The sequence below is a fragment of the Burkholderia vietnamiensis LMG 10929 genome (assembly GCF_000959445.1).
GTDB lineage: Bacteria > Pseudomonadota > Gammaproteobacteria > Burkholderiales > Burkholderiaceae > Burkholderia > Burkholderia vietnamiensis.
Map to the genome: position 1 here is coordinate 228,388 of NZ_CP009630.1, position 115,343 is coordinate 343,730.

Genomic DNA, 115,343 nt, shown 5'->3' on the forward strand with positions numbered 1-115,343 from the left:
ACCGCCTGCAGGCGCTCGGTCTGCTGCGCGAGCGCGCGCGTGGCCATCTGCTGCAGTTGCGCGTCGAGCGTCGTGCGCACGACGAGACCGTCCGAATAGAGGTCGTAGTTGTTGCGATCGGCCCACGTGATCAGCCATTTGCGCAGTTGCACGGCGAAGTGCGGCGCGGGGCCGGGTTGCGCGGTCTGCGGCTCGAAATCGACGCGCAGCGGCCGGCGCTGCAATTGCGCGAGCTGTTGCGGCGACAGCATGCGCAGCGCCGCCATCCGCGCGAGCACGAGGTTGCGCCGCTGCACCGCGCGCTCCGGATTCAGCACCGGGTTGTAATAGCTGTTGCCCTTGAGCATGCCGACCAGCGTCGCGCTTTCGACGATGTCGAGCTGATCCGCCGATTTGCCAAAATAGGTGCGCGCGGCCATTTCGACGCCGTACGCGTTGTACAGGAACGGCACGGTGTTGAGATAGGTTTCGAGGATCTCGTCCTTGCTGTATACCGTCTCGATCTTGAACGCGGTAATCAGCTCCTTCACCTTGCGCGTGAGGGTCGGCGCACGGCCGATCTCGTCCGGATACAGATTGCGCGCGAGCTGCTGCGTGATCGTCGAGCCGCCCTGGCGGCTGCCCGAGAACGTATGCAGCCCGGCCGCGATCGTGCGGCGCAAGTCGATGCCGTGGTGCGCGTAGAAGCGGTGGTCTTCGGTCGCGATCAGCGCGTCGACCATGTGCGGCGAGATCTGCCGCAGCGGCACCCATTCGCGGTTCACGGGCCGGAACTCGGCGATCAGCTGACCGTCGGCCGACAGCACGCGCGCAGGGCGGTCGATGCGGGCGCGGCGGATGTCGCCGATGCTCGGCGTGAATGGCACGAACGCGAGCAGGACCAGCAGCCCGAGCAGCGGAAGCGCCGCGAGCGCGAGCACGACGCCGCGGCGCGTCGGATGGCGCAGCCGCTGCCATGCGCCGGCGCACAAGGCGCGCGCGCGGTCGCGGCAGCGGAGCCACAGATTGCGAAGAGACGGCACGAAGCGATTCACGGCGACGGTAGCGCGGAGCGCGGTCCGAAAAGGCGCGATGCTAGCAAACCGCGCGCGGCTGCCGCGGGCCGAAACGGCCGTTTTCTTGCAAGATTTACAGACGATTACGTTTGTTGCCCGCGGACAACCTTTCGCGGCGCCCGCGGCCGCGGCGCGCCGCTCGGGTCGAGGGCGGCCGCCTCCATCTGCGCGATCGAAGCCGCCACGCCGCGCGCTTCCACGAAGCCTTTGCCGCTCGGTCGAGCATCCGCTTCGACGACGGTGGAGCGCGCCGCCTGCAGCGATGCCGCGAGCCGCCACGTGGACGGCGGAACGTCGCCGAGCCGCACGTCGCCGAGCGACGGGATTGCCACGATGCGGGCCGTTCGGGCCGCGATCCTGTTCTGCTGAAACTGCTCGCAACCGGTTCTACAGAAGAAACCAGTTTGCGGGCACAATCTGCGCATGACGAAGCCCATGCAGGGCCGTCAGCCGAACCCCGTCCCACTGTGGAGCCGCCATGTATGTCCCTGCCGATTTCGCCGAATCGAACCCCGACGCGCTGCGCGAGCTGATCGTCCAGCATCCGTTCGGCAGCCTCGTCACGCACGGCGCGAGCGGCCTCGACGCGAATCATCTGCCGTTCGAGCTGTTGCCGCGCGACGGCGGCCTCGGCGAGCTGCATGCGCACGTCGCGCGAGCGAATCCGCTGTGGCAGGAAGTCGCGAACGGCGACGACGTGCTCGTGATCTTCCGCGCCGGCGATGCGTACATCTCGCCGAACTGGTATCCGAGCAAGCATGTCGCGCACCGTCAGGTGCCGACGTGGAACTACGTGGTCGTGCATGCGTATGGCCGCATCACCGTGCGCGACGACGAGAAGTTCGTGCGCGGCGTGGTCGCGCGGCTCACGCGCACGCACGAGGCGTCGCAGCCGGTGCCGTGGAAGATGGCCGATGCGCCGAAGGACTATCTCGATGCGCTGCTGCAGTCGATCGTCGGGCTGCAGATCGAGATCACGCGGCTCGTCGGCAAACGCAAGCTGTCGCAGACCAAGGCGGCCGACGCGCTGATCGCGAACGGGCAGGTAGCCATCGGCGACGCGATGCTCGAGCAGGCGGACGCGAAGCGGCAGTGAGCCGCGCCGCACCTGCGCGCGCCGCCGTGCGAGCTACTGCGTGCGCGTCGCGCGTTGCGTCGCGTCGGTGGCCGCATGTGCTTGCGCGAGCGCGGCGCGGATCGCGGCTTCCGTCGTGTCGTACCCGCCTTCGCCGTACCGCGTGTAGACCACCTTGCCGCTCGCGTCGATCAGGTACAGCGCGGGCCAGTACTGGTTGCCGTACGCGCGCCAGGTGTCGTAGTGGTTGTCCTGCGCAACCGGATAGCGGATGCCGAAGCGCTCGAGCGCTTCGGCGACGTTGTCGGCATCGCGTTCGAACGGATACTCGGGCGTATGCACGCCGACCACGACGAGCCCCTGGTCGCGATATTTGCGATACCAGTCGTTCACGTACGGAATCGTGTGAATGCAGTTGATGCACGAGTAGGTCCAGAAGTCGACCAGCACGACCTTGCCGCGCAACTGGTCGAGCGTGAGCGGCGCGCTGTTGTGCCAGCGCTCGATGCCGGTGAAGTTCGGCGCCTGCATGCCGGCTGCCGATGCGGGCAGCCTGGCATCGTCGCGCGTGCCGGCGAATGCGGCGAATGCGGCGAATGCGGCGAGCGCGGCGAGCGCGGCGAGCGCGGCCGTGGCGGCGACCGCGACCACGGCGACGGCGGTTCTGAAACGGGGCAGCATGGCGGTTCTCCGGTTCGGTGGCCGGCTGGGCGGGTGCGTTGGCCGACGGGTTTCGACGATCCCCATTGGGCCGCACCGACGTATCGGCGATGTGTCCGCCAAGCGGCGCGTGTGCAATGTTGTGTGTCGTCGCGGCGGCGCGATACATTGAGATACAAACGCGCGGCCGCGCTGCGGTATAAAAGCGGACATCGCGAGCCGCCACATCACGACGAAGACACCCATGGACAAGCCCGACCACGTATTGATCGTCGACGACGATCGCGCGATCCGCGAACTGATCGCGGACTATCTCGAGAAGAACGGCATGCGTGTGTCGGTCGCCGCGAACGGCCGCGAGATGCGCAACCTGCTCGACGACGGCGCCCCCGATCTGATCGTGCTCGACCTGATGCTGCCCGGCGAGGACGGCCTCACGCTGTGCCGCGACCTGCGCGCCGGCCGGTTCCGTACCGTGCCGGTGCTGATGCTGACCGCGCGCGGCGAGGAAACCGACCGCATCATCGGCCTGGAAATGGGCGCCGACGACTATCTCGCGAAGCCGTTCGCGGTGCGCGAGCTGCTCGCGCGCATCCGCTCGGTGCTGCGCCGCGCACGCATGCTGCCGCCCGGCATGCAGGTGACGGAGACGGCCGCGATGCTCGCGTTCGGCGAATGGCGGCTCGACACGACCGGGCGCCACCTGCTCGACACCGAAGGCACGATGGTCGCGCTCAGCGGCGCCGAATACCGGCTGCTGCGCGTGTTTGTCGACAATCCGCAGCGCGTGCTGACGCGCGACCAGCTGCTCAATCTCACGCAGGGGCGGCAGTCCGATCCGTTCGACCGGTCGATCGACCTGCTCGTGAGCCGGCTGCGCCAGCGGCTGCGCGACGGCGCGCGCGAGCCGCGCTACATCAAGACGCTGCGCAACGAGGGCTACGTGTTCTCGTCGGCGGTGACCGCGGTCGAAGGTGGCGCATGAGCTCGCGCGCGTTGTCGGCGTTGTCGTTGTGGCACTGGCCGCGTTCGCTGTTCGCGCGGCTCGCGCTGATTCTGTGCGTCGGCCTCGCGCTCGCGCAGACGCTGTCGTTCTGGCTGACCGTGACCGAGCGCGACCAGGCGACCACCAACCTGATGATGGGCTACATCGAGCGCGAAGTCGCCAGTTCGGTCGCGCTGCTCGACAACCTGCCGCCCGCGCAGCGCGCCGCGTGGGTGCCGCGTCTCGCGCGGCGCAGCTACACGTTCATTCTTGGGCCGGGGCAGACCGGCACGCCGCCGGAGGCGCGCCTGTCAGCGCGCGTCGAGCGCTCGATCTCGGACGGCATCGGCGGCGACTATCCGCTGACCGCGAACGCGATTCCCGGCGATCGCGAGCATCTGCAGGTGCATTTGCGCCTGACCGACGGTTCGCCGCTGACGATCGACATCCATCCGATGTCGACGGTGCCGCTGTCGGGCTGGCTGCCGTACGTGCTGGCGCTGCAGCTCGCGGTGCTGGCTGCGTGCTGCTGGTTCGCGGTGCGGCTCGCGACGCGGCCGCTGAACCAGCTCGCGCAGGCGGCCGACGCGCTCGGCCCCGACCTGAAGGGCGAGCGTCTCGACGAGAACGGGCCGTCCGAGGTCGCGCGCGCGGCCCGCGCGTTCAACGCGATGCAGGAGCGCATCGCGCAGTACATGGCCGAGCGCATGCAGATCCTCGCATCGATCTCGCATGATTTGCAGACGCCCATCACGCGTATGCGGCTGCGTGTCGATACGATGGACGACGACGTGCAAGGCGCGAAGCTGCGCCACGATCTGCTCGAGATGGAGCATCTGGTGAAGGAGGGCGTTGCGTATGCGCGCACGCTGCACGGCACCGACGAGGCCGCGCGCCGCATCGATCTTGACGCGCTGCTCGACAGCATCGTGTGCGACTACACGGATGCGGGGCAGGATGTCGCGTTGCACGGCGGCGGGCCGCTCGCGCTCGTCACGCGGCCGAAGGCGCTGCGCCGGATAGTCGGCAATCTGGTCGACAACGCGCTGAAGTTCGCGGGCGCAGCGGAGATCGACGTGCAGGCGGCGCCCGACGGCGGCGCGGTGATCGCGGTGCGCGACCGCGGGCCGGGCATCCCGGACGATCAGCTCGATGCGGTGTTCGAGCCGTTCAGGCGCGTGGAGACGTCGCGCAACCGCGATACGGGCGGCACGGGCCTCGGCCTCGCGATCGCGCGGCAGCTCGCGCTCGCGATGGGCGGCACGCTGACGCTGCGCAACCGGGAGGATGGCGGCGGGCTGGAGGCGCGGTTGACGTTGGTGAATGTGGGGTGATGGGGGGAGGGGGGAAGTACGGGCGCCGATCACGCGAGACGAATCGTGCGAGATGAGTCAAGCGTGACGAGCGAAGTGCGACGAAGCAAATGTATATGGCTGGACTAGACCAAACAGACAGCGCCAGGTGTCTGACTAAGTTCGGCCACAATCGGACGTTCGACGCCGCTGCAGGAATCGTCGACAATCCTACCCACTAGGACGGACGACAATTTCAAGTGCAGAAAATCGATACGCAATTTGGCATACTTAGCGTTGTGAACGAGCCCACGTACTCATTCGAGTCACAAGACAATGTGAGATCGTACGAGTTCGAGGTACTGCTCACGCGAGACACGCCTACATCTGTCCATGGGATAGCGTTGAACGGTAGCGGAATAATGGTCGTTGGCGCAGGTGGAGGCTGCTCATCGGTGCATGATCACTCTGCGCTAGTGCTCGGCGACAAGCTTTACCTTGCGGTCGGCGATCACGTCGCCTGCCTCTCGTTTTCATCGCCCCGTCGGTTGGTATGGTCAACACAGGTCGATATGGCCACGTGCTTTGGTATCCACTGGGAAAATGATCGAGGTGCTCTCATTTCGCATGGGGAACTCGAGATCTCTCGCCTGTCATTAGAGGGAAACCTTATGTGGCAGGCATCTGGCGCCGACGTGTTCTCGGAAGGCTTTCGCTTGCTGCCAGCCCACATCGAAGCCGTGGATTTCAATCGAACGGTGTATCGGCTTGACTACGCGACCGGCGAAGCACGCCATAGCTAACGGAATTCTAACGCTGGTTTCAAACGATCCTATGCGTCGTGCGGCGGCCATGAACGGACGGTCGACGTCAGGACCTGAATCGCCGACAATCGGCGGAGGCTGACGCAAGACCTGTCTTGGATTGGCACCGGATCCACACCTGACTACGAACCGCACAAAAACCCGGCTAGCTGGCGAGCTTAGTCGCTTCGTCCAGCAGTACGCCCGCAAGGCTCAGGCCTCGGAGCCAAACGACCGGCAATACGATCGCAAGCTCGAAAAGAAGATGAAGCGCCTCTCCGCGTCTGAACTATCCGACCTTCTTTCTCAAGACGAGCAAGAGCCAGTTGAGTCGGGCCATGAGAAAGGGTGAGAACGGCCCACAAGCGACCGTTCGACAGCGCGGTCTGGATCGTCGACAATTGTAAGCGCCAAACGACGGCCACGCCCTGTCAACTCAGACCGATGGCGACGGTTTTCCTCTCTCGACATGGTGTTGTGAAGATGAGCATCAGCAAGTGGATCACGCACATCCGGCAAGATACTCAAAAGGCCGAAGCGTTCGACATGGTGACCTTAGAAGCTGCGCATCGCATTATCTCTCCTGTTGTCGATGCGGCATTGGACGGGCGAGGATTCGAGACAGTAGCGCCGCTAAAGTGGGTACGATGCGACGGGTCGCCCATTCGGCAAATATTTGCATTCCCGGCATGGAAGGGCGGTGTAATAGCGCCTAGCTGGGGTCTGTCCTTTGACTTTGTTCCGCACGTATCGGGTAGTTCTGTTCGATGGCACCGAACCAATAAGTCTGCAATGTTTGATCTCACTGTCGATGCGCGCGACAGGGCCTTAGATCTAAGCCTGATTCGCGGAGAGCAGATGGTCGCTCAAAAATCGGCACCGATTGTGAAAACCGCGATCGTGCGAGCAGACGAATTTTGGCGACGGGTAAATTCGGTAGAGGACGTCGTCCCGGCGTTCGAATGGCTGCGAGACTATCTGTCGAATGGAGGCTTGGGTTTCTACAACTATGTTCAGCATCCGATCGCGCTCGCATTTGTGCTCGCGAGGACAGGCGACGCAGTTGGCGCACGTCGAGAACTGGACCGCTTTCTAGTACGGCGTTCGCCGGAAGACTCGGTTTCAAGACGGCTCGGCGAGTTGCTCATTAAAGCCACCTCCGTAGCATGATCGCGGGCGGATAGAAATGTTTCCCGCGCAACGGGGAACGACAGTGCCGATGAACACGCGTTGAACGTCCGCTTGCGGGTGGCGCGACTGTCCCCTTCGGGTCGATCACGGCCCTTGATGAAGTGACGGCAAAAGCAATCTCAGACCTGATCTGACGCTGACTGAGACATCAGGTCTTGACTTACGCAAATTCAAACGCGCCGAACCAAGCGCACCCGACTAAGCGCACCGCCCCACGGCCCCACCGCTGTCACAACACCGTCCACCTCGCGCCACGCGTGCCGAAACACACAGCGTCAAACCCGCTGCAGATGCGCATCGACGAGCGGCGCGAGCGTATCGGCATGCACGGCCGCGAGATCGTGCCGGCCGCCCGGCACCAGATGCAGCCGCGCATCGGGCAGCCGTTCGAGCAGGCGCTGGCCGGCCGCGACCGGGCTGATCGGATCGTCGTCTCCCCACAGCAGCAGCGTCGGTTGTGCGATGCGTCCGATCGCGTCGGACAGGTCGACGTGCAACGTCAGGAACCAGTCGGGCAAGTGCGGATTTGCGCGCGCGAAATCGGTGCGCCAGTCCTGCGCGCCGAGGCCGCGCATGTCGAGGCCGCCGGACGTGACCGTCAGCACCAGATGCGTGACGAGTGCCGGACGTTCGAGCGCCGCGTGCATCGCAATGACCCCGCCCATCGATTGCGCGATCACGGCGGTCGGCCGGTCGATCGTGTGCAGCACGCGGCGCACGAGGCCGTCGAAATCGGTGACGTCGGGATCGGCCGGCGTGTCGCCGAAGCCCGGATAGCCGACGATGCGCCGTTCGGCCGGATGCACGAGGCGGCTCGCGAGCGGCTGCCAGAACGCGGTGCTGCCCGACGCGCCGGGGAGGAAAAGCAGTTGCGAAGGAACGGGCATCGGGCGGTGATTTTCCAGTAAAAGAAGGATGGCGAACGTGACCTGACGGCGCGTCAGCAGCGGCCGGTGCGCAGCGCGACGGCCCACTCGTCGCGGCCGCGCGCGGCTGCCGTGTCGGCAGCCATCTGCCAGTCGTATTCGACGGTATGAAGTTCGGCGTGCCAGCCCGCCGGCGTGCGCGACACGATCGCATAGCGCGCGTGCGGCGAGCCGGTTTCGATCCGGTGCGGATACGGCAAATCGTCCGCATAGGCCGGCAGCCCGACGCTTCCAGGGTTGACGATCGTGCGGCCGTCGGCGAGCCGCGCGACGCGCGGCACATGCGTGTGGCCGCACAGGATCAGCGACGCCGGCTCGTCTCCGGCGCGCTGCGCGATTTCGTCGGGCGTCGCCGCGCGGCAGCCGTCGCGCGTCACCGTTTCGAGAAAATAGTCGAGGTCGCTCGCGGGCGTGCCGTGCACCAGCAGCACGTCGTCGCCGAGCGTCGCGCGTTCAGGCAATGCGGCGAGCCACGCGCGGTGGCGCTCGTGCAGCGTGTCGTGCGCCCAACGGTCGGACAGCCCCATCGCGTCGCGCGTGCGCTCCAGCAGTTGCCGTTCGTGATTGCCGCGGATCGTCGGCAGATCGAGTGCGATCAGGCGATCGGCCGTTTCCGCCGGATGGAGCGCGCCCGAGACGATATCGCCGAGATTGACGATCACGTCGGCGCCGCGGCGGCGCACGTCGTCGAGCACCGCGTCGAGCGCGGCGAGGTTGCCGTGGATGTCGGACAGCGCAGCGATTTTCATGGCGGGGCGAGTCGAGCCGGGGAAGCCGATTGTCGCGAATTCGGCGCGGGCCGTCCAATCGCTTCGACGGCGGGCGCAGTGCCATTCACGAGGCCGGTGCCGGTCGCCCGACGCGTCAGTCCGTCGCGAGGCGCGCGTATATCGCGAAATCGCCGGGCACGCCGCGCCCCCAGTACGACGGCGCGAGATCGTACGCGATTTCGGCCGAGCGATTCGCGGTGGACACCGTATGCAGCCCGATCGTGCCGGCGAGCGCGCCGGACGCATCGTCGACGATCGCGAGACGGCGGATCGAATCCGGCTGCGCCGATTCGATCGCGTCGAACAGCGGCAGCAGGTCATCGCGCGAGCGCAGGTTCCAACTCGTGTGACGGACGACGTCGGGCACCGACAGGTACGCGTACCACGCATCGAGATCGGTACGCTCGAGCTGGCGCAGCGACAGGCCGGGAAAGCCGCAGCGCGGCGGCGCGTCGATTCTCATCGTTCACGCCGAGCGGCGGCGAACGGCAACGGCGACATGCGGTCCATGGCGGCGGGCTCCTCGAAAGGCGGTGCTCGATTATCCGGCGCTGGTTCCTCGGTTGTACAGCGGTGCTATCCAAAGATGGCGGCCGGCTTCAGCGCATGGCCGCATGCGCGCCGCAGCGCCGGTTGCATCGTCAGCGGCATCGGCAAGTCGCCGTGCACTGCGTCATTTCCCATCCTTCACGACCTTCGCGACGCGGCGGCATGCACCATGCCCGCCGCGACGCACGATGCTGCACGCGACAATATTTTTTTCTTTCATCTAAATTTCTATTTGTAATCATTCAATCGATTCCGCGTGCGATAAAACCGCTGCGCGAAAATCAGAAAAAATGACATGCACGCATCGAATTATTCGGAATAAAGTGCCGAAAAATTCGGCCTGCACAATGCGGGCGCGACACATCGTAGCGTAGCGGCACGCCCAGCGTTGACGAGCAAAGCGCGCGACATCCGCATAACGTAAAGCCGCAAAATAATTCTCGGCACAATTTGATGGAATTTTTCAGAAATCACCAATGTTTCATCTGCGCCGAATTACAGTATCAACAAACAATCGTCCGGGAGCCTCAGTCATGTCAGTGAAACGAATCGGCGCGGTATTGCTTGCGGCATGCATGATGCTCACGGCACCGCTCGCCCACGCGCAGACGCAATACTCGACGGACTGGCTCGCCAACACGTTCGGCACGCTCGCCGCGCACGTCGGCAACGGCGCGCGCTCGCTGTGGGTCGCGCCCGAAGGGGTGATCTATACGTCGTCGCGCTGGGACGAGAACGCCGGCGGCGTCGCGATCTACCAGAACGGGCAGACGCTCGGCACGATCGGCATCCATGACGAGTTCCAGGGCGGCGCGATCACCGGCAACGCGAATTCGCTGTTCGTCGCGCTCGGCTACAACCGCACGTTCGGCAGCGGCTCGGTGGGGCGCTACAACCGCAGCACGAACCAGCGCGACCTGCGCATCCCGGTCAGCACGTGGACGGGCATCCAGTACGCCGACGTGATCACCGGCCTCGCGACGGCCGGCAACCTGCTGTACGCGAGCGACTTCTACGGCAACCGCGTGCGCGTGTACACGACGGACGGCGTGTGGCAGCGCGACATCGCGGTGTCGGGGCCGGGCGCGCTCGCGCTCGACGCGGCCGGCAACCTGTGGGTTGCGCGCAAGAGCGCGGGCGTGGTCGCGCAGTTCAGCCCGAGCGGCGCCGCGCTGGGCACGATCCAGATGGCGGCCCGCGCGCGGCCGGCTTCGCTTTATTTCGATGCGCCGAGCGGGCAGTTGCTGGTGGGCGATGAAGGCCCGGACATGAACATCAAGATCTACGCGCTCGCGGGCCAGCCCGCGCAGGTCGGCACGTTCGGCGTGCAGGGCGGCTATCTCGACACGACGACGGGCATCAAGGGGCAGGTCGGCGACAAGCGCTTCACGCGCATCGCGGGCATCGGCAAGGACGCGGCCGGCAACCTGTACGTGCTGAACAACACGTGGGGCGGCGGCTGGGATCTCGGCCGCAACGGCAGCACCGACCTCCATTCGTACAGCCCGACCGGCCTCTTGCAATGGAAGTTGCAGGCGCTGAACTTCGAGGCAGCCGCGGCGCCCGATCCGCTCACCGACGGCGCGTTCTTCTACAGCGGCAACACCGTGTATACCGGCACCGCGGGCGGCACGTTCGTCGCGAACACGATCGATCCGTTCACCTATCCGAAGGATCCGCGCCTCGACATGAACGACTATCAGCGCGGCCAGCATTTCGGTCAGCTCGCGCGGGTGAACGGCACGCGGATGCTCGTCGCGACCGGGCAGAACCCCGGCAACTACAACATCTATCACTTCAACGCGGCGAACGGCTACATCGCGATTCCAGACGGTTCGATCCCCGGCAAGCCATTCAATACGAGCCTGCAGGCGACCGCCGGTTTCATGCTCGACGACAACGGCGACGTCTGGGCCGGCCTCGATCGCACCAATACGATCTCGCACTATCCGATGACGGGCCTCGACGCGACCGGCAAGCCGTCATGGGGCAAGCCGGTGCAGATTCCGATTCCGCGCACGGTGCTGCCGCTCACGCGGATCATCTATCAGGCCGACAGCGACACGATGATCCTCGCGCAGGGCATCGCGGGCACCTGGGACTGGACGGCGATGAACGGGCACATCGAGGTCTATCGCGGCTGGAAAGCCGGCAATACGACCACGCCGAACGTCGCGATCGACCTGACCAGCGCGAACCCGAAGTCGATCGCGGCAGCAGGCCATTACCTGTTCGTCGGCTACGTGCACACGGTGCCGAACGTCGACGTGTTCGATCTGAACACCGGCAGCCTCGTCACCACGCTGACGAACTCGAACACCGCGGCGATGGATGTCGGCAACGACGTCGACTCGATGTACGGAATTCGCGCGTATCTGCGCTCGACGGGCGAGTACGTGATCACGAAGGACAATTACAACGGTTCGAGTCTCGTCGTGTATCGCTGGCGGCCGTGACGCGCGTGTGGCGCGCGGCCGCCGCGCATCAGAACGACACCGTGGTCGTCAGCGTGACGAGCCGCGGCTCGCCGACCGCCACGATCAGGTTGCTGTTGCTCGACGGGTAGTAGGTCTTGTCGAGCAGGTTCTTCACGTTCAGCTGGATGCGCGTTGGGAACTTGCCGACCATCGTTTCATACGCGGCGAACGCATCGACCGTCACGTAGCCGGGCAGCGTGAAGCTGTTCGCGGTGTCGCCGGGCCGCGCGCCGACCAGCCGCGCGCCGCCGCCGAAGCGCCAGCGTCCGGGCAGATTCGCGATCGCCGTGTCGTACACCGCGAACAGGCTGCCGGTGTGGCGCGCGACGTTGACGAGCGGCGTGTCGCTGTCGCGATCGTTCGCGTTCGTGTAGGCGTAGCTGCCGATCAGGCTCAGGTGCCGCGTGAGCTGCCCGGCGACGTCGAGCTCGATCCCGCGCGAGCGCGCGGTGCCGATCGTCGACGTGAGGTCGCCCACGGTGACCGCGACGTTGCGCTTGTCGATCTGGTAGGCGGCGAGCGTGCCGCTGATCGCGGGCGTCATGCTGAACTTCAGCCCGGCCTCCAGCACGCGGCCGAATTCCGGCGCGAGCGGCGCGGCCACGTTCGACGCGACGTTCGGCTTGAACGAGCGGCTCACGTTCGCGTACGCGGTCAGCGACGGCGTGAGCGCATACGCGAGCCCGAACTGCGGTAGCCACACGTTGCCGTGCGAGCGGTCGGCGAACACGAACGGCCGGCCCATTCCCGATTCCTGCTGCCAGTCCTCCCAGCGCAGCCCCGCCGACGCGGTGAGCCGCTCGGTGAGCTTCACCGTGTCCTGCACGATCATCGAATACGCGTGGACTTTCGACAGCGAATCGCTTTGCTTGGCGCTGACCGTGCCGCCCGGCGCGAGCAGGCCGTACACGGGATCGTAGAGATCGAAGCCCTTGGTCGCCGTGCCGCGGATCGTGTCGCCGCGGAAGCTGCGTTGCCGTTCGTATTCGCCGCCGATGTACAGCGCATGGTGCATCCCGGCGAGCGTCAGGTTGCCGAGCAGGCCGAGCGTCGCGATCTGATCGGCGTCGTTGCGGCCGAGGTTCGCGTCGGACGAGCGCGTCAGCGCGCCGGTCTTGCTGTTGAACGCAGTCGCGCGCGTGAGGTACTGATCGTAGCGATCGCGGCCCCAGCCGTAGGTCGCGCGGACACGCCAGGCGTCGGAGAAGCGATGCTCGATGCGCGCGCGCAGCGTTTCCTGGATGCCGGCGCTCTGCGACCACGCCTCCTCGTAGCGGCGGTAGCGCAGCGCATCGTCGGGGCGGCCGTTGACGAGCACGGTGCCGCGGTCGAACGGCGTCGTGTAGTCGACGTATTGATAGGCGACGTCGATCGACGTGTTCGCGTCGTGCCACGACAGCGCGGGCGCGATCAGCGCATCGCGCTCGCGGCCGAAGCTGCGCCAGTAGCGGCTCGTGTCGTATTCGCCGGTGAGGCGGAACGCGAGCGTGCCGCCGGCGACCTGCCCCGGCTTGCCGAGCGGACCGGTGAGGTCGAACTGCGCGCTGCTGCCGCCGTGGCTCGTGCGCGATGCCGAGATCGAGCCGCCGAATTCGGCCTCCGGCTTGCGCGTGACGAGATTGATCACGCCGCCCGGGTCCTGCATCCCGTACAGCAGCGAAGCCGGGCCCTTCAGCACTTCGACGCGATCGATCGTCGCGAGATAGCTGTGCAGCACCGGCGTACGGACGCCGTCGACGAGCACCGAGCCGTCGTTGTTCGAACCGAAGCCGCGCTTGATGAACGCATCGCGCGTGCCGCCGAGCGTGTTGGTCTGCGTGATGCCGCTGACGTTGCCGAGCACGTCGTCGAGCGAGTTCGCGTGCTGGTCCTCCATCACGGCGCTGCTGACGACGGCGATCGATTGCGGAATGTCCTTGAGCGCGCGATCGTCGCCGCCCGCGATGCTGCTGGTGCGCGGCTGGTAGCCGACGGTCGGATCGGCGACCGCCGACGCGCTGACGCTGATCGCCGGCAGTTCGCGCTCGGCCGCGGGCGGCGCGGCGGGCGACGCCGCGTCGGCCGCCGAGGCCGCCGAGGCAGGCGCGGCACGCTGGGCCTGCGCGTGTGCGCCGCCGGCGACGCAAAGGGTGATCAGGGCAGGCAGGCCCGCGCGCCACGGACGCAAAGCCCGCGCGCGGCGGAGCGGTCGACGAAATGACATGAATCGTTCAATGACGGAGTGCTGAGGAAAGAGCCGCAGCGTCCGAATGCGTCACCGCGGCAGGATGCGCATGATATATGTAATGAGAATCGTTTTCAATTGTAAATGTGGGACGGCGCACGTCGAAGCCGTCGCGGCCGCGGCTCGCGAAGTGACCGCCGTGTGGGTGACACGTCGATCGTCTGCTGCATCGGGAACGGCGGCCTATGGCCGCCCGCGTGCCGCGTCTACAGGTCGAGCACGAGCAGGTCGCTGCGGGCACGCGAACAGCAGGGCATGAACTGGTCGCCGGCGGCCTGTTCCGCTTCCGTCAGATACGAATCGCGATGGTCGGGCTCGCCTTCGAGCACGCGCGTCACGCAGGTGCCGCATACGCCCTGCTCGCACGAGGTCAGCACGTCGATGCCGTGGGCCGCGAGCGCGGCGACGACCGTGCAATCCGCCGGCACGTCGACCACCTTGCCGCTGCTCGCGAGCCGGACCTGGAACGCGCGCTCCGCACCCGACGCGACGACCGCGCCGCCGAAGAACTCGTAGTGCAGCCGCGCGTCGGGCCAGCCGCGTGCGCGTGCGGCGTCCAGCACCGCGTCCATGAAGCCGCGCGGGCCGCAGACGTACAGGTGCGTGCCGGCAGGCGCCGCGTCGAGCGCGGCGGGGAGATCGAAGCGCTGCGCGGCGTCGCCGTCGTCGACGTGCAGGCGCGTGCGGTCGCGGAACGCGGCGGTATTGATCTGCTCGACGAACGCCATGCGTTCGAGCGAGCGCGCGCAGTAATGCAGGTCGAACGACTCGCCGGCCGCGGACAACTGTTCGGCCATGCTGAGCATCGGCGTGACGCCGATGCCGCCGGCGAGCAGCAGATGGTGTGAGGCGTCGCGCGCGAGAGGGAACTGATTGCGCGGCATGCCGATGCGCAGCGTGTCGCCCTGCCTGACCTCATCGTGAATCGCACGTGAGCCGCCGCGGCCGTCGGCGTCGCGCAGCACCGCGATCCGATAGCGATCGCCGTGGCGCGGGTCGTTGCACAGCGAATACTGGCGCACGAGGCCGCCCGGCAGATGGACGTCGATATGGGCGCCAGCGTCGAAGCGCGGCAGCGGCGAACCGTCGTCGGCGACGAATTCGAAGCCGCAGATGTCGCGCGCTTCCTGCCACTTGCGGGCGACCCGGACGGTCAGCGTCGGCGCGCTCACGACGCCGCCTCGATCCGCACGACCGCACCCGCGGCCGACGGCGCGCCGGCCGCCTCCTCGGCGGCGAGCAACCGGTCGATCACCTTGCGCGACAGCACGCCGCCCGCGTCGATATTGAGCTTCAGCAGCTTGCGCTCGGGCCATTGCTCGAGATTGCGCTGCTGGCGCTCGAGCATCTCGAGATCCTCGGCGAAGATCTTGCCCTGGCCTTCGCGGATCGTCGCGGTCAGCGCATCGTCGTCGGGCCGGAAGTTGCGCGCCATTCCCCAGAAATACCAGATCGAACCGTCGGTTTCCGGCGTGATGAAATCGACGACGATCGACGACGCCTTGTGCTCCGCCGGCGCGTCGTAGCCGCCGTGGCCCGCATGCGCGACGCCCACTTCGATCATCACGTGGCTCGGTGGCGTGAAGCGGCAGATCTGCCAGCGGTCGACCGGCACGTCGTCGGCGAGCCCGTTGCCGCGCAGCGCCATCTGCCAGAACGGCGGCGGCATCACGTTGTGCATGAAGCGGCTCGTGACGACTTCGTCGCCGTGGCTGGTGGTCTTCGGCGGTGCTTCGTCGATTTCCTTCTGGCCGATGCTCGTCGCGTGCACGTAGGTCTCGTGCGTGAGGTCCATCAGGTTGTCGATCATCAGCCGGTAGTCGCAACGGATGTGATACAGGCCGCCGCCGTGCGCCCACGCCGGATCGTCGGCCCACGTCAGCGCGGGCAGGGCGGCCGGATCGGCGCGGGACGCATCGCCCGGCCACACCCACACGAAGCCGTAACGCTCGACCACCGGAAAGCTGCGGATCGCCGGAAAGCCGCCGACGCGCTGGCCGGGCATCGCCGCCGTCTTGCCGTTGCAGCCCATCTCCAGCCCGTGATAGCCGCAGACGAGCACGCCGTCGCGCACGAAGCCGAGCGACAGCGGCGCGCCGCGGTGCGGGCAGAAATCCTCGAGCGCGGCGACGCGGCCGTCCGCCGCGCGATAGAACACCATCGATTCGTTGCAGATTTTGCGGCCGAGCGGCTTGCCGTCGATTTCATCGGGCGTGCATGCCACGTACCAAGCGTTCTTGAGAAACACGTTCGTCGTCTCCTTCGGGGCGGTGCCGGTGGTCGGCACTTCTTCATTCCGTGTACTGAATGAGATTCAGTGTACTTATCGAAATGGGCGACGACAAGGCGGGCGGTATACTGGTTTTCCCGGCCAATGGCGCGACGCTGCGCGATGCCGCTGGCGCGCGCAACCGCGCGCGCCGCCTTATGTGACCGACTCATCCATGGAAAAAACGAACCCCGCCGACGTGCCGGCTTTCCCGTTCGATCTGTACGACGAACCGGGGCACCTGATCCGGCGCGCGCACCAGATCGCGGTGGCGATGTTCTACGAGAAGCTGGGGCGCGACGTCACGCCGGTGCAGTACGCGGTGCTGAGGATGCTCCAGGAAAGCCCCGGGCTCGACCAGGTGACGCTGGCGCAGCGCGTCGCGCTCGACACGTCGACGACCGCCGATCTGGCGGCGCGCCTCGAAGCGAAAGGGTTGATCGTGCGCGAAGTGCTGCCGCGGCGGCAGCGGCGCCTGCTGTTGACGCCGGCGGGCGTCGAACTGCTCACGCATCTGATTCCGTCGGTGCAGGCGTTGCGCGCGGGCCTGTTCGACGGGATGGGCGAAGACGACTCACGCGAACTGGTGCGGCTGTTGCGCAAGTTCGTCCATTTGAACAACGAGCAAAGCCGCGCGCCGTTGCGGGCCGCGGACGCGTCGTAGCGGCAGCGAGGCGCCATCGCGCCACGCGCGTCGAGCTACGGATCACGGCGGCACAACACTGCCGCCCGCATCATGCCTCCGGCGCGTGTCCTTCCAGCCGGCGCATCGCTTCGGCCACCTCGTTCCTGAAGCGCACCAGCGCCGCCTGCTCCGGCGCGGGCGGCTGCACGGCCGCCCACAGCATGTCGATCAGCTGCGTGGCCGTCGTTTCCGTGTCGAGCTTTCGGTGCCCGAGGATCGCGTCCCACAGCACGTGCTCGATCGGCCCGAACACCATCGAGCGCAGCAAGCTCAGCGGCATGTCGCCGCGCACCTGGCCGGCCGCCTGGCCGCGCGCCAGCACATCCATCAGCGGCGCCGTGTAGCGGCGCTGCAGCGCGGTCAGCTCGTCGCTCAGCGCATGCTGCTTCGCGCGGCCTTCCGACAGCACCAGCGCACACAGCCCCGTGCCGTTCACCAGCATCAGCCGCAGGTGCGTGCGCACGATGAACGCGAACTGCTGCTGCACCGACGCTTCCTGCGGCATGCCGAGTTCGAACGCGGCGATGATCTCGTCGTACCAGTCGGCGATCACGCGCGCACACAGCTCGCGCTTGCCGCGGAAATAGCTGAACACCGTCGCCTCCGACACGCCGACGCGCTGCGCGATCTCGGCAGCCGTCGCATGCTCGTAGCCCTTTTCGGCGAACACCTCGCGCCCGGCGCGCAGGATGTCCTGCACGCGCTGCTGGGACTTGCGCCCGGCGGGGGCGCGCGACGGCTCGGCGCGCTCGGCTTTGGCGGTGGCGGTCATGGTGTCGGGGCGGGCGTCTGTCATGCCCGCAATGATATCTGAGTGTCACTCAAAAAACTATTGACGCCAAACCGGACGACGCGCGAAACTGTGCGAAATATACGCTGCATTGGCTTAATGAATCGACGCATTGATCCGATTTGAGCGAAACTCAGAAATCGGCGCATGCGCAACTTTCTGGAGACGGAGGAGACATGATCAACCTGCCTGGCGTGCAATTCATGCTCGGTGAAGACATCGAGATGCTGCGCGACGCCGTCGCGACGTTCGCGGCGAAGGAAATCACGCCGCGCGCGGCGGAGGTCGACCGCACCGACCAGTTTCCGATGGATCTGTGGAAGAAGTTCGGCGATCTCGGCGTGCTCGGCATGACCGTCTCCGAGGAATACGGCGGCGCGAACCTGGGCTACACGGCGCACATGGTCGCGATGGAGGAGATCTCGCGCGCCTCGGCGTCGATCGGCCTGTCGTACGGCGCGCACTCGAACCTGTGCGTGAACCAGATCCACCGCAACGGCAGCGACGCGCAAAAGCGCAAGTACCTGCCGAAGCTCGTGTCGGGCGAACACATCGGCGCGCTCGCGATGAGCGAGCCGAACGCCGGCTCCGACGTCGTCAGCATGAAGCTGCGCGCGGACAAGCACGGCGACCGCTACGTGCTCAACGGCACGAAGATGTGGATCACCAACGGCCCCGACTGCGACACGCTGGTGGTCTACGCGAAGACGGACGTCGACGCCGGCTCGCGCGGCATCACCGCGTTCATCGTCGAGAAGGGGATGAACGGCTTCTCGGTCGCGCAGAAGCTCGACAAGCTCGGCATGCGCGGCTCGCACACGGGCGAGCTGGTGTTCCAGGACGTCGAGGTGCCGGAGGAGAACATCCTCGGCCAGCTCAACGGCGGCGTGAAGGTGCTGATGAGCGGCCTCGACTACGAGCGCGCGGTGCTGTCGGGCGGCCCGACGGGCATCATGGCCGCGTGTCTCGACGCGGTGGTCCCGTATATCCACGACCGCAAGCAGTTCGGCCAGTCGATCGGCGAATTCCAGCTGATCCAGGGCAAGGTCGCCGACATGTACACGACGTTCCAGGCGTGCCGCGCGTATCTGTACGCGGTCGGCCGCCATCTCGACTCGGCCGGCAGCGACCACCTGCGCCAGGTGCGCAAGGACTGTGCGGGCGTGATCCTGTACACGGCCGAGAAGGCCACCTGGATGGCCGGCGAGGCGATCCAGATCCTCGGCGGCAACGGCTACATCAACGAATATCCGGTCGGCCGGCTGTGGCGCGATGCGAAGCTGTACGAGATCGGCGCCGGCACCAGCGAGATCCGCCGCATGCTGATCGGCCGCGAGCTGTTCGCGGAAACGATGTAACGCCCCACGTCACGCGAACGGAGCCTCGCCGATGCCGATCATCGAATCGAAACTGAACCCGCGCTCGGAAGACTTCCGCGCGAACGCCGCGGCGCTGGAGGCCGTCGTCGCCGATCTGCGCGCGAAGATCGAACAGCTCGCGCAAGGCGGCGGCCAGGCCGCGCGCGACAAGCACCTCGCGCGCGGCAAACTGCTGCCGCGCGACCGGATCGCCCAGCTGCTCGACCCCGGTGCGCCGTTCCTCGAGCTGTCGCAGCTCGCCGCGAACGGGATGTACAACGACGACGCGCCGGGCGCGGGCCTGATCACCGGGATCGGCCGCATCGCCGGCCGCGAATGCGTGATCGTGTGCAACGACGCGACGGTCAAGGGCGGCACCTACTACCCGATGACCGTGAAGAAGCATCTGCGCGCGCAGGAAATCGCCGCGGAAAACCGCCTGCCGTGTGTGTACCTCGTCGATTCGGGCGGCGCGAACCTGCCGAATCAGGACGACGTGTTTCCCGATCGCGACCACTTCGGCCGGATCTTCTACAACCAGGCGACGATGTCGGCCGCGGGCATCGCGCAGATCGCGGTCGTGATGGGCTCGTGCACGGCCGGCGGCGCGTACGTGCCGGCGATGAGCGACGAGTCGATCATCGTGAAGAACCAGGGGACGATTTTCCTCGGCGGACCGCCGCTCGTGAAGGCCGCGACCGGCGAGGAAGTGAGCGCCGAGGATCTCGGCGGCGGCGACGTGCACACGCGGCTGTCGGGCGTGGTCGACCACCTCGCGCAGAACGACGCGCACGCGCTGTCGATCGCCCGCAACATCGTCAGCCATCTCGCGCCGAAGATCGCCGCGCCGGTCGCGCTGCGCGAGCCGAAGCCGCCGCGCTACGACGCGCGCAGCCTGTACGGCGCGATTCCGGTCGATACGCGCAAGCCGTTCGACGTGCGCGAGGTGATCGCGCGGATCGTCGACGATTCGGAATTCGATGAATTCAAGGCGCGCTTCGGCACGACGCTCGTCACGGGCTTCGCGCACATCTGGGGCCATCCGGTCGGGATCGTCGCGAACAACGGCATCCTGTTCTCCGAATCGGCCGTGAAGGGCGCGCATTTCATCGAGCTGTGCTGCCAGCGCAAGATCCCGCTCGTGTTCCTGCAGAACATCACCGGCTTCATGGTCGGCCGCAAGTACGAGAACGAAGGCATCGCGCGCCACGGCGCGAAGATGGTGACGGCCGTGTCGAACGCGAAGGTGCCGAAGTTCACGGTGATCATCGGCGGCTCGTTCGGCGCGGGCAACTACGGAATGTGCGGCCGCGCGTTCGGCGCGCGCTTCCTGTGGATGTGGCCGAACGCGCGTATCTCGGTGATGGGCGGCGAGCAGGCGGCCTCGGTGCTCGCCACCGTGCGTCGCGACGGGATCGAGGCGAAGGGCGGCACGTGGTCGGCCGACGAAGAGGAAGCGTTCAAGCAGCCGATCCGCGATCAATACGAGCGCCAGGGCCATCCGTACTACGCGAGCGCGCGGCTGTGGGACGACGGCGTGATCGATCCGGCGCAGACGCGCGACGTGCTCGGGCTCGGCCTCGCCGCGTCGATGAATGCGCCGATCGACGAGACGCGCTTCGGCGTGTTCCGCATGTGACGGCGCGGAGGACTCACCGATGCGATACGAAACGATCAAGGTAACCGAGGCCGGCCGCGTGGCGACCGTCACGCTCGCGCGGCCGGACGTGCGCAACGCGTTCAACGAGACGACGATCGCCGAGCTGACCACCGCGTTCGAATGGCTCGACGCGCATGCGGGCGTGCGGGCGGTCGTGCTCGCCGCCGAAGGCGCGGCGTTCTGCGCGGGCGCGGACCTGAACTGGATGAAGAAGATGGCCGGTTACTCGGACGCCGAGAACCGCGCCGACGCGCGCAAGCTCGCGCGCATGCTCGAGGCGATCCACGGCTGCAGCAAGCCGGTGATCGCGCGCGTGCACGGCGACGCGTACGCGGGCGGCGTGGGCCTCGTCGCGGCGGCCGACATCGCGATCGCGGCCGACGGCGTGAAGTTCTGCCTGTCGGAAGCGCGGCTCGGGCTGATCCCCGCGACGATCGCGCCGTACGTGGTGCGCGCGATGGGCGAGCGGGCGGCGCGCCGCTACTTCACGACGGCCGAAGTGTTCGACGGCGCGCGCGCCGCGTCGCTCGGCTTCGTTCACGACACGGTGCCGGCCGCGGCGCTCGACGACACGGTCGCGAAGCTGGCCGCGACGCTCGTCGCGAACGGCCCCGACGCGGTGCGGGCCTGCAAGCGGCTCGTTGCCGACGTGGCCGGCCGGCCGCTCGACGCGACGCTCATCGAGCAGACCGCCGACTGGATCGCGCGCACCCGCGCCGGCGCGGAAGCGCGCGAAGGGATCGCGTCCTTCCTCGAAAAACGCACGCCTTCGTGGCGTGACTGACGGCGTGCCCATCACTTTCCGGACGACATCGAAGCCATGTTCGACAAGATTCTGATCGCCAATCGCGGCGAAATCGCCTGCCGCGTCGCCGCGACGTGCAAACGTCTCGGGATTGCGAGCGTCGCCGTCTATTCCGACGCGGACGCGAACGCGAAGCACGTCGCCGCCTGCGACGAAGCCGTGCACATCGGCGGCTCGGCGGCCGCGGACAGCTACCTGCGCATCGAGCGCATCATCGACGCCGCGCGCGCCACCGGCGCGCAGGCCATCCACCCCGGCTACGGCTTCCTGTCCGAGAACGAGGATTTCGCGCAGGCGTGTCACGCGGCCGGCATCGCGTTCATCGGGCCGCCGGTCGACGCGATCGCCGCGATGGGCTCGAAGGCGGCCGCGAAGGCGCTGATGCACGCGGCGGCGGTGCCGCTCGTGCCCGGCTATCACGGCGACGACCAGATGCCGGCCCATCTGCATCGCGAAGCCGACCGGATCGGCTACCCGGTGCTGCTGAAGGCGAGTGCGGGCGGCGGCGGCAAGGGGATGCGCGTGGTCGAGCGCTCGGAGGACTTCCCGGCGGCGCTCGCGTCGTGCCAGCGCGAGGCCGCGAGCAGCTTCGGCAACGATCGCGTGCTGATCGAGAAGTACCTGACGCGGCCGCGTCACGTCGAAGTGCAGGTGTTCGGCGACACGCACGGCAACACCGTCTACCTGTTCGATCGCGACTGCTCGGTGCAGCGTCGTCACCAGAAGGTGCTCGAGGAAGCGCCGGCGCCCGGCCTGCACGACGACGTGCGGCAGGCGATGGGCGAAGCGGCCGTCGCGGCGGCGCGCGCGGTCGGCTACGTCGGCGCGGGCACCGTCGAATTCATCATGACGGGCGACGCGTTCTATTTCATGGAAATGAACACGCGGCTGCAGGTCGAGCATCCGGTGACCGAGATGGTCACGGGGCTCGATCTCGTCGAATGGCAGCTGCGCGTCGCCGCGGGCGAGCCGCTGCCGTTGCAGCAGCACGAGCTGCGCGTGCAGGGCCATGCGATCGAGGCGCGCCTCTATGCGGAGAATCCGGCGCGCGGCTTCCTGCCGTCCACCGGCACGCTCAGGCATTTGCGGCTGCCGGACGGCGTCGAGTTCGCGATCGGCGCGCCGGTGCGCGTCGACAGCGGCGTGCGCGAAGGCGATGCGATCACGCCGTTCTACGATCCGATGATCGCGAAGCTGATCGTGCACGGCGCGGATCGCGCGGAAGCGCTCGGCCGGATGCTGCGCGCGCTGCGCGCGTGCGAAGTGGTCGGGCTGCACACCAACGCAGCGTTTCTGCAGCGGATCGTCGCGTGCGAGCCGTTCACGATGCCCGATCTCGACACGGGCCTGATCGAGCGCAATCACGACGCACTGTTCGCGCCGCGCAAGCCGCCGCGCGCGGCGCTCGCGCTGGCGTGCGCCGCGCTCTTCGCGCGCGAGCGCGACGCGGCCGCGCATGCGGGCCGCTCGCCGTGGTGCGCGCTGCCGGATTGGCGTCTGAACGCCGGCTATCGCCGCACGCTCGAATGGCATGAGCCGGAGCGCGAAGTGGACCTGACGGTCGCGTACGACGACGACGGCGGCCGTGCGTGCCTCGCGATCGGCGACGCCGCCGCGCAGCCGTTCGAGTGGACGCGCGGCGCGACGCCGCTCGACTTCGACGTGACGCTCGGCGGCGTGCGCAGCAGCGGGCGCGTCTATGCCGACGGCGATACGTTCCACGTGTTCACGCAGGGCGCGGCCGAGACGTTCGAATGGCGCAACCTGCTCGCGCATGCGGGCGATGCCGAGCACGGCGGCGGCCGCCTGACCGCGCCGATGCCCGGCAAGGTGATCGCGGTGCTGGTCGAGCCGGGCCAGAAGGTCGAGGCCGGCACGCCGCTGATCGTGATGGAAGCGATGAAGATGGAGCACACGATCGGCGCGCCGGGGCCGGGTGTCGTCGCCGAAGTGCTGTACGGCGTCGGCGATCAGGTCGCCGATGGCGCGCAACTGCTGATGATGGCGGAAGGCTGACGCAGGCAGCGGCCGAGCGTCGGCCGGCGGGCCGGGCGAGACGCCGGCTGCCGTCGCAGCGGCAGCGGCAGCGGCAAGCAGCAGGTTGATCGGCGTTGGCAACGCGTGAAAAGCCCGCGCTCGGGCGCACGTTCGAGTGGCCGGGCGCCCGCGCGGCGCATGACGATCCATGACAGTCGGGCGGCGCACGCTACGTTAGACTGGCGGATAGTTCGCGCGGCTGCCGGCCGCGCTACACTGCGTCCAGTCCATCTCTCCTCCCGCCCACGATGAAGTCTCCTGTCCTGAACGGCCTGCGTATCGGTATCACGATCGGCCTGCGCACCGCCGACGAAAGCATGTGGATCAACGGCATCAAGCAGAACGCACTGTTTCTCGCGAAGCTGCTGATGGCGTCGCCGCACGGCTACCGCGTGACGCTGGTCAACACGACCGACGTGCCGTTGACCGACGCGCTGCCGTGGGATCGCACCGTGTACGACACGCGCGCGTTCGCCGACATGAAGGATGCGCTCGACGTGGTGATCGAGCTGGGCGGCCAGATCGACGGCGCGCAGACGGCCTACCTGAAGGCGCGCGGCGCGAAGCTCGTCAGCTACTGCTGCGGCGTCGAGTACATCAACGCGATGGAGTCGATGCTGTTCGGCCGCCGGATGTGGGATTCGCTGTTCATCAACCGCGGCTACGACGAGGTGTGGGCGATTCCGCAGATCGCGCCGTCGTCGCTGCCGTTCCTGCAGTCGCTGCGCCGCTGTCCGGGGCGCGTGGTGCCGTTCGTGTGGGACCCGATGTTCGTCACCGAGCGTGCGGCCGTGCTGCCCGGGCACGGCGAATACCGGCCGCGCACCGAGCCCGGCAAGCGGCTCACGGTGATGGAGCCGAACCACGACGTCGTGAAGTTCTGCGTGTATCCGATGCTGATCATCGACGAAGCGTATCGGCGCGACCCCGACGCGATCTGCTTCACGCACGTGACGAACGCCGACCGGCTTGCGCACGACAGCCCCGAGTTCGTGATGCTGATGAACTACCTGGACATCGTGCGCGCGGGCAAGGCTAGCTTCGTCGGGCGCTTCGAGACGCCGCTGTTCCTCGCCGACATGACCGACGTCGTCGTGTCGCATCAATGGTCGAACCCGCTCAACTACTTCTATTTCGACGTGTGCTGGCAGGGCTATCCGCTCGTGCACAACGCCAGCCTCGCGCCCGATCTCGGCTACTACTATCCGGACAACGACGTGCAGAAGGGCGCGGATGCGCTGCTGCACGCGCTGCATACGCACGACGACGACTGGGAAGGCTACACGCGGCGTCAGCGCGAGATCCTGCGCCGCTACACGTCGGCGAACCCGGCGCTGGTCGCCGAATACGACGCGCTGTTCGCGAATCTGATCGGCGCGACGCTCGCGTGACGGGCAACGCGATTCCCGGATTCAGGTCCGAGACAATCGCTGGCGACGCGATAAAAAAAGAAACCGTCGAAACGGGGAGATTCGACGGTTTGAAGGCACGAAAATCGACGGCTCCGAGGGGGAAGTCCGTCAGAAATAATTTTATAGGTTAACTGGTCTGAAAGATTGTTAAACATCTTTCGGCAGATAATCGTAAGATTATTTGAAGATCAATTGTCTATTTGATTTTTCAAAATTGCGTTTCGTGAGTTATCAATCCCGCTTGCGGCAGCGGCATTCGATCCGGCCGCGACCGGACACTTAATATTCGCTATTGATTGTTCTGCCGCGTGGCGCGACGGCGTTGCGTTTCGGCAGATTCGGCGGATTCGGCCGCCAATATCGAAAATACATAATCGTCACATCAAATTAATAACGTTCAGGCGTTTTCGAACAAATCGAACCATGCTGAGTGTCGGCGGATGAGAGGCGCCGGCGGCCGAACCCGATTGTTTCCGAATCGGCGGGTTATGTGACCTGTCGCACCGTCAATGAATCGGGTACGTGGTGTATTAATGGTATTTGAATATCCTTGACAATGCCGTGTTTGACGGCGCGCCGGCATGAAACGTACGCTGTCGGAAAAGATGAAAACCTGAGGATGGGCCGGGTAAGCGGTGGCACGTGTCGTGGTCGGCATCTGCCATATGTTTCGTGAGCGCGGGCCGTCCATCGGCGGCTCGCCATTTGCCGGAGCGCCGGATGAATGCGGTCGAACCTCGCCTGGAGGCTAACAGGGAACGGAATCGGGACGATATCGAGTGCGTGTTCGGCGCGTCGGACGATCACCCGGATTCCGCGTCGGTACGCAGTTTCGTCGAAAGCCGGCTCGGGTTCGCGCGCGAGCCCGTATGCCGGGCCGATCTGTCCGGCGGCGTTCTGTATCACGAATGCCTCGCGCGGTTGCGCTGGGGCGCGGGCGAGAGTTTGGCGCCAGGCGCATTTCTGCCGCGCCTCGAGGCGCTCGGCCTGATGCGCTGGTTCGACCGGCTCGTGGTCGGCCGGACGATCGATGCGCTGCGTGCCGATCCGAATGCCGTATACGGCTGCAACATCGCGGCGGCGAGTGCGGTGCTCGACAGCGCGTGGCTAGCGATCTTCCGGCGCCTCGAACGTGAGCCGTCGGTTGCAGCGCGGCTGGTCGTCGAGATCACGGAGACGGAGCCGCTGAACCCCGTTGCCGGGCGCGCGTTCGTGCATCGGTTCCGCCAGGCCGGCTGCCGCGTCGCGATCGACGATTTCGGCGTCGGCTACAGCGCGCTGAACAATCTGGTGGTCGGCAATCCGGACATCGTGAAGCTCGACCGGTCGGTGCTGTCGCTGATCAAGCGCAATGCGATCGGGCGCTACCAGTTTCGCCGGCTCATTGCGTTTGCGCACGAGAATGCGCGACACGTCGTCGTCGAAGGCGTCGAGAACGAACTCGACCGGGAGATTCTGGTGGATTCCGGCGTCGCGTGGGCGCAGGGCATCCGCTTCTCGTGGCGGTCGCCGGCCGCCGCGTGACAGCGTGGCAGCACGCGTCGGTACGGTATCGGACAATGGCGGATCGCAAAGGAGCGAGAGCATGGCGGTGACGAAGCTGAAGACCGGACACGGGGTGCACGAGCGGCGCGATGGCGCAGGCGGGCTGGTCGCGCTCGCCGAGCTGGCCGACATGCTGCGGGAGTTCAATGCCGAAGCCCGCGAGGCAGCCGATGCGGCCGTCGACATCGCCCCGTTTCTCGAAGGCCTGAAAGCCGTCGAACGGCATATTCGCGCGCTGAAGCCGCTCGATGCCGACGGCCGCGAGTGCGCGGCGCGGCATTATTTTGCCGGCGTGTTCGCCGGCGCCTGCGGCGACGATTCGGTGATCGCGCGCGGTGTGTCGGGCAGCCTCGCGCAGCAGGCGCGCGGCTTCAGCGGGATGGCGGCGCGCTGTTTCGCGCGCGTGGCGCGCATCGGGCAACGGCATGGCCGCGTATTCGCCACGTGGCGCGCACAGCGCGAGCCGGCCTAGCGGCCGATCGCGGGTGTCGGCCGCTTGTCGTCGGCCGCTTCGTCAGTCACTTCCGGAACTCTCCAAGCACGTACGTGAGCGCGCGATCGATCGCGTCATCCCATCGGCCGGGATGGGCGGCGCGCGCTATCCGGACACTGCGGTACAGCGCCGTCTGCGAACCGGTTTCCCAGCGCGCATCGGCCTTCGGGCTCAGCAGCAGAACTGCCGGCACGCCCAACGCGCCGGCCAGATGGATATGCGCGGTGCAGGTCGTGACGACCGCGTCCATCGCGAGCATCAGCGCGGCCAGGTCGCTGAAATCCTCGATCGCATGATACGCGAAGGTGATCGGCAGATCCGTCTGCTCGGACTGCGCGGACATTTCGCGGTTCATGCAGTACGCCGCGTGTCCGTGCAGGCGTGCGAGCGGCGCCAGATCGCGCACGCTGGCCGCTCGCAGAAAGCGTGCGTCGCTCTCTTCGCGACCGCGCCAGTTCAGCCCGATGCGGCGCGTGCCGGGCGCGCTGCCGTCGCGCGCGATGCGCTCGCGCCACGCGGCCGCGCGCTCCGGCGGGCATGACAGATAGGCAGTCGGTGCGTGCTCCGGCGCCGGCGCAAAGCCGAAGATTGCGGCCAGCACGAGGAACGAGCACCAGTAATCGTGTGCAAGTTCCGACGCGTCGATCCACGGGCCCTGCGCGGCGACGAATTCGATCTGCGGGAACGTGTGGCGCATCAGCGTGGCCAGCGCGGCCGGGACGATGACCGTCACCGCCGCGCAGCCGAGCGCGTCGAGCGCATGCAGGTAGCGCGCGTATTGAAGCTGATCGCCAATGCCGCCGTAGCTGACCACGAGCAGCCGCTTGCCGTGCAGCGGCTGGCCGTCGTAGAGCCGCTCGATCGGCAACCCGAACTGCGCGGCGCTCAGCACTTTCTCGCTGGCGATGGTCGCGCGTGCGGCTTCGTCGCGCCGGCCGGCGCGCAGCAGCAGCGCCGAGCGCGCCAGCTCGACGCGGCCGCGCAGCGGATCGGGCAGTACGGCCCGGTCGCCGAAGCGTTCGAGCGCCGCGAGGCCGGCGTCGGGCACGCCGGCGAAGCCGTAGCATGACGCGAGCTGGAACGCGATCGCATCGTCGTCGAGGCCGCGGCCGCGCGCGCGTAGCCAGCGGTCGATCGCGTGCCCCCATTCGCAGCGCGCCTCGTGCTCGAGCGCGCGGTTCCAGTTCGTTTCGGGCGCGTCGGCGTCCGCTATCGCAGCGGCGGCAGCGCCGCGTTGCGTAGCCGGCGCGGTGACGAGCGGCTCGCCCGAGATGAACAACCGCTGCCGGTCCCAGCGCGCATTCGGCACGCACAGCATGTTGAGCCCGTCGATCTGGAAGAACGTGTAGTCGAGCCCGGCGAACGTGTCGGCGATCGCCTCCATGCCGACCTTCCAGTACTCGATCCAGCACCACGGCAGATGCGTTTCGATCAGCTGCCGCGCGCCGCGCAGCGCGTCGATCTCCATCCCTTCGATGTCGAGCTTCAGAAAATCGAGCCGCGGCAGGCCGAGCGAATCGAGTCTGACGATCGGCGTCGGCGTGCCGCCCGCCGCGTGTTCGCCGACGAGCGAGACCTGGCCGAAGTCGCTCGCGCGTCCGTAGTCGACGTCCGGCACCTTCATCGTGCCGTTGCTGCTGCCGAGCCCCATGTTGAGCAGATGGAGGTTGTCGAGCTCATTGAGCGCGATGGTGCCGCCCAGCGCATGATAGAGCGTGCGCTGCGGCTCGAAGGCGTACACCTGGCCGCCGCGCTCGCGCAGCCGGTGCGCAATCGGCACGCACACCAGCCCGGCGTTCGCGCCGCCGTCCACCGCGATCGCGCCGTCGGGCAGTTGGTCGATCACGTGCATGATCGTGTCGAGCTCGCGCTGGATATGCGGGCGGCCGGTCTTGATCAGCGCGTCGGCCTGCAGGTCGCAGTGCCGATTGATCAGGAACGGGCCGTGGATCGATTCGATCACGACGAAATTGCGGATGGTCTGATTCATCGGCGCGCGGATGGATGGGATGTGGGGAAGGCCGTCAGCCCGGCGTACGGCCGCCGAACAGGCGCTGGATCTGCTCCGAATACGTACGCACGTTGTGCTCGGCGAGCGTATCGACCTGTTGCAGGCAGCGGCGTGCCGCCGCCGCGTAGTCGTCGAGCCGCGCGTCGTGCGTCTGCGCGGCGGTTGCGATCGCTTGCGCGGCGTCGAAGATTTCGAAGTCCGGATAGTAATAGCCGACGTCGCGCAGGAACGCCGAGTTGTGCACGAGCGGGTAGTTGCCGTACAGCGCGTCGTACAGCAGGTAGTTCAGGCCGTTTTCCCAGTGGTGCGACACGACGATGTCGGTATGATGCGCGGCCCACGCGACGAACGGCGCGCGCACGTCCGCCGTCGCCTTGCCGTCGCGCACCATCTCGAGCCCGAGCGCGAGGTGCTTGAAGGCGACGTTTTCCTTCTTGTCGAACGTGTTGGTCATGTACACGTGTTCGATCAGGTCGGGATGCTCGACGTAGCACGCGTTCGCGGCGAGCATCGGCACGATCGAGCTTTTCACGACGTTCAGGTTCGGCTCGAAGAACGCGATGCGCTTGGCCGGCCCGTGATTGCGATAACCAAACCGCGCCTTGAGCTCGGGGTCGGCGTCGAGGCTGCGTTCGATGAAGTACGGCGACCAGATGTGCGGCAGCTCGATCACCGGCGCACGATAGACCGCGCGGAAATATGCCGCGCACGTATGCATGTGCTGCGGATTGGTCCAGATCTCGTCGAACTGCACGCGGTTCGGGTTCGGCCGCCAGTCGTTCTTGCCGAAGTTGATCGTCTCGACCGCGATCACGTAGTCGTTGCCGAAGCGGTACGACACGCACTTGCCGCCGCGTCGGCGCACGGCGTCCGTGTGCGACGAGTCGATGAACGCGTTCATCTCGATCAGCAGGTCGGTGTCGTGGACGATCGCCGACAGCGGCCGCAGTGCGTCGCCGAACGCGTCCATCATCAGCGCCGGCGGATAGTCGGTGATGCCGTCGTCGTGCGCGAGCCACACGTTGCCGATCAGCGGCGAGCGTTTCAGCAGCATGTAGAGGAACACGCAATGCTGGTTCGCGCCGTTGTACCAGATCGACTGCGCGGAGTCGCGCTGCACGTTCATCGTAATCGCGACATTGATCTTCATCGCTGGCTCCGGGCGCGCGGCTTAGGGCGCGTAGTTTTGCGATTGACGCGGCACGTAGCCGGTCAGATGCCAGAGGCCGTCGTCCTCGAGGCGGAAGCTGAGCTTTTCGTACACGGTCGTGCCGGTGGTGAGCGTCGTTGCATAGTCGACGTTCGCGTACAGCCCGTCCGGCGTCGTGCCCGCGTTCGTATAGCGGATCCGCGTGATCTGCGCCCAGCCGCGATGACGCACCGTGCCGACCGACTGGCGCGCGCGCTGCATGTCGGCCGCGAACTGGTCCTGCTTGATGCGCGCCTTCACGAACGCGGCCGAATCGGCCCATACCGCGCCGTACTGGCCCGCGTCGAGCTGCTTGAAGACGGTGTCGGCGTCGCGCAGCAGCGCGTCCGCCGATTCGCCGCCGGCCTGCGCGTGCGCGCCGATCGCGAGGGACGCGGCGGCGCAGCCGATCAGCCATTTCGCGCGGGAGAGGGACGAGTGTGCGTTCATGTCGGAGTCCGGAAAGGGCGGCGCGTCATGCGTCGCGATAGAGCGCCGCGATCGCGTCCGAATAGGCGGCGACGTTCTCGGGGTTGTAGATGCTGACCGAGTCGAGCACGTGCTTCGATTGCTCGCGGTAGGCGTCGAGGTTCGCGTCGTGTTGCGCGAACGCCTGCAGCAGCGCCCGGCCGCCGGCCTGACAGTCGAAGTCCGGATAGAAATACCCGGCCTTGCCGAGGAACGGCGAGTTGTGGATCAGCGGATAGTCGCCGTACAGCAGTTCGTAATAGAGGTAGTTCTGCGCGTTTTCCCACGTGTGCGACACGACCGCGTCGCCGTAGGCGGCCATGAACTCGTAGACCGCATAGCGGCTTTCGAACGTCGTGATGCCGTGGTTCACGATGTCGAGGCTCTTCGCGAAGTGGACGAAGGTTGGATGCTCTTTCAGGTGCAGCGTGTTGCACACGCGCACGAATTCGAGGAAATCCGGCTTCGCGCGATAGGCCTCCTCGGCCACCAGCATCGGAATGATGCTCGTTTTCACCATGCAGATGTTCGGCTCGAACATCGTCACGCGCCAGCGCGGCTTGCCCGGCCGATAGCCGTACGACAAGCCGGCGCCGAGCGTCGCGCGCGCCTTGTCGAACAGCATCGGATGCCAGATGTGCGGGACGATCGTCACCGGCGCGCGCAGGCCCGTCTGGTAGTAGTGCAGGCACGAGCGCTCGAATTCCGGAATCGTCCACACCGCGTCGTACGGCGCGCCCGAGAACAGGAAGCCCGACGGCTTGTCGAACATCGCGCGCTCGATGTCGATCACGTAGTCGTTGCCGACCCGCATCGTGACGATCTTGCCGCCGCGCTCGTGGAAGGCGCGCAGGTAGTCCGCGCCGAACTGCGCGCTCATTTCGATCAGTACGTCGCAGCGCTCGAGCGCTTCGTCCATCGACAGCAGCGGCACGTCCCATTCGCCGAGCATCATCTGCGGATCGGCGACCTGTTCGCCGCCGTTCACCATCACGGCTTCGGCGACGAGCGGCGACTGGCGCAGCAGCAGGATCAGCAGCAGGCAGTTCTGGAAGATGCCGTTTTCCCACAGCGACTGGCCGGCGCCGCGTACGAACAGCGACACGCCGACGACGAGACGCTTGCCCTCGCCGGGCGCTTGACGGGCATTGGAGTCCGACATGCGTATGCTCCGGTTCAGGCGACCAGGCGCGCGACGAACGCGTCCAGGTTCGCGGGGTTGTCGATCGAGACGGCCTGCAGCAGCCGGCCGGCCTTCGCGCGATAGTCGTCGAGCCGCTCGTCGTGATGCAGCCACGCGTCGTACAGCGCGCGGCCGCCTGCGGCCGAATCGAAGTCCGGATAGTAGTAGCCGGCGTCGCCGAGCAGCGTCGAGTTGTGGATCAGCGGATAGCCGCCGTACAGCACGTCGTAGTAAAGGTAGTTCTGCGGATTTTCCCAGTGATGCGAGACGACCGCATCGGCGTGGCGGGCCATGAAGCCGGGCAGGTCCATGCGCGGCTCGAACGTCGCCTTCTGCTGGCGCACGAGGTCGAGGTTGTTGGCGAAATGGACGAAGGTCGGATGCGCCTTCATGTGAATCGAATTGACGACGAACAGATGTTGCACGGCCTCCGGATGCGCGCGATAGAACTCGTCGCACGCGAGCATCGGGTAATGGCACGACTTGACGACCGAGATGTTCGGTTCGAGCGTCGCGAGGTGCCACGGGCGGCGGCCGGGCCGATAGCCGAAGGTCACGCCTCCGCTCGCGAGCGCGGCGATGCGGCGGTCGAGGAAATACGGCGACCACAGATGCGGCATCGTATGGACCGGCGCGCGCGTGAGCGTGCGCAACAGCGGCACGTCGATTTTCTGCGACTTCTCGAGCACCCACACTTCGTCGAACTGCGTGCCGTTGAACACGTGGCCCGACGGCTTGCCGAAGATCGGCGTTTCGGCGAGACCGCTGTAGGTATGGCCGACGTAGCACGCGACGAGCTTCGTGCCGAGCGCCTTCACGTGCCTGAGCCATTCGACCGGCAGTTGTGCGCCCATCTCGATCACGACGTCGATGTCGTGCGTGACGTCCGTGGGTTTCACGAGCGGTACGTCGAGGCCGTCGAGTTCGAGGCCGGCGGGCAGCGCGTTCGCGTCGCCGCCGTTCAGGAAGTAGACCGGACCGATGCGGTCCGAGCGCTTGAGCATCATCGCGAGATACGCGATGTTCTGATGAATGCCGTTTTCCCAGATTGCCTGGCCGTCACGCGCAAACAGCGAGATGCCGACCGCCGGTCGTTCTCTGCGAGTGCCGCCTGACGCGGCTTGATCGATGTACGTCACCGGTTGGTTTCCTCTGCGGCGTCGCGCGTCAGGCGCTGGTGTCGAGCGACTGGCCTGCGGACGGCGCGCCGTGGATTGTCGTGGTTGCGTTCGCGTCGGCGCGCGCTGACGACGGATCGGGCGGCGCGGATCGCGAGGCGGCCGCCGGATTCCGGTGTGTCGTCGCGCGAAGCTGGCACGGCGCGCGACGCGGGCGGAAAGTTCCGGCGACAGTCTGCGGCGATTGTGGCACGGAAGACGCCGGTTTGTGGAGGGCCATGACGATGTTTGACATAGCGGAGGGGCGGCGCGGGGCCGCTGTTCGGCGCGTCAGCGCTTCAGCGAGATCTCGACGCGACGGTTGGCCGCACGGCCCTCGGCCGTCGCGTTCGACCCGACCGGATCGGCGCTGCCGCGGCCGGCGACCGCCATCGTATGAGCTTTCAGCCCGTGCGCGTGCAGGTAGCGCGCGACGACGTCCGCCCGGCGTTTCGACAGCGCGAGATTGGCCGCGTCGCTGCCGGCCGAGTCGGTATAGCCGGTGACCGTCACTTCGGTGTACGTGTGGTCTTCGCGTTCGCTCAGCAGCTTGTCGAGCGATGCGCGCGCGGCGGGCGTCAGCGTGGCCTGGCCCGTTGCGAACAGCGCGTCGCCCGCGAGGTTCACGTGTTCGACCGCCGCGGGCGCGGGCGCCGGTGTCGGCACGGGCGCGGCGGCCGCGGCCGTTTCGGCTGGTGCGGCGCCGCACTGGAAGACCAGCGTGGCCGGATCGGCGTGGTTGCGCAGTGCATGCGCCGAATCGGCGACGCGCACCGGCTGCTCGCCGCAGATCTTGCGCGCGGCGTTCATGCAGGTCTGCGGGCCCGACAGCACGCCGTGGCAGTCGACCTGGAACGTGCGCACGCCGTCGCGCGGCTGCAGTTCGGAGGCGCTGTAGGTCGGGCCGGATGCGGTCGAGCACGCGGCGAGGCCCAGCGCCGAAAGCGCGAGCGCAAGAGCGAGTTTGTTCACGGTTACGTCCTCAAAACTGGAGTTGACTGAAGCGCGCGGCACGCCGCACGCCGCCCGGCCGGTGGGCCGGACGGGCGGCGTGCTGCGCGACGGGTTACTTCCACTGATACAGCATGCCGGCGCCGATCACCTTCTGACCGCCGCTGAAGCCGCCGTTGATCGACGCCTTCAGGTTCTCCGTGATGCGTGCCTGCATGTTGACCGCCATCGCCTTCTGGCCGAGGAACGTCGACGTGCCGATACCCATCCCGAAGTTGGCGTCGCGGTCCATCTGCGGGATCGACGCCATCGCGCCGACGGCCGCGATGCCCTGCTTCGCCATCTGGTCAGTCTGCTGCAGTTGCGTGCCGAGCGAGTTGATCTGCGACTGCTGGCCCGACAGCGCGGTCGACAGCGTCGTCTGCACTTGCGTCAGCTGGTTCACGTTCACCGCGTCGGTGCCTTGCGTGCCCGGCGCGACGTTCGTGATCTGGCGCTGCTGCGTGTCGCTGCCGACCGACACCACGTTCGAACGGCCGCCGTCGCTCGAATTCGCGCCGATCGCCACCGAGTTCGAGCCGGCGGTGACGGTCGGGCGGTCGGTGCCGGTGCCGTTCATGTCGGCCGCGATGCCGGAGTTGTTCGCCGTACGCGCCTGGTTGTTGTTCACCGTCGTCGACAGCTGGTTCAGCGTGTTGCTGATGCTCGTCACGCCGGTCGACAGCGACGCCACCGTGCTGTTGGTCGAGCTGAGGCCGGTGGACAGCGAGCCGATGCCGGTCGAGGTCGACGTGGACAGCGACGTGAGGTTGCTGTTGGTCGAGCTCAAGCCGGTGGACAGCGAGCCGATCGCGGTCGAGGTCGACGTGGACAGCGACGTGAGGTTGCTGTTGGTCGAGCTCAGGCCGGTGGACAGCGAGCCGATCCCGGTCGACAGCGACGAGATGTTCGAGGCCGTCGACGTCGACAGGCTGCTGATGGCCAGGTTCGTTGCGTTGAGCTGGCTGCCGTTGACGGCGTCCGTGCTGGTGGCCGAGACGCGGCCTGCGGCGACGTTCGTGATCTGACGTTCGGCGCCCGGTGCGCCGACGCTGAAGACGCCCACCGGTGCGATGCCGCTGACCGCGTACGTGACGCCTCCGACCGTCATGCTCGACACCGCGACTGCATTGCTCGTGGTCGAGTTCGCGCCCATCGCGATCGAGTTGGCGACGTTGGCCTGCGCGTTCGTGCCGAACGCGAGGGCGTCGGTGGCCGTGGCCGCTGCGGCGGAGCCGTAGGCTTGCGCACCGGTGGCGCTGGCGACCGCGTTGCTACCGAGCGCGAGCGCGCCGGTGCCGGTTGCCGTGTTCGCGTTGCCGAGCGCCACTGCGCCGGTGCCGGTCGCCGTGTCGTTCGCGCCCATCGCGACTGCGCCGGTGCCCGTTGCGACGCTCGGGTCGCCGATCGCGACCGCGCCGTCGCCGCTCGCCGTGTTGCCGGAGCCGATCGACACCGCCTTGCCGCCGGTGGCCGATGCGTTCTGGCCGATCGCGACGGCACCGGCGGTTTGCGCGTTCGAGCCGTCGCCGACGGCGACGCTGCTCGCGCCGGCGGCGCTGGCGTTCACGCCGGCTGCGAGGGCGTTGACGCCCGTCGCGCCGTCGTTCGCGTAGTTGCCTTGCTGCGTGCCGTTGTCGTTGACGCTGAAGTAGTGCGTCTTCGCAGCTTCGATCGCGGTCGACGTCGAGGTGGACAGGGACGTGATCGAGCTCGTGGCCGACGAGAGGCCGGTCGAGGTCGAGGTCGACAGCGATGTCACCGTGCTGTCGGTGGAACTCAGGCCGGTGGAGAGGGAGCTGAGGCCGGTCGAGGTCGAGGTGGAGAGCGAGGCGACCGTGCTGTTGGTCGAGCTCAGGCCGGTCGACAGCGAGCTGAGGCCGGTCGAAGTCGAGGTGGACAGCGACGTGATCGAACTCGTGGCCGAGGACAGGCCCGTCGACGTGGAGGTCGAGAGCGAGGCCACCGAGCTGTTGGTCGAGCTCAGGCCGGTCGACAGCGAGCTGATGCCGGTCGAAGTCGAGGTGGAGAGCGACGTGATCGAGCTCGTGGCCGAGGACAGGCCCGTCGACGTCGAAGTCGACAGCGACGCGACCGAGCTGTCGGTGGAGCTCAGGCCGGTCGACAACGAGCTGATGCCGGTCGAAGTCGACGTGGACAGCGATGTGATCGAGCTGGTCGCGGACGAGAGGCCCGTCGACGTGGACGTTGACAGGGACGTCACCGTGCTATCCGTCGTGCTCAAACCGGTGGACAGCGAGCTGATGCCGGTCGAAGTCGAGGTGGACAACGACGTGATCGAGCTGGCGGCCGACGACAGGCCCGTCGACGTGGACGTCGACAGGGACGTCACCGTGCTATCCGTCGTGCTCAAACCGGTGGACAGCGAGCTGATGCCGGTCGAAGTCGAGGTGGACAGCGATGTGATCGAGCTCGTCGCCGACGACAACCCCGTCGACGTCGAGGTCGAGAGCGACGCGACCGAGCTATCGGTCGAACTGAGACCCGTGGACAACGAGCTGATACCGGTTGAGGTCGACGTGGACAGCGAACTGATCGAGCTCGTGGCCGACGACAGACCGGTCGACGTGGACGTCGAGAGCGAGGCCACCGAGCTGTCGGTCGAACTCAGGCCGGTGGACAGCGAGTTGATGCCCGTGGAAGTCGAGGTGGACAGCGACGTGATCGAGCTCGTGGCCGACGACAGACCCGTCGACGTGGATGTCGAGAGCGATGCCACCGAGCTGTCGGTCGAGCTCAGTCCGGTGGACAGCGAGTTGATGCCCGTGGAAGTCGACGTGGAGAGCGAGCTGATTGAGCTCGTCGCCGACGACAATCCCGTCGACGTCGAAGTCGAGAGCGATGCCACCGAACTATCGGTCGAGCTCAGACCGGTGGACAACGAGCTGATACCGGTCGAAGTCGACGTGGACAGCGACGTGATCGAACTGGTCGCCGACGACAGACCGGTCGACGTGGACGTCGAGAGCGATGCCACCGAGCTGTCGGTCGAGCTCAGGCCGGTGGACAACGAGCTGATACCGGTCGAAGTCGACGTGGACAGCGACGTGATCGAACTCGTGGCCGACGACAGACCGGTCGACGTGGAGGTCGACAGCGAGGCGACCGAGCTATCGGTCGAACTGAGGCCCGTGGACAACGAGCTGATGCCGGTCGAGGTCGACGTGGACAGCGACGTGATCGAGCTCGTGGCCGACGAGAGACCGGTCGACGTGGAGGTCGACAGCGAAGCGACCGAACTATCGGTCGAGCTCAGACCGGTGGACAGCGAGCTGATGCCGGTCGAGGTCGACGTGGACAGCGACGTGATCGAACTCGTGGCCGACGACAGACCGGTCGACGTGGAGGTCGACAGCGAGACCACCGAGCTGTCGGTCGAGCTCAGGCCGGTAGACAGCGAGCTGATTGAGCTGGTGGCCGACGAGAGACCGGTCGACGTGGAGGTCGACAGCGAAGCGACCGAACTGTCAGTCGAGCTCAGGCCGGTGGACAACGAGCTGATACCGGTCGAAGTCGACGTGGACAGCGACGTGATCGAACTCGTGGCCGACGACAGACCGGTCGACGTGGACGTCGACAGCGAGACCACCGAACTGTCGGTCGAGCTGAGGCCGGTGGACAACGAGCTGATACCGGTCGAGGTCGACGTGGACAGCGACGAGATCGAGCTGCTCGTGGACGAGAGGCCCGTCGACAGCGAGCTAATGCCCGTGGAGGTCGAGGTGGACAGCGAGCTGATCGAACTCGTCGCCGACGACAACCCCGTTGACGTCGAGGTCGACAGCGACGTCAACGAACTATCGGTGGAGCTGAGGCCGGTGGACAACGAGTTGATGCCCGTGGAAGTCGACGTGGAGAGCGAGCTGATTGAGCTCGTGGCCGACGACAGACCGGTCGACGTGGACGTCGAGAGCGATGCCACCGAACTATCGGTCGAGCTCAGGCCGGTGGACAACGAGCTGATGCCGGTCGAAGTCGACGTGGACAGCGACGTGATCGAGCTCGTGGCCGACGACAGACCGGTCGACGTGGAGGTCGACAGCGAGGCCACCGAGCTGTCCGTCGAGCTCAGGCCGGTGGACAGCGAGCTGATGCCGGTCGAGGTCGACGTGGACAGCGACGTGATCGAGCTCGTGGCCGACGACAGACCGGTCGACGTGGAGGTCGACAGCGAGGCCACCGAACTATCGGTGGAGCTGAGGCCGGTGGACAGCGAGCTGATGCCGGTCGAGGTCGACGTGGACAGCGACGTGATCGAGCTGGTCGCCGACGACAGCCCGGTCGACGTGGAGGTCGACAGCGAGGCGACCGAGCTGTCGGTCGAGCTCAGGCCCGTTGACAACGAGCTGATGCCCGTGGAAGTCGACGTGGACAGCGACGAGATCGAGCTGGTCGCCGATGACAGACCCGTCGACGTCGAAGTCGACAGCGAGGCCACCGAGCTATCCGTCGAACTGAGGCCCGTTGACAGCGAGCTGATACCGGTCGAGGTCGAGGTGGAGAGCGACGTGATCGAGCTGGTTGCCGACGACAGACCGGTCGACGTGGAGGTCGACAGCGAGGCCACCGAACTATCGGTGGAGCTGAGGCCGGTGGACAGCGAGCTGATGCCGGTCGAGGTCGACGTGGACAGCGACGTGATCGAGCTGGTCGCCGACGACAGCCCGGTCGACGTGGAGGTCGACAGCGAGGCGACCGAGCTGTCGGTCGAGCTCAGGCCCGTTGACAACGAGCTGATGCCCGTGGAAGTCGACGTGGACAGCGACGAGATCGAGCTGGTCGCCGATGACAGACCCGTCGACGTCGAAGTCGACAGCGAGGCCACCGAGCTATCCGTCGAACTGAGGCCCGTTGACAGCGAGCTGATACCGGTCGAGGTCGAGGTGGAGAGCGACGTGATCGAGCTGGTTGCCGACGACAGACCCGTCGACGTGGAGGTCGACAGCGAGGCGACCGAGCTGTCGGTCGAGCTCAGGCCGGTCGAGAGCGAGCTGATACCCGTCGAGGTCGATGTGGACAGCGACGAGATTGAGCTGGTCGCCGACGACAGCCCGGTCGACGTGGAGGTCGACAGCGAGGCCACCGAGCTATCGGTCGAGCTCAGGCCGGTCGACAGGGAGCTGATGCCCGTCGAAGTCGAGGTGGACAACGACGAGATTGAGCTGGTCGCCGACGACAGACCCGTCGACGTGGAGGTCGACAGCGAGGCGACCGAGCTGTCGGTCGAGCTCAGGCCCGTTGACAACGAGCTGATGCCCGTGGAAGTCGACGTGGACAGCGACGAGATCGAGCTGGTCGCCGATGACAGACCCGTCGACGTCGAAGTCGACAGCGAGGCCACCGAGCTATCCGTCGAACTGAGGCCCGTTGACAGCGAGCTGATACCGGTCGAGGTCGAGGTGGACAGCGAGGTGATCGAGCTGGTCGCCGACGACAGACCCGTCGACGTGGAGGTCGACAGCGAGGCGACCGAGCTGTCCGTCGAGCTCAGGCCGGTCGAGAGCGAGCTGATACCGGTCGAGGTCGAGGTGGAGAGCGACGTGATTGAGCTGGTTGCCGACGAGAGGCCGGTCGATGTGGAGGTCGACAGCGAGGCGACCGAGCTGTCGGTCGAGCTCAGGCCGGTCGAGAGCGAGCTGATACCGGTCGAGGTCGACGTGGAGAGCGACGAGATTGAGCTGGTCGCCGACGACAGACCGGTCGAGGTGGAGGTCGACAGCGAGGCGACCGAGCTATCTGTCGAGCTGAGGCCCGTCGACAGCGAGCTGATACCGGTCGAAGTCGAGGTGGACAGGGACGTGATCGAGCTGGTGGCGGACGACAGACCGGTCGACGTGGACGTCGAGAGCGAGGCGACCGAACTGTCGGTCGAGCTCAGGCCAGTCGACAGCGAGCTGATACCGGTCGAGGTCGAGGTGGACAACGAGCTGATCGAGCTGGTTGCCGACGACAGACCCGTCGACGTGGAGGTCGACAGCGAGGCGACCGAACTATCGGTGGAGCTGAGGCCGGTGGACAGCGAGCTGATCGAGCTCGTCGCCGACGAGAGGCCGGTCGAGGTGGAGGTGGACAGCGATGCCACCGAACTGTCGGTCGAGCTGATACCCGTCGACAGCGAGCTGATACCCGTCGACGTCGAGGTCGACAGCGAACTGATCGAGCTGGTCGCCGACGACAGACCGGTCGACGTGGACGTCGACAACGAGGCCACCGAGCTATCGGTCGAGCTCAAGCCGGTCGACAGCGAGCTGATACCCGTCGAGGTCGACGTGGACAGCGACGTGATCGAGCTGGTCGCGGACGAGAGGCCGGTCGACGTGGACGTCGACAACGACGTCACCGTGCTGTCGGTCGAGCTGAGGCCTGTCGACAGCGAGCTGATACCGGTCGAGGTCGAGGTGGACAGGGACGTGATTGAGCTGGTCGCCGACGAGAGGCCCGTCGACGTGGACGTCGACAGCGACGCCACCGAACTGTCGGTGGAGCTCAGACCCGTCGACAGCGAGCTGATGCCGGTCGAGGTCGACGTGGACAACGACGTGATCGAACTGGTCGCGGACGAGAGGCCGGTCGAGGTGGAAGTCGACAGCGAGGCCACTGAACTGTCGGTCGAGCTGAGGCCCGTGGACAACGAGTTGATGCCCGTCGAAGTCGACGTGGACAGCGAGGTGATCGAGCTGGTGGCCGACGACAAGCCCGTCGAGGTCGAGGTGGACAGGGACGCCACCGAGCTATCGGTGGAGCTGAGGCCCGTGGACAGCGAGCTGATGCCGGTCGAGGTCGACGTGGACAACGACGAGATCGAGCTGGTCGCCGACGAGAGACCCGTCGACGTGGACGTGGAGAGCGAGGCGACCGAGCTATCGGTCGAGCTGAGGCCGGTCGACAGCGAGCTGATCGAGCTCGTCGCCGATGACAGCCCCGTTGACGTCGAAGTCGACAACGACGCCACCGAACTATCGGTCGAGCTCAGGCCGGTGGACAGCGAGCTGATGCCCGTGGAGGTCGAGGTGGACAGCGACGAGATCGAGCTCGTCGCCGACGAAAGGCCCGTCGACGTGGACGTCGACAGCGAGGCCACGGTGCTGTCGGTCGAGCTGAGGCCAGTCGACAGCGAGCTGATCGAGCTGGTTGCCGACGACAAACCCGTCGACGTCGAGGTCGACAACGACGCCACCGAACTATCAGTCGAGCTCAGCCCCGTCGACAACGAAGTGATGCCGGTCGACAGCGACGAGATCGTGCTGCTGGACGACGACACCGTCGTCGACAGCGAATTCACCACCGAGTTGGTCGCGAACAGTTGCGAGCCGTTGATCGCATCGGTGCTGGTGGGCGTGATCTGGCCTGCCGCGACGTTGGTGATCTGGCGCGTGATGCCGGCGCTCGGGTCGCCGACGCTGACGGTGCTCGTCGGGTTGCCGCCCGCGAACGTGGTGGTCACGCCGCCGACGGTGCCGGTCGGCGTCGGGTTGGGCGCCGCGGTGACCGACCCGCTGCCGAGCGCGACGTCGCCGGCGTTGTTGGCGATGGCGTTCGGGCCGATCGCGACCGAGTCGGCGCCGAGCGCCTGGCTGTCGGCGGCCGTCGAATTCGCGTGGAAATACTTGATGCCCTGGCTGTTGATGCTGTCGATCGCGGAGCCGACGCTGTTCGCGGTGGACGTCGTGCCGTTCGCGTTGTACATCGTGTACGACGGAGCGGAAACCGCGCCTGTCGTCGGATCGTAGGCAGCGCCGCCGCCGAGCGCCGCGGCGGTGCTGTTGCCGAGATTGTCGGTCTTGGTCACGACCGTGCTCAGGCCGGTGGACAGCGAGCTGATGCCGGTCGAGGTCGACGTGGACAGCGACGTGATTGAGCTGTTGGCCGACGACAGGCCCGTCGACGTGGACGTCGACAGCGAAGCCACCGTGCTATTGGTCGAGCTGAGACCGGTGGACAGCGAGCCGATGCCGGTCGATGTCGAGGTGGACAGCGACGTGATCGAGCTGGTGGCCGACGAGAGGCCGGTCGACGTGGAGGTCGACAGCGAGGCAACCGAGCTGTCGGTGGAACTCAGACCCGTGGACAACGAGCTGATGCCCGTGGAAGTCGACGTGGACAGAGAGCCGATCGAGCTGGTCGCCGACGAAAGGCCCGTCGACGTGGAGGTCGACAGCGAGCTGATGGAGCTGGTTGCGGACGACAGGCCAGTCGACGTCGAAGTCGAGAGCGATGCCACCGAACTGTCGGTGGAGCTGAGGCCGGTCGACAGCGAACTGATGCCCGTCGAAGTCGACGTGGACAGCGAGGTGATGGAGCTGGTTGCGGACGACAGCCCAGTCGACGTCGAAGTCGAGAGCGATGCCACCGAACTGTCGGTCGAGCTCAGGCCGGTCGACAGCGAACTGATGCCCGTCGAAGTCGAGGTGGACAGCGACGTGATCGAGCTGGTTGCCGACGACAGCCCGGTCGACGTCGAGGTCGACAGCGAGGCGACCGAGCTGTCCGTCGAGCTCAGACCCGTCGACAACGAGCTGATACCGGTCGACGTCGACGTGGACAGAGAGCCGATCGAGCTGGTCGCCGACGAAAGGCCCGTCGACGTGGACGACGACAGCGACGTTACCGAACTATTAGTCGAGCTCAGGCCTGTCGACAACGAACTGATGCCGGTCGAGGTCGAGGTGGAGAGCGAGGTGATCGAGCTGGTGGCCGACGAGAGGCCGGTCGACGTGGAGGTTGACAGCGACGCAACCGAGCTGTCGGTGGAACTCAGACCCGTGGACAACGAGCTGATACCGGTCGACGTCGAGGTGGACAGCGACGTGATCGAACTCGTGGCCGACGACAAGCCGGTCGACGTGGACGTCGAGAGCGATGCCACCGAGCTATCGGTCGAGCTCAGGCCTGTCGACAACGAGCTGATACCGGTCGAGGTCGACGTGGAGAGCGAGCTGATCGAGCTGGTCGCGGACGACAGACCGGTCGACGTCGACGTCGACAGTGAGGCCACCGAGCTATCGGTCGAACTGAGGCCGGTCGACAGCGAACTGATGCCGGTCGAGGTCGACGTGGACAGCGACGTGACGGAGCTCGTCGCCGACGAGAGGCCGGTCGACGTCGACGTCGACAGTGAGGCTACCGAACTGTCGGTCGAGCTCAGGCCGGTGGACAACGAGCTGATACCGGTCGAGGTCGAGGTGGACAGCGATGTGATCGAGCTCGTTGCCGACGACAAGCCCGTCGACGTGGACGACGACAGTGACGTCACCGAGCTGTTGGTCGAGCTGAGGCCGGTGGACAGTGAGCTGATACCCGTCGAGGTCGACGTGGACAGCGACGTGATCGAGCTGGTGGCCGACGACAAGCCCGTCGACGTGGACGACGACAGCGACGTCACCGAGCTGTTGGTCGAGCTGAGGCCGGTGGACAGCGAGCTGATACCCGTCGAGGTCGAGGTGGAAAGCGACGTGATCGAACTCGTGGCCGATGACAAACCGGTCGACGTGGACGACGAAAGCGACGTCACCGAGCTGTTGGTCGAGCTGAGGCCGGTGGACAGTGAGCTGATACCCGTCGAGGTCGACGTGGACAGCGACGTGATCGAGCTGGTGGCCGACGACAAGCCCGTCGACGTGGACGACGACAGCGACGTCACTGAGCTATTAGTCGAGCTCAGGCCCGTCGACAGGGAACTGATACCGGTCGAGGTCGAAGTGGAAAGCGAGACCACCGAACTATTGGTCGAGCTGAGACCTGTCGACAACGAGCTGATGCCCGTGGACGTCGAGGTGGACAGCGACGTGATCGAGCTATTGGCCGACGACAGCCCCGTCGACGTGGAGGTCGAAAGCGACGTCACCGAACTGTTGGTCGAGCTCAGGCCGGTGGACAGCGAGCTGATACCCGTCGAGGTCGAAGTGGAAAGCGAGCTGATCGAACTGGTTGCCGACGACAGACCCGTCGAAGCCGAAGTTGACAGCGACGTGATCGAGCTGGTGGCCGATGACAAGCCCGTCGACGTGGACGACGAAAGCGACGTCACCGAGCTGTTGGTGGAGCTCAGGCCGGTGGACAGCGAGCTGATGCCGGTCGACGTCGAGGTGGACAGCGAGACCACCGAACTATTGGTCGAGCTGAGACCCGTCGACAACGAGCTGATGCCCGTGGAAGTCGACGTAGACAGCGATGTAATCGCGCTATTGGCCGACGAGAGGCCGGTCGACGTCGACGACGAAAGCGACGTCACCGAACTATTGGTCGAACTGAGGCCCGTGGACAACGAACTGATGCCGGTCGAAGTCGACGTAGAAAGCGAAGTAATCGAACTACCAACCGTCGACAGCCCCGTCGACGTCGAAGTCGAAAGACTGCTGATACTTGACGTCGTCGTGCTGGCGACCGAATAGAGCTGGCTTCCGTTGACCGCATCGGTGCTGCCGGAAGTCACGAGCCCGGCCGCGACGTTCTGGATCCGCCGCTCCGCGCCGGGGCTGCCGATGCTCACGACCCCCGCGGCCGAGCTCGTGCCGGCGAACCCGGTGAACGTCTGCGTGCCGACCGTCGCGCTGCCGACGGCCCCGGTGCCTGCCGTCGTCGTACCGCTCGTGCTTGTGGTCACGGCGTTCTTGCCGAGCGCGACCGAGCCGGCGACGTTGGCCGTCGCGCCGTTGCCGAGCGCGGTCGCGCCGCTGGCCGCCGCGGTCGCGGCGGAACCCAGCGCCGTGGCGTCGGTGCCGGCCGACGTGACGACCGAGTTGGCGCCGATCGCAACGCCCGACGTCGCCGCCGCATCGACATTGGAGAACCGGCCGATCGCGATCGCGTTCGTGCCTGCCGCGACCGCACCGCCCGTGCCGCTGCTGTTGCCGCCGCCCAGCGCGACCGAACTGATGCCCGATGCCGTCGTGTCGTTGCCGACCGCGGTCGCGCCGGTATTGAGTGCCGTGGAGCCGGAACCGATGCCGATCGAGCTCGAGCCGGTGGCCACGGAACGCTGACCGAATGCCTGCGAATAGTTGCCCGACGCTGTCGCGTTCGCGCCAATCGCGATCGAGGTTGCGCCGCTGGCCGTCGTCGTGCTGCCGGCGTTGCCGCCGATCGCGATCGCCTGCGACCCCGACGCGACGACGGAGCCGCCGAACCCGCCCGCACTGTACTGCGCGTGCGCGACGTTGCCGACGGTCGCCCCCGCGACGAGCGCCACTGCCGCAACAGCCTTCGCGACGGCGGATTTGTTCGGCTTACCCCGTGCCGAGTCGTGTTCCGAGGCCGCGACCCAGGCGCCGAGAGCTTCGTTCCAGATCGAGCGGTATGTGCGGTTCATGTCCTGCTGCCTCCAAATAAGCGCGCCACACACACCGCCTTTCATTAGACGAATATTTCGTGCGCTCGCGCGAAACTCTTAATCGATGCGCGAATTTTATTTGAGGCGTTATTTGTAAATTGACAAACAGTGATAAATGTAGCGCGTGGAAGTTTAAAGAATCGTTAATGCATCGCGATTTGATGTATTGATTAACAACCAACCCTAAAGTATGAGGAATTGTTTTTGTAAAGTGCCGGAGGTCTGATGTTCGCGCATAAAAGTCGTGTGAAATCAATGGTTTGTATGGGTTGTTTGTGCGATGACGCGCATTTTGGCCCCGGAAAGGCAGGAGGAATTGAATAGCAAACGTTTGCGCATCGCATGTTTCTTTCTGTTCTGTAATGCGACCACGATGTCGATCTACAAGAATATGAACATATTTATCAATTCGCTATTTTAATATCATGAGTGGCATTTTTATTATGTCGTTAATCATGGGAGATAATCGATTGACGACGCGGGGCGAGCCGTCGCGATATGCTGATTTGCGCATCGCGCCGCCCGCGCTGGTCCGTCGGGCGGGCTTCCGGCAGCGCTCACTATCAGTCGATGACAAAGAAACCGCTGCAGCGCAATCGCTCGCTAATTGAGAGCACATGTTGAAACGATCCTATTGATCGTGTTCCATATGGCGGGCAATTGAGCGATTCGGCTAATCGCCGATGGGGGCAGCCGGAGGCTCCAACCGCTCGGCTGCGCGAAGCCACCGGCGGGCGCGAAATTGTCAGATCATCGCCGCCGCGTCCGGGCCGACTGTCCACGGCGCAACTCCGTTACGAGGAGCGGCAAGCCGAGCAGCGAAGTGGAAACGCGAGTAGGAACGGCGATGCGCCATCGCATTCGAAACGGCCGTGCGGTAATGGCCGCGCACTGACCGGCATCGTGTCGCGCGCGATGCGACCCGGCCAAATCGGGAACCGTGCGTTTTTGCTCCGGGAGCAAGCCTGCAAACGTTGCGCGGCGGGCACAGCATGAGCCGGACGACACCACGATGGCGCCACCTGCCGCCCCGTTGGCCAGCACGAATCGCCGGCGGTCCGCGGCCGCGATACTCGTTCGCCGCAGAACCGCCCCGTCGCAACGACGCCTATTTCCGCAGAAAGCGCAGCGCGAGCCGCGCCATGCGCGGCACGAACGTCGGGCGCAGCAGCCGCTCGTCGTACCCGGCCATGCGTCGGTCGTTCTCCGTCAGACACAGCTCGATCAGCTCGCACGGGTCGAGTGCGTCGCCGATTTCGGCGGTGCTCGTCGCCGGAAAGTTCGCGTCGTGCGCCACGCCGTCCGTATCGATCCCGCGCGCGATGCCGATGCGCTCCCATATCAGGAACGCCCATACGGCGACGACACGGGCGAAGAACCACGGTCGTCGCCACCACGGCAGATTGCGCCAGTACCACGCGTACCAGTTCACGAAGAACAGGATGTGACGGCCTTCCTCCTGGATCACCGGTTCGAACGTCTCGACGAGTTCGGCCGGGAAATAGCCGGAGCGCTGCGCGGAGCGGAACAGCCCGAACGCGAAGAAGCTGTCGATGCATTCGCTGAAGCCGGTCACCATCCACGACCACTCCGCGTCCTTCGGCGCCGGATACGGCGGTTCGGGCGCAAGCTCGATGCCGTATGCGGCCACCAGCTTCGACAGCACGACCTTGTGGCGCGCTTCCTCGCCGCCGTCCATGTCGAGTGCGCTGCGCAGTAGCGGATCGTCGACGGTTGCCGCGAAGGTGGCGACGCGGACCGACGCGCGGCCTTCCGTCTGCACGGCGATGTCCCAGATCGGCAGCGACGTGAGCCGCTTGAGCGCGTCGGGTTTCAGCGGCGGCCAGTCGATGACGGCCGGTTTGTATGGGTTGTGCGTATCGAGGAGCATGCGGCAGAACATCCGCTTGTGCGCATCGGAACCGATCTTGACCGGACCTTGACTCTCGAAGGTCCAGTGGCGCATGGCGTGATCTGCCGCTGCATGTTGTTCCTGCAGCGTGTCGGACATGGCTATTGTTATACGATTACAAGACGAAAGATTCTTGCATAGCTTTCGTCAGCGCGTATTTTCGTGCGGTCCGGCGCTGCCGCGCATCGCGCTCACGCCTGCGTGTCGACCCACAGGCGTCCCCAGCGGGATGCATACGCGAGCGCGTGTTCCTCTTCGAAAAAGAAATCGATCGCGTCGAACGACACGGCGCGCGGCGACGGGCCGCCGCTCGCCTTCTCGATCGTCAGGTTCGCGGCGAACAGCCCGTTCGGCAGACGGGCGGCGGCGGGGGCGACTTCGTAGCCCTTGTAGCGGATCGTGCGGTTCATGGCTCGCGCGTGGAAGGTACGGGCTTTCAGCGTACGAAAACCCGCGCCGCGCGTGAACCAATCTTTCGGCCAATGCTAATCACGCGGTGAGCCGAATCGTTATCGGCTGGGGGAGTCGCGAACGGCGGGAGCATCGCGGCGGACGCCGCTTGAACGTGCGAACGCCGCGCGCGCGGCGAACGTCGCCTGCCGCGCGCGGGCGGTGTGCGGTTACTGGTTGGCGATCTTCAGTACGGGCGCGAGCGCGTCGACCGATGCAGCGTGCGTGGCCGCGCGATGCGACGCGAACGCGAGCGCGAATTCAGCCGCCTGCGAGCCGACCGTCTCGAGCTGCGCGACGACCTTCGGGTCCGAGCAGCTTTCGGCGCTCTCGAAGCGCGTTTCGAGCGTATTGACGGTCGCACCGAACGGCGTCGGCCAGCCGCGCAACGCATGGACGATCGACCGCAGCGACGTGAGCACGGTGCCGGCGGCCTGCCAGCCGTACGCGGTGACGATCAGGCCGACCGCGCGGCCGTCCAGATACGGGCGCTCGTCGGCGCGCAGTTCCTCGAGCGTGTCGAGCGCGTTCTTCACGAGGCCGGACACGCCGCCGTGATAGCCCGGCGTCGCGATGATGATCGCGTCGGCCTCGCGCACGGCGTCGATCAGCTCGCGCTGTGCGTCGGTCAAGGCCTTGTGCTCGGGGGCGTAGTGCGGCAGCGTGTGCAAGAACGGGCCGTCGAACAGGCGCGTGCGCGCACCGGCCGCCTGTGCGCCGCGCAGCGCGAACGACAGCGCGCGCTCGGTCGACGATGCGGCCCGGGTGGTGCCGCCGATGCCGACCACGAACGGCCGGCGGTGTTGATCGAATGCAGTCAAGGGGCGCTCCTTGGGGATGGTTGCCCGGCTAAGCGCAGGCTTAAAACCAGATGGTAACGACCCCGCCGCCACTCTGAAAACGACTTTTCGTTCTATCGATATGCGATGCGCGCAGGTCGCGCGCGGATGCGGCGCCGCAGATGGATAGCAGAAATGCTTGGTTGGGACGCCATGCCGGGCTCGATATGATGAGCCCGTCTCCTCCATGATGTCTCTACTGACATGGGTTGGCCCCGCCGCGCGGATGCAGGCGGGGCTTTTTTTCGTCCGGCGCCGCAAAGGCGCGGCTTACTCGAACACCGGCCGGAAGAAGCTGCGCTCGTAGCTGACGATGCAGCGCGTTTCCTCCGCGTAACGGAACGCGGCCTGGCATGCCGGGTCGGCCTTCGAGCGTTCGCGGTAGCGCTCGTATTCGGCAAGGCTCGGGAACGAGAACATCGCGAGCGCGATGTTGCTCGCGCCCTCGGACGGCAGGAAGTAGCCGTGATGCGTGCCGCCGAATTGCTCGACGAGCGGAATCCACATCTTGCCGTAGGTTTCGAACTGCTCGAGTTTGTACGGATCGACGACGTAACGAAGAAAGCAGGTGACCATGGGCGCTCGCAGGGCGATGAACGAGCAGCGAGCATGGAATGCGCGGCCGGCCGTGTCAACGGGGCGCCGTCCCGCGCATGGGTCCGGCGCCGTCATCCTGCCGCGCGATGCCACGTCATTCGTCGCGCTTGCGTACCTCGCCGCTGCCGCGCGCGAGACGCCACGCGATCGTGCCGAGCACCGCGACCGCGGCGACCAGCGCGCCCCACAGCACGTAGCGGCGGGTCGCGTCCGCGTCGGCGCTCGGCTCCGGCGCGGCCTCCGACGTCGCCAAAGCCGCGCCCACGCGCGCGGGACGCACTTCGGGCGCCATGCCGATCAGCAGCGCATCGCGGCTCACGGCCGACGACGACAGCGCCGCATTGCCGACTCCGAGCGTGAAGGGCGGCGTGCCGCGCGCGACGAACGTCAGTGCGGCCGGATGCCAGCCGATCGCCACGGCCGGCTGACCGCCGCCGAGCCCGCCGTTGCGCATGTCGACGACGATGCGCCAAGCCCGGTCGGGATTCGGCGCGAACGCGAGCGGCGGGTTGCGTTGCTCGCCGCCGTCGCGTTGCAGCCGGAACAGCACCGCATCGGCGACGTCGCGCCACGGCGACTGCGCATCGCTGCGGCTCTGCACCGTTGCGCGCGCAACCGTATTCGGCTGCGGCAGGTCGATGCGCAAGCGGTCGACCGGATACGGGCCGTCGGTGTCGAACCGGTATTCGCCCGGCGTGTCGCCGGCTCGCACGTGTACGGCGTCGCGCCATTGACGCGGCACCGCGGCGGCTTCCACCGCGCGCGCATCGCGCGGACGCGTCTCGACGTCGATCGAAGCGATCGACGGCACGTCGTCGAGCCATTCGAGCCGCAGGTAGCGCGAACTCATGCCGTCGAGTGCGATACGTTCCTGCACCAGCGTGTCGCCGCCGCGTGCCACCTTCAGCAACTGCACGCTGCCGAGCGAGCGCCAGTCGTGCAGATCGTCGCTGGCCTCGACCGCGACGCGTCCCTGGTAGCTGTCGTCGCCGAGGTGCACGAGCAGCGCGTCGACGTCGCCGTCCGCGTGAGACAGGTCGACGAGATCCACCGCATGCGTCGCGCGTGCCGGTGCGGCGACGGTTGCGCGTAGCGAACCGTCCGGCGCGACCGCTACGCCGAGCGGTCCGCGGTCGTCGTTGCCGCGCGTGCGCGGCAGCGCGAACCAGTGCGCCGGCGTGCGCGTCGGCGGCACCGCGGCCGCGGTCGTCGCGGGCGCATCGAGCGAATACGGCACCGGCTCGCCCGCGCCGTTGAAGATCCGCACGTCGCCGAGGTCGTCGCGCCGGCTGCCCGCATAGACGGGTTGCGGCACGGTGAGCTGGTAATACGCGGCGCTGCCGTCGAGATCGAGCGCGAAGCGCCGTGCGACGCGTTCGGCGCCGGGCGGGCCGCCAGCGGCCGCGAACGATGTCAGCAGGCTCAGGCTGAGCAGGGCTGCGAGTCGCTTCATGATTGGCGATCGTCCGGTTGAGCCGCTGCCTTCGGCGGCAGCGGCGAGAAATAGCCGATCAACAGCAGCAGCACACCGATGCCGATGAACGACACGATGCGTTCGATGCCGGTGACGTGCGACAGGTCGAACACGAACAGCTTGATCACCGTGAGCGCGAGCAGCGCGGCGCCGACGAACCACAGCGGACGCAGCCCGCGGCGCGTTGCCCAGATCATCGTCGCGAGCGCGCAGAGCGTCCAGTACACGGACACGGACGCCTGCACGAGCGTCGATTCCGCCATCGCGTCGAACGCATAAGGCACGCCCGTCCAGTGATGCAGCGTGCGCAGCAGGATCGCGTTCAGCCACAGGAACGCCGTCGCGCCGGCCGCCGCGAGCAGCTCGACGCGATACGCGCCGAACGACCAGCCGAGCCGGCGCACGCGCACGAACCACGACGCGGCGAGCGCGTAGACGGCCACCAGCACGAGATCGAGCGGATTGAGCAGCGGGATGCGCGCCCAGCTGCCGCCGTCCTGCGTGAAGTTCGCGTAGAAGGTCCAGAGCCACATCACGACGATCAGCGGCAGCGACGCGAGCGCGCAGATGCGCGCGATGGCGTCGCGCCGCATCAGCCACATGCCTGCGAACGCGAACACGCTCCAGCCGACCATGAACACCTGCTGCATGCCGAACGACGACAGCACGGCGTCGACGTCGTAAGCGAGGTGGAAATGGTGATGCAGCGTGCGCAGCAGCAGCGCGTTGAACCACAGGAACACCGTCGCGAGCGCCGCGAGATCGGCCGCGAGCGGATGCCACGTCACGCCGAGCGCTTTCAGGCGGCGCAGCCACATCGCGAACGCGACGAAGATCAACAGCTGCGCGACGTCGAGCGGATTGAGGATCGGCAGCCAGAACAGCGGCGACGCGTCGCCGTCGCTCGTCACGCTCGCGATGCTCCACAGCCACAGCAACGCGGCGAGCGGTGCGGCGCCCCACATCTGGTAGGCGCGCGGGTACGCGCCGATCGGCCAGCGCAGCCGCGAGCCGGGGCCCGAAACCAGCAGGAGCAGCGCGCCGAAGCCGTACGCCCATGCGCTCCAGCTCCACGCGCCTTCGGGCACGAACGCGCGCAAGCGCCAGAAGCCTTCGAGCGAGCACAAGCCGCACAAGGTCCAGAACATCAGCGTGTGCAGCGGCGCGAGCCACGCCGCGGGCACGGCTGCGACGGTCGGCGCGCCGGCTGCGGCGCGGGCCGTCGCCGATGCCGCCGAGGCGGGGATCGCGCGCGACTGGCGCAGCAGCAGCGCATAGCACGCGATCACCGCGATCGGCCACGCGAACGCGCCCATGCCGGACAGCGGCGCGTCGTGCGTATCGAACGCGCGGATGGCGAGCAGCGCGAGCACCGGCGTCAACGCGAGCGCGGGCCATTCGGCGATCGGCCACGCGAGCTTGCGGCGCGCCAGGTGCGCGAGCCATGCGGTGCCGGCCGCGAACAGCGCGGTCGCATCGACGACGAAGCGGTCCGCATGCAGATCGACGTGGCGGCTCGCATAGACGAGGATCTCGTGCAGCCCGCCGCTGAGCCACCACAACAGCCCCCAGACCGCGGCCGCCGAGCCCACGTCGGGCATCCACGCATGCCACGCGCGCGCTTCGTTGCGCCCGTGCAGCCACCAGCCGGTGAAGAGCCCGGCGAGCGCGATCAGCAGCATCGCGATGTACGGGCTGTTGAGCACCGGCAGCGCGTTCGCGTCGGGCGCGCCAAGCAGGCTCGTGAAGAACGCGCCGGCGGCCGCGAGTTGCATCGACAGGCCGAAGGCGAACGGCGCGAGGCGCCGTTCACGCACGCCGACCCACACGATCGCCGCGCCTTCGATCGCCCACGCGGCGCTCGTCGTCGGGCCGGAGAACGCGAGCGGCACCGCGAGCGTCGCGAAGATCACCGCGAGCGCGAGCATCGCGTCGAACAGCAGCGCGAGACGCGCGCGGCGCCGCGCGAGCCACGCGACGACCACGAGGTAGAACGCCGACAGCGCGACCGCGCTCCACGCGAGCGCGAACGGGATGTCCTTCACGAGCGCCGCCTGCAGCGCGGTCGCGACGATCGGCGTGCCGAACACGAGCGTGCCGTCGACGTAGTGACGCAGCGCCAGCTCGCGCTTCACCGCATACAGCAGCGCGATGCCGACGTACATCAGGAAGAACAGGATCAGGAACGGTTCGGTGCTCGCCAGCAACGCGGGACGATACGCGGTCACGCCCCACGCCGAACCGATCGTGAACGTGAACACGAAGCCGAGCAGATTCAGCGGACGCCAAGCCTTGAACCATGCGATCGCGAACACGCCCGCGTTCAGCAATGCGTAGTAGCTGAACAGCGCGACGTGGCTGCCGTGTCCGGTCGACAGCAGCACCGGCGCGAGGAAGCCGCCCGCGGTGCCCATGAACGCGAGCGGCAGTGCGTTCTGCATCACCGCGAGGAACGCGCCGAGCGCGCATATCGCGACCATCAGCGGGAACGCCGCGCCGACCGGCAGCAGCGCGTAGAGCTTGGTGGCGGCGAAGATCGTCAGATACAGGATGCCGATGCCGCCGCCTTGCAGCACGAGCCCGTATGCCGCGCGTCGCGCGCGCACGCGCCAGCCGATCGCGAGCAGCGCGGCCGCGGCGAGCGCGGTGCCGGCCAGGCGGAATTCGATCGGCAGCAGGTCGTTGTCGGCGGCGTACTTGAGCAGGAACGCGACACCGAAGAACAGCACGATGATGCCGACCCGCACGACCGTGTTGCCGCCGAGCAGCCAGTCGCGTGCGGCGCGCAGCGCGCGCTCCGCGATACCGGGCTCGCGCGGCTTCGGCGGGGCGGGTGGTGCGGGCGGCGTGGTCGCGGCGGGCGTAAGCGTCGGTGCGACGGCGGCCGCAGGCTCGGCGCTCGGGCGCGCCGAAGCGGCAGGCGCAGGCGCAACCGCGATCGTCGACGCCGGCGTGGCGACACGCGCGGGCACCGGTTGCACCGACGGTTGCGGCGGCATCGCGGCGGGTGACGGCGTGACAGTCGGTTTGCCCGCCGGTATGACCGCCGACGCGTGCGCGGCGCTGCCGGCCGCGACGCCGGCGTTCGCGCCGGCCAGCTGCCCGCGTAGCGCGTCGAGCTCGTGGGTGAGCGCGTCGACGGTCGCTTCGAGCCGCGCGACGCGATCGGCGAGCGGCACCACCACAGATGGCGGCGCGCTGCCGGGTGTGGAAATTGCAGATGCGTCGGATGTCGTGTCGCCGCTCGTGCGCCTGCCTTCCTGCAGCGCGTAGCCGACGCAGAATCCGGTCACCGCGCCGAGCAGCGCGCCGGTGGTGACCGAGACATCCCCGAACAATGCGGCGATACCGCCCGCGATGAAGCCGATTGCGGCCAAGGCCCAAGTCATCGCCTAACTCCCTCTCTCATTTCGTTATCGTCCTTCGATCGTCGCGCTGCCCGATCGAGGCGGTTTTTCCATTCTGGCCGGCAGGCGAACCGGCATGCGCGCACCGCTCGAGCGTGCGCCGCGCAAGGCGCGCGGTGATGTCCCGAATGGCGTGGTTGCCGGCAATGTATCACAGTGGCCATGCGGGAATTTCAGGGTTGCCGACGGCCCGCGAACGTGGCGGTACACGTTCGCGATGCAGTCTTTTCGTACGACCATTCTTTTAATTTGCGCACGGCGCCGCGACGCGGCCGATCGGACGCAAAATTGTCGTAAAGCGACGCGCGCCACTTGTGTTTTTTCGCCCGACTGCGCGGGTTGCGCGTCGCACTGCTGCGCACAAGTCCGGGACGCGATGCCCGTCGTTGCTGACGCTGCGCGTAGTGCGTCGCCGCAATCGGGGGCCGCCGCGCGCCGCGGCCCGCGGGGCGCGGCTGTGGGGTGTGTCGTATTTGCGCAAGCGTTTGTCGTAATTCGTCGGCAGGTCGGGGTTTTTTCTGGCAACTATGTAGGCACGCTAGACACGCGTGAGTCCCCGCTACACGAGGAGAAGGTTTCGATGGATGCCCCCAAGGTCGTGGTCGAAGGTCTGTGCAAGGTGTTTGGAAGTAACCCGCAACAGGCGCTCGACATGCTCGCCGCCGGCGCGACGAAAGATGATGTGCTCAAGCGTACCGGTCAGGTCGTCGGCGTGCACAACGTATCGTTCGACGTGCAGGAAGGCGAAATATTCGTGCTGATGGGCCTGTCCGGCTCCGGCAAATCCACGCTGATCCGCCTCGTGAACCGGCTGGTCGATCCGAGCGCCGGCAAGGTGCTGATCGACGGGCTCGACGTCGCGTCGGCACGCCGCTCGGCGCTCACCGCGCTGCGCCGCAAGGACATGAGCATGGTGTTTCAGTCGTTCGCGCTGATGCCGCATCGCACCGTGGTGTCGAACGCCGCGTTCGGCCTCGAGGTCGCGGGCGTCGGCAAGAAGGAGCGCGAGCGGCGCGCGATGGAAGTGCTCGAGCAGGTCGGGCTCGCGCCGTTCTCGCACAAGCTGCCGTCCGAGCTGTCGGGCGGGATGCAGCAGCGCGTCGGCCTCGCCCGCGCGCTCGCGGTGAACCCGTCGCTGATGATCATGGACGAGGCGTTCTCCGCGCTCGATCCGCTCAAGCGCCGCGAAATGCAGGACGTGCTGCTGCAACTGCAGAAGGAGCAGCGCCGCACGATCATGTTCGTGTCGCACGATCTCGAAGAGGCGCTGCGCATCGGCAACCGCATCGCGATCATGGAAGGCGGCCGGCTCGTGCAGGTCGGCACGCCGCAGGACATCATCGCGAACCCGGCCGACGAGTACGTGCGCGCGTTCTTCGACGGCATCGACACCAGCCGCTACCTGACGGCCGGCGACCTGATGCAGACGGGCGCCGTGCCGCTCGTGTCGAAGTGCGATGCGGAAGGCGTCGCGGCGACGCTGAACGGCAGCGCCGAATATGCGTTCGTGCTCGACGCGCAACGCAAGATCCGCGGCTTCGTCACGCGCGACGCGCTCGGTCAGGCCACGCCGTCGGTGCGGCCGATCGAGAGCATCCGGCGCGACGCGTCGCTCGAACATGTCGTCGCGCGCGTCGTCGCGAGCCCGAATGCGCTGCCCGTCGTCGACGACGAAGGCTGCTACTGCGGCTCGGTCGACCGCGCACTTATCCTGAAGGCCATCACGCGTTCGCGAGGCTCCCATGTCTGAAATCATTCCACTCGGCAGCTGGGTCGACCAGTCCGTTCACTATCTGCTCGATCACGACGCAAAGACCTTCGACGCGATCGGCCAGGCGATCGAGAGCCTCGCCGCATTGGTCGAACACGGCCTGCAGGCGATTCCGATGTGGCTGATGATGGCGATCTTCATCGGCGTCGGGCTGTGGCGCGTCGGCTGGCGCTTCGCGCTGTTCACCACCGCATCGCTGCTGCTGATCTTCGCGACCGGCTTCTGGGATCAGACGGTCATCACGCTCGGCCTCACGCTGTCGTCGACGATCATCAGCCTCGTGCTCGGCATTCCGCTCGGCATCTGGGCGGCCAAGAGCAAGTGGGTCGCCGCGACCCTGCGCCCGGTCCTCGACCTGATGCAGACGATGCCCGCCTTCGTCTATCTGATTCCGGCCGCGATGCTGTTCGGCCTCGGCCGCGTGCCGGGCATCCTGTCGACGGTGATCTTCGCGATGCCGCCGGCCGTGCGGCTGACGAGCCTCGGCATCCGCCACGTGAACCGCGAGATCGTCGAAGCCGGCCAGGCGTTCGGCTGCACGCCGTGGCAACTGCTGTACAAGGTGCAGTTCCCGAACGCGCTGCCGTCGATCATGCAGGGCGTGAACCAGACGATCATGATGGCGCTGTCGATGGTCATCATCGCGTCGATGGTCGGCGCGGGCGGCCTCGGCAACGACGTGCTCGCGAGCATCCAGCGTCTCGACATCGGCCTCGGCTTCGAAAGCGGTCTGTCGGTCGTGCTGCTCGCGATCATCCTCGACCGCATCACCGAGAGCTTCGGCCGCGCGCCGGGTGCCGTGAAAGCGCCGCTGTTCTCGGGCCTGAAGCACCTGTTCCGCGCGAAGGCCGCGCCCGCGCAAGCGTAACGCCCGGCGGCCGCGCGCTGCGGCCGCTTTTCCCGATCCGATACCAGCTTCCGTGGCCTGCGCCACGGGGCTGGCTGCGTGCAACCTGATCAACCGTTCGCCAGGAGCCCGATGTGACGTTCGCCGCCGCCGCACCCGCCCCCTGCGTTTCACCGGTTTCTTCCCTCGCTCATTTCGGTTTTCTCACGCTGCCGAACTTCTCGATGATCGCGTTTTCGAGCGCGGTCGAAGTGCTTCGGATGGCAAATTACGTCGGCCGCGCCGATCACTACAAGTGGTCGATCTATTCGCTCGACGGCAAGCCGGCGCAGGCCAGCAACGGCATCGCGGTGCGGCCCACTCAGGCGCTCGACCATGACAACCTGCCCGACGTGATGATCGTGTGCGGCGGCGTGCGCATCCGCGACGTGGTCGACGACGTCGCGCGCGACACGTTGCTCGCGCTCGCCGAGCGCGGGCTGCCGCTCGGCGGCATCTGCACCGGCGCGTATGCGCTGATGTCGAGTGGGTTGCTCGACGGCTATCGCTGCACCGTGCATTGGGAGAATCTGTCGGCGCTGCATGCCGAGTTTCCGCGCGTCGGTTTCGCCGACGAGCTGTTCGTCGTCGATCGCGACCGCCTCACCTGCACCGGCGGCACCGCGCCGCTCGACCTGATGCTGAACCTCGTCGGCATGCGCTTCGGCCAGCAGCTCGCCGCGCAGGTGTCCGAGCAATTCATTCTCGAACGTATCCGCAGCGCCACCGACACGCAGCCGATTCCGGTCGATGCGCGCGTGGGTTTTTCGCGGGCGGAGCTGATCGAGGTCGTGCGGCTGATGGAGGCGAACATCGAGGAGCCGCTGTCGCTCGAGGAGCTCGCGCGGCTCGTGCGGCTGTCGCAGCGTCACCTGCAGCGCATGTTCAAGGTGTATCTGAACGTCTCGCCCACCCACTACTACCTGACGCTGCGACTGAAGCGCGCGCGCGACCTGCTGCGCACGACCGACGCGTCGATTGCGCGCGTGACGACGACGTGCGGCTTTCATTCGCCGTGTCATTTCAGCAAGGCGTATCGCGCGCAGTTCGGTCACGCGCCGAGCTACGAGCGCCGCCTGCCGGGGCGCTGACGCGAACGGCGCACCGATACGCGAACCATCCGGTCCGCGACGCCGCCGGGATCGCGGCGCGCGGCTTTACCCATCGATCCCGTAGCCCAAGCAAACGACGTCACTTTGAGGAGAAGAAAGATGAAGCGCCTATTGATCGCAACGGTATGCGGGATCGGGATGGCAGCGCCGATGTCGGCGGTTTACGCGGCCGACCCGCCCGTGTGCAAGACCGTGCGCTTCGCGGACGTCGGCTGGTCCGACATCGCGGCCACCACCGGCCTCGCATCGGCGATGCTGCAGGGGCTCGGCTACACGCCGACCAAGACGATCGCGTCGGTGCCGATCACGTTCGCGGGCATCAAGAGCAAGCAGATCGACGTGTTCCTCGGCTACTGGTCGCCGACGATGGACCCGATCATCCAGCCGTTCACGAAGGCCGGGCAGATCAAGGTGCTCGCCACGCCGAACCTGACCGGCGCGAAATACACGCTCGCAGTGCCGGACTACGTGTACCAGGGCGGCCTGAAGTCGTTCGCCGACATCCAGAAGTTCGCGGACAAGCTCAACGGCAAGATCTACGGGATCGAGCCGGGTAACGACGGCAATGCGCTGATCAAGAAGATGATCGACGGCAACCAGTTCGGCCTCGGCAAGTTCAAGCTGGTCGAGTCGAGCGAGGCGGGGATGCTGGTCGAAGTGAATCGCGCGATCCGTGACAAGCAGTGGATCGTGTTCCTCGGCTGGGAGCCGCATCCGATGAACGTGCAGATGAAGATCGATTATCTGAGCGGCGGCGACGACGTGTTCGGCCCGAACTACGGCGAAGCGAAGGTGCTGACCGCCACGCCGCCCGACTACGCGCAACGCTGCCCGAACGTCGCGAAGTTCGTGTCGAACCTGCAGTTCACGACGACCATCGAGAACCACGTGATGGTGCCGATCATGAACAAGCAGGACCCGAACAAGGCCGCCACCGAGTGGCTGAAGGCGAATCCGCAATCGCTCGACAAGTGGCTGGCCGGCGTGACGACGATCGACGGCAAGCCCGGCTTGCCGGCGGTGAAGGCGTATCTCGGCGTGCATTGAGCGAGGTCGTACACGGCGCGCCGGACCTCGCGCGTTACCCGAAGCGCACGCAATACACCGGCGGCAAATGCGCGGACACCTGACGCCAGTTCTCGCCGCCGTCGCCGGACGTCCATAGCCCGCCCGTCGTCGACGCCATCGCGAGGTGCGTGCCGGTGTCGTCCACCGCGAGCCCGTGCCGATACACGAGGTCGTAGGCCGGCGCGGGCGGCAATCCGTTCGACAGGCTCTCGAAGCTGCGGCCGCCGTCGCGCGTGCGCGTGACGACGAAGCGGCCGTTCACCGGAATCCGGCACGCATCCTTCACGGCCGGCACGAACCAGGCCGTGTCGGGATCCTTCGGATGCACGGCGACCGCGAAGCCGAAGCTCGACGGCTGCGCGTCGATGCGCTGCCAGCGTGCGGCGCCATCGGTCGAACGGAAGATCGCGCAATGATGCTGCGTCCACAGTACGTCGGGCGCGGCCGCGCACTGGACGACCCGATGCGGATCCTGCGCGTTGGGCTCGCCGCGCCGCTCGGGCGGCATGTAGTCCGCTTCCATCCCGTCGGCGCTGACGTGCCAGCTCGCGCCACCGTCGACGCTCTGCCAGACGCCGCCGCACGAGATGCCGACCGTCAGATGTCGGCTGTCTCGCGGATCGACCATCACCGAATGGATGCCCGGCGCATCGTAGCCGCCGCCGAACCACTCGGCGCGTTCCGGGCGGTCCCACAGCGCACGGTTCAGCGCCCACGAGTCGCCGCCGTCGTCGGAGCGGAACAGCCCGCCCGGTATCGTGCCGGCCCACAGCACGCCGGGTTCGTCGGCGCCGCCGGGTTCCAGCGACCAGATCTGCTGAAGCGTCCACGGCGCGCGCGGCGCGGCGGGCGCTGCGGCATCCGTAGTGCCGGCGCCCGCGTCGGCCGGCTGCGGCGGATAGACGGGCACCGCGCATTCCTCCCATTCGTCCGCATCGGCACGCCTGCGATGCAGCTTGACCCCGAAATGGCCGAGATGGAGCACCGCATACAGCGTGCCGTCGCGCGGATCGGCGAGCGTCATGCCGACCGGCTCGCCGATGAAGTGCGGCTCGCCGAGCGACCAGCCGCCGTCGCCGTCGGCGTGCAGCACGAACAGGCCCTTGCGGGTCGCGACGAGCAATCGGTCGTTCATGTCCGGTGTCTCCTGTGGGCTCGGGCGCGGCTGGCTGCGCCGCGCATGCGCCCCGTTATCCGCCCGACAACGCCTGCACGACATAGACGCGGCTGGCGTCGTCGAGCGTATCGGACAAGTGTTGCCGGTCGCGTACCGGATGGCCGTCGATGAACACCGACAGGTGCTTTCTCAGCGCACCCTGGTCGTCGACGATGTAGCCGCGCAGCCGCGGCTGCGCGGCGAAGGCCGTTTCCAGCGCGTCGCGCAGCGTGCGCGCGTCGATGTCGCGCTCGGGCATGTCGACATGCCGTTGAATCGATGCCGCGAAGAAGAGGTGTGCCATGGCAGGGGCCGGCAGCAGCGTGCGGGGAACGGTCTGTAGTTTAGGCGATCGTTCGGCAAATCGAGCAGGAGGAGCAGGACGAGCAGGGCATCAGCCCGCTTCACCGGGCCGGCCGGCGACGCCATGCGCTTGCTGCGCCGCGCAACGGCGGCGCGCGGCGCGGCGTTACGCGTACTTGTCACCGACCGTGCTGCGGATCGGGTAGGTGTCGTAGATGATCGTCATGCGCTCGATGCGTGCGGCGTCGTCGAATTCGAATACGTCGACGCACTCGAAGCGCACCGCCGAGCCGTCGTTCAATCCCCAGTCGTACACGAAATAGCCGGTGGCCCGACGTGCGCCGGTCGTGCTGACGCAGACGTCGATCGGCGTGATGCGGCTCTGGCCGGACGCCGCCGCGACTTTTTCGAAGAACGGCTGCGGCGTCATCCAGCCCAGAAACGGCGAGAAGATGCGCGCATCGGGCGTGAACAACGCGCAGATCGCCGCGACGTCGCCGCGCTCGAGCGCCTTCAGGTAGGTATCGACCTGCCGCGTGTATAGTGCGTCGGACGACGAAATCATGGTATTTCTCCGCTGATGATGGACCGGCCCGTCGCGACTGCCGTCGCGCGCCGGTTCCGCCACGATAGCGACGCAGCGATGACCGAACAAACGAATAATCCGCAACCCGGGTATGCGGCCGGCGCATACCCGCTGGCGGACCTGACGCGCGCATTGCCGCCGCTGACGGCGTTGCAGGCGTTCGTCGCCGCCGCCGAGCTCGGCAGCTTCAGCCGTGCGGCCGAGCATCTGTGCCGGACCCAGGGGGCGGTGAGCCGGCAGGTGCAGCAGCTCGAAGCGTATTACCGCTGTGCATTGTTCGTCCGCCATGCGTCGGGCTTGACGCTGACCGCCGAAGGCGGCGCGCTGCTGGCGGTGGCCGTCGACGTGCTCGCCCGACTGGCGCGACACGCAGATGCGCACGCGCAGGCCGCGTCGGTCCTCACGCTGCGCGTGCCTTCCACGTTCGCGGTGCGCTGGCTGCTGCCGAGGCTCGCGGCGCTCAACCGTGCGTTGCCGCGCACCGAGCTGCGCATTCACACGTCGGCGGACGACACGCCGGATTTCACCGACGCCGGTTTCGACGCGATCGTCGTGCGCGGCAGCGGAACCTGGGCGGGAATGGCGGCCGTGCCGCTGTTCGACGAATGCCTGACGCCGATGTGCACGCGCGAGGCCGCTGCGTCGTTGCACGCGATCGACGATCTCGCGCGGGCCACGCTGCTGCATCCGGCGCGCAACCGCGACGAATGGCGCTGCTGGCTGGACGCGGTCGGCGCGACGCAGATCGACCGCAGCGCTGGCCTCGTGCTCGATACGCTCGAACTGACGCTGACGGCCGCGGAGCAAGGGCACGGCGTCGCGATCGGCGATCCGCGCATGGCGGCCGACCGGCTGGCCGCCGGAACGCTCGTCACGCCGTTTCCGCAGGTGGTGCGCAACGGCCTCGGCTACTACCTGGTTCATCCGGTGCAGCGCGCCGCGCAGCCGGCGATTCGCGCGCTCGCCGATGCGCTCGCGCAGCTCGCGCGCGAGGACTGACCGCTACGCAGGTGCGCCCGGTGGGCCGCTAAACGGGAATCGAGCGCCCGCGGATGCGGATCCCGAGCCGCACGATGCCGATCACCGCATTCGACAGCCACGTGAGCCATCGCGGCATTCCGCGCCGGCGGATGTCGAGCAGCAGCACGATGCGCACGTCGTCGCTGTCGTTCCATACCTCGTGCACGAACGTGTCGTCCCACAGCAGGAAGCGCCCTTCGTCGAGCCGGTATTCGCGGCCGTCGACCTTCAGCACGGCGGCGGGCGTGCCGTCCGCGCGCGTCGGCATCGACAGCACCAGGTAGCCGCGCAGGATGCCGCGAAACGGCCCGCGATGCGGCGGGATGTGCTTGCCCGGCGCGAGGAACGACAACGATGCGGACAGCACGTCCGGCGACGTCGCGACGAGCGACTCGACCGTCGGGCAGCGCGACAGGTTGCGCGGGAACGGCTGACCGTAAGCCTGCATGATGAACATCCGCCAGTCGCGCGCGTCGTTGGCGGAGATGTCGCGCTGCTCGCGCATGATCTCGTGAAAGCGCGGGATGCGCGGCATGTCGCGCGCCACGGCCAACGCCTCTGCCTGGATGTCGCGCCATGCGCCAACGAAACGCACGGCATCGGGAAACGCGGCCGTGTCGAGCACCGCGCTGCCGTCGATATGGCGGTCGTACAGCGTGCGAAGCAGGCCGGCTGCGTAGTCGTAAGCGACGGACATGATCGGAGGGCGATCCACGAGGTGTCGTCAGTCTGCCCCACGCGCGGTGGAGCGTGCGTTACGTGAGGTTACGCCCGCTGACGAAAGAATGACAGTGCGTTCGAGATGCGGCGCCGCGAATGAATGGCCACCATGCGTCGTCGGACCGGTGGTCATGCGCGCGCTCGTCGATTGGCGCAGCGATCGAATATGAAGCCGCAACGGCCAGGGGCCGCGACGTGCGTGGGCGGGTGCCCCGACGCCTGCATCGGCCCAGGTGCTGTCGCGCGCAGGTTTGCGACGCGCCGATCGGTGCGGCGGCGGCCGGTGTGGCCGGTAGAAGGGGGAAGGCGGGGATTCGGCGGAAGATCGCGACCTTGGCCGCCGTGCATAGGTACATGGGCACATCGACGATGCGGTAGCAGGCCGACGCCAGCCTGCTACCCGGTGCCGGCGCGAGCGCGTCCCGCGTCGGCGCTACGGCATCGAGCATGCCGTTCCCGGCATGCTCACCACGGCATCATCCGCTGCATGGTCTGGTCGCGCAGCACGAAGCGATGCGCGAGTGCGGCCGCGACGTGCAGACAGATGCCGGCGAACAGCACCCACGCGAGCACGCCGTGCACGTCGCCCATCGCGTGCCCGAACTGCGATCCGGCTTCCGACAGCGCCGGCAGCGGCAGGACGCCGAGCAGCGTGACGGCCCATGCGCGCGACGACGCATTGATCCAGCCGAGCAGCGGCACGACGATCAGCAGCGCATAGAGCGCGAAATGGGTGGCGCCGGACAACTTGCGCATCGTGGGCGACAGCGTGTCGGCGGGCGGGCGATGCCTCACGCGCCACAGCACGCGGCACACCATCGCGGCGACCAGCGCGGTGCCGACGAGCAGGTGTGCGGCGATCAAGCCGACCGGTTGCGTATCGCGATGCACGTCGGGCATCGTCCAGCCGATCAGGTACTGCGCGACGATGAGCGCCACGATCAACCAGTGAAGAAGACGTGCGACGACGTCATAGCGTGCGGGTGTGGACATGGAGGCTCCTGTCAAGGCGGTGGGGATCGTAGGTATCGACCGGATTCTACGGCGGGATCGTTAACGAAACATTAAGCGTTCGGCAGCGCGCGCCGCCGCCGGTCCGGCGCATGACGCACCAGCTGCACGACGGCGTCGCCGCTCGAGCACCCCGCGCGCGAGACTGTCGTTCATCGTCGACGAGATACGGGAATTACAGGTACGGCCGGAGCCAGCCGAGCCCTTCGGACGTGCCGGCCTTCGGGCGGTATTCGCAGCCGATCCAGCCGTCGTAGCCGAGCGCGTCGATCAGCGCGAACAGGTACGGGTAGTTCAGTTCGCCGACGTCGGGCTCGTGCCGCTCGGGTACGCCGGCGATCTGAATGTGGCCGATGCTCGCGAAGTCGCGCCTGAGCTTGGTCGCGAGGTCGCCTTCGACGATCTGGCAGTGATAGCAGTCGAACTGCACCTTCAGGTTCGGCGCGCCGACTTCCGCGCAGATCGCATGCGCATCGTCCTGGCGGTTCAGGAAATAGCCGGGCATGTCGCGCGGGTTGATCGGCTCGATCAGGATCGTGACGCCGTGCGCGGCGGCGGCCTGCGCCGCGTGGCGCAGGTTCGCGACGTAGGTGTCGCGCTGGCGCGCGCGGTCCGCGCCCGGCGCGACGATCCCGGCCATCACGTGCAGCTTCTTGTTGCCGAGCACGCGCGCATAGTCGAGCGCGCGGTCGATGCCGCGGCGGAATTCGTCGTCGCGGCCCGGCAGCGACGCGATTCCGCGTTCGCCGGCGTCCCAGTCGCCGGGCGGCGCGTTGAACAGCGCCTGCTCGAGGTCATGCGCGTCGAGGCGCGCGCGGATGTCCTCGGCCGCGAAGTCGTACGGGAACAGATACTCGACGGCGCGAAAGCCGTCGTACGACGCGGCGGCGAAGCGTTCGAGGAACGCGTGCTCGGTGTACATCATCGACAGATTGGCGGCGAAGCGGGGCATGGCAACGGGTCCAGGAAGTGAATGGGGCGGGGCACAGGGCGCCCCGCGTCGAATGTCGGTTCAGCGGTTCACGAGCCGCGCGCCGCTCGTGCACGCGCGATCGCATGCGCGCACAACCAAACGGCAGGCGCGCCGGTCAGTCCGGGATGTCTTCGACTGAATCGGCAACGGCAACGGCATCGGCCGCCACGCCGGCGTCCACGGCTTCGCCGCCGCGCTCGCGATAGGCGGCCGGCGGCACGCCGAACTGCTTGCGGAATTCGCGGCCAAGGTGCGACGCGTCGGCGAACCCGCAACTCGACGCGATATCGGCGACGGTGCGGTCGGAGCTGGTCAGCAGCCACGCGGCGGTGCGCAGCCGCACCTGCTTCGCGAACGCCTGCGGGCTCTTGCCGGTTTCGGCCTTGAACAGCCGCTCGAGCTGGCGCGTCGACATGTCGAGCTTGCAGGCGAGCTCCTCGAGCGGCAGCGCGCGCCCGACGTGCTGTTCCATCAGAAGAATCGCGCGCTTGACCTTCGGATGCGTGGCCGGCTCGAGTCCCGGCGGATGCGGTTGCGGCGCATTGCCCTTCTGCATCTCGCCGACCAGCAGGATGCGCAGCGCCTTCTGCACGGTCGCATGGTCGAAATGGCGCAGCAGGATCGCGGCGGCGACGTCGATCGACGCGCGCCCGCCCGAGCACGTGATGCGGCGCCGGTCGATCACGAACAGGCGATCGGCGATCAGCATGTCGGGGTCGGCGTTCGGAAAGCGTTCGACGAAATCCCAGTAATGGAACCAGCTGACGCAGGTGCGATAGCCGTCGAGCACGTTCGCGCGCATCAGCGTGAACACGCCGGTGCAGATGCCGACCACCGTCGCGCCGCCCGCGGCCGAGCGGCGGATGAACTCCAGCGTGTCGGGGCCGGCTTGCGGCCCCGAATGCAGCAGCCCGCCGACCACGACCACGTAGTCGAACGGCTCGGCGTTCTCGAAGGTTTCCCACGGCGTGATCTGGATCCCGCAGCTCGCCCGCACCGGCGCGAGCGTCTCGCCGATCACGCTCCACGCGCAGCGCACCGGCTTGCTGTAGTCGCCGTCGTCGGCGGACAGCCGCAGCATGTCGACGAACCCCGAAAAGGCCGTGAGCGTGAAGTTCGGCAGCAGCACGATGCCGAAGCGGATGCGCTGCGGCGCCGGTTCGGCGAGGGGGGAAGCGGGTACGTCGGATGTCATCGCGGTCAATCTCGTCACGCCCGGAAGGCGGGTCTCAGTCGTTTCACTCTGCGCGCGGGCACGGCGCCCGACTTGTGTTTTTGCGTCGCCAACCATCGTCAAAACGCATTTTCCTGCCGTCCTGCGTGGGGCTTGGCGGCGCTATCCCACGCCGATGCCGTTTTTGTTCTATCGGCCGATTTTACGCTTTGATGTACTGACGCCAACGACATTTCACGTACGCCTACCCAGAGGAAGCCAGATGAACGTCAGCGCGTTCGACCTGTTCAAGATCGGCATCGGCCCGTCGAGTTCGCATACGGTTGGCCCGATGATCGCCGCGTGCCGCTTCGCGTCGCACATCGACGATGCGAACCTGCTCGGCTTCGTGCGCCGCGTGCGGGTCGAACTATACGGGTCGCTCGGTGCCACCGGCAAGGGCCACGGCACCGACAAGGCGGTGCTGCTCGGCCTCGAGGGCCATCTGCCGGACACGATCGATCCCGACCTGATCGAGCCGCGGCTCGCGGCGATCCGCGCGGAGAAGTCGCTGACGCTGCTCGGCCGGCAGACGATCCGCTTCGAGGAAAAGGAGCATATCGGCTTCTTCCGCAAGATGATGAGCGGCACCAGCATCGTTCACCCGAACGGGATGCGCTTCCAGGCCTTCGACGAGCACGGGCAGTTGCTCGTCGAGAAAGAGTATTACTCGATCGGCGGCGGCTTCGTCGTGAACCGCGACGGCGATCGCGTGAACGGCGTGCGTGCGGCGGCCGACGTGCCGTATCCGTTCCGCACCGGCGACGACCTGATGCGCCAGTGCCGCGAGCACGGGCTGTCGATCGCCGAGCTGATGCTGCGCAACGAAGCCGCGCTGCGCCCGGCCGACGAAGTGCGCGCGGGGCTGCTCGCGATCTGGCGCACGATGGCCGCGTGCGTCGAGCGCGGCTGCAAGGTCGAGGGCGAGCTGCCCGGCCCGATGCGCGTGAAGCGTCGTGCGGCCGAGCTGAACGGCCGCCTGCGGGCGCGCTCGGAGGAGTCGCTGCGCGATCCGCTGTCGATGCTCGACTGGGTCAACCTGTACGCGATGGCCGTCAACGAGGAGAACGCGGCGGGCGGCCGCGTCGTCACCGCGCCTACCAACGGCGCGGCCGGCGTGATCCCCGCGGTGCTGCACTACTACGTGAAGTTCGTGCCGGGCTCGAACGAAGCCGGCATCCTCGAATTCCTGCTCACGGCCGCGGCGATCGGCATCATCTACAAGGAAACCGCGTCGATCTCCGGCGCCGAAGTCGGCTGCCAGGGCGAAGTGGGCGTCGCGTGCTCGATGGCCGCGGCCGCGCTCGCGGCGGTGATGGGCGGCACGCCGGACCAGGTCGAGAACGCGGCCGAGATCGGCATGGAGCACAACCTCGGGATGACCTGCGACCCGGTCGGCGGGCTCGTGCAGATTCCGTGCATCGAACGCAACGCGATGGGCGCGATCAAGGCGCTGAACGCGTCGCGCATGGCGCTCAAGGGTAACGGCCAGCACTACGTGTCGCTCGATTCGGTCATCAAGACGATGCGCGAGACCGGTGCCGACATGAAGACGAAATACAAGGAAACGTCGCGCGGCGGCCTCGCCGTGAACGTCATCGAATGCTAACGAAGGATCACTAACATGAGCCGCTACTCGATATTCAGCCTGTTCCGCAACGGCCTCTCGTATCACGAGAACTGGGAGAAGCAGTGGAAGAGCCCGGAACCGAAGAAGGAATACGACGTCGTGATCGTCGGCGGCGGCGGCCACGGCCTCGCGACCGCGTACTACCTCGCGAAGGAGCACGGCATCACCAACGTCGCGATCCTCGAGAAGGGCTGGATCGGCGGCGGCAACACCGCGCGCAACACGACGATCGTGCGCTCGAACTATCTGTGGGACGAATCGGCCGCGCTGTACGAGAAGGCGATGAAGCTGTGGGAGGGCCTGTCGCAGGATCTCAACTACAACGTGATGTTCAGCCAGCGCGGCGTGATGAACCTAGCGCACACGCTGCAGGACGTGCGTGACACCGAGCGGCGCGTCAACGCGAACCGGCTGAACGGCGTCGATGCCGAATTCCTCACGCCGGCCCAGGTCAAGGAAATCGAGCCGACCATCAACCTGAACAGCCGCTACCCGGTGCTCGGCGCGTCGATCCAGCGCCGCGCGGGCGTCGCGCGTCACGACGCGGTGGCCTGGGGCTTCGCGCGCGGCGCCGACCGCGCCGGCGTCGACATCATCCAGAACTGCCAGGTGACGGGCATTCGCCGCGAAGGCGGCGCGGTGGTCGGCGTCGATACGGTGAAGGGCTTCATCAAGGCGAAGAAGGTCGCGGTGGTGGCCGCCGGCAACACGACGACGCTCGCCGACATGGCCGGCGTGCGCCTGCCGATCGAGAGCCACCCGCTGCAGGCGCTCGTGTCCGAGCCGATCAAGCCGGTGGTCAACTCGGTGATCATGTCGAACGCGGTGCATGCGTACATCAGCCAGTCCGACAAGGGCGACCTCGTGATCGGCGCGGGCATCGATCAATACACGGGCTTCGGCCAGCGCGGCAGCTTCCACATCATCGAAGGCACGCTGCAGGCGATCATCGAGATGTTCCCGGTGTTCTCGCGCGTGCGGATGAACCGTCAGTGGGGCGGCATCGTCGACGTATCGCCGGACGCCTGCCCGATCATCAGCAAGACCGACGTGAAGGGCCTCTATTTCAACTGCGGATGGGGCACCGGCGGCTTCAAGGCGACGCCGGGCTCGGGCTGGGTGTTCGCGCACACGATCGCGCGCGACGAACCGCATCCGCTGAACGCGCCGTTCGCGCTCGACCGCTTCTATACGGGCCACCTGATCGACGAGCACGGCGCCGCCGCCGTGGCGCACTGATCCCGACCACCATTGGAGAAACCAACATGTTGCTGATCGAATGTCCGTGGTGCGGGCCGCGCGCCGAATCCGAGTTCACGTGCGGCGGCGAAGCCGACATCGTGCGCCCGGTCGCTAACGAGAACATGACCGACCGCGAATGGGGCGAGTACGTGTTCATGCGCGAGAACAAGCGCGGGCTGCACCGCGAGCAGTGGCTGCACACGCAGGGTTGCCGCCGCTGGTTCAAGGTGACGCGCGATACGGTCACCTACGAAATCAAAGGTTACGAAAAGTTCGGCGGGGCCGCCGGTCACGCACACGAAGAGGGCACGAGCAAATGAGCCAGAAAGACCGCCTCGGCACCGGTGGCCGCGTCAATCGCGCGATTCCGCTGACGTTCACGTTCAACGGCCGCACCTATCAGGGCTTCCAGGGCGACACGCTCGCGTCCGCGCTGCTCGCGAACGGCGTGCACTTCGTCGCGCGCAGCTTCAAGTACCACCGTCCGCGCGGGATCGTGACGGCCGACGTCGCCGAACCGAACGCCGTCGTGCAGCTCGAAACCGGCCCGTACACGGTGCCGAACGCACGCGCGACCGAGATCGAGCTGTACCAGGGCCTCGTCGCGACGAGCGTGAACGCGCAGCCGTCGCTCGAGCACGACAAGTACGCGATCAACCAGAAGCTGTCGCGCTTCATGCCGGCCGGCTTCTACTACAAGACCTTCATGTGGCCGCGCAACATGTGGCCGAAGTACGAAGAGAAGATCCGCGAGGCCGCCGGCCTCGGCAAGGCGCCGGACGTGCTCGACGCCGACCGCTACGACAAGTGCTACGCGCACTGCGACGTGCTCGTGGTCGGCGGCGGCCCGTCGGGCCTCGCCGCCGCGCATGCGGCCGCGACGGCCGGCGCGCGCGTGATCCTCGTCGACGATCAGCGCGAACTCGGCGGCAGCCTGCTGTCGTGCCGGGCCGAGATCGACGGCAAGCCGGCGCTGCAATGGGTCGAGAAGATCGAGGCCGAGCTGCGCAAGCTGCCCGACGTGACGATTCTGTCGCGCAGCACCGCGTTCGGCTATCAGGACCACAACCTCGTGACCGTCACGCAGCGCCTGACCGAGCACCTGCCGGTGTCGATGCGCAAGGGGACGCGCGAACTGCTGTGGAAGGTCCGCGCCAAGCGCGTGATCCTCGCGACCGGCGCGCACGAGCGCCCGATCGTCTTCGGCAACAACGACCTGCCGGGCGTGATGCTCGCGGGCGCGGTGTCCACCTACGTGCATCGTTACGGCGTGCTGCCGGGCCGCAACGTCGTCGTGTTCACGAACAACGACCGCGCGTACCAGACCGCGCTCGACCTGAAGGCATGCGGCGCGAAGGTGACGGTCGTCGATTCGCGTGCGTCGTCGAACGGCGCGCTGCCGGCCGCCGCGAAGCGGCAGGGCGTGACGGTGATGAGCGGCGCCGTCGTCACGGCGGCATCGGGCAAATGGCGCGTATCGTCGGTCGACGTCGCGTCGTATTCGAACGGGCAGACGGGCGGCAAGCTGCAGTCGCTGGCATGCGACCTGGTCGCGATGTCGGGCGGCTTCAGCCCGGTGCTGCACCTGTTCGCGCAGTCGGGCGGCAAGGCCTGCTGGAACGACGAGAAGGCGTGCTTCCTGCCGGGCAAGGCCGTGCAGCCCGAGGCGAGCGTGGGTGCGGCGGCCGGCGAGTTCGGTCTTGCCCGTGCGCTGCGGCTCGCGGTCGATGCGGGCGCCGAGGCCGCGAAGGCGGCGGGCTTCGTCGCTGCGCAGCGCGCGGTCGCGCCGCAGGCCGCGGAACTCGTCGAAGGCGCACTGCAGCCGCTGTGGCTGGTCGGCAGCCGTGAGGCCGCGGCACGCGGGCCGAAGCAGTTCGTCGACTTCCAGAACGACGTGGCCGCGGCCGACATCCTGCTGGCCGCGCGCGAAGGCTTCGAATCGGTCGAGCACGTGAAGCGCTACACCGCGATGGGCTTCGGCACCGATCAAGGCAAGCTCGGCAACATCAACGGGATGGCGATCCTCGCGCAGGCGCTCGGCAAGACGATTCCGGAAACGGGCACGACGACGTTCCGCCCGAACTACACGCCCGTGTCGTTCGGCACGTTCGCGGGCCGCGAGACCGGCGACTTCCTCGATCCGATCCGCAAGACCTGCGTGCACGAATGGCACGTCGAGCATGGCGCGATGTTCGAGGACGTCGGCAACTGGAAGCGGCCGTGGTACTTCCCGAAGAAGGGCGAGGACCTCCATGCGGCCGTGCAGCGCGAATGCCTCGCGGTGCGCAACAGCGTGGGCATTCTTGATGCGTCGACGCTCGGCAAGATCGACATCCAGGGCCCGGACGCGGTGAAGCTGCTGAACTGGATGTACACGAACCCGTGGAACAAGCTCGAGGTCGGCAAGTGCCGCTACGGGCTGATGCTGGACGAGAACGGCATGGTGTTCGACGACGGCGTGACGGTGCGCCTCGCCGACCAGCACTTCATGATGACGACCACCACGGGCGGCGCGGCGCGCGTGCTCACGTGGCTGGAGCGCTGGCTGCAGACGGAATGGCCGGACATGAAGGTGCGGCTCGCGTCCGTCACCGATCACTGGGCGACGTTCGCGGTGGTCGGCCCGAAGAGCCGCAAGGTCGTGCAGAAGGTCTGCCAGGACATCGATTTCGGCAACGAAGCGTTCCCGTTCATGAGCTACCGGAACGGCACCGTCGCCGGCGTGAAGGCGCGCGTGATGCGGATCAGCTTCTCGGGCGAACTGGCTTATGAAGTCAACGTGCCGGCCAATGCGGGCCGCGCGGTGTGGGAAGCGCTGATGGCGGCCGGTGCCGAGTTCGACATCACGCCGTACGGCACGGAGACGATGCACGTGCTGCGCGCGGAGAAGGGCTACATCATCGTCGGCCAGGACACCGACGGCTCGGTCACGCCGTACGACCTCGGGATGGGCGGGCTCGTCGCGAAGTCGAAGGACTTCCTCGGCAAGCGCTCGCTGTCGCGCTCCGATACGTCGAAGGAAGGCCGCAAGCAGTTCGTCGGCCTGCTGACCGCGGACGACCAGCTGGTGCTGCCGGAAGGCGCGCAGATCATCGCGAAGGACACGCAGGTGTCGGCCGCCGAGCCCACGCCGATGATCGGCCACGTGACGTCGAGTTATTACAGCCCGATCCTGAAGCGCTCGATCGCGCTCGCAGTGGTGAAGGGCGGCCTGAACAAGATGGGCGAGAGCGTCGTGATTCCGCTGGCCGACGGCAAGCGCATCACCGCGACGATTTCGAGCCCGGTTTTCTACGATACCGAAGGGGTGCGCCAGCATGTGGAATGAAACCAGAAACCAGACGCCGGTGGCAGGCGCGGGCGTCACGCTTGAATCGCCGTTCGTCGGCGCGGCCGATGTGCTGAAGCCGCATCAGGCGCGCGCATCGAAGAAGTTCACGCTGCGCGAGCGGCCGTTCCTCGATCTCGTCAACGTGCGCGGCGAGCCGGGCGACGCGGCGTTCGTCGCCGCGTTCGAGCGGGTGGTCGGCTGCCAGCCGCCGTCGGCCGCCAACACGGTCGCGCGCGGCGTCGGATACGACGTGCTGTGGCTCGGCCCCGACGAGTGGCTCGTGCGCTCGAACGGGCCCGTGCAGGCCGGCGTGCTCGAAGGGCAGCTGGCCGAGGCGATGCAGGGGCTGTATGCGGCGGCCGTCGACGTCGGCAGCGGCTACACGGTCGTCGAGATCAGCGGCGAACGCGTGCGCGACGTGATCGCGCGCGGCTGCCCGCTCGATCTGCATCCGCGCATGTTCAAGCCGGGCCAGTGCGCGCAGTCGCACTACTTCAAGTCGCCGATCACGCTGATTCCGACCGGCGACGATACGTTCGAGATCGTCCTGCGCCGCAGTTTCGCCGACTATTTCGTGCGCATCATGCTCGACGCCGCAGCGCCGCTGGCATCATGAAGCCGTTCGACGAACCGTTCGTGGCGATCGATGCGCCGCGCCTGCGCGGGCGCGGCTGGAGCGTGTTCGTCGACGAACTGAAGGTGCCCGCGCGCATCGGCATTCATGCGCACGAGCATGAAGCGCCGCAGCCGGTCGTGATCGATGCGCGGCTCGGTTATCGCTGCGAGCCGAGCGAGGAAGGCGAGTGGATCGATTACGACGGCTACTGCGCGCGCGTCGCGTCGTTCCTGTCGCACAAGCCGCATACGCGGCTGCTGGAGACGCTCGTCGCCGATCTCGCGGTGATGTCGTTTCGGGAATGGCCGGCGCTGGAGTCGCTGACCTTGTCGATGTACAAGCCGAAGATCCGGCCGGGCACGAAACGCGTCGGCGTGTCGCTCGACTGGACGCGCGGCGATTACCTGCGGTGGACGGGCGCGGCGGGGCAGCTGTAAGCGCGCGTAGCGTCTACTTCGCGTTGCGGTTCGCCGATGGCGCCGCGCTCGACGGATCGCTGACCGGTATCATCCGCGGCGTCGCATCGGCGGCGTTGCGTGAGCCGTCTTCGGGTTCGAGCACGAAGCGGAACGCGTCGACGCGCTGCATCACCTTGGCCGCATAGGCATTCGATCCGCCGTAGCTCTTCAGGCCGGCCTGCACGTTGCCGCCGGCCGCGCGCACGTAACCTGACAGAATCCTGGAGCCGACGTCGACGTTCGCGTTCGGTTCGGTCAGGTCCTTCACGTCGCGCAGCATGCCGCGGTGGGCGGTCGGCACGACCTGCATCAGGCCGGTCGCGCCATGCTGGCCGCGCGCCTTTTCCTGGAAGCGCGATTCGATCGAAATGATTGCGTAAACCAGCGCCGGCGGCAGCGAATATTTCGTCGCGGTGAGGTTCACGATATCGGCGAGCCGCGTCGCCTTTTCCTTCGCGAGACCGAATTTCTTCGTCAGATACGACGTGATGCGGTGGTTTGCTCCGTTGGGCTGATCGTTGGCGAGCGGCGCGGATGCGGCGTCCGCTGCCGACGCGCTCGCTTGCGGCGCGGAGGCCGGTTGCGCGGAGGCCGGCAGCCCGGGCGCTTGCTGCGCCGCTGCCTGTTGCGCAATGCCGAGCGAAACCACGATCAGCCAGAGAAACCGTCGTCGCATGGTCGAGTGCGAGGAATTGGGAGGCGCATAGTATATCGGCCAATTGCGGCGCAGGGTCGAGCGCAGGGTCGAGTGAAAGGGCGATGTAGGGTTGGGGCGGTGGGGATGGGGATGGTTGTGGGCGCCCGCATCGGAGTCCGCATCGAGCGTGTGAGTCAGTCGCGCTCTGGCTCTGTTTTGGTCGCGAGTGAGCCACCCACGCGCACTACCCCCGCCGCCCACCCGCCACCCTTGCCAGTGCCCCGATCGCATCGCTGACCAGCACCGCGAGCAGCCCGACGATCACGCCGCCTTGCAGCACGAACGCGGTGTTCGACGTTTGCAGTCCTGCGATGATCACGTCGCCGAGGCCGCGCGCGGCGACCGTCGAGCCGATCGTCGCGGTGCCGAGATTGATCACGACCGCGAGCCGCACGCCGTTGACGATCACCGGAAACGCGAGCGGCAGCTCGATCGACACGAGTTGCTGCCAGCCGTTCATTCCCATCCCGCGCGCGGCCTCGACGATGTCGCGCGGCACGTCTTCAATGCCCGCGATCGTGCTTTCGAAGATCGGCAGGAGCCCGTACAGGACGAGCGCGATCAGCACCGGCTTCAACCCGAACCCGACCGCCGGCACCGCCAGCGCGAGCACGGCAACCGGCGGAAACGTCTGGCCGATGTCGGCCACGCTGCGCGCGACCGGCAGAAAATCCGCACCCCACGGCCGCGTGACGGCGATGCCCGCCGCGACCGCGACGAGCGTGCCGATCAGGCTCGACAACGCCACGGTGCCGAGATGCGCGAGCGTCAGGTCGAGCAGGCTCGCGCGGTCGTAGATGACGGGCGCGCCGTTGTCCGCGAACGGCGCGAACGCGCCTTGCAGCCACGCGGGGCGCAACAGCAGCACGAGCAATAGCGCGAGCGCGGCCGCGCGCGCGACCTGCGCGACATGCGGCGCCAACCGCCGCGGCAGCGGAGCACGCGCCGGCTGTGCAGGCGCGCTCATGCGGGCTTCCTCGCGTGCGCGCGAATCGCGTCGAGCGTGATGCGTCGCGCGGCCGGCGCACCGTGCGCGCCATCGCCGTTCGCCTCGCCGACCGGCAATGCTTCGACGCCGCGCCACAGCAGCTCGGACACCGCGTCGCGTAACGTGCGCGTCGCGGCGATCGGTTCGCCGTCCGCGTGACCGGGCTCGGCCACCGCGTCGATCGGCGTCAGCGCGAGCAGCCGCAGCGGCCGGTCGACACCGGCGACGAGCTGCTCGACTACACCCGCGGCCGGCTTGCCGAGAATCTCCGCCGGCGACGCGACCTGCAACAGCCGCCCGCCGTCCATCACGGCGATCGTGTCGCCGAGCTTCAGCGCTTCCTCGATATCGTGCGTGACGATCACGACGGTGATGCCGAGCCGGCGCTGCAGCGCGTACAGATCGTCCTGCGCCTTGTAGCGGATGATCGGATCGAGCGCGCCGAACGGCTCGTCCATCAGCAGCATCGCCGGCTCGGCGGCCAGCGCGCGCGCGACGCCCACACGTTGCTGCTGGCCGCCCGACAGCTCGTGCGGCAGCTTGTCCGCGAACTCGGATGGCGCGAGATGAAACAGTTCGAGCAGTTCGCGCACGCGCGCGTCGATGCGCGCGGCGGGCCAGCCGAGCAGGCGCGGCACGGTCGCGATATTGCGCGCGACGCTCCAGTGCGGGAACAGCCCGTGCCCCTGGATCACGTAGCCGATGCGCCGCCGCAGCTGCTCGGGCGGCACGCCCGCGGTATCGACGCCGTCGATGCGGATGGTGCCGCTGCTCGGCGCGATCAGCCGGTTGATCATGCGCAGCAGCGTCGATTTCCCGCTGCCCGATGCGCCGACGAGCGCGGTGATCGTGCCTTGCTTCATCGTCAGCGACACGTCGTCGACGGCGACGATCTCGCCGAAGCGTTTGCCGATGCGTTCGATCTCGATCATGCGGTACGTCCCTTCGCGAGCGTGGTCGCGGCCTCGAACACGACGGCGGCCGTCAGCGCGAGCGCGATCGTCGGAATCGCGCCGAGCAGCACGAGGTCCGCCGCCGATTGCCCGATGCCCTGGAAAATGAAAGTGCCGAAGCCGCCGCCGCCGATCAGCGCGGCCACCGCCGTCAGCCCGATGTTCTGCACGAGCACGATGCGCACGCCGCTGAGGATCACCGGCAGCGCGAGCACGAGATCGACGCGCAGCAGCCGCTGCACGCGCGTCATGCCCATCGCGCGCGCGGCTTCGGTCACATGCGGCGGCACCTGCGCGAGCCCGACCACGACGCTCGACGCGATCGGCAGCAGCGAGTAGAGGAACAGCGCGAGCACGGCAGGCGCGACGCCGATCCCGCGAATCCCGAGCGCGGCCGCGAGCGGCACGCGCGCGGCCAACAGCCCGAGCGGCGCCATCATCAGCCCGTACATCGCGATGCTCGGGACCGTCTGCACGATATTGAGCGCCGGCATCACGACGGTGCGTACCGATACGAACCGCGTGCACGCGATGCCGAGCGGCAGGCCGGCGACCAACGCGGCCGCGACCGAGCCGCCCGCGAGCGCGACGTGGCGCGTCGCCTCGCGCCAGAAGTCGTCGCTGCGCACCGCGTATTCGCGCATGATCGACAGCCCGTCCCACCAGCCGCTCGCCAGCGGCACCGAAATCGCCGCGATCGCGACGGCCAGTGCGGCGAGGCGCCGCCACGGGCCGAACGCGAGCCGTGCGAGCGCGTCCGCGACCAGCACGGCCGACGCGAACAGCAGCACCCACACGCTCGCGGCGGGCGACACGCGCGCGAGCATGTCGTCGGGCGCGACGACGTGCGCGGCGGCCGCGCCGAGCGCATACGCGAGCGTCGCGAGCGAGGCGCAACCAGCCGCGAGCCGCCACACGGGGCGGCTCGCCTTCATCGTCCACAGCGCGCCGGCGGTCCACAGCACGGCGAGCGCCGCGCCCGATGCGGCGGGCAGCGCGGCGAACACCGACAGCCCGGTGCCGGCCGCGATGCGGTTCGGCCGCAGCACGACGAGCGGCATCCCGAACACCGCGATGATCGTCAGCACACCGATCAGGACGCCCAGCTTGTCGAGCGCGATGCGCGCCGCCCGTTCCGTCACTTAACGAAGCCCTTCGACTTCAGGTAGCGCTTTGCGACGCCGGCCGCCGGTTCGCCGTTGATCTGGATTCGCGCGTTCAGCGACTGCAGCGTCTTCAGGTCGAGGCTGGCGAACACCGGTTTCAGATAGTCGGCGATTTGCGGATGCGCCTTCAGCACGGCTTCGCGAATCACCGGCGTCGGCGCATAGACGGGCTGCACGTGCTTGTCGTCGTCGAGCACGACGAGGCCGCTCGACGCGATGCCGCCGTCGGTGCCGTACACCATCGCCGCGTTCACGCCGTCGGTCTGGTTCGCGGCCGCCTTGATGGTGGCGGCCGTGTCGCCGCCGGACAGCACGACCAATTGATCCTGCTTCAGCTTGAAGCCGTACGCCTTCTCGAACGACGGCAGCGCGGACGCGCTGTTCACGAACTCGGCCGACGCCGCGAGCTTGAGCTTGCCGCCGCCCGCGACCCATTTGCCGAGATCGGAGAAGGTCTTCAGATGCTGCGCCTGCGCGACCGGCGCGAGCACGGCGACGCCCCACGTGTTGTTCGCCGGCGCCGGCGTGAGCCACACGAGATGGTTCGCCGAATAGTCGAGCTTCTTCGCGGTGTCGTAGCCCTGGCTCGCGTTTTTCCACACCGGGTCGTCGGCCTTGTTGAAGAAGAACGCCGCGTTGCCGGTGTATTCGGGGTAGATGTCGATCTCGCCGCTGGTGAGCGCCTTGCGCACGATCGGCGTCGTGCCGAGCGCGATCTTCTCGGTGACGGCGATGCCGTGGGCCTTCAGCACTTGTGCGATGACGTTGCCGAGCAGGTTGCCTTCGGTGTCGATCTTCGACGACACCACGACGGGCGTATCGGCGTGCGCGCCGGGCGCGACGACGGCGGCGGCGAACGCGAGCCCCAGGAGCGGGGCGGGCAGGGCGAGCTTCATCGGGCCAATCTCCAGTATCGGGACGTACGCCGAAAGTTACTTGACTGGACGGCCTTTGGCAAACCGCGCGCGGCGGCGTGCCCACAGCGTGCGTGGGGCTAACGGCACGCGCCGCGCGCCGTTGTTACACTGGAACGCATTCCCGCCTGCGGACACTTGCTGACATGAAACCCGAGTTGCTGGTTCTGATCGCGCTGCGCGACGACGCGCACCGCCGCATCGCCGCGTCGTACCACGTTCACCACGCGCCGACGGCCGAGGCGCGCGGCCAGGCGATCGCCGCACACGGCGGCACGATACGCGCGGTGCTGACCAACGGCAGCACGGGGCTCACGGCCGCGGAAATCGATCTGCTGCCGCAGCTCACGTTGGTCGGCGCGCTCGGCGCCGGCTACGAGCACATCGACGTCGCGCATGCGAAGGCGCGCGGCATCACGGTGGTCACCGGCGCGGGCACCAACGACGATTGCGTCGCCGATCACGCGTTCGCGCTGCTGCTCGCGGCCGTGCGCGACGTGGTGCGGCTCGATGCGGCCACGCGCGACGGCGTGTGGCGCGACGCGCTGCAGATGCCGCCGAACGTGTCGGGCAAGAAGCTCGGCATCGTCGGGCTCGGCAGGATCGGCGAGAAATGCGCGCGGCGCGCGGCGGGCTTCGACATCGAGATCGGCTATCACAACCGGTCGCGCAAGGAGGTTCCCTACCGCTATTTCGACCGGATCGACGCGCTCGCGCAATGGGCCGATTTCATGATCGTCGCGACGCCGGGCGGCGCGCACACGCGTCATCTGATCGACGGCGCGGTGCTCGATGCGCTGGGTGCCGGCGGTTTTCTCGTCAACGTGTCGCGCGGCAGTGTCGTCGATACCGCTGCTTTGGCGGAGGCGCTGCGCGAACGGCGCATCGCGGGCGCCGCGCTCGACGTGTACGAAGGCGAGCCCGAGCCGCCCCGCGCGCTGACGGCGCTCGACAACATCGTGTTGACGCCGCACATGGGCGGATGGTCGCCGGAGGCGCTCGATCGGTCGGTGCAGCTGTTTCTCGACAATGCCGCGCGGCATTTCGCGGGCGCGCCGGTGCTGACGCCGGTGTGAATGAAACGGCATGCGGTCGCATGCTCGAGCGGCGCGTGCTCGTGAGGAATCCGCAGCGCGATCGGACGCGCCCGGCAGTCGGTCATGCCGGGCGCGCCCGCTCGGTCGCTCACTCTTGCACCCGATCGCTCACGACGATACCAGCGGCACCGTGACCGACGTGCCCGCCGGATCGAGCGCAAGGCCCGTGCCGGGCGTCGGCCGCAACGTCGCTTCATAGTCGCTCGACAGCACGACGAGCCCGAGCGTGTGGCCCGCGGCGAGCGTGTAGTCGCGCGGCATGAAGGTCAGCTTCAGGTCGTACGGCGTGCCCGGCAGCACGGGTTGCGAGAACCATTCCGACACGCGGTTGCGCGGGTCGGTCCATGCACGTGTGACGATCGTCGCCGTACCGTCGGGCGCACGATCGACCAGCAAGGCGGTGACGTTCGCGACGCCGGTGAAGGTCAAGCGCACGCGCGCGGTCGCGGTGCCCGACATGCGCGTCGCGGTCGCGAACGGCGCGGTCTCGAAGCGGCTGCGATGCTCGCCGGTCGTTGCATTGGCGAGCGTGAGCGCCGGTATCGACGCATCGTCGGTGAAGCGTGCGAGCGGACCGCCGCTCGGTATCCGCAGCAGCGTGCCGATACCCGTGCCGTCGCCGCCGGCGAAATATGCAACGGGTGTCGCGTGGCGCGCGGCCCAGTCCGCTTCCTTCAGCAGCGTGCCGTCGGGCTGCTCGATCACCGCGCGCGGGTCGCGCTCGACGCCGTTGTCGACGCCGATCAGATAGCGCGTGAACCAGCGGTTCACTTCGGCGGGCCACGCGTTCGCCATCGCCGGCACGCGGGTCGGGTCGGTGTGCTTCAGGCGGTGCAGCCACAGCTGCGTGGGCACGTGCTGGCGTCGCATCGCCAGATACCACGACGTCGACTGATCGGTGCGCACGTTGTCGTCCGTCAGCCCCTGTGCGACGAGCGCGGGCGCGACGGCCAGCGCGGTGGGGATCTCGCGCGCGGCCCAGAACGGCGAATAGTCGCCGGTCTTGCGGTCTTCCTGCTGCAACGCCTCGTCGACCAGGTGTGTGCAGCGCTCCGGATGCGCATTCGTCAGAAGCGCCTTGATATAGACGTCGACGTCTTCGCCCTGATAGCCCTCCGGCGCGCGCACGAGGCCGCCGGAGCGGTAGTAGCCGTACATGTTCGACAGCCCGGCGATCGGCACGATCGCATCGAGCCCGCGCGTGCGCAGGCTCGCGACCATCTTCGGCAGCGTGCCGTCGTACGACACGCCGTACATGCCGACGTGCCCGGTGGACCAGCTCGCGACGAGCGGCTTGCCGTTCGCATCCTTCGCGGTCGCATCGCGGCCGAGCCAGCGGATCACCGACGCCATTGCGACGGATTCTTCGCGGGTGAGGATGGTCGGACAGCCGTCGGAGCCGGCCGTGCCGAGCGAATCCGCATAGACGATCGTGAAGCCGCGCGGCACGAAATAGCTTTCGATCCACGAGCGGCCGGCCGCGGCCGCTTCGAGCTGCTGCAGCATCCGCGTTTGCGGCGCGGCGGCCATGATCCGCGTGGCCGAGCCGCCTGCGGCGGCGGTGGCGGTGGCGGGATGAGGCGTGCCGTCGAGCTCGACGTCGACATCGTGGTTGGGGCTGTCGGCGAGCCCGGCGTAGTACGGGCTCGCGAGCACGATGACCGGCGTGCGTGCGCCGCTGGCCGTTTCCGACGGGCGCACGATCCGTACGTGAATCCGGTCCCTGGTGCCGTCGCCGTCGGAATCGACCGGCGTGTCGACCCATGCATTTTCTTCGATCGTCGCGCCCGACAACGACGGCTGCACCTGGCCGTCGTCGATCACGGGCTTATAGCGGCCGCCGCTGGCCGGATTCGCATACGGGACGCCGGACGGCGACACGCGCGACGCGAGCGATCCAGCGGCGTCCGCCGAGGCGGACGCCGCGTCCTGTTGGGTTTGCGCGAGCGCGGACGCGCCCGCCACGCTGCCGCCGTCGTCGCCGCCGCAAGCGGCGAGCGTCGCGGCTGCGGCCAGCGCCGGCAGCCATGCGCGACGGAATCCTCCTGGATGGAATTGCATTGTCGACCTCGTTGTTCTGATTGTGTGGATACGACCGTTCCGCGATACGCCCCCTGCGGGCCGGGCCGATTACCGCCTGCGACGAACAGATGACCGCACCGTCGGAAGCGCCGGGGCGACCGCCCACGGCCCGATGCGGCGCGGCTCATGCAGTACTGCCAATCAAAGTCGTGCCGTGTACCTTGCCTCGTCAAACCAGGCGGTATCGGCAGAGAAAACGGGGATATTGCGAGCTGCGGTGCTGCGCTGCGGACGACACGACACGCGTGCGAGCGGCGACGGGATGAAACGGACCGGCGATGTCCGACGCGCCGCGCGTCTTATGAGCTTGCCGGTCTGCGTTTGCTTTCCGGAAGCTTGCGCAAAACTTATCTCAGGGAAAACGGCGTGTCAAACTTTTTTAACCACAGGTAAATAAAGTTTCGCGCGCTTGACCGGCGACGTGTCGGCGGCGTCGCCGGATGCAAAACGGGCGGCGACGGATCGCATCCGTTACCGCCCGCGCGTGGCCGTTCCGCCGTTCCGGGGTTTGCCGGCTGCGCGCCGTCACCCGCTTTCGGCCTTCGTCTGCAAGTCCTTCAAGCCCTGGATCACCACCAACAGCGCGCGCCCGTGCTCGTCCGAGCCGTCCCAGGCGTCGACGATCGCCTCGCGCAGCAGGTCGTTGTAGCGACGCGGGCCGGGCGCATTCAGTCCATAGAAACTGCATAGCTTATTGAATGGCGCGCTGCGCCGCAGCCGGCGCCCGTCCGACATCCGAAGCCGCGACACCGTCGGTTGGCTGACGCCAGAAAGTCGCGCAATTTCGCTGGACGAGCGTGTATCTGCCAGCAAGTGGCGTAACAGGTCTTGTACAGGAAAATCGCGGTCCGGGGCTTCCATGTCATGCATTATACCTATACAGTTATGGTTGTTGAATGGGCTTGCTGTCGCCAGCGAGGCTGTATCCCGAGAAAGTCGATGACACTGAAACACCTCCCTCCCACGTTCTGCTGGACGAAGATCGGTACCGAGTCCGGCGAGGAACTTCCGACCGTCGTGCTCCGCAAGGAATGGGAGCGCCGGCTCGGGGGCGGGCGCTTTCTGTGGGGCATCAACCAGCCGCTCGGCAGCAGCGCGCAGGTCGCCGCGCATCGCACCGGTTCGCTGCTCGCGTTGTTTTCGCCGGTGGCGTCGCGGGTGCGGCCGGGCGAGCGCAAGCGCGCGGACGCGCTGCTGTGGAATGCGTGGATCGACGCCAGCGGCCAGGTGCGGCCGTTGCCGCCTCATACGTTCATCGCCAGCCGCGCGACGCTGCCGTCGGGCCGGCGCCGCGAACAGCACTACGCGCTCGTATGCGCATCGTCGACCGCGTTGACGGTCGGTACGCAACTGCGCGTGTTTCCCGAGCACCTGCGCAGCGTGAGCACGGGCAAGCCGCTCGGCGTCGCGCAGGGCGCGGCCGTGGTCGATTGCGTCGGCCGCGCGAAGGAGCAAACGGGCAGGAGCTATCCGCTTGCGCTGTCGGTCGAGCTGGAAGCGCCGTATTTCGTGCGGCTCGCGCAGCCTTGCGTGCTGAAGGCACGCGATCTCGCTGACGTGAACAACGCGACGCGCGCCGGCGATTTCGATCGCTTCGTCGAGCTGGTTGGTCGTCTGCGCGGCCGGTCGCCGACGGACACCGTGCGCGGCGTCACGCGCGATCTGTTCGACGTGGCGCCGATCGAAACGGCTGCCGCCTATGTCGCGCCCGCGCACGTCGTGCGGCTTCGGCACCGGCCCGCGGCCGAGCATCCGCGCGAGCTCACCGGCGATCTGTTCGATCTGGGGCCGGCCGAGGCAGCCGCGTTCGGCGGTGTCGCGCAGCCGCGCATCGGCCGCGCGTGACGGTTGCGCCGCGAGCGCGCGGCGTGCGGTTCAGGGATTGAAGGTCGATGCGCGCGCAACGACCGGCAGCGGTGTCGCCATCATCGCGGCGTGCGCAAGGAATTTGTTGCAATCTCGCCGTAGCGGGCAAGCGGACATCGCGCGACAATCGCGACGAAGCGCGCTGCTCGGCGATTCGCGCATCGCCCGGCAAGCGGCCGTCGGTCACGCGGCCGACACGCGGGCCGCGCACACTGCGCGGCGGCTTGCTTCACACTGCAATCCTCAGGGAGAAGTGTCGATGTCGATCCACATCCGTTCGCGGGAAGCCCGGGCCGCACAACGCTTCGTCGAGGCCACGCGCAACGTCGATCAGGCGTTTCGCGCCGTGCGCGGCGAAAGCGACGACGACATCTCGTCGGCCGACTATGCACGCGCGATGTCGCGCCTCGATCGCGCGCTCGACGAACTGGCGCGCGCGCAGGAGATCTTCGATCGAGTGGTGAACGCCGACGCGGCGCAGCGCAACTGAGCGCAACCGAGCGCGTGGTTCGGCTGGCGCTCGACGCTGGTTTTCTTTTCCCTTCCTGTCGCGTCACCGCGCGCGCTCATCGTCTGTTGCACATCGCCATGCGAGCCGGTGCGATACGACACGCCACCCACTTGCCATGCGCCGGTAGTTCGTGCGTTACGCGTAACCGCCGTGCTGGAACGACGTCGCGAAGAACTGCATCTGATAGCGGATCGCGTGTGCCCAGTAATCCCAGGTGTGGCCGCCCGGGCGCTCCGCGTAGTCGTGCGGCACGCCGAGCGCGATGAGCCGTTGATGCAGCGTGCGGTTCGAGCCGACCAGCGAGTCGTCGCGGCCGCAGTCGATCGTCAGGTCGAGGTGCGCGCGCACGAACGTACGCGCGCTTTCGATGATCGCATTGCGGTTCCAGAACGACGGATGGCGGACGGGGTCGCCGAACACATGATCGATGCCGGGTTCGTCCTCGCAGCAGCGCGGGTCGACTGCGCCGCTGATGCTGCCGACCGCGCCGAACGTGTCGGGCCGGTCGAGCGCGATGCGCAGTGCGCCGAAGCCGCCCATGCTGAGGCCGGTGATCGCGCGCGCGCCCTTGGCGTCGATCGTTCTGAAATGGCTGTCGACGTACGACACGACTTCGTCGCCGATGAAGGTTTCGAAGCGGCTACCCGAATCGAACGGGCTGTCGATGTACCAGCTTTCGTGGCCGCCATCGGGCATGACGAGGATCACGTGATAGCGGTCGGCGAGCGCGGCGATTCGGGTGTTGGTGGTCCAGTCGGTGTGGTCGCCGCCTGAGCCGTGCAGCAGATAGACGACCGGAAAGCGCTCGACGCTGCGCTCCGGGCCGTGCCGAAGGCGCGCATACGCATCGGGCAGCACGACGGTCGCCTTCAGCGTCGCGTTCATCGCGGCGCTCGGGATCGCGACGATGCGCGACTCGAACGCGGCGGCCGGTACGGCGGCCGCGAGCAACAGCAGTAGCCACAACGTGCGTAACAGGTTCATGGAGCCTCGCATGTGTCGTGCCCTTTCGGCAGTCCGGCATCGGGAAAACCCTGTGCGGACACTCTAGCAACGGTGCCTTTCAGACAAATTTCTGCGAAGCCTACGAGTTGTCAGGCGGTCGTCGCATGACTGGTGAGTACGGGTATCGAGGAGCGGCATCGCGGGCTCGCCGCCCGCGCTTGATTAATCGCACCGATCGGCCGCCGCACGGCGACTCGACCGGCGCAGCGTGTGTCAGTCGATGGCCGCGCGGGCGCGGGACGAGATGCGCGGCCGGCCGTGCGCGTGCGTCGAGCGTGCCGATGCAACCGTGAACGTAGACAACCGACCTGCACGACCGCTCATTCGGCGGTAGACGGGCGAAGCGGCGGCAACTCGAGTTCGGCGAGCAATTCGTCGAGTTCGAGAAGGTGGGTGCGATCGTGATCGAGCAGTTCGCGGACGAGTTCGTCGAGCGACATCCGGCGGATGCCGTCGCGTAGGCCGCAGCGTGCAAGTTCCTGTGGCTGCAGCGCCGCGACCGTCGCGCACAGCGCGGCGCGCCCGCGGCCGAACGCGGCGAGCGCTTCGTCGAGCGGCTGCGCGAGGTAGTCGCGCTGGGCGGCGAGCGCGGTGCCGTCGACGGACGCGATCACCGGCAATTCGCTGCTCCGGACCAGATCGATGCGCTCGGCGAACACGGCGTCGAGGTCGCGCAGGTGGCACGCATGCTCGACCAGCGAGAAGCCCGTCCCGGCCGGGCGGCGCGTGACGAGTGCGGCGGGAACGTGCGCCGCGTACGCGGCGATCCGGGACGGCATCTCGGCCAGCGCGGCCGGGAGGTCCGCGAACGGCAGCACCTGCGGATACGCGCTGAATACCGCGCCGTAGCTGAACAGGGCGCCGCCGAGCCGGCCGCGTGCCTGCACGACGTCGTGCCCGTGGCGACGCATCACGTCGGCGACCATCGAGCCGCAGAACTGCCGCGCCGTCGTATCGGCGGCGACTTCGGGGAATTTGCTCGCGATCTCGTGCTGGATCGCGCCGATCGCGGCGACGCCCACCCGCGACAGCGCCGCGAATTCGACGTAGCGCTCCGGTTGCCCGATCAGCGCTTCAAGCTGCGCGCCGAGCGGTGTCTCGCGAAAACGGTCGAAACGGGAATGCATGACGACGACTCCGTATAGTAACGTATCAAAACGATACGTTACTATACGGAGTCGTGTCAATCCGGGTGGTCGTCCTGCTCGCTGACCCGCGCCGGCGTGCCGCGCTCGGTCAGCGAACCGCGCCCACCCGTCGCCTCACTCGCCATGCTTGCCGTCCAGCTCCGCGCGCAGCCGCGCTTCCTGCGCCTGCAGCTCCGGCGTGAATGCTTCACCGAAGTCTTCGGGTGAAAAGATCGGGCGAATCTCGATGTCCGAGTCGACCGGCATCGGGTTCGGGCAGCGCTTGACCCATTCGACCGCCTCGTCGAGCGAGCCGACCTGCCACACCCAGTAGCCGGCGATGAGTTCCTTGGTTTCGGCGAACGGGCCGTCGATCACGGTGCGCTCGTTGCCGGAGAAGTGCACGCGCTTGCCGCGCGAGCTCGGATGCAGGCCTTCGCCCGCGAGCATCACGCCGGCTTTCACCAGTTCCTCGTTGAAGCGGCCCATCGCGGCCAGCAACTCGGTGTCGGGCATCGCGCCCGCTTCGGAAGAGGCCGTGGCCTTGACGATCACCATGACGCGCATTGTCGTTGCTCCTTTGACGTGGGGAAGAGGCGTCCGTTTGCGGCCCGTCGTACCGACGTCGAAACGAACGCTTGCGTCACTCCGACGTGCGAGCGGCGCAGGAATCGACATCGCATGCGAAAAATTTTTGGTGGTGGTCGATGGGTCAAGCCGGTTTCCGCACGCCACCGCCGATGCGCTGCGGCCCGAAGCCGAAGCCCGCGATCACCCTCACGCCCCCATCGGCTCGGCGGTAACGGAGCCGGCCCGCAACGCGGTCCGGCTCAAGCCGCCTTCACATTCCGGTCGAGCACACTCCGAATCCGCGCCGCGAGCTCATCGCGGCGGTACGGCTTGCCGAGCAGCATCACACCGGGATCGAGCCGCCCCGAATGGAAAATTTCGTCGCGCGTATAGCCGGACGTGAACAGCACGGGCAGCGGCGGCGTGCGCTGCGCCGCACGGCGCGCCAGTTCGCCGCCCTTGATGTGCCCCGGCATGATCACGTCGGTGAACAGCAGGTCGATCGGCGTGCCGCTGTCGAGTATCCGCAGCGCGGCTTCGCCGTCCGACGCGCTGAGCACCTTGTAGCCGAGCTGCGCGAGCATGTCGACGACGGTGAGCCGGACGTCCGCGTCGTCCTCGACGATCAGGATGGTTTCCCGCCCGCGCACGGGATCGGGCCGCGGCGCGCACGCCGGTTCCTCGGCCAACGCATCGTGACAGCGCGGGAACGTCAGCCGCACGGTGGTGCCCTGGCCCGGCGCGCTGTCGATCGACGTATGGCCGCCGCTTTGCTTGACGAAGCCGAACACCATGCTGAGCCCGAGCCCCGTGCCTTCGCCGTCGGGCTTGGTCGTGAAGAACGGTTCGAACACGCGTTCGAGCACGTCCGGCGTCATGCCGCTGCCCGTATCGGTGATCTCGAAGGTCACGTATTCGCCGGGCGGCAGCGGCGTGCGCCGGGCGCCGACGGCAGTCGTGTCGTTGTAGGCCGCGATCGTCAGCGTACCGTCGCCGCGCATCGCGTCGCGCGCATTGATCGCGAGGTTCAGCAGCGCGTTTTCCAGCTGGTGGCGATCGGCGAGCACGTTGCCGACGTCGGGCGCCAGCGCGGCCACGACGCGCACGGTTTCGCCGAGTGCGCGGTGCAGCATCTCGCTCATGCCGTCGATCAGCTTGCGCGGGTTCAGCACCGTCGGCGACAGCGGCTGACGCCGAGCGAACGCCAGCAGGTGCGACGCCAGCTGCGCGCCGCGCCGCACCGCGTTGTTCGCGCTCTCGATCCGCGGCTGCGCGCTCGCCCGCTCGCCGAGTTCGACCGCCAGCACCTGCAGGTTGCCGCTGATCACCTGCAGCACGTTGTTGAAGTCGTGCGCGATGCCGCCGGTCAGGCTGCCGATCGCCTCCATCTTCTGCGCGTGACGCAGCTGCTCCTCGATGGCCGCGCGCTCGGCGAGCGCGTCGGCGACGCGTTGTTCGAGCGTTTCGGTCAGCCGGCGCAGCGCGTCGTTCGACGCTTGCAGCGCGGCTTCCGCGTGTGCGCGTTGACGGGTGGCGAGCACGCGCTCGGTCGTCTCGATCACGACGGCGAGCACGCCGCCCGGCGCGCCGTCGTCGTCGGCGAGCGGGCTGTAGTGGAGGTCCATCCACACGTCTTCGGGCCGGCCGTGGCGCAGCAGCACGAGTTCCTTGTCGCGATAGGACAGCGTGCCGCCCGCGAGGCAGGTATTCATCACGTTGCGGTTGAAATCGGCGACTTCGGGCCAGCCGAGTTCGACCGGCTTGCCGAGCAGATACGGATGGCGGCCGCCGGAGAATGCGGCGTACGCATCGTTGTAGATCATGTAGCCGGGCCGGCCCCACAGCATCACCAGCGGCAGCGGCGACGCGAGCACGGTGCGCACGGCGGCGATCAGGCTCGCCGACCATTGCTCGATCGGCCCGAGCCCGGCCTCCGACCAGTCGAAGGCGGCGATGCGCCGGGCCATTTCACCTTCCCAGCCCGGACAACCGTGGTGTTGTGCGAACAACTCGACACGCATGAAAACGCTCCGAAAAAGACATCGCGGTAACGTGGCCGCGTCCGGGGACGGCGAGTTGGCAAGCGGGTCCATTCTAGTGCAGATCGACGGCCCGGCGGCGTTCCTGGCCGCCTGCCAAGCTGGTATGCTGACCAGCGTTACGTTCGTGCGGAGGGCGCCATGGCAGCGAAGGAAGTGTCGAAGAAGAAGTATCTGAAGATTCTGAACAAGCGTCTGCGGGCCGAGCCGGAGGCGCCGGCCGGTGCATCGTTCGTGTTCTTTCCGCTCGGCGCGAAGGCCAAGCATGCGACCGGCGTGGTGTCGGGCGAGCCGCACACCAAGCGCGAACTGGCCGTGCTGGCCGCCGTGCAGAGCAAGGCGGCCGACGAATTCGTCGTCACCGGCGCCTGAACGGCGGCCGTCGCCGCGCCGCGCTGTGCACTACGCGGCGGCAGCCTCGCAATGCGCGATGACGCCGGCGATCACGCGCTGAACGTCGCGCGTGATCGCCGGGCCGTGCATCGGCAGCACGATGTCGATATCGTGCGCCTGGACGCGGCGCAGCGCGCTCGCGAGATGCGCGAGCGACGGCAGGTAGTCGGCGCGGGCGATCGCGTCGAGGATCGCCGGCAGCGGATCGTCGGCGTCCTGCGTGCCGAAGCGCATCAGGATGTCCGACGACAGCAGCGCTTTGTACGCCGGCAGATAGACGACGAGCGCGTCCCACTGATGGACGTGCTTCGTGAACACCGGCACGACGTCGATGCCGGACAGCGTCGTCGGCTCGCCGTCCTGCAACGGTACGGCGCGCACGCCGAACACGTCGGCCAGCCCCCACGCGCACATCGGATGCGCGTAGGCGACGAGCGCCGGGTTGGCTGCGAGGAAGTCGGGCAACGCGCCCATCTCGTCGGCCTCGAAATGCGGGACGATCACGTTGCTGACCATCGACGGCGCAATGCCGACCGCGTCGAGCGCCGCGCTCAGTTGCGTGAAATTGGCGCGCGTGCCGGTTTCGACGCACAGCACGTCGCCGTGCGGCGAGCGTATGAAGAACTGGCTGAAGCCGAGGTCCAGCGTGTCGACGTAGGTGGTGGCGCGAAACAGGCCGTCGCGGACGGCGTCGATTCGGGAGGCGCTCATCGGGATCCTCGCGCAGGCAATGGGGCGGGAAGCGCGCCGCGCGTACCGCATCATGCTGCGATGCGGCAGGCGGCGCCGGTCGATCTCCGGCCCAGTCTAGCAGCGCAACTTCTCCCCGCGAACCGGGGCGATCCCGCGCCCGCGCGCGTCAGTTCTTCAGCTTGTAGCCGGTGCGGAACATCCACGCGACGATCGCGAGCAGGATCGCCAGGAACAGCGAGGTCGCCGCGAGGCTGATCCACACGTGCACGTCGGCCAGCCCGTAGAACGACCAGCGGAAGCCGCTGATCAAATAGACGATCGGGTTGAACAGCGTGACCACGCGCCACACGGGCGGCAGCATGTCCACCGAATAGAAGCTGCCGCCGAGAAACGTGAGCGGCGTGATGATCAGCAGCGGCACGAGCTGCAGCTTCTCGAAGCTGTCGGCCCAGATCCCGATCACGAACCCGAACAGGCTGAACGTGATGGACGTCAGCACGAGGAACAGCACCATCCAGAACGGATGCAGGATGTGCAACGGCACGAACAGGCCGGCCGTCGCGAGAATGATCAGCCCGAGCAGCATCGACTTCGACGCGGCCGCGCCCACGTACGCGATCACGATCTCCCAGTACGACACGGGCGCGGACAGCACCTCGTAGATCGTGCCCGTGAAGCGCGGGAAGTAGATGCCGAACGACGCGTTCGAGATGCTCTGCGACAGCAGCGACAGCATCACGAGGCCGGGCACGATGAACGATCCGTAGCCGATCCCGTTCACGTCGCTGATGCGTGAGCCGATCGCCGAGCCGAACACGACGAAGTACAGCGACGTCGAGATCACCGGCGCGATGATGCTCTGCATCAGCGTGCGTCGCGTGCGGGCCATTTCGGCGCGGTAGATCGCGCGGATCGCCTGCAGGTTCATGTTGGTCATGTGCGTTACGTCCCTTGTGCGCCGTTGCGGCGATTGTCGATCAGGCTCACGAAGATGTCCTCGAGCGAGCTCTGCGTCGTATGCAGATCGCGAAAACCGATGCCGGCCGCGCCGAGCGCGGCGATCAGCTTGGCGATGCCCGCGTCGTCGCGCTGCGAGTCGTAGGTGTAGACGAGCGCGGTGCCGTCGGCCGCGCGTTCGAGCCCGAACACCGCCAGCTCGGCCGGCACCGCCGCGAGCGGCTGCTCCAGCTGCACGGTCAGCTGCTTCTTGCCGAGCTTGCGCATCAGTTCGTGCTTGTCTTCGACGAGCACGAGCTCGCCGCCGAGAATGATGCCGATGCGGTCGGCCATTTCCTCGGCTTCCTCGATGTAGTGGGTGGTCAACAGGATCGTCACGCCGCTTTCGCGCAGCGAATCGACCAGCTTCCACATGTCGCGGCGCAGCTCGACGTCGACGCCGGCGGTCGGCTCGTCGAGGAACAGGATGCGCGGCTCGTGCGACAGCGCCTTCGCGATCATCACGCGGCGCTTCATGCCGCCCGACAGCGTCATCAGCTTGTTGTCGCGCTTGTCCCACAGCGACAGCGCCTTCAGCGTCTTCTCGATGTACGCGGGATCGGGCGCCTTGCCGAACAGGCCGCGGCTGAACGACACCGTCGCCCAGACGGTCTCGAACGCATCGGTCGTCAGTTCCTGCGGCACGAGCCCGATCATTTCGCGCGCCGCGCGGTAGTGATCGCGGATGTCGTGGCCGCCGACCGTCACGCGCCCTTCGGTCGGCGTGACGATGCCGCAGATCGAGCCGATCAGCGTGGTCTTGCCCGCGCCGTTCGGCCCGAGCAGCGCGAAGATCTCGCCGGGGCGGATGTCGAGGTTCACGTGCTTGAGCGCCTGGAAGCCGGACGCGTAAGTCTTGGAGAGGTCGGAAACGGAGAGGATCGGTTGCATGCTCACGGATGGCACGGCTGCTCGGGCCGACCCCGTGCGCCGCGCGAGCCCGGCGCCGCCGCTGCGACACGGCTGGCTGCGGGTGCGGCATGGCGAACGGGCGTCATGTCGAACGGCGTTGTGGTGCGGGATCGCAGGATCGCCATATTAGCAACCGGAAGATGGAAATGCATTTCTGCGCAAACGATATGCGATGCATGCACGGAATTCGCGCGAAATAGGCGTGCACTGCTCATCAATCAGGCGATTTATTTGAATCGGGTGAACAATGAGCGGTATTTTGCCGGAGCGTGCCGGGCCGGAGCGGTAAGCAGCACATGTACCGCCGAAGTATTTGTCTGAGCAAATAAATCGAAGGTCGTTTGAAAAATTGTGAAAGGCCCTGAGCGCGCTTGGATCGAGCCGTCCGGTTCGTTTGGAACTCTGCATCCATTTACTTGCGCGCAACGCCCGATCATAGTCTCGGCAAACGTCGCATCACGATAACGAATCCAGCGTACGTACGGAGACCAACCCATGAGACGCCTTTCCGAGGGCCCGGCCAAGCTGCCGTTCATCAGCTGTTCGCCTGACGCAGGCGCGACGCGAGTCGCCTGCCTGCGTTACCGCATCGCGTCGGCGCTGTAGCGACGCATCCCGATCCGTTTCGATTGTTCCGACGGCGCCGTGCCCGATGGCGGCGCTGCCGGCTTGCGCCTGCGTGTCGCCGCGACTCCGTGTTCGCTCGGACGAGCCGTGTGGCGCGCGCTGCGCGCATCGTCATGCGCCGCGCCCGATGTGCGCGGCGTGATACCAACCGGCGGGCCACGCAGCCCGACCGGACGAGACTCGTCGTACCTCAAAAGGAGGGGTTGATGCTTTGCATTCCTGAGTGGCGGAAAGCGATCCTGTCGTGTGCCGTGCTGGCGCTGCCGTTCGTCGCCGGCTGCGGCGGCGGTGACGACCCGGGGCCGATCAACGTGCCGCAGTGTTCGGGCAGCGCGTGCGGGCCGAGCGGCGCCGAAACGACGCCGCCCGTCGTGACGAAGCTGTGCCCGGATGCGCTCGACTACACGACCACCTACACCGGCGGCTCGGGCAGCGGCGAATACGTGAAGGTGAAGTTCGACACGACCAGGCTCACTTACCAGATGCAGTTCCTCGAATCGTCGGTGCCGACCTCGGCGGGGCAGGTCAACGACACGCGTGCGGGCCTGACGATCAGCGGCGCATTCCATCACCCGACCAACCTGCCGACCGCCGAGCAGAACCGCTGCGCGTTCGTGCTCGACAGCGGCGCAACGAGCGACGGTGCATATTCCGTGACGATCAATCGCGCCGATCCGCCGATGCTGTTCGTCGGCAACGGCGTGGTCGGCGGCGGCATTCCGGGTGCGACGATCGCGTTTCCGGGCATCGAGCTGCTGCCGGGGCTGTTCCTCGGCACCGTGCCGTCGCGTACGTTCGACTTCTATCCGTTCATCGGCTTCACCGACACCGAGACCGATTTCGCGAAAGTCGCGGGCAACTACAACGAGGTGGGCATCCATCTGTCGCCGCTCGGCGGCAACGCGCAGAGCACGGCCGGCCCGGTCGGCTGGGAGCCGGACGTCGTGAACTGGAACCAGACGCTCAATGCGGACGGCTCCTGCACGATCACGCCGAACAGCGACTACTCCTGCCAGACCACCGGCTCGCCGTGGACGCTGCGCAAGAACGCGGACGGATCGAACGACAACGTGTTCGTGAGCAATGCGGTGGCGAGCCAGTTCGGCACGCCGGTATACCCGCTCGCGGGGCAGGGCGCGTCGCTCGTGATCGCACCGAGCCAGGCGAAGGGCATCATGATCGTCGGCAAGCTCAACGGCTTGCGCGTGCCGGTCGTGATTCGCGTCGGCTACAACCACGTCGATGCCGGCAATCTGCTTGCGTCCGTCGCGGACCCCGAGGTCGGCATCTCGATGCTTTCGTCGACGACCGCGATCGCCGCGAATTCGCTGAAGGGCGGCTACATCGGCGCGACGAGCGCATCCGCATGCGGTGTCGTGACGTCGACCGGGCAGGCGAACGCGCTGGCGGTGGGCGGGCCGAGCCTGGACGTGAGCGTCCCGCACCCCGACCTGCCGGGCACGTTCATGAACGGCGCGTTCTATTCGGCGGCCGGCAGTTGCAACGACGGCACCGCCGTGTCGACGATGGCGGCGAACTACACGTCGACGCTGTTCCAGGGCGCCACCGCGGCGTTCATCGATCCGCAGACTTCGTCGGTCACCTCGCAGTTCGCGCTCGACTACACGCAGGCCACGCCGGGCAAGATCAAGGTGACGGTCGCCCAGGACTTCAACGCGAAGGGCGCGAACGGCAACGTGGCGATCTTCGCCAAGGGCGACACGGGCTGGCTCGTGACGGCGGGCAACGTCTACGCGATGGTGGTCAACAACAGCAAGGTCAACCCGTTCTTCACGGTCGGCGCGTTCGTTCAGTAACGGCGCATCGAACACGGAACCCCGGCGGCGCACGCAGCGCCGCCGGCGAACAAAATTTCAAGAGGATTCCTATGAACGTGAAGCATTGGATGGTGGCGGCGTCGCTCGCGCCGCTGGTGGCCGCGTGCGGCGGCGACGGCGACCCGCCGGCCGTCAGCCCCGTGCGGCTGTGTCCGCAGACGATCGACTACAACACGGCCTTCGTCGGCGGCTCCGGCTCGGGCGAGCTCGTGAAGGTGCAGCTCGACACCACGAAGATGACGTACCGCGTGACCTACCTCGCGTCGCCGGTCCCGACCACGACCGGCACGGTGCAGCCGACGCGCGACGCGGCGCCGGCCAACGTGGTCGACGGCACGCTGGTCGACGAGACGGGGCTGCCGACGGTGAAGCTGAACCAGTGCACGTTCCGGATGCAGAACGCGAGCCTCGACCCGACCCGGCCGGCCCGCCTGTTCCTCGGCGAAGGCGTGCTCGGCGGTGCGATTCCCGGCGCGACGATCCAGTTCGACGGCGTGATCGGCGTCGGCAAGATCTCGAAGACGACGTTCCCGTACTACCCGTTCATCAGCTTCTCGTCGCTCGAAACCGATCTGTCGAAGATCGCCGGCACCTACAACCAGCTCGGCTATCACCAGGTGCCGTCGCAGAGCTTCGCGCCGGTGGCGCTCGACCAGCAGGTGACGATCCACGCGGACGGCAGCTACGTCGAAACCGACAACTTCGGCAAGAAGAACGGCGGGCAGCCGCTGGCGTCGAGCGCGACCGTGAACCAGCCGTTCACGCTGCGCGCCGACGCGCCGGCCTTCCAGTCGCTCAACTACCAGCCGCAGATTGCGCCCACGCTCGCGGCCGTCGATCCGGCGAAGGCCGGCAAGGGCATTCTGATCGTCGGCAAGCTGCGCAATCAGCTCGTGCCGATCTTCATCCGGACCGGCGCGGCGAATGCGGACCTCACGCAGGGCCCGCCGAGCGCCGACGACGAATCGGGCATCTCGTTCCTGAGCCCGCAGACGGCCATCGCGCCAGGCTCGCAGAACGGCGAGTACACGGGGGTCGACAGCGCGTTCAACTATCGCGCCACCGCGCTCGTCGGCGCGCAGGCGACGCTGCTCGATCCGTTCAACGCGTCGCAGGCCGCACTCGCGCGCGCGCTGAACCTCGACTTCACGCAGCAGGTGCCGGGCGTCGTGACGACCGTGCATGCGGACGCGGCGTCGGGGCCGGCGACCGGCAAGTTCGTGTTCACCGGCGGAGTGTTCGGGTTCCTCGACATGGCCGATGCAAGCAATCCGTACTTCACGGTCGGCGCGTTCGTGCAGTGACCGCGCGCAGCGACACGGCGGCGCCGCGCAGGTGCGCGGCGCCCGGACAGAACAGGGGAGACTTCATGAAGAAGGTGATTGCCGCGGGTGTCGTCGCATGCATGTCGACGCTCGCATCGGCGCAGCAGGCGGGTGACAACGTCGCGACGCTGGGCTGGCTGCACATCATGCCGCAGGATTCGACCAACGGGCTGACGACCAATCTCGCCAACATGCCGATCAACGGGCCGCTGCGGCTGCCCGGCTCGTTCACGTCGCCGGGCACCAGCCTGACGGTGAACAACGCCGATACGGTCGGCCTCACGCTCACGCACTTTTTCACCGACCACATCGCGGTGACCTCGGTACTCGGCGTGCCGCCCGAATTCACGCTGACCGGGCACGGCGTGATCCGGCCGCCGGGGCCGTCCGGCGCGCTCGGCTCGGTCGACATGGACAAGACGTCGAACCAGCCGGCCGTGAAGAACGCGCGGCAATGGAGTCCGACCGTCATTCTTCAGTACTACTTCAATGCGCCGACCGCGAAGTTTCGTCCGTTCGTCGGGATCGGCGTCGCGTACAGCTGGTTCAGCAACATCGAGCTGAACGGCAACTTCGCGAGGGACATCAACGAGAACCTCGGCAGCGTGCTGGCGGCCGGGGCCGGCAAGCCGGGACCGACGTCGGTGGAGGGCAAGGCGTCGTCGTCGTTTACGCCCGTCTACAACATCGGCGCGAGCTACGCGATCGACAAGCACTGGGGGCTGACGGCAACGCTGACCTACATGCCGCTGAAGACTTACTCGTCGCTCGTGATCAAGGCGGCCGACGGCTCGACGCTCGCCACCACGCGCACCAGGCTGAAGGCCGATCCGCTGATTACGTTCGTCGGGATTTCCTACAAGTTCTGAGCCGCGCGGCGCGCCCGGCGCGCGCCGTGCGGCTTCCTGCGACGGGCCGGCCGTTCGCTTCGTCCGGGCCGTCGCGTTTCCGGCGGCATGCCGCCATTTGTGAAGAGAGGGGGCAGTTCAAATGAGCATTCGTCAAATCGCATCGCTTGTTGCTGCAGTGGCATTCACCGCGGCTGCGGCCGCGCCCGCGTTCGCGGTGACCGTATCGCGCGCGGACGGCCAGCCGATGAACCCCAACGGCGAACCGTTCTCCGCGTCCGGGCTCACGACGCTCAGCAAGGGGTCGATCAATGCGGCATGCAACGCGACGTTCAACGGCACGATCACGTCGACCGGCATCGTCAACATCACGTCGACGACCTTCACGGGCGGCGCCACCTGCGGGCTGATCAGCGGCAGCGCGACGAGTGCGTCGCCGTGGACCGGCCAGGCCGACAGTCCGACCCAACTGTCGATCAACAACGCGAAGGTGACCGTCACGCTGCTCGGCACCTGCGGGCCGAGCAAGGTCGTGACCGCGTGGAGCGATCCGAACTCGTCGCTGACGTTCAACAACGCGGTGCTGACGCCGGACTGCAAGGTCAGCGGCACGGTCGTCACGTCGCCGAAGTTCCACGTGCAGTAAGCATCGCGCGATCGCGACCGCACGCCTGCCGGTTACGAGGGCCGTGAGAGGATGCGCGGCGGGCGTCGCGGTTTCGCGGGACGTGGGCGTGGCCGCTCGGATGAGCGCGAATCGACGCGGCGGCGAGGCAGGCGGTGCGGCTCATCGCACCGCCTGCGCTTGACGGGACCGCTCGACCGGCCCACTACATAACAACCATTCCGATTCGCCGGAACTCCTTCGGACCACCCATGCTCACCGACCCAGCGAAGTATGGCGATGCCCGCGGTGCGACGCCTGACCGGCTGCGCACGGCCGCGTGGCTGCAGTATCTGATCGAACGTCTACAGGTGCCGGCCGGTGCCGAGGCCGACGCGGCCGCTGCGGCCGCTGCTTCGTCGACGGACTCGCGCGATGCGCGCGTGCGCGCCGGCGCAGCGCTTTCCGATGAGGCGATCGCCGTCCTGCACGAGGTCGCGCCGTGGCTGGCGACGGATGGCGGCGGTTGCGCATGCGACGCGGGCGACGCGCTCGAAGCATGCGTGCACGTGCCCGACGCGCAGCAGTTGGCGCATGCGGAGCGTCGCTGCCCCGGTTCGCGCGTGGCGTTCGAAGCCGCTCACGGATTCGTCGCTGCGTGGACCTTCGACGATCCCGACGATGGCTGGGCCGCACTCGAGCGGATTGCCAGCGGCGTCGCCCTCGATGACGGCAGCGGCGAACGCGCACCGCATGAAGCCGAAGCAGACGGCGAAGCACCGCCTGCGAAGAACCCGAGAGAACGCCGCGTGGCGGTCGCCGCGGGCGGCATGGACGCGTCGGCCGGCCACGACGCGATCATCGACGCGCTCGTGCTGCGCGTGTGCGGGCCGCGCGACGCGGCGGCGCGCATCGACGAGATGGCCGCGCTCGCGACGTACTGCGCGGCACTCGCCGCAGGCACGCGGATGTCGCTGGCCGCATACGGCGGCCGGCACAATCTCGTCGCGCGCGCGATCCGCGAACGACGCGGCGATCTCGCCTCGGTGTCCGGCCTGCTCGCGGCGGTGTCGGTGTGCCGGCTCGAACGGCTCGTCGGCGCGGGCAGCTTCTGGGCGTATTACCTGCTGGCCGGCGTCGTGATCGCGGCGCCCGACACGGTGCGCGCATATGCGCGCCGCTTCTACGGCGACGCATGGCAGAGCTGGCTCGATCAGACGCTCGCATGGCCGGCGATCGGCCGCTTCGGGCCGAAAGAAGAGGTCGCGTTCGACCGCTTGCGCGGCGCGATGAGCCTGACGTCGCGTGCGAACCCGATCGTGCGCGCGAAACGCATACGGTCGCGAGCGACCGCGATCACGCGCTTCAATGCGGGCGGCAGCGACGCCCAATGAAAAACGGCTCGCGGCGAGAACGCCGCGAGCCGTGCACGCTGTCGTCGCGCGCGGACGCGCCTACGCCGTCTCCGGCTGCCGCACCGCTTTCGCGACGTTGCGCGCCGGCGCGCCGTTCGCGACGTAGTACGCGACGTTCGCACGCGCGAGCGGCTCGCGGCCGCGAATCCGGTCGGCGATCTTCTCCGCGATCATGATCGTCGGCGCGTTCAGGTTGCCGGTCGTGATGATCGGCATGATCGACGCGTCGACGACCCGCAGCCCATCCAGCCCATGCACGCGGCCTTCGTCGTCGACCACGGCCATGTCGTCGTAGCCCATCTTGCACGAGCACGACGGATGGAACGCGGTCTCGGCGCGCGCGCGCACGAACGTATCGAGTTCCTTGTCGGAGCGGCAGTCGGCGCCCGGGTTCAGCTCGCGGCCGCGATAGCGGTCGAGCGCCGGTTGCCGCATGATCTCGCGCGTCGCGCGGATCGCATCGCGGAACTCGCGCCAGTCGAGCGCCTCGGCCATGTAGTTGAACAGGATGCTCGGATGGTCGTTCGGGTCGCGCGAGCGCAGCTTCACGCGGCCCCGGCTCGGCGAGCGCATCGAGCCGACGTGCGCCTGGAAGCCGTGCATCTCGATCGCGTTCGAGCCGTTGTAGTTGATCGCGACGGGCAGGAAGTGATACTGGATGTTCGGCCAGGGATCGTCGTCGCGCGTGCGGATGAAGCCGCCGGCCTCGAAATGGTTGCTCGCGCCGAGGCCCGTGCCGTTCAGCATCCATTCGAGCCCGATCTTCGGCTGGTTCCACCATTTGAGCGCCGGATACAGCGAGACGGGCTCCTTGCATTCGTACTGGATGTACATCTCCAGGTGATCCTGCAGGTTCTGGCCGACCCCCGGCAGGTCCAGCACGATCGGGATGTCGAGCTCTTTCAGCCACGCGCCGGGGCCGACGCCCGAGCGCTGCAGCAGTTGCGGCGACGCGATCGCGCCGCTGCACACGAGCACCTCGCGGCGCGCATGCGCGGTGGCGCGCTCGCTGCCGCGCAGGTATGCGACACCCGACGCGCGCTTGCCGTCGAACAGGATGCGGTCGGCCAGCGCGTGCGTGACGATCTCGAGGTTCGGGCGCGTCTTCGCCTGGTCGAGGTAGCCGCGCGCGGTGCTCGCGCGGCGGCCCTTCGGCGTGACGGTGCGGTCCATCGGGCCGAAGCCTTCCTGCTGATAGCCGTTGAGGTCGTCGGTGCGCGGATAGCCGGCCTGCACGCCGGCCTCGACCATCGCTTCGAACAGTGGGTTCGCGCCCGGCTTGCTGGTCGTGACCGACACGGGGCCGTCGCCGCCGTGGTAATCGTTCGGGCCGACGTCGCGCGTTTCGGCCTTCCGGAAGTACGGCAGGCAATCGAGATAGGTCCAGCGCTCGAGGCCCTGGTGCGTCGACCAGTTGTCGTAGTCGAGCGCGTTGCCGCGGATGTAGCACATCCCGTTGATCAGCGACGAGCCGCCGAGCCCCTTGCCGCGGCCGCATTCCATGCGGCGGTTGTCCATGTGCGGCTCGGGGTCGGTTTCGTACGCCCAGTTGTAGCGGCGGCCCTGCAGCGGATAGGCGAGCGCCGCCGGCATCTGCGTACGGAAGTCGAAGCGGTAGTCGGGGCCACCGGCTTCGAGCAGCAGCACCGTGACGTTCGGATCTTCCGTCAGGCGCGTCGCGAGCACGTTGCCCGCGGAACCGGCGCCGCAGATGATGTAGTCGTATTCGCGTGTCGTCATGACGGGATATCTCCTATCGTTCTCAAAACACCGGGTTGTAGCGGCCGAGTTCGACCTGTACCGATTTGATCCGAGTGTAGTGTTCGAGCGTCGTGATGCCGTTCTCGCGCCCGACACCGGATTGCTTGTATCCGCCAACCGGCATCTCGGCCGGCGATTCGCCCCACGTGTTGATCCAGCAGATGCCGGCTTCGAGGCGATGGATCGTGCGATGCGCGCGCGACAGGTTCTCCGTGACGACGCCGGCCGCGAGGCCGTAGTGCGTGTCGTTCGCGCGCGCGATCACTTCGTCCTCCGATTCGAAATCGAGGATGCTCATCACCGGCCCGAAGATTTCCTCGCGCACGATCTTCATGTCGTCGCGGCAGTCGCCGAATACCGTCGGCGCGACGTACTGGCCGTTCGTGAAATGGCCGTCGGTGAGCCGCGTGCCGCCGGCCAGCAGCTTCGCGCCTTCCGCCTTGCCGCTGGCGATGAAGCCGAGCACCTTGTCGAGCTGCGCGGCCGACACGAGCGGGCCGAAGTTGGTGTCGGCATCGGTCGGCTTGCCCACGCGGATCCGCTTCACGCGTTCGAGCACCTTGGCGGTGAACGCGTCCTTGATCGAGCGCTGCACGAACACGCGCGTGCCGTTGGTGCAGACCTGGCCCGAGCTGAAGAAGTTGGCGGTCACCGCGATGTCGGCCGCGCGATCGAGGTCGGCATCGTCGAACACGATCAGCGGCGACTTGCCGCCGAGCTCCATCGTCACTTCCTTCAGCGACGACGCGCCGGCCAGCGACATCACCTTCTTGCCGGTCTCGACGCCGCCCGTGAACGACACCTTCGCGATGTCCGGGTGACCGGTCAGCAGCGCACCGACCGAGCCGTCGCCCTGCACGACGTTGAACACGCCGGCCGGCACGCCGGCTTCCGTATAGATCTCGGCGAGCTTCAGCGCGGTGAGCGGCGTGACCTCGCTCGGCTTGAACACCATCGCGTTGCCGGCCGCGAGCGCGGGCGCCGTCTTCCAGCATGCGATCTGGATCGGGTAGTTCCATGCGCCGATGCCCGCGCACACGCCGAGCGGCTCGCGGCGCGTGTAGACGAACGACTCGGCGCGCAACGGCACCTGCAGCCCTTCGATCGCGGTCGCGAGGCCCGCGTAGTACTCGATCACGTCCGCGCCGGTGACGATGTCGACCGCGAGCGTCTCGCCGATCGGCTTGCCGGTGTCGCGCGTCTCGATCGCCGCGAGTTCGTCGTTGCGCTCGCGCAGCAGATCGACCGCGCGGCGCAGGATGCGCGAGCGCTGCATCGCGGTCAGCGCCGCCCATTCGCGCTGCCCTTGCTGCGCCGAGGCGACCGCGCGGTCGACGTCGGCCGCGCTCGCTTGCTGCACCTGCGCGAGCAGCTCGCCGGTGGCGGGATCGAAGGTGTCGAAAGTCTTGCCGCTGGTGGCGTCGACATAAGCGCCGCCGATGTACAGGCGCTGCAAACCGTATACGGACATGAGGATCTCCAGGTTGGCGACTGCGCGACGCGTCACGCGGACGCGAGCAGCAGGTCGATGTAATCGTGGGCGAGCTTCAAGGCCGCCCGGGTATCGATCGGGCCGCCGGCGAGCGCGCCGCGCAGCCACAGGCCGTCGATCAGCGCGGCGAGGCCGCTGGCCGCTTCGCGCGCCTTCGCGCGCGGCAGGCGCTTCGCGAATTCGGCGCACAGGTTCGAGTGCAGGCGCCGCGTGTTGACGTGCTGCAGGCGCTTGAGCCTCGGCTCGTGCATGCTCTGCGACCAGAACGCGAGCCAGGTCTTCATCACCGGCGCGCTGACCTGCGTGTCGTCGAAGTTGGCGGCGACGATCGCGCGCAGCCTCGCGCGCGGATCCTTGCGCGCGGCGACGCGGCGGCGCGTGGTGGCCGCCCACAGATCGCGCAGCACGTGCCGCATCGTGGCTTCGAGCAGGCCGTCCTTGTCGCCGAAGTAGTGACTGACGATGCCCGTCGAGATCTTCGCGCGCTGCGCGACCGACGCGAGCGTCGTGCCGGGCAGGCCGGCCTCGTCGATCGAGCGCAGCGTCGCGTCGATCAGCTGCGCGCGACGGATCTCCCGCATTCCGACTTTCGGCATCGCGCACTCCTTCGCCCCGGACGGGCCGTTCGTGGAAGTCGAGAGCTTATCGGTTTTTTATTGATCGTTCAATCAACAAAAAATCGGGTCCGACGATGTGCGGCGGGGATGCCGTGCGGCGGGCGCGGCGCCGGCTGGGGCTTCGCGCGGCCGATGTCGGCACCGGTCAAACACCTGTCGCGTTTGAGACATCGGCGCCCCGGTCTCGGGGACTACTCTCGAACAGCACGTTGCAGGTGCGCCGCAGTCGTGCGGCGGCCCGCAGCGCGAACCAACGAGACATGGAGACAATACGATGAGCAGCAATCGAGGTGTCGTCTATCTTGGGCCGGGCAAGGTGGAGGTGCAGAAGATCGATTATCCGAAGATGGTCGATCCGACCGGGCGCGCGATCGGCCACGGCGTGATCCTGAAAGTGGTGAGCACGAACATCTGCGGTTCCGACCAGCATATGGTGCGCGGCCGCACGACCGCGCCGGTCGGACTCGTGCTCGGGCACGAGATCACCGGCGAGGTGGTCGAGGTCGGCCCCGACGTCGAGACGCTGAAGATCGGCGATCTCGTGTCGGTGCCGTTCAACGTCGCGTGCGGACGCTGCGCGATGTGCAAGGACACCCATACGGGCGTGTGCCTGAACGTGAACCCGTCGCGTGCGGGCGGCGCGTACGGCTACGTCGACATGGGCGGCTGGATCGGCGGACAGGCCGAGTACGTGCTCGTGCCGTACGCGGACTTCAACCTGCTGAAATTCCCGGACCGCGATCAGGCGATGGCGAAGATCCGCGACCTGACCTGCCTGTCCGACATTCTGCCGACCGGCTACCACGGCGCGGTGAGCGCGGGCGTGAAGCCGGGCTCGACGGTCTATATCGCGGGCGCAGGCCCGGTCGGGATGGCGGCGGCCGCGTCGGCGCGGCTGCTCGGCGCGGCGGTCACGATCGTCGGCGACATGAACGCGGAACGCCTCGCCCATGCGCGCGCGATGGGCTTCGAGACGGTCGACCTGTCGAAGGACGCGTCGCTCGGCGAGCAGATCGCGCAGATTCTCGGCGTGCCGGAAATCGACTGCGCGGTCGACTGCGTCGGCTTCGAAGCGCACGGCCACGGCTCGTCGGGCAGCGCGGAGGAAGCGCCGGCGACGGTGCTGAACTCGCTGATGGAGATCACGCGGCCGGCCGGCGCGATCGGCATCCCGGGCCTCTACGTGACCGACGATCCGGGCGCGAAGGACAAGGCCGCGCAGCACGGCAGCCTGAGCATCCGCTTCGGCCTCGGCTGGGCGAAGTCGCATTCGTTCTTCACGGGTCAGACGCCGGTGCTGAAGTACAACCGCAACCTGATGCAGGCGATCCTGTTCGACCGCCTGCCGATCGCGAAGATCGTCAACGTCGAGGTGATCTCGCTCGATCAGGCGCCGGAAGGCTACAAGAAGTTCGACGGCGGCGCACCGCGCAAATTCGTGATCGACCCGCACGGCCTGCTCGCGGCCTGACGTGCGAACGGCTCACATGAAGCGGGCGGCGCCGGAGACGGCGCCGCCCGTTTTTCATTCCTCGACGACTCTCCCGACGCCTGCCGCGCTACCGGTCAGAACGAAGTCACCACCATCCCGACCGCGATCACGAACATCACGATCGTGGCGAGCCAGCCCAGCGCGCGCAGCCAGCCCTTGACGCTGAAGGCACCCATGATGTCGGTGCGCGACGCGATCAACATCATCACGACCATCACGGGCACGGCGATCACGCCGTTGAGCACGGCGCTCCAGTAAAGCGCCTTGATCGCGTTGATGGAGGTGAAATTGATGACCATCCCGATCAGCGTGGCGATCGCGATGGTGGCATAAAAGGCCTTGGCTTCCTGGACCTTCCGCGAAAACCCGACGGGCCAGTCGCGTGCCTCGCCTACGGCGTAGGCGGCCGAGCCTGCCAGCACTGGCACCGCGAGCAAGCCGGTCCCGACGATGCCGACGGTGAACAGCAGCGCCGCGAAGTGTCCCGCGATCGGCCGCAGTGCGAGCGCCGCCTGCGCCGAAGTCTGGATGTCCGTGATGCCGCCCGCGTTGAGTGTGGCGGCGGTGGTGGCGAGGATGGCGAGGGCGACCAGATTGGACAGGCCCATCCCGGTCACCGTGTCCATCTCGATGCGGTGCAGCGCCGTCGGCGCCTGTGCCGGCGCGCTGAAGAGGTCGCGGCGGGTCGGATGCGCATGCATGTCCTCCACTTCCTCTTCGGATTGCCAGAAGAACAGATAGGGGCTGATGGTGGTGCCGAAGATCGCGACGACGAGCGTCAGGTAGGACGACGTCCAGCTCAGATGCGGAACGAACAAATGGCTCGCCAGACGCGCCCATTCGATATGCGCGATCGCGAGCACCGCGAAGTACGCGAACAGCGACAACGTGAACCATTTCAGCACGGCGACGTAGCGCGTGTACTGCAGCAGCAGCTGCATCGCGATGCAGATGGCCGAGAAAAGCAGCACGTACAGCCACTTCGGGCCGGGCAGCAGGAGCGCCATCGCATCGGCCATCGCGCCAAGATCGGCGCCGAGATTGATGATGTTGGCGATGAGCAGGAGCACGACGACCCATTGGAGCAACCAGTCGGGATAGTGCCGGCGCAGCACGCCGGCGATGCCGTGGCCGGTGGTGCGCCCGATCCGGGCGCTGATCATCTGGATCGCGACCATCAGCGGATAGCTGAACAGCAACGTCCACGAAAGTCCGTAGCCGAACGCCGCGCCGGCCTGACTGTAGGTTGCGATGCCGCTCGGGTCGTCGTCCGATGCGCCGGTGATCAAGCCGGCGCCGAGAAAGCCGAACAGGCGCGGTTTGGACGGACCGACGACGGGGTCGCGCGTGGGTAGGGGATCGTTCTGTGAATTGCTGTCCATGGGACGAGGGTCTTTGCGCGAGGGCGGGAATTCGGGTGGGTGTCTACCGACGCGGGTTATGACGCGCGCCCGTTCCGTCAGACGCCCGCGAGGGTTGCGCCGTAAGCCGACCTGCGGTGCGGGATGAGCCGGTAGACGAGGCAGCCGATAGCGTATCGGATTCTGGCGAAGGAGGCATTCTCGTTCGCTCCGCGCGGCCGAGCGCGGGCGGTTGGTCGACCAGCGGCGGCGGGAGGCTTGCGAGCGGGTTCGTGACTATGCGGGTTCGTGACTATGCGGGGTTGGTCGGCGGGTGCGCGCGGCTGGCAGGGGCAGGCTTCGTCAGCGGCCACGGATGTTGTCCGGCGCCGACTGGAGCGGCGGCCACCGACGGCTCCGCTACCGACATCCGCGGCAACTGACGCGCAACCAGGTTCCTCGCTGCGCGGCCGTCAGTGTCCGCGGTACAGATAGGCCATTTCGGCGTCGCTCGCCCCGCGTCGCAGATGGCGCGCGTGCCAGCTCACGCGACGGGTCGCATGCGTGCGCCGGGCCGGGACGCCGCCTTTCCAGTCGGCGACGCGGATGCCGCCTTGCGCGCGGTCCGTGTCGCGAAGCGGCGGCACTTGCCGCGCGAGCGTCGCGGGCGCGCCTGCGCCCGCTCTCGCACTCGCCCTCGCGTGGCGGCTCGAGGCCGCACCACGCGGACCGTCGACGGTGGCCGGCTGGCCGGCATCGGCGAGCGGGCCGGCCGCCGGCGCCAGCGTCTCATCCCGACGAAACGCATAGACGGGTGCGGGCAGCACCGGCAACGCGGGCGTGTCGGCGACCTGCACGCCGGCGTCGGCCGCGCCGGTGCTCGTTGCGCCGTGGCCGCGACAGACCGGGTCGGCCCGGCACGTGCGGTCGAACGTCACGTAACCGCCGACGAGCAGGACCAGCGTCAACACGCTGAGCAACGGTGCGCTCGATGCGCGCGGCCGATGAATCGCCGCGTTGCGTACGGCGGCCGCGAAGCGCGACACCCATGTGGGTGCCGACGGCGCGCCGTGGTCGGGAGCGGCCGGCTCGCCGCCGCGCCAGCGACCGAGCGGGGCGAACGGCCGGTTCCCCGTTCCGCACACGGGGCAGGTATCGCTGGCGCGGAATGCCATGAAGCCGCATTCCCGACAGCGCTGACTGACCGTCACGCGCGGCTGGACGCGCACATTCATCGCGCCGAGCAGCGTGTCGCGTGGGTGGATTCTCCGGCTGGGCAGGACTCGCATCGTCGTTGCTACCTCGTTTGTCGTTGCCGGTCGGCGAGCGTTCCGAGGGGCCGGATCGCATCCTCGACGGCGGGAGGCCACGGCCAGCGATGGCTGAGCCGGGTATGGCGTGCTTGAACTGGTCGGTCGACTGGAATGTCGCCTCGTCGTCGCGCGCGGTTTGCGACGCGTCGGTGCGGTGCTGGATCGCAATGCATTCGCGTGGCGTGGTGGTTCGGGACAAGCTGACCACGGCGCGCACATGCGGCGGTCGGCGGCTCGCTTTCGCACATGTAGAAGCCGCGCCGCGCGGTAGCAGGATTTACACGACGCGCGCCGAATGCGGACGGCTCAGTCGCGACGCGCGCGACATGGGAGAAATCACCGTACCGGATCGAGTTGGCGACCATTTGCGCGATCGCCGCATATCGCTTCATGCGTGGCCTCCGGCCGGGCGCGGCCGGCGCTGAAGAAAGAGTAGCAACGGCAACCGCCGCATTCAATCCCGCCCCAATCGCCAATGTTTCGCGGGCGATTCCGCTCCGCTGCATCGGTTCGGGAACCGGGCGTCCTGCGCAAGTCTCGTTCCCGCTGACGGGTCGGTACGGCGTCACGTTTTCCGCTGCCGAGCGGCGAGGTTGCTGAAGCCGAACGCGCGCGAATGCACATTCGAGGATCGTGTACGCGGCGCGCGATGCAGCTACCTGCCACGCTTGCCGAAACGCACGCGCCGAAATCGTCAGCGCAAAAGAAAAGGTTCATCGAGGATTACCGGGGAAGGCGGCGCGGATCTTGAGGAAGAAGTATTCATCGTCACGGTACCCGTAAGCCCGCCGCTTGATGACCTTGATGGTGTTGTTGATGCCTTCGACGACGCTGGTATTGAGCGGATGGCGGCAGCGAGTCACGATTCCGTGCCAGTAGCCCTGCAAGCGCTCGGCGAACTTTTGCAGGGCGGCGATCCCGCTTTGCTGAGCCTGCTCGAACCATTGTTCCCAAGCCTTTTGCGCCCAGGCTGGCTTCTGATAGAACCAGAGCCGCTTGAGCTCGTCGCGTAACACGTAGACGCATAACAGCGACTGATTGGCCGCCAGCAACTCTTTCAGGTGCACGGCCTGATCTGGCTTGAGGTTGTGGCGGTTGCGCAGCAACAACCAGCGGCTGGACTTCAGAACTTTGCGGGCCGGCTTGTCATGTCGGAGTTGATTGGCCTGGTCCACTCGCACCCGATCTATCACTTCGCGGCCGTACTTGGCCACGACGTGGTACAGGTCGAAGACGATCTCCGCCTGCGGACACTGTTCCCTGATTTCGAGTTCATACGCCGTGGTCATGTCGATCGCCACCGCTTCAATACGCTTGGCAACGCCTTCGGGAAGCTGCTCGAAGAAGGCACGGGCAGTCTCGCGCGAGCGGCCCTGTCCGATCCAGAGCACCTGCCGGCTCATCGGCTCGACCACCACCGTGGCGTAGCGATGGCCTTTATGCAGCGCGAACTCGTCCATCGCCAGATAGCGGATCGTTGACCAGTCGGGCTCGCGCACACGCGCCCGCAGACGCATCTTGTCGATCGATTTGACCGTGTGCCAGCCCAGGTCGTAGAAGGCCGCCACGGCCTGCACGCTGGCCGCTTGCAGCAGCTTCTCGCAGGCCTTGGCGAAGCGCTCCGTCACTCGCTGGTAGCGGCCCAGCCACGCCAGCTTCTCCAGTCGCGGGCCGCCGCAGCGTTCACACCAGACTCGGCGGCGCGGAACGTGCAGCACCACCCGGTATTCGAACAACGGCAGGTCACGCACCCGGCGAACCGTTGTCTCGTGGATTTGCTGGCAGCGTGCACCACATTGCTCGCAATACATGACCTTGCTGATCGGCTTCAAATACAGCGACAGCGTGCGGCCGTCGCCTTCCGGCCATTCCACACGCTCCAACCGGTAACCCGTCCAGCAGCCCAGTGCCTGAAGTGCCTTGCGATCGAGCAATTGCTTCTCCTGACGTCCTTAAAGTCAGGCGTCAGGTTACGCAATCGCTCTAAAACCCTCCACGGTTTCCTACGATGAACCAAAGAAAAGCGGCCCATCGGGCCGCTTTCATGATTGCACCGCGCGCGCCGCCGTCGGCGCCGGTGTCACGCATGGAGCGCGTGCACCGGAAACATCGGCGCGGCCGCCGGCGCGCCCTGGGCGAGCGGCGCCACCTGCTTGCGGCGCTCGCGCGTCGGCGCGACGCCGAACGCGTCGCGATAGCTCTTGCTGAAATGGCACGCCGACTGGAACCCGCACGCCATCGTGATGTGCATGATCGACATGTCGGTCTGCAACAGCAGTTCGCGTGCGCGGCGCAGCCGCAGCGTCAGGTAATAGTGGGTGGGCGTCATCCCGAGGTGCTCGCGGAACAGCCGCTGCAACTGCCGCTGCGACATGTTCGCGAGCCGCGCGAGCTCCTCGCGCGACAGCGGCTCCTCGATGTTGTTCTCCATCAGTGCGATCACTTCGAACAGCGACTTGTTCGCCGAGCCGAGCCGTGCGACGAGCGGCATCCGCTGCTGCGCGCTCGTGTCGCGCACGTGTTCGACGATGAACTGCTCGGCGATCTGCGTGACGCGCGCGGTGCCCACCCGTGCGGCGATCAGGTTCAGCATCATGTCGAGCGGCGCGACGCCGCCCGTGCAGGTGATGCGATCGCGGTCGATGACGAACAGCTCCTTCAGGAAGCGTGTGTCCGGAAACTCCTCCTTCAGCGCCGACATGTTCTCCCAGTGGATCGCGCACGCGTAGCCCGCGAGCAGCCCCGACTTCGCGAGCGCATAGGTGCCCGTGCACAGGCTGCCGAGCGCGACGCCCGAGCGCGCGAAACGGCGCAGCGTCGACAGATGGTCGGGCGTGGTCGCGCGCTGCACGTCGACGCCGCCGCACACGAAGACGATATCGGGCAGCCCGACGCAATCGGCCGGCCCCGTGTCGACCGTGAGCCCGTTGCTGGCCGTCACCGGTCCGCCCTCCGGGCTGATCACCGACCAGCGGTAGAGCGGCTGGCCGCTCAGATAGTTCGCCATCCGAAGCACCTCGATCGCATTCGTGAACGCGATCATCGTGAAGTTCGGCAGGGGCATGAACGCGAAGTGAGACAGCGACGCTGTGCGGTCGGGCGACATGGGGAGCGTTCCTTGAATCTCTAATAGCTATGGGCCCGAGTGGCACGGATCGGGCTGCCGTATTGTGTGAGCCAGCGCAACAAGCGTGCCATACGGCTAAACCCTAGCTCCATACGTTGTCTGGGCGTCCGGCCGATATTGCACTGCACCGTAAGCGTGATGCGCTGCACCCCGCGCGCGCAGCGGCGGCACCGGCGAAGTGCTTGCGCACGAACGCAGCGCACGACGCCGCGCGCAGCGGCGCTTCGAAAAGCACGATCGGTCACTTGTGCAAAACGGACGCGCATGGCGGAAAAGGCAAAGAACGCGTCTAAATTCATCAATCCGCCGAAAATCCGAACGACAAGAATAGAGCCGTCGGCAGCCTTGCACTGGAAGCGCTGGAAACCCAGGTACGGCGGGCCTCGAGCTTCGGTTACACGCCCTTCATTCTTCGTCACGGACGCACTATGTCGAACCCCCAGCCTTTCTTCTCGCAGCCCCTCGCCGAGCGCGACGCCCCGGTGCGCAGCGCCATCCTGAAGGAGCTCGAGCGCCAGCAGTCGCAGGTCGAGCTGATCGCGTCGGAAAACATCGTGTCACGCGCGGTGCTGGAAGCGCAGGGTTCGGTGCTGACCAACAAGTATGCGGAAGGCTATCCGGGCAAGCGCTATTACGGCGGCTGCGAATTCGCCGACGAAATCGAGGCGCTCGCGATCGAGCGCGTGAAGCAGATCTTCAACGCCGGCTATGCGAACGTGCAGCCGCATTCGGGTGCGCAGGCGAACGGCTCGGTGATGCTCGCGCTCGCGAAGCCGGGCGACACGGTGCTCGGCATGTCGCTCGACGCCGGCGGCCACCTCACGCACGGCGCGAAGCCGGCGCTGTCGGGCAAGTGGTTCAACGCGGTGCAGTACGGCGTGAACCGCGACACGATGCGCATCGACTACGACCAGGTCGAGGAGCTCGCCCACCAGCACAAGCCGACGCTGCTCATCGCCGGCTTCTCCGCTTATCCGCGCGCGCTCGACTTCGCGCGCTTCCGCGCGATCGCCGACAGCGTCGGCGCGAAGCTGATGGTCGACATGGCGCACATCGCGGGCGTGATCGCGGCCGGTCGCCATGCGAACCCGGTCGAGCACGCGCACGTCGTCACGTCGACCACGCACAAGACGCTGCGCGGCCCGCGCGGCGGCTTCGTGCTGACCAACGACGAAGAGATCGCGAAGAAGATCAACTCGGCCGTGTTCCCCGGCCTGCAGGGCGGCCCGCTGATGCACGTGATCGCCGGCAAGGCCGTCGCGTTCGGCGAAGTGCTGCATGCCGACTTCAAGACCTACATCGACCGCGTGCTCGCGAACGCGCAGGCGCTCGGCGACGTGCTGAAGGCGGGCGGCGTCGATCTCGTCACCGGCGGCACCGACAACCACCTGCTGCTGGTCGACCTGCGCCCGAAGGGGCTGAAGGGCGCGCCGGTCGAGCAGGCGCTCGAGCGCGCGGGCATCACCTGCAACAAGAACGGCATTCCGTTCGACACCGAGAAGCCGACCGTCACGTCGGGCATCCGCCTCGGCACGCCGGCCGGCACGACGCGCGGCTTCGGCGTGGCCGAGTTCCGCGAGATCGGCCGCCTGATTCTCGAAGTGTTCGACGCGCTGCGCGCGAATCCGGACGGCGACCACGCGACCGAGCAACGCGTGCGCCGCGAGATTTTCGCGCTTTGCGAGCGCTTCCCGATTTACTGATCGACGACCCCACACACGCAGAGACTAGAGCGAGAGGCAGATATGAGCACGCTGCATCAGGACAGCATCATCATCGACGGATTGAACATCTCGAAGTTCGAGAAGCCGGTGTTCGAAGACATGCGCCGCGGCGGCATCACCGCCGCGAACTGCACGGTATCGGTGTGGGAGAACTTCACCAAGACCGTCGACAACATCGGCGTGATGAAGAAGAAGATCCGCGACAACGGCGAGCTGCTGACGCTGGTGCGCACCACCGACGACATCTTCCGCGCGAAGCAGGAAGGCAAGACGGGCATCATCCTCGGCTTCCAGAACGCGCATGCGTTCGAGGACAACATCGGCTACATCGAGGCGTTCGCCGACATGGGCGTGCGCGTCGTGCAGCTTTGCTACAACACGCAGAACCTGGTCGGCACCGGCTGCTACGAGCGCGACGGCGGCCTGTCCGACTTCGGCCGCGAAGTGATCACGGAAATGAACCGCGTCGGCATCATGGTCGACCTGTCGCACGTGGGCGGCAACACGTCGTCGGAAGCGATCGCGTTCTCGAAGAAGCCGGTGTGCTATTCGCACTGCCTGCCGTCGGGCCTGAAAGAGCATCCGCGCAACAAGAGCGACGCGCAGCTCAAGGAGATCGCCGACGCCGGCGGCTTCGTCGGCGTGACGATGTTCGCGCCGTTCCTGAAGCGCGGGATCGAAGCGAACATCGACGACTACATCGAGGCGATCGAATACGTCGTGAACCTGATCGGCGAAGACGCGGTCGGCATCGGCACCGACTTCACGCAGGACTACGCGAAGGAATTCTTCGACATGCTGACGCACGACAAGGGCCGCTATCGCCAGCTGACGAACTTCGGCAAGGTGATCAACCCAGAAGGCATCCGCACGATCGGCGAATTCCCGAACCTGACCGCGGCGATGGAGCGCTACGGCTGGAAGGAGTCGCGCATCCGCAAGATCATGGGCGAGAACTGGGTGCGCGTGTTCAAGGACGTGTGGGGCGCGTAAGCGCACGCACGAACCGAACCGAGCCGAACCGCCCCAGCGATTCAACACCACAAGAATCCGGCCGTGCCGGCGCGTCGCGCGCTGGCGCGCGGACGATATCGCGCCTGCGCCCGAGCCGCGCGGCGTTTTTCCTCACGGAGCCACCACGATGCAACCGCAACTGCCGATCGACGTCGATCCCGATACCGGCGTCTGGACCACCGACGCGCTGCCGATGCTGTACGTGCCGCGTCACTTCTTCACGAACAACCACGTCGCGGTCGAGGAAGCGCTCGGCGTCGAAGCGTATGCGCAGATTCTCTACAAGGCCGGCTACAAGTCCGCCTACCACTGGTGCGACAAGGAAGCGAAGCTGCACGGGCTGACCGGCATGGCCGTGTTCGAGCATTACCTGAAGCGCCTGTCGCAACGCGGCTGGGGCCTGTTCTCGATCATCGAAGCCGATCCGGCCAGCGCACGCGCGAAGATCGAGCTGCGCCACTCGTCGTTCGTGCTCCAGCAGCCGGAGAAGGAAGGCAAGCTCTGCTACATGTTCGCGGGCTGGTTCGCCGGCGCGATGGACTGGGTCAACGACACGACGCCGGAAGGCCAGGGTGCGCCGCGCGCGCAGTCGAAGGAAGTGCAGTGTGCGGCCGAGCACCACGATCACTGCGTCTTCGAAGTGTCGCCGATCGCCCACTGACGCACTGAAGCCGCCCAGCAACACCACAACACCCGCAATACGAGACATTCGAACGCCAGAGGTCGCCAGCGATGCGTTATCCCCACCTGTTCAAACCCATGCAGCTGAACCAGCTGACGCTGCGCAACCGGATCGTCAGCACCGCGCACGCGGAGGTGTATGCCGAGCCGGGCGGCCTGCCGGGCGACCGCTACATCCGCTACTACGAGGAGAAGGCCAAGGGCGGCGTCGGCCTCGCGATCTGCGGCGGCTCGAGCCCCGTGTCGATCGACAGCCCGCAGGGCTGGTGGAAGTCGGTGAACCTGTCGAACGACAAGATCATCGATCCGCTCACGCGCCTGGCCGACACGATGCACAAGCACGGCGCGAAGATCATGATCCAGGCGACGCACATGGGCCGCCGCTCGTCGTTCCACGGCGAGCACTGGCCGCATCTGATGTCGCCGTCGGGCGTGCGCGAACCGGTGCACCGCGGCAACGCGAAGATCATCGAGATCGAGGAAATCCGCCGCATCATCGGCGATTTCGCGGCGGCCGCGAAGCGCGTGAAGGCGGCCGGCATGGACGGCATCGAGATCTCGGCGGCGCACCAGCATCTGATCGACCAGTTCTGGAGCAAGCGCTCGAACCATCGCACCGACGAATGGGGCGGCAGCCTCGAGAACCGTCTGCGCTTCGGCATCGAAGTGCTGACGGCCGTGCGCGAGGCGGTGGGCAAGGACTTCTGCGTCGGGCTGCGCATGTGCGGCGACGAATTCCACGAAGATGGCCTCGATCACGAAGCACTGAAGGAAATCGCGCAGGCGATGTCCGAGACGGGCCTGATCGACTACCTGAGCGTGGTCGGCTCGGGCGGCGACACGCACAACACGATCGCGAACTGCATGCCGCCGATGGCGCTGCCGCCGGAGCCGTTCGTGCATCTCGCGGCCGGCATCAAGTCGGTCGTGAAGATCCCGGTCATGCACGCGCAGAGCATCCGCGATGCGGGCCAGGCCGAGCGCCTGCTCGCGAACGGGATGATCGACCTGGTCGGCATGACGCGCGCGCAGATCGCCGATCCGCACATGGTGATCAAGATCCGCGACGGCCGCGAGGACGAAATCAAGCAATGCGTCGGCGCGAACTACTGCATCGACCGCCAGTACAACGGCCTCGACGTGCTGTGCATCCAGAACGCGGCCACCTCGCGCGAAGCGACGATGCCGCACATCATCGAGAAATCGCGCGGCCCGAAGCGCAAGGTCGTCGTGGTCGGCGCGGGCCCGGCCGGGCTCGAGGCCGCGCGCGTCGCGAAGCTGCGCGGCCATGACGTCGTGCTGTTCGAGAAGAACGCCGAGGTGGGCGGCCAGGTGATGATCGCGGCGAAGGCGCCGCAGCGCGAGCAGATGTCGGGGATCATCCGCTGGTTCGACATGGAAACGAAGCGGCTGGGCGTCGACCGGCGTCTGGGCGTCGCTGCCGACGAGAAGATGATCATGGCCGAGAAGCCGGACATCGTCGTGCTCGCGACGGGCGGCTCGAGCTTCACGTGGCAGGTGCCGGCGTGGGGCGTCGCCGAAGGGCTGGCGGTCAGCTCGTGGGACATCCTGACCGGCAAGGTCGAGCCGAAGCAGAACGTGCTGCTGTTCGACGGCGTGAGCACGCATGCGGGCGCGGGCGTCGCCGACTTCATGGCGAGCCGCGGCTCGAAGGTCGAGGTCGTCACGCCCGACGTGAAGGTGGCCGACGACTGCGGCGGCACGACGTTCCCGATCTTCTATCGGCGCCTGTACGCGCTCGGCGTGATCCCGACGCCGAACACGATGCTCGACCGCGTGTACGAGGAAGACGGCAAGAAGATCGCCGTGCTGCGCAACGAATACACGGAAGAACTCGAAGAGCGCGCGGTCGACCAGGTCGTGATCGAGAACGGTTCGTCGCCCAACGACGAGCTGTACTGGAAGCTGAAGCCCGAGTCGGTGAACCGCGGCCAGATCGATCCGCACACGCTGTTCGCGGCCGAGCCGCAACCGTGCCTGTCGGAAGAGCTGGGCAACGGCCGCTTCCTGCTGTTCCGTGTCGGCGACTGCATCTCGATGCACAACGTCCACGGGGCGATCTACGACTCGCTGCGTCTCGTCAAGGATTTCTGAAGATGAATCCGGCTTTCCTCATTACCGCACTGCTGTGGCTGTCGGTGGCGGGGCTCGCGTTCGCGGTCGCGAAGCGCTCGTCCTACTGGCGTCTCGGGCGCGGGACGGCGCCCGGCTCGTTCGGCGTCGCGAACCTGTTCGCGATTCCGAAGCGCTACTTCGTCGACCTGCACCACGTGGTCGCCCGCGATCCGTACATCGCGAAGACCCACGTCGCGACCGCGGGCGGCGCGATCGCCGCGCTCGCGCTGGTGTTCGTCAACTACGGCCTCGCGATCTATTCGCCGTGGCTCGACCGGCTGATCTTCGTCGCGGCGCTCGCGATGCTGGTCGGCGCGGTGTTCGTGTGGCGCCGTCGTGCGGCGAAGAACGTGCCGGCCCGGCTGTCGCGCGGCCCGTGGAACACGCTGCCGTGGATGCTCGGTTCGTTCGCGCTCGGCCTCGTGCTGTTCATGGTCGTGCCGACCGGCGCGATGTCGGGCGCGTTCGCCGTGCTCTGCGCGCTGCTGATCGCGGCCGGCGCGTTCACGATGACGGTCGGCGCCGCGAAGGGCGGCCCGATGAAGCATGCGATCGCCGGGCTGCTGCACCTCGCGTTTCACCCGCGCCAGGAGCGTTTCGCGGCCACCCGTGAATCGTTCACCGGCAACGGCACCGCGACGCCGCCGACCGCGCTGAAGCTGCCCGATATCGAACACGACGAGTACGGCGTCGCGAAGCCGGTCGAATTCCGCTGGAACCAGCTGCTGAGCTTCGACGCATGCGTGCAGTGCGGCAAGTGCGAAGCCGCGTGCCCCGCGTTCGCATCGGGCCAGCC

At 67.3% G+C, this 115,343-nt stretch carries 89 protein-coding genes and 3 pseudogenes (2 of these 92 only partly in view); 40 read left to right on the forward strand and 52 right to left on the reverse strand.

The features are described from left to right. Both AK36_RS01430 and AK36_RS01435 read right to left on the reverse strand, forming a co-directional pair. A protein-coding gene (locus AK36_RS01430; protein WP_045577690.1) for a penicillin-binding protein 1A crosses the window boundary here: on the reverse strand, nt 1-1,034 show its 5' end (the start). 1,162 nt of this gene lie to the left of the window's left edge; only the first 1,034 of its 2,196 coding nucleotides appear in the window; the start codon lies at nt 1,032-1,034; its stop codon lies off the left edge, out of view. Nucleotides 1,035-1,138: 104 nt separating this feature from the next. Then, entirely contained in the window at nt 1,139-1,492 is a 354-nt protein-coding gene (locus AK36_RS01435; protein WP_144410608.1) for a hypothetical protein, read from the reverse strand. A 41-nt stretch (nt 1,493-1,533) separates the two neighbouring features. On the opposite strand from AK36_RS01435, the gene AK36_RS01440 reads away from it, so the two are divergent. Beyond that, nucleotides 1,534-2,151, forward strand: coding sequence for an FMN-binding negative transcriptional regulator (locus AK36_RS01440; RefSeq protein ID WP_045577692.1), 618 nt, complete (start codon nt 1,534-1,536; stop codon nt 2,149-2,151). Nucleotides 2,152-2,184: 33 nt separating this feature from the next. Here AK36_RS01440 and AK36_RS01445 read toward each other — a convergent pair whose 3' ends face one another. Beyond that, nucleotides 2,185-2,811, reverse strand: a complete 627-nt coding sequence (locus tag AK36_RS01445) for a thioredoxin family protein (RefSeq protein ID WP_045577693.1) — start codon at nt 2,809-2,811, stop codon at nt 2,185-2,187. A gap of 223 nt (nt 2,812-3,034) precedes the next feature. On the opposite strand from AK36_RS01445, the gene AK36_RS01450 reads away from it, so the two are divergent. The 3 genes from AK36_RS01450 (at nt 3,035) to AK36_RS32430 (ending at nt 7,040) form a co-directional block, all read left to right on the forward strand. Further along, complete coding sequence (locus AK36_RS01450) at nt 3,035-3,775, forward strand: response regulator (protein WP_034194743.1); 741 nt, start codon at nt 3,035-3,037, stop codon at nt 3,773-3,775. A gap of 11 nt (nt 3,776-3,786) precedes the next feature. After that, on the forward strand, nt 3,787-5,109 hold the full coding sequence (locus AK36_RS01455; protein WP_045578385.1) for an ATP-binding protein: 1,323 nt from the start codon (nt 3,787-3,789) through the stop codon (nt 5,107-5,109). Between the two features lie 1,244 nt (nt 5,110-6,353). Beyond that, entirely contained in the window at nt 6,354-7,040 is a 687-nt protein-coding gene (locus AK36_RS32430; RefSeq protein ID WP_144410609.1) for a hypothetical protein, read from the forward strand. A 296-nt stretch (nt 7,041-7,336) separates the two neighbouring features. On the opposite strand, the gene AK36_RS01460 is transcribed toward AK36_RS32430, so the two are convergent. The 3 genes and pseudogenes from AK36_RS01460 to AK36_RS01470 form a co-directional block, all read right to left on the reverse strand. Continuing rightward, a complete protein-coding gene (locus tag AK36_RS01460) occupies nt 7,337-7,948 on the reverse strand; it encodes an alpha/beta fold hydrolase (protein ID WP_034195550.1) in 612 nt (203 codons plus the stop codon). A 53-nt stretch (nt 7,949-8,001) separates the two neighbouring features. Beyond that, the gene (locus AK36_RS01465; protein WP_034195533.1) at nt 8,002-8,736 is read right to left on the reverse strand and encodes a metallophosphoesterase family protein; all 735 of its coding nucleotides are present in this window, start codon (nt 8,734-8,736) and stop codon (nt 8,002-8,004) included. Between the two features lie 157 nt (nt 8,737-8,893). Further along, nucleotides 8,894-9,220 (reverse strand): annotated as a pseudogene (locus AK36_RS01470) (GNAT family N-acetyltransferase); the annotation flags it as partial. A 123-nt stretch (nt 9,221-9,343) separates the two neighbouring features. On the opposite strand from AK36_RS01470, the gene AK36_RS01475 reads away from it, so the two are divergent. After that, nucleotides 9,344-9,544, forward strand: a complete 201-nt coding sequence (locus tag AK36_RS01475; RefSeq protein ID WP_045577694.1) for a hypothetical protein — start codon at nt 9,344-9,346, stop codon at nt 9,542-9,544. 295 nt (nt 9,545-9,839) lie between these two features. Further along, complete coding sequence (locus AK36_RS01480; protein WP_045577695.1) at nt 9,840-11,762, forward strand: SMP-30/gluconolactonase/LRE family protein; 1,923 nt, start codon at nt 9,840-9,842, stop codon at nt 11,760-11,762. Nucleotides 11,763-11,790: 28 nt separating this feature from the next. On the opposite strand, the gene AK36_RS01485 is transcribed toward AK36_RS01480, so the two are convergent. From AK36_RS01485 to AK36_RS01495, 3 genes are all read right to left on the reverse strand, one after another. Then, on the reverse strand, nt 11,791-13,986 hold the full coding sequence (locus AK36_RS01485) for a TonB-dependent siderophore receptor (protein WP_045577696.1): 2,196 nt from the start codon (nt 13,984-13,986) through the stop codon (nt 11,791-11,793). A gap of 227 nt (nt 13,987-14,213) precedes the next feature. Further along, entirely contained in the window at nt 14,214-15,179 is a 966-nt protein-coding gene (locus AK36_RS01490) for a PDR/VanB family oxidoreductase (RefSeq protein WP_011880850.1), read from the reverse strand. Beyond that, the gene (locus AK36_RS01495; protein WP_041494232.1) at nt 15,176-16,255 is read right to left on the reverse strand and encodes an aromatic ring-hydroxylating dioxygenase subunit alpha; all 1,080 of its coding nucleotides are present in this window, start codon (nt 16,253-16,255) and stop codon (nt 15,176-15,178) included. Before AK36_RS01495 ends, AK36_RS01490 begins: the two co-directional genes overlap by 4 nt. A 196-nt stretch (nt 16,256-16,451) precedes the next feature. Here AK36_RS01495 and AK36_RS01500 point away from each other — a divergent pair, with 196 nt between their 5' ends. Continuing rightward, on the forward strand, nt 16,452-16,940 hold the full coding sequence (locus AK36_RS01500) for a MarR family winged helix-turn-helix transcriptional regulator (RefSeq protein ID WP_011880848.1): 489 nt from the start codon (nt 16,452-16,454) through the stop codon (nt 16,938-16,940). 70 nt (nt 16,941-17,010) lie between these two features. On the opposite strand, the gene AK36_RS01505 is transcribed toward AK36_RS01500, so the two are convergent. After that, a complete protein-coding gene (locus AK36_RS01505) occupies nt 17,011-17,757 on the reverse strand; it encodes a TetR/AcrR family transcriptional regulator (RefSeq protein ID WP_080938586.1) in 747 nt (248 codons plus the stop codon). Between the two features lie 170 nt (nt 17,758-17,927). Between AK36_RS01505 and AK36_RS01510 the strand changes: the two genes are divergently transcribed. The 7 genes from AK36_RS01510 to AK36_RS01540 all read left to right on the forward strand — a co-directional run bounded on the left by AK36_RS01510 (nt 17,928) and on the right by AK36_RS01540 (nt 27,040). Next, nucleotides 17,928-19,109, forward strand: a complete 1,182-nt coding sequence (locus AK36_RS01510) for an isovaleryl-CoA dehydrogenase (RefSeq protein ID WP_045577698.1) — start codon at nt 17,928-17,930, stop codon at nt 19,107-19,109. 31 nt (nt 19,110-19,140) lie between these two features. Continuing rightward, nucleotides 19,141-20,748 carry a carboxyl transferase domain-containing protein gene (locus AK36_RS01515; protein WP_014724023.1) on the forward strand — a complete coding sequence of 536 codons (1,608 nt, stop codon included), beginning with the start codon at nt 19,141-19,143 and terminating at the stop codon, nt 20,746-20,748. 19 nt (nt 20,749-20,767) lie between these two features. After that, complete coding sequence (locus AK36_RS01520) at nt 20,768-21,553, forward strand: enoyl-CoA hydratase/isomerase family protein (RefSeq protein WP_014724022.1); 786 nt, start codon at nt 20,768-20,770, stop codon at nt 21,551-21,553. A gap of 36 nt (nt 21,554-21,589) precedes the next feature. Then, entirely contained in the window at nt 21,590-23,590 is a 2,001-nt protein-coding gene (locus AK36_RS01525) for an acetyl/propionyl/methylcrotonyl-CoA carboxylase subunit alpha (RefSeq protein WP_045577699.1), read from the forward strand. A 269-nt stretch (nt 23,591-23,859) separates the two neighbouring features. After that, on the forward strand, nt 23,860-25,002 hold the full coding sequence (locus AK36_RS01530; protein ID WP_011880842.1) for a DUF2827 domain-containing protein: 1,143 nt from the start codon (nt 23,860-23,862) through the stop codon (nt 25,000-25,002). A gap of 741 nt (nt 25,003-25,743) precedes the next feature. Then, nucleotides 25,744-26,547: an EAL domain-containing protein gene (locus AK36_RS01535; protein WP_011880841.1), complete on the forward strand. Its 804-nt coding sequence runs from the start codon at nt 25,744-25,746 to the stop codon at nt 26,545-26,547. Nucleotides 26,548-26,608: 61 nt separating this feature from the next. Then, a complete protein-coding gene (locus tag AK36_RS01540) occupies nt 26,609-27,040 on the forward strand; it encodes a hypothetical protein (RefSeq protein ID WP_045577700.1) in 432 nt (143 codons plus the stop codon). Between the two features lie 46 nt (nt 27,041-27,086). Here the strand turns inward: AK36_RS01540 and AK36_RS01545 are convergent, their stop codons facing one another. The 14 genes and pseudogenes from AK36_RS01545 to AK36_RS01625 all read right to left on the reverse strand — a co-directional run bounded on the left by AK36_RS01545 (nt 27,087) and on the right by AK36_RS01625 (nt 54,070). Beyond that, nucleotides 27,087-29,051 (reverse strand): FkbM family methyltransferase, encoded by a 1,965-nt coding sequence (locus AK36_RS01545; protein ID WP_045577701.1) that lies wholly within the window; start codon nt 29,049-29,051, stop codon nt 27,087-27,089. A gap of 34 nt (nt 29,052-29,085) precedes the next feature. Beyond that, nucleotides 29,086-30,222, reverse strand: coding sequence for a DUF2827 family protein (locus tag AK36_RS01550; RefSeq protein WP_011880838.1), 1,137 nt, complete (start codon nt 30,220-30,222; stop codon nt 29,086-29,088). Nucleotides 30,223-30,243: 21 nt separating this feature from the next. Beyond that, complete coding sequence (locus AK36_RS01555) at nt 30,244-30,711, reverse strand: DUF4019 domain-containing protein (RefSeq protein ID WP_045577702.1); 468 nt, start codon at nt 30,709-30,711, stop codon at nt 30,244-30,246. Nucleotides 30,712-30,736: 25 nt separating this feature from the next. Further along, nucleotides 30,737-31,891, reverse strand: a complete 1,155-nt coding sequence (locus AK36_RS01560) for a DUF2827 domain-containing protein (protein ID WP_045577703.1) — start codon at nt 31,889-31,891, stop codon at nt 30,737-30,739. Between the two features lie 14 nt (nt 31,892-31,905). Beyond that, nucleotides 31,906-33,051 (reverse strand): DUF2827 domain-containing protein, encoded by a 1,146-nt coding sequence (locus AK36_RS01565; RefSeq protein ID WP_011880835.1) that lies wholly within the window; start codon nt 33,049-33,051, stop codon nt 31,906-31,908. A gap of 309 nt (nt 33,052-33,360) precedes the next feature. Then, nucleotides 33,361-34,041: an OmpA family protein gene (locus AK36_RS01570; RefSeq protein WP_045577704.1), complete on the reverse strand. Its 681-nt coding sequence runs from the start codon at nt 34,039-34,041 to the stop codon at nt 33,361-33,363. A 94-nt stretch (nt 34,042-34,135) separates the two neighbouring features. Then, the gene (locus AK36_RS34825; RefSeq protein ID WP_420897407.1) at nt 34,136-44,941 is read right to left on the reverse strand and encodes a YadA-like family protein; all 10,806 of its coding nucleotides are present in this window, start codon (nt 44,939-44,941) and stop codon (nt 34,136-34,138) included. A 360-nt stretch (nt 44,942-45,301) separates the two neighbouring features. Continuing rightward, nucleotides 45,302-45,433, reverse strand: a pseudogene (locus AK36_RS34710) (ESPR domain-containing protein); the annotation flags it as partial. Nucleotides 45,434-46,517: 1,084 nt separating this feature from the next. Beyond that, complete coding sequence (locus tag AK36_RS01600; RefSeq protein WP_045577705.1) at nt 46,518-47,420, reverse strand: hypothetical protein; 903 nt, start codon at nt 47,418-47,420, stop codon at nt 46,518-46,520. 92 nt (nt 47,421-47,512) lie between these two features. Beyond that, complete coding sequence (locus tag AK36_RS01605; protein ID WP_006749916.1) at nt 47,513-47,731, reverse strand: hypothetical protein; 219 nt, start codon at nt 47,729-47,731, stop codon at nt 47,513-47,515. 210 nt (nt 47,732-47,941) lie between these two features. After that, nucleotides 47,942-48,592 (reverse strand): NADPH-dependent FMN reductase, encoded by a 651-nt coding sequence (locus tag AK36_RS01610; protein WP_014724011.1) that lies wholly within the window; start codon nt 48,590-48,592, stop codon nt 47,942-47,944. 288 nt (nt 48,593-48,880) lie between these two features. Next, complete coding sequence (locus AK36_RS01615; RefSeq protein ID WP_011880828.1) at nt 48,881-49,186, reverse strand: NIPSNAP family protein; 306 nt, start codon at nt 49,184-49,186, stop codon at nt 48,881-48,883. A gap of 115 nt (nt 49,187-49,301) precedes the next feature. Beyond that, nucleotides 49,302-50,660 carry a DUF3999 domain-containing protein gene (locus AK36_RS01620; RefSeq protein ID WP_045577706.1) on the reverse strand — a complete coding sequence of 453 codons (1,359 nt, stop codon included), beginning with the start codon at nt 50,658-50,660 and terminating at the stop codon, nt 49,302-49,304. Then, nucleotides 50,657-54,070, reverse strand: a complete 3,414-nt coding sequence (locus tag AK36_RS01625) for a DUF2339 domain-containing protein (RefSeq protein WP_045577707.1) — start codon at nt 54,068-54,070, stop codon at nt 50,657-50,659. Before AK36_RS01625 ends, AK36_RS01620 begins: the two co-directional genes overlap by 4 nt. A gap of 412 nt (nt 54,071-54,482) precedes the next feature. On the opposite strand from AK36_RS01625, the pseudogene AK36_RS01630 reads away from it, so the two are divergent. The 4 genes and pseudogenes from AK36_RS01630 to AK36_RS01645 form a co-directional block, all read left to right on the forward strand. Next, a pseudogene (locus AK36_RS01630) lies at nt 54,483-55,838 on the forward strand (quaternary amine ABC transporter ATP-binding protein); the annotation flags it as partial. Further along, nucleotides 55,831-56,727, forward strand: coding sequence for a choline ABC transporter permease subunit (choW, locus tag AK36_RS01635; RefSeq protein WP_011880824.1), 897 nt, complete (start codon nt 55,831-55,833; stop codon nt 56,725-56,727). The pseudogene AK36_RS01630 and the gene choW, both read left to right, overlap by 8 nt. 113 nt (nt 56,728-56,840) lie before the next feature. Continuing rightward, entirely contained in the window at nt 56,841-57,836 is a 996-nt protein-coding gene (locus tag AK36_RS01640) for a GlxA family transcriptional regulator (protein WP_011880823.1), read from the forward strand. 120 nt (nt 57,837-57,956) lie between these two features. Continuing rightward, nucleotides 57,957-58,904 carry a choline ABC transporter substrate-binding protein gene (locus tag AK36_RS01645; RefSeq protein ID WP_014724007.1) on the forward strand — a complete coding sequence of 316 codons (948 nt, stop codon included), beginning with the start codon at nt 57,957-57,959 and terminating at the stop codon, nt 58,902-58,904. A gap of 34 nt (nt 58,905-58,938) precedes the next feature. Here AK36_RS01645 and AK36_RS01650 read toward each other — a convergent pair whose 3' ends face one another. From AK36_RS01650 to AK36_RS01660, 3 genes are all read right to left on the reverse strand, one after another. After that, entirely contained in the window at nt 58,939-60,060 is a 1,122-nt protein-coding gene (locus AK36_RS01650) for a WD40/YVTN/BNR-like repeat-containing protein (protein WP_045577708.1), read from the reverse strand. A gap of 55 nt (nt 60,061-60,115) precedes the next feature. Continuing rightward, nucleotides 60,116-60,385 carry a MoaD/ThiS family protein gene (locus AK36_RS01655; RefSeq protein ID WP_011880820.1) on the reverse strand — a complete coding sequence of 90 codons (270 nt, stop codon included), beginning with the start codon at nt 60,383-60,385 and terminating at the stop codon, nt 60,116-60,118. 165 nt (nt 60,386-60,550) lie between these two features. Next, nucleotides 60,551-60,949 (reverse strand): nuclear transport factor 2 family protein, encoded by a 399-nt coding sequence (locus AK36_RS01660; protein ID WP_014724005.1) that lies wholly within the window; start codon nt 60,947-60,949, stop codon nt 60,551-60,553. A 78-nt stretch (nt 60,950-61,027) separates the two neighbouring features. Here AK36_RS01660 and AK36_RS01665 point away from each other — a divergent pair, with 78 nt between their 5' ends. Further along, the gene (locus AK36_RS01665) at nt 61,028-61,969 is read left to right on the forward strand and encodes a LysR substrate-binding domain-containing protein (protein ID WP_034195543.1); all 942 of its coding nucleotides are present in this window, start codon (nt 61,028-61,030) and stop codon (nt 61,967-61,969) included. A gap of 28 nt (nt 61,970-61,997) precedes the next feature. On the opposite strand, the gene AK36_RS01670 is transcribed toward AK36_RS01665, so the two are convergent. The 4 genes from AK36_RS01670 to AK36_RS01685 form a co-directional block, all read right to left on the reverse strand. Then, nucleotides 61,998-62,687 (reverse strand): aspartyl/asparaginyl beta-hydroxylase domain-containing protein, encoded by a 690-nt coding sequence (locus AK36_RS01670; RefSeq protein ID WP_014724003.1) that lies wholly within the window; start codon nt 62,685-62,687, stop codon nt 61,998-62,000. 488 nt (nt 62,688-63,175) lie between these two features. After that, complete coding sequence (locus tag AK36_RS01675; protein ID WP_045577709.1) at nt 63,176-63,703, reverse strand: cytochrome b; 528 nt, start codon at nt 63,701-63,703, stop codon at nt 63,176-63,178. Between the two features lie 193 nt (nt 63,704-63,896). Next, entirely contained in the window at nt 63,897-64,673 is a 777-nt protein-coding gene (gene otnI, locus AK36_RS01680; RefSeq protein ID WP_014724001.1) for a 2-oxo-tetronate isomerase, read from the reverse strand. A gap of 136 nt (nt 64,674-64,809) precedes the next feature. Then, nucleotides 64,810-65,889 (reverse strand): GlxA family transcriptional regulator, encoded by a 1,080-nt coding sequence (locus tag AK36_RS01685; RefSeq protein ID WP_011880814.1) that lies wholly within the window; start codon nt 65,887-65,889, stop codon nt 64,810-64,812. A 241-nt stretch (nt 65,890-66,130) separates the two neighbouring features. On the opposite strand from AK36_RS01685, the gene AK36_RS01690 reads away from it, so the two are divergent. Genes AK36_RS01690 through AK36_RS01715 form a run of 6 tightly spaced genes read left to right on the forward strand, consistent with a single transcriptional unit; the run spans nt 66,131 to nt 73,163 of the window. After that, the gene (locus AK36_RS01690) at nt 66,131-67,516 is read left to right on the forward strand and encodes an L-serine ammonia-lyase (RefSeq protein WP_011880813.1); all 1,386 of its coding nucleotides are present in this window, start codon (nt 66,131-66,133) and stop codon (nt 67,514-67,516) included. Nucleotides 67,517-67,531: 15 nt separating this feature from the next. After that, a complete protein-coding gene (locus AK36_RS01695; protein ID WP_011880812.1) occupies nt 67,532-68,776 on the forward strand; it encodes a sarcosine oxidase subunit beta family protein in 1,245 nt (414 codons plus the stop codon). Nucleotides 68,777-68,802: 26 nt separating this feature from the next. Then, entirely contained in the window at nt 68,803-69,099 is a 297-nt protein-coding gene (locus AK36_RS01700) for a sarcosine oxidase subunit delta (RefSeq protein ID WP_011880811.1), read from the forward strand. Then, complete coding sequence (locus tag AK36_RS01705) at nt 69,096-72,107, forward strand: sarcosine oxidase subunit alpha family protein (RefSeq protein WP_045577710.1); 3,012 nt, start codon at nt 69,096-69,098, stop codon at nt 72,105-72,107. The genes AK36_RS01700 and AK36_RS01705 overlap by 4 nt, the downstream gene beginning before the upstream one ends. Beyond that, nucleotides 72,097-72,726 (forward strand): sarcosine oxidase subunit gamma, encoded by a 630-nt coding sequence (locus AK36_RS01710; protein ID WP_045577711.1) that lies wholly within the window; start codon nt 72,097-72,099, stop codon nt 72,724-72,726. Before AK36_RS01705 ends, AK36_RS01710 begins: the two co-directional genes overlap by 11 nt. Continuing rightward, complete coding sequence (locus AK36_RS01715) at nt 72,723-73,163, forward strand: dihydroneopterin aldolase (protein ID WP_011880808.1); 441 nt, start codon at nt 72,723-72,725, stop codon at nt 73,161-73,163. The genes AK36_RS01710 and AK36_RS01715 overlap by 4 nt, the downstream gene beginning before the upstream one ends. Nucleotides 73,164-73,176: 13 nt before the next feature. On the opposite strand, the gene AK36_RS01720 is transcribed toward AK36_RS01715, so the two are convergent. The 5 genes from AK36_RS01720 to osmF form a co-directional block, all read right to left on the reverse strand. Continuing rightward, nucleotides 73,177-73,860, reverse strand: a complete 684-nt coding sequence (locus AK36_RS01720; RefSeq protein WP_034195510.1) for a lytic transglycosylase domain-containing protein — start codon at nt 73,858-73,860, stop codon at nt 73,177-73,179. Between the two features lie 205 nt (nt 73,861-74,065). Further along, nucleotides 74,066-74,848 carry an ABC transporter permease gene (locus AK36_RS01725; protein WP_011880806.1) on the reverse strand — a complete coding sequence of 261 codons (783 nt, stop codon included), beginning with the start codon at nt 74,846-74,848 and terminating at the stop codon, nt 74,066-74,068. Further along, entirely contained in the window at nt 74,845-75,801 is a 957-nt protein-coding gene (locus tag AK36_RS01730; RefSeq protein WP_045577712.1) for an ABC transporter ATP-binding protein, read from the reverse strand. Before AK36_RS01730 ends, AK36_RS01725 begins: the two co-directional genes overlap by 4 nt. Further along, nucleotides 75,798-76,964 carry an ABC transporter permease gene (locus AK36_RS01735; protein ID WP_045577713.1) on the reverse strand — a complete coding sequence of 389 codons (1,167 nt, stop codon included), beginning with the start codon at nt 76,962-76,964 and terminating at the stop codon, nt 75,798-75,800. Before AK36_RS01735 ends, AK36_RS01730 begins: the two co-directional genes overlap by 4 nt. After that, on the reverse strand, nt 76,961-77,884 hold the full coding sequence (osmF, locus tag AK36_RS01740) for a glycine betaine ABC transporter substrate-binding protein OsmF (protein WP_045577714.1): 924 nt from the start codon (nt 77,882-77,884) through the stop codon (nt 76,961-76,963). Before osmF ends, AK36_RS01735 begins: the two co-directional genes overlap by 4 nt. Nucleotides 77,885-78,048: 164 nt before the next feature. Between osmF and AK36_RS01745 the strand changes: the two genes are divergently transcribed. Then, nucleotides 78,049-78,978, forward strand: coding sequence for a 2-hydroxyacid dehydrogenase (locus tag AK36_RS01745; protein WP_014723996.1), 930 nt, complete (start codon nt 78,049-78,051; stop codon nt 78,976-78,978). A gap of 129 nt (nt 78,979-79,107) precedes the next feature. Here the strand turns inward: AK36_RS01745 and AK36_RS01750 are convergent, their stop codons facing one another. Both AK36_RS01750 and AK36_RS01755 read right to left on the reverse strand, forming a co-directional pair. After that, nucleotides 79,108-81,060 carry a Xaa-Pro dipeptidyl-peptidase gene (locus AK36_RS01750; RefSeq protein WP_014723995.1) on the reverse strand — a complete coding sequence of 651 codons (1,953 nt, stop codon included), beginning with the start codon at nt 81,058-81,060 and terminating at the stop codon, nt 79,108-79,110. A 546-nt stretch (nt 81,061-81,606) separates the two neighbouring features. Then, nucleotides 81,607-81,942 carry a helix-turn-helix domain-containing protein gene (locus tag AK36_RS01755; protein WP_011880800.1) on the reverse strand — a complete coding sequence of 112 codons (336 nt, stop codon included), beginning with the start codon at nt 81,940-81,942 and terminating at the stop codon, nt 81,607-81,609. A 78-nt stretch (nt 81,943-82,020) separates the two neighbouring features. On the opposite strand from AK36_RS01755, the gene AK36_RS01760 reads away from it, so the two are divergent. Further along, a complete protein-coding gene (locus AK36_RS01760) occupies nt 82,021-82,926 on the forward strand; it encodes a hypothetical protein (RefSeq protein WP_045577715.1) in 906 nt (301 codons plus the stop codon). 280 nt (nt 82,927-83,206) lie between these two features. Next, nucleotides 83,207-83,437, forward strand: a complete 231-nt coding sequence (locus tag AK36_RS01765; RefSeq protein WP_014723991.1) for a hypothetical protein — start codon at nt 83,207-83,209, stop codon at nt 83,435-83,437. 156 nt (nt 83,438-83,593) lie between these two features. Here AK36_RS01765 and AK36_RS01770 read toward each other — a convergent pair whose 3' ends face one another. From AK36_RS01770 to AK36_RS01785, 4 genes are all read right to left on the reverse strand, one after another. Continuing rightward, entirely contained in the window at nt 83,594-84,442 is an 849-nt protein-coding gene (locus tag AK36_RS01770) for an alpha/beta hydrolase (protein WP_045577716.1), read from the reverse strand. 341 nt (nt 84,443-84,783) lie between these two features. Beyond that, nucleotides 84,784-85,590, reverse strand: a complete 807-nt coding sequence (locus tag AK36_RS01775) for a DinB family protein (protein ID WP_011880796.1) — start codon at nt 85,588-85,590, stop codon at nt 84,784-84,786. A gap of 135 nt (nt 85,591-85,725) precedes the next feature. Continuing rightward, the gene (locus AK36_RS01780; protein WP_011880795.1) at nt 85,726-86,157 is read right to left on the reverse strand and encodes a YciI family protein; all 432 of its coding nucleotides are present in this window, start codon (nt 86,155-86,157) and stop codon (nt 85,726-85,728) included. Nucleotides 86,158-86,420: 263 nt separating this feature from the next. Next, nucleotides 86,421-88,181 carry an ATP-binding protein gene (locus tag AK36_RS01785; RefSeq protein ID WP_045577717.1) on the reverse strand — a complete coding sequence of 587 codons (1,761 nt, stop codon included), beginning with the start codon at nt 88,179-88,181 and terminating at the stop codon, nt 86,421-86,423. A 159-nt stretch (nt 88,182-88,340) separates the two neighbouring features. Here AK36_RS01785 and AK36_RS01790 point away from each other — a divergent pair, with 159 nt between their 5' ends. Further along, nucleotides 88,341-88,571 carry a hypothetical protein gene (locus tag AK36_RS01790; RefSeq protein WP_011880793.1) on the forward strand — a complete coding sequence of 77 codons (231 nt, stop codon included), beginning with the start codon at nt 88,341-88,343 and terminating at the stop codon, nt 88,569-88,571. A gap of 30 nt (nt 88,572-88,601) precedes the next feature. Here the strand turns inward: AK36_RS01790 and AK36_RS01795 are convergent, their stop codons facing one another. The 3 genes from AK36_RS01795 to AK36_RS01805 all read right to left on the reverse strand — a co-directional run bounded on the left by AK36_RS01795 (nt 88,602) and on the right by AK36_RS01805 (nt 91,172). Beyond that, nucleotides 88,602-89,303, reverse strand: coding sequence for an oxygen-binding di-iron domain-containing protein (locus tag AK36_RS01795; protein ID WP_045577718.1), 702 nt, complete (start codon nt 89,301-89,303; stop codon nt 88,602-88,604). A gap of 148 nt (nt 89,304-89,451) precedes the next feature. Next, nucleotides 89,452-90,213, reverse strand: a complete 762-nt coding sequence (locus AK36_RS01800; RefSeq protein ID WP_085954514.1) for an ABC transporter permease — start codon at nt 90,211-90,213, stop codon at nt 89,452-89,454. A gap of 14 nt (nt 90,214-90,227) precedes the next feature. Then, entirely contained in the window at nt 90,228-91,172 is a 945-nt protein-coding gene (locus AK36_RS01805) for an ABC transporter ATP-binding protein (RefSeq protein ID WP_045577719.1), read from the reverse strand. Between the two features lie 854 nt (nt 91,173-92,026). On the opposite strand from AK36_RS01805, the gene AK36_RS01810 reads away from it, so the two are divergent. The 5 genes from AK36_RS01810 (at nt 92,027) to AK36_RS01830 (ending at nt 97,829) form a co-directional block, all read left to right on the forward strand. Beyond that, nucleotides 92,027-93,637, forward strand: coding sequence for a DUF2957 domain-containing protein (locus AK36_RS01810; RefSeq protein WP_045577720.1), 1,611 nt, complete (start codon nt 92,027-92,029; stop codon nt 93,635-93,637). Nucleotides 93,638-93,708: 71 nt separating this feature from the next. Beyond that, entirely contained in the window at nt 93,709-94,962 is a 1,254-nt protein-coding gene (locus tag AK36_RS01815; protein WP_045577721.1) for a DUF2957 domain-containing protein, read from the forward strand. Between the two features lie 65 nt (nt 94,963-95,027). Next, entirely contained in the window at nt 95,028-95,852 is an 825-nt protein-coding gene (locus AK36_RS01820; RefSeq protein ID WP_045578390.1) for an OmpW/AlkL family protein, read from the forward strand. Between the two features lie 121 nt (nt 95,853-95,973). Continuing rightward, entirely contained in the window at nt 95,974-96,477 is a 504-nt protein-coding gene (locus AK36_RS01825) for a hypothetical protein (protein ID WP_011880786.1), read from the forward strand. Nucleotides 96,478-96,707: 230 nt separating this feature from the next. Further along, on the forward strand, nt 96,708-97,829 hold the full coding sequence (locus AK36_RS01830; RefSeq protein ID WP_011880785.1) for a hypothetical protein: 1,122 nt from the start codon (nt 96,708-96,710) through the stop codon (nt 97,827-97,829). 60 nt (nt 97,830-97,889) lie between these two features. Here AK36_RS01830 and betA read toward each other — a convergent pair whose 3' ends face one another. Genes betA through betI form a run of 3 tightly spaced genes read right to left on the reverse strand, consistent with a single transcriptional unit; the run spans nt 97,890 to nt 101,699 of the window. After that, complete coding sequence (betA, locus tag AK36_RS01835) at nt 97,890-99,590, reverse strand: choline dehydrogenase (protein ID WP_011880784.1); 1,701 nt, start codon at nt 99,588-99,590, stop codon at nt 97,890-97,892. 22 nt (nt 99,591-99,612) lie between these two features. After that, a complete protein-coding gene (gene betB / locus AK36_RS01840; RefSeq protein ID WP_045578391.1) occupies nt 99,613-101,082 on the reverse strand; it encodes a betaine-aldehyde dehydrogenase in 1,470 nt (489 codons plus the stop codon). A gap of 32 nt (nt 101,083-101,114) precedes the next feature. Then, nucleotides 101,115-101,699, reverse strand: coding sequence for a transcriptional regulator BetI (betI, locus tag AK36_RS01845; protein ID WP_011880782.1), 585 nt, complete (start codon nt 101,697-101,699; stop codon nt 101,115-101,117). 295 nt (nt 101,700-101,994) lie between these two features. Here betI and fdhA point away from each other — a divergent pair, with 295 nt between their 5' ends. Continuing rightward, the gene (fdhA, locus tag AK36_RS01850; protein WP_011880781.1) at nt 101,995-103,191 is read left to right on the forward strand and encodes a formaldehyde dehydrogenase, glutathione-independent; all 1,197 of its coding nucleotides are present in this window, start codon (nt 101,995-101,997) and stop codon (nt 103,189-103,191) included. Between the two features lie 95 nt (nt 103,192-103,286). Here fdhA and AK36_RS01855 read toward each other — a convergent pair whose 3' ends face one another. The 4 genes from AK36_RS01855 to AK36_RS01870 all read right to left on the reverse strand — a co-directional run bounded on the left by AK36_RS01855 (nt 103,287) and on the right by AK36_RS01870 (nt 108,971). Next, complete coding sequence (locus tag AK36_RS01855) at nt 103,287-104,594, reverse strand: NRAMP family divalent metal transporter (protein ID WP_014723978.1); 1,308 nt, start codon at nt 104,592-104,594, stop codon at nt 103,287-103,289. A 431-nt stretch (nt 104,595-105,025) separates the two neighbouring features. Then, a complete protein-coding gene (locus tag AK36_RS01860; protein WP_045577722.1) occupies nt 105,026-105,841 on the reverse strand; it encodes a hypothetical protein in 816 nt (271 codons plus the stop codon). A gap of 737 nt (nt 105,842-106,578) precedes the next feature. Next, nucleotides 106,579-107,799 (reverse strand): ISL3 family transposase, encoded by a 1,221-nt coding sequence (locus tag AK36_RS01865; RefSeq protein WP_014723161.1) that lies wholly within the window; start codon nt 107,797-107,799, stop codon nt 106,579-106,581. Between the two features lie 146 nt (nt 107,800-107,945). Continuing rightward, on the reverse strand, nt 107,946-108,971 hold the full coding sequence (locus tag AK36_RS01870) for a GlxA family transcriptional regulator (RefSeq protein ID WP_045577723.1): 1,026 nt from the start codon (nt 108,969-108,971) through the stop codon (nt 107,946-107,948). Nucleotides 108,972-109,420: 449 nt separating this feature from the next. Between AK36_RS01870 and AK36_RS01875 the strand changes: the two genes are divergently transcribed. From AK36_RS01875 to AK36_RS01895, 5 genes are all read left to right on the forward strand, one after another. Next, nucleotides 109,421-110,695: a serine hydroxymethyltransferase gene (locus AK36_RS01875; protein ID WP_045577724.1), complete on the forward strand. Its 1,275-nt coding sequence runs from the start codon at nt 109,421-109,423 to the stop codon at nt 110,693-110,695. 42 nt (nt 110,696-110,737) lie between these two features. Next, complete coding sequence (locus AK36_RS01880) at nt 110,738-111,709, forward strand: dipeptidase (protein ID WP_045577725.1); 972 nt, start codon at nt 110,738-110,740, stop codon at nt 111,707-111,709. A 148-nt stretch (nt 111,710-111,857) separates the two neighbouring features. Continuing rightward, nucleotides 111,858-112,391, forward strand: coding sequence for a DUF5943 domain-containing protein (locus AK36_RS01885; protein WP_011880774.1), 534 nt, complete (start codon nt 111,858-111,860; stop codon nt 112,389-112,391). Between the two features lie 71 nt (nt 112,392-112,462). Further along, nucleotides 112,463-114,526 carry an NADH:flavin oxidoreductase gene (locus AK36_RS01890; RefSeq protein ID WP_041494001.1) on the forward strand — a complete coding sequence of 688 codons (2,064 nt, stop codon included), beginning with the start codon at nt 112,463-112,465 and terminating at the stop codon, nt 114,524-114,526. 2 nt (nt 114,527-114,528) lie between these two features. Further along, nucleotides 114,529-115,343: the beginning of a (Fe-S)-binding protein gene (locus AK36_RS01895; protein ID WP_045577726.1), read on the forward strand. Its footprint extends 1,111 nt past the window's final position; only the first 815 of its 1,926 coding nucleotides appear in the window; it begins with the start codon at nt 114,529-114,531; the stop codon falls past the right edge of the window.

Excerpts from the sequence above, each read along its gene's own strand:
- AK36_RS01435 (WP_144410608.1), bottom strand. The coding sequence starts at position 1,492 with ATGGGCTTCGTCATGCGCAGATTGTGCCCGCAAACTGGTTTCTTCTGT.
- AK36_RS01440 (WP_045577692.1), top strand. The coding sequence starts at position 1,534 with ATGTATGTCCCTGCCGATTTCGCCGAATCGAACCCCGACGCGCTGCGC.
- AK36_RS01445 (WP_045577693.1), bottom strand. The coding sequence starts at position 2,811 with ATGCTGCCCCGTTTCAGAACCGCCGTCGCCGTGGTCGCGGTCGCCGCC.
- AK36_RS01450 (WP_034194743.1), top strand. The coding sequence starts at position 3,035 with ATGGACAAGCCCGACCACGTATTGATCGTCGACGACGATCGCGCGATC.
- AK36_RS32430 (WP_144410609.1), top strand. The coding sequence starts at position 6,354 with ATGAGCATCAGCAAGTGGATCACGCACATCCGGCAAGATACTCAAAAG.
- AK36_RS01460 (WP_034195550.1), bottom strand. The coding sequence starts at position 7,948 with ATGCCCGTTCCTTCGCAACTGCTTTTCCTCCCCGGCGCGTCGGGCAGC.
- AK36_RS01465 (WP_034195533.1), bottom strand. The coding sequence starts at position 8,736 with ATGAAAATCGCTGCGCTGTCCGACATCCACGGCAACCTCGCCGCGCTC.
- AK36_RS01475 (WP_045577694.1), top strand. The coding sequence starts at position 9,344 with ATGGCGGCCGGCTTCAGCGCATGGCCGCATGCGCGCCGCAGCGCCGGT.
- AK36_RS01480 (WP_045577695.1), top strand. The coding sequence starts at position 9,840 with ATGTCAGTGAAACGAATCGGCGCGGTATTGCTTGCGGCATGCATGATG.
- AK36_RS01485 (WP_045577696.1), bottom strand. The coding sequence starts at position 13,986 with ATGTCATTTCGTCGACCGCTCCGCCGCGCGCGGGCTTTGCGTCCGTGG.
- AK36_RS01500 (WP_011880848.1), top strand. The coding sequence starts at position 16,452 with ATGGAAAAAACGAACCCCGCCGACGTGCCGGCTTTCCCGTTCGATCTG.
- AK36_RS01505 (WP_080938586.1), bottom strand. The coding sequence starts at position 17,757 with ATGACAGACGCCCGCCCCGACACCATGACCGCCACCGCCAAAGCCGAG.
- AK36_RS01510 (WP_045577698.1), top strand. The coding sequence starts at position 17,928 with ATGATCAACCTGCCTGGCGTGCAATTCATGCTCGGTGAAGACATCGAG.
- AK36_RS01515 (WP_014724023.1), top strand. The coding sequence starts at position 19,141 with ATGCCGATCATCGAATCGAAACTGAACCCGCGCTCGGAAGACTTCCGC.
- AK36_RS01520 (WP_014724022.1), top strand. The coding sequence starts at position 20,768 with ATGCGATACGAAACGATCAAGGTAACCGAGGCCGGCCGCGTGGCGACC.
- AK36_RS01525 (WP_045577699.1), top strand. The coding sequence starts at position 21,590 with ATGTTCGACAAGATTCTGATCGCCAATCGCGGCGAAATCGCCTGCCGC.
- AK36_RS01530 (WP_011880842.1), top strand. The coding sequence starts at position 23,860 with ATGAAGTCTCCTGTCCTGAACGGCCTGCGTATCGGTATCACGATCGGC.
- AK36_RS01535 (WP_011880841.1), top strand. The coding sequence starts at position 25,744 with ATGAATGCGGTCGAACCTCGCCTGGAGGCTAACAGGGAACGGAATCGG.
- AK36_RS01540 (WP_045577700.1), top strand. The coding sequence starts at position 26,609 with ATGGCGGTGACGAAGCTGAAGACCGGACACGGGGTGCACGAGCGGCGC.
- AK36_RS01545 (WP_045577701.1), bottom strand. The coding sequence starts at position 29,051 with ATGAATCAGACCATCCGCAATTTCGTCGTGATCGAATCGATCCACGGC.
- AK36_RS01550 (WP_011880838.1), bottom strand. The coding sequence starts at position 30,222 with ATGAAGATCAATGTCGCGATTACGATGAACGTGCAGCGCGACTCCGCG.
- AK36_RS01555 (WP_045577702.1), bottom strand. The coding sequence starts at position 30,711 with ATGAACGCACACTCGTCCCTCTCCCGCGCGAAATGGCTGATCGGCTGC.
- AK36_RS01560 (WP_045577703.1), bottom strand. The coding sequence starts at position 31,891 with ATGTCGGACTCCAATGCCCGTCAAGCGCCCGGCGAGGGCAAGCGTCTC.
- AK36_RS01600 (WP_045577705.1), bottom strand. The coding sequence starts at position 47,420 with ATGTCCGACACGCTGCAGGAACAACATGCAGCGGCAGATCACGCCATG.
- AK36_RS01605 (WP_006749916.1), bottom strand. The coding sequence starts at position 47,731 with ATGAACCGCACGATCCGCTACAAGGGCTACGAAGTCGCCCCCGCCGCC.
- AK36_RS01615 (WP_011880828.1), bottom strand. The coding sequence starts at position 49,186 with ATGGTCACCTGCTTTCTTCGTTACGTCGTCGATCCGTACAAACTCGAG.
- AK36_RS01620 (WP_045577706.1), bottom strand. The coding sequence starts at position 50,660 with ATGAAGCGACTCGCAGCCCTGCTCAGCCTGAGCCTGCTGACATCGTTC.
- AK36_RS01625 (WP_045577707.1), bottom strand. The coding sequence starts at position 54,070 with ATGACTTGGGCCTTGGCCGCAATCGGCTTCATCGCGGGCGGTATCGCC.
- choW (WP_011880824.1), top strand. The coding sequence starts at position 55,831 with ATGTCTGAAATCATTCCACTCGGCAGCTGGGTCGACCAGTCCGTTCAC.
- AK36_RS01645 (WP_014724007.1), top strand. The coding sequence starts at position 57,957 with ATGAAGCGCCTATTGATCGCAACGGTATGCGGGATCGGGATGGCAGCG.
- AK36_RS01650 (WP_045577708.1), bottom strand. The coding sequence starts at position 60,060 with ATGAACGACCGATTGCTCGTCGCGACCCGCAAGGGCCTGTTCGTGCTG.
- AK36_RS01655 (WP_011880820.1), bottom strand. The coding sequence starts at position 60,385 with ATGGCACACCTCTTCTTCGCGGCATCGATTCAACGGCATGTCGACATG.
- AK36_RS01660 (WP_014724005.1), bottom strand. The coding sequence starts at position 60,949 with ATGATTTCGTCGTCCGACGCACTATACACGCGGCAGGTCGATACCTAC.
- AK36_RS01665 (WP_034195543.1), top strand. The coding sequence starts at position 61,028 with ATGACCGAACAAACGAATAATCCGCAACCCGGGTATGCGGCCGGCGCA.
- AK36_RS01670 (WP_014724003.1), bottom strand. The coding sequence starts at position 62,687 with ATGTCCGTCGCTTACGACTACGCAGCCGGCCTGCTTCGCACGCTGTAC.
- AK36_RS01675 (WP_045577709.1), bottom strand. The coding sequence starts at position 63,703 with ATGTCCACACCCGCACGCTATGACGTCGTCGCACGTCTTCTTCACTGG.
- otnI (WP_014724001.1), bottom strand. The coding sequence starts at position 64,673 with ATGCCCCGCTTCGCCGCCAATCTGTCGATGATGTACACCGAGCACGCG.
- AK36_RS01685 (WP_011880814.1), bottom strand. The coding sequence starts at position 65,889 with ATGACATCCGACGTACCCGCTTCCCCCCTCGCCGAACCGGCGCCGCAG.
- AK36_RS01690 (WP_011880813.1), top strand. The coding sequence starts at position 66,131 with ATGAACGTCAGCGCGTTCGACCTGTTCAAGATCGGCATCGGCCCGTCG.
- AK36_RS01695 (WP_011880812.1), top strand. The coding sequence starts at position 67,532 with ATGAGCCGCTACTCGATATTCAGCCTGTTCCGCAACGGCCTCTCGTAT.
- AK36_RS01700 (WP_011880811.1), top strand. The coding sequence starts at position 68,803 with ATGTTGCTGATCGAATGTCCGTGGTGCGGGCCGCGCGCCGAATCCGAG.
- AK36_RS01705 (WP_045577710.1), top strand. The coding sequence starts at position 69,096 with ATGAGCCAGAAAGACCGCCTCGGCACCGGTGGCCGCGTCAATCGCGCG.
- AK36_RS01710 (WP_045577711.1), top strand. The coding sequence starts at position 72,097 with ATGTGGAATGAAACCAGAAACCAGACGCCGGTGGCAGGCGCGGGCGTC.
- AK36_RS01715 (WP_011880808.1), top strand. The coding sequence starts at position 72,723 with ATGAAGCCGTTCGACGAACCGTTCGTGGCGATCGATGCGCCGCGCCTG.
- AK36_RS01720 (WP_034195510.1), bottom strand. The coding sequence starts at position 73,860 with ATGCGACGACGGTTTCTCTGGCTGATCGTGGTTTCGCTCGGCATTGCG.
- AK36_RS01725 (WP_011880806.1), bottom strand. The coding sequence starts at position 74,848 with ATGAGCGCGCCTGCACAGCCGGCGCGTGCTCCGCTGCCGCGGCGGTTG.
- AK36_RS01730 (WP_045577712.1), bottom strand. The coding sequence starts at position 75,801 with ATGATCGAGATCGAACGCATCGGCAAACGCTTCGGCGAGATCGTCGCC.
- osmF (WP_045577714.1), bottom strand. The coding sequence starts at position 77,884 with ATGAAGCTCGCCCTGCCCGCCCCGCTCCTGGGGCTCGCGTTCGCCGCC.
- AK36_RS01745 (WP_014723996.1), top strand. The coding sequence starts at position 78,049 with ATGAAACCCGAGTTGCTGGTTCTGATCGCGCTGCGCGACGACGCGCAC.
- AK36_RS01750 (WP_014723995.1), bottom strand. The coding sequence starts at position 81,060 with ATGCAATTCCATCCAGGAGGATTCCGTCGCGCATGGCTGCCGGCGCTG.
- AK36_RS01755 (WP_011880800.1), bottom strand. The coding sequence starts at position 81,942 with ATGGAAGCCCCGGACCGCGATTTTCCTGTACAAGACCTGTTACGCCAC.
- AK36_RS01760 (WP_045577715.1), top strand. The coding sequence starts at position 82,021 with ATGACACTGAAACACCTCCCTCCCACGTTCTGCTGGACGAAGATCGGT.
- AK36_RS01765 (WP_014723991.1), top strand. The coding sequence starts at position 83,207 with ATGTCGATCCACATCCGTTCGCGGGAAGCCCGGGCCGCACAACGCTTC.
- AK36_RS01770 (WP_045577716.1), bottom strand. The coding sequence starts at position 84,442 with ATGAACCTGTTACGCACGTTGTGGCTACTGCTGTTGCTCGCGGCCGCC.
- AK36_RS01775 (WP_011880796.1), bottom strand. The coding sequence starts at position 85,590 with ATGCATTCCCGTTTCGACCGTTTTCGCGAGACACCGCTCGGCGCGCAG.
- AK36_RS01780 (WP_011880795.1), bottom strand. The coding sequence starts at position 86,157 with ATGCGCGTCATGGTGATCGTCAAGGCCACGGCCTCTTCCGAAGCGGGC.
- AK36_RS01785 (WP_045577717.1), bottom strand. The coding sequence starts at position 88,181 with ATGCGTGTCGAGTTGTTCGCACAACACCACGGTTGTCCGGGCTGGGAA.
- AK36_RS01790 (WP_011880793.1), top strand. The coding sequence starts at position 88,341 with ATGGCAGCGAAGGAAGTGTCGAAGAAGAAGTATCTGAAGATTCTGAAC.
- AK36_RS01795 (WP_045577718.1), bottom strand. The coding sequence starts at position 89,303 with ATGAGCGCCTCCCGAATCGACGCCGTCCGCGACGGCCTGTTTCGCGCC.
- AK36_RS01800 (WP_085954514.1), bottom strand. The coding sequence starts at position 90,213 with ATGAACCTGCAGGCGATCCGCGCGATCTACCGCGCCGAAATGGCCCGC.
- AK36_RS01805 (WP_045577719.1), bottom strand. The coding sequence starts at position 91,172 with ATGCAACCGATCCTCTCCGTTTCCGACCTCTCCAAGACTTACGCGTCC.
- AK36_RS01810 (WP_045577720.1), top strand. The coding sequence starts at position 92,027 with ATGCTTTGCATTCCTGAGTGGCGGAAAGCGATCCTGTCGTGTGCCGTG.
- AK36_RS01815 (WP_045577721.1), top strand. The coding sequence starts at position 93,709 with ATGAACGTGAAGCATTGGATGGTGGCGGCGTCGCTCGCGCCGCTGGTG.
- AK36_RS01820 (WP_045578390.1), top strand. The coding sequence starts at position 95,028 with ATGAAGAAGGTGATTGCCGCGGGTGTCGTCGCATGCATGTCGACGCTC.
- AK36_RS01825 (WP_011880786.1), top strand. The coding sequence starts at position 95,974 with ATGAGCATTCGTCAAATCGCATCGCTTGTTGCTGCAGTGGCATTCACC.
- AK36_RS01830 (WP_011880785.1), top strand. The coding sequence starts at position 96,708 with ATGCTCACCGACCCAGCGAAGTATGGCGATGCCCGCGGTGCGACGCCT.
- betA (WP_011880784.1), bottom strand. The coding sequence starts at position 99,590 with ATGACGACACGCGAATACGACTACATCATCTGCGGCGCCGGTTCCGCG.
- betB (WP_045578391.1), bottom strand. The coding sequence starts at position 101,082 with ATGTCCGTATACGGTTTGCAGCGCCTGTACATCGGCGGCGCTTATGTC.
- betI (WP_011880782.1), bottom strand. The coding sequence starts at position 101,699 with ATGCCGAAAGTCGGAATGCGGGAGATCCGTCGCGCGCAGCTGATCGAC.
- fdhA (WP_011880781.1), top strand. The coding sequence starts at position 101,995 with ATGAGCAGCAATCGAGGTGTCGTCTATCTTGGGCCGGGCAAGGTGGAG.
- AK36_RS01855 (WP_014723978.1), bottom strand. The coding sequence starts at position 104,594 with ATGGACAGCAATTCACAGAACGATCCCCTACCCACGCGCGACCCCGTC.
- AK36_RS01860 (WP_045577722.1), bottom strand. The coding sequence starts at position 105,841 with ATGCGAGTCCTGCCCAGCCGGAGAATCCACCCACGCGACACGCTGCTC.
- AK36_RS01870 (WP_045577723.1), bottom strand. The coding sequence starts at position 108,971 with ATGTCGCCCGACCGCACAGCGTCGCTGTCTCACTTCGCGTTCATGCCC.
- AK36_RS01875 (WP_045577724.1), top strand. The coding sequence starts at position 109,421 with ATGTCGAACCCCCAGCCTTTCTTCTCGCAGCCCCTCGCCGAGCGCGAC.
- AK36_RS01880 (WP_045577725.1), top strand. The coding sequence starts at position 110,738 with ATGAGCACGCTGCATCAGGACAGCATCATCATCGACGGATTGAACATC.
- AK36_RS01885 (WP_011880774.1), top strand. The coding sequence starts at position 111,858 with ATGCAACCGCAACTGCCGATCGACGTCGATCCCGATACCGGCGTCTGG.
- AK36_RS01890 (WP_041494001.1), top strand. The coding sequence starts at position 112,463 with ATGCGTTATCCCCACCTGTTCAAACCCATGCAGCTGAACCAGCTGACG.